This is a genomic window from Pseudoalteromonas sp. P1-7a, from assembly GCF_001401855.1.
In the GTDB taxonomy this organism is placed as follows: domain Bacteria; phylum Pseudomonadota; class Gammaproteobacteria; order Enterobacterales; family Alteromonadaceae; genus Pseudoalteromonas.
On sequence record NZ_LKDU01000001.1, the window covers coordinates 1 to 115,343 of the forward strand.

The 115,343-nt window shown below is 41.2% G+C and carries 117 protein-coding genes and 2 pseudogenes (1 of these 119 running past the window's edge); 66 read left to right on the plus strand and 53 right to left on the minus strand.

Going from position 1 to position 115,343, the window contains the following annotated elements; translation table 11 throughout:
- Positions 1 to 289: 289 nt before the first annotated feature.
- Positions 290 to 991, minus strand: a complete 702-nt coding sequence (gene deoD / locus AN389_RS00010) for a purine-nucleoside phosphorylase (RefSeq protein ID WP_055018945.1) — start codon at positions 989 to 991, stop codon at positions 290 to 292.
- A gap of 16 nt (positions 992 to 1,007) precedes the next feature.
- Positions 1,008 to 2,225 (minus strand): phosphopentomutase, encoded by a 1,218-nt coding sequence (locus AN389_RS00015; protein WP_055013476.1) that lies wholly within the window; start codon positions 2,223 to 2,225, stop codon positions 1,008 to 1,010.
- A 195-nt stretch (positions 2,226 to 2,420) separates the two neighbouring features.
- On the opposite strand from AN389_RS00015, the gene udk reads away from it, so the two are divergent.
- The 3 genes from udk (at position 2,421) to AN389_RS00030 (ending at position 5,451) form a co-directional block, all read left to right on the plus strand.
- The gene (gene udk / locus AN389_RS00020; protein ID WP_004587190.1) at positions 2,421 to 3,050 is read left to right on the plus strand and encodes a uridine kinase; all 630 of its coding nucleotides are present in this window, start codon (positions 2,421 to 2,423) and stop codon (positions 3,048 to 3,050) included.
- A 17-nt stretch (positions 3,051 to 3,067) separates the two neighbouring features.
- Entirely contained in the window at positions 3,068 to 4,291 is a 1,224-nt protein-coding gene (locus tag AN389_RS00025) for a NupC/NupG family nucleoside CNT transporter (RefSeq protein ID WP_055013477.1), read from the plus strand.
- Positions 4,292 to 4,737: 446 nt separating this feature from the next.
- Positions 4,738 to 5,451, plus strand: coding sequence for an ABC transporter substrate-binding protein (locus AN389_RS00030; protein WP_055013478.1), 714 nt, complete (start codon positions 4,738 to 4,740; stop codon positions 5,449 to 5,451).
- 15 nt (positions 5,452 to 5,466) lie between these two features.
- Here AN389_RS00030 and AN389_RS00035 read toward each other — a convergent pair whose 3' ends face one another.
- Together AN389_RS00035 and AN389_RS00040 are read right to left on the minus strand one after the other, a co-directional pair.
- On the minus strand, positions 5,467 to 6,168 hold the full coding sequence (locus AN389_RS00035) for an ABC transporter substrate-binding protein (RefSeq protein WP_055013479.1): 702 nt from the start codon (positions 6,166 to 6,168) through the stop codon (positions 5,467 to 5,469).
- Between the two features lie 176 nt (positions 6,169 to 6,344).
- Positions 6,345 to 6,554, minus strand: a complete 210-nt coding sequence (locus AN389_RS00040; protein WP_004587186.1) for a cold-shock protein — start codon at positions 6,552 to 6,554, stop codon at positions 6,345 to 6,347.
- Positions 6,555 to 7,299: 745 nt separating this feature from the next.
- Between AN389_RS00040 and AN389_RS00045 the strand changes: the two genes are divergently transcribed.
- The 3 genes from AN389_RS00045 (at position 7,300) to AN389_RS00055 (ending at position 12,023) form a co-directional block, all read left to right on the plus strand.
- The gene (locus tag AN389_RS00045; protein ID WP_055017137.1) at positions 7,300 to 9,096 is read left to right on the plus strand and encodes a glycoside hydrolase family 3 protein; all 1,797 of its coding nucleotides are present in this window, start codon (positions 7,300 to 7,302) and stop codon (positions 9,094 to 9,096) included.
- Between the two features lie 19 nt (positions 9,097 to 9,115).
- On the plus strand, positions 9,116 to 9,847 hold the full coding sequence (locus AN389_RS00050; RefSeq protein WP_055013480.1) for a 5-oxoprolinase subunit PxpA: 732 nt from the start codon (positions 9,116 to 9,118) through the stop codon (positions 9,845 to 9,847).
- Positions 9,848 to 9,986: 139 nt separating this feature from the next.
- A complete protein-coding gene (locus AN389_RS00055; RefSeq protein ID WP_055018946.1) occupies positions 9,987 to 12,023 on the plus strand; it encodes a S9 family peptidase in 2,037 nt (678 codons plus the stop codon).
- Positions 12,024 to 12,705: 682 nt separating this feature from the next.
- On the opposite strand, the gene AN389_RS00060 is transcribed toward AN389_RS00055, so the two are convergent.
- Positions 12,706 to 14,307, minus strand: a complete 1,602-nt coding sequence (locus AN389_RS00060; protein ID WP_055013482.1) for an isocitrate lyase — start codon at positions 14,305 to 14,307, stop codon at positions 12,706 to 12,708.
- A gap of 236 nt (positions 14,308 to 14,543) precedes the next feature.
- Between AN389_RS00060 and AN389_RS00065 the strand changes: the two genes are divergently transcribed.
- On the plus strand, positions 14,544 to 16,736 hold the full coding sequence (locus tag AN389_RS00065; protein ID WP_055013483.1) for a malate synthase G: 2,193 nt from the start codon (positions 14,544 to 14,546) through the stop codon (positions 16,734 to 16,736).
- Positions 16,737 to 16,826: 90 nt separating this feature from the next.
- Here the strand turns inward: AN389_RS00065 and AN389_RS00070 are convergent, their stop codons facing one another.
- The 4 genes from AN389_RS00070 to AN389_RS00085 all read right to left on the minus strand — a co-directional run bounded on the left by AN389_RS00070 (position 16,827) and on the right by AN389_RS00085 (position 21,472).
- Positions 16,827 to 17,552: a YebC/PmpR family DNA-binding transcriptional regulator gene (locus AN389_RS00070; protein ID WP_055013484.1), complete on the minus strand. Its 726-nt coding sequence runs from the start codon at positions 17,550 to 17,552 to the stop codon at positions 16,827 to 16,829.
- 121 nt (positions 17,553 to 17,673) lie between these two features.
- Entirely contained in the window at positions 17,674 to 18,291 is a 618-nt protein-coding gene (locus AN389_RS00075) for an HAD family hydrolase (RefSeq protein ID WP_055013485.1), read from the minus strand.
- Between the two features lie 257 nt (positions 18,292 to 18,548).
- The gene (locus AN389_RS00080) at positions 18,549 to 19,040 is read right to left on the minus strand and encodes a DUF6702 family protein (protein ID WP_055013486.1); all 492 of its coding nucleotides are present in this window, start codon (positions 19,038 to 19,040) and stop codon (positions 18,549 to 18,551) included.
- Positions 19,040 to 21,472 carry a M1 family metallopeptidase gene (locus AN389_RS00085; RefSeq protein WP_055018947.1) on the minus strand — a complete coding sequence of 811 codons (2,433 nt, stop codon included), beginning with the start codon at positions 21,470 to 21,472 and terminating at the stop codon, positions 19,040 to 19,042. The genes AN389_RS00080 and AN389_RS00085 overlap by 1 nt, the downstream gene beginning before the upstream one ends.
- Positions 21,473 to 21,853: 381 nt before the next feature.
- Here AN389_RS00085 and AN389_RS00090 point away from each other — a divergent pair, with 381 nt between their 5' ends.
- The 6 genes from AN389_RS00090 (at position 21,854) to AN389_RS00115 (ending at position 28,709) form a co-directional block, all read left to right on the plus strand.
- Positions 21,854 to 22,090, plus strand: coding sequence for a hypothetical protein (locus AN389_RS00090; protein WP_055013488.1), 237 nt, complete (start codon positions 21,854 to 21,856; stop codon positions 22,088 to 22,090).
- A 135-nt stretch (positions 22,091 to 22,225) separates the two neighbouring features.
- Complete coding sequence (locus tag AN389_RS00095; protein WP_004588266.1) at positions 22,226 to 22,462, plus strand: hypothetical protein; 237 nt, start codon at positions 22,226 to 22,228, stop codon at positions 22,460 to 22,462.
- 77 nt (positions 22,463 to 22,539) lie between these two features.
- Positions 22,540 to 23,787, plus strand: coding sequence for an exonuclease SbcCD subunit D C-terminal domain-containing protein (locus AN389_RS00100; RefSeq protein ID WP_055018948.1), 1,248 nt, complete (start codon positions 22,540 to 22,542; stop codon positions 23,785 to 23,787).
- Positions 23,784 to 27,434 carry an SbcC/MukB-like Walker B domain-containing protein gene (locus AN389_RS00105; RefSeq protein ID WP_055018949.1) on the plus strand — a complete coding sequence of 1,217 codons (3,651 nt, stop codon included), beginning with the start codon at positions 23,784 to 23,786 and terminating at the stop codon, positions 27,432 to 27,434. Before AN389_RS00100 ends, AN389_RS00105 begins: the two co-directional genes overlap by 4 nt.
- Before the next feature lie 20 nt (positions 27,435 to 27,454).
- Entirely contained in the window at positions 27,455 to 28,111 is a 657-nt protein-coding gene (locus AN389_RS00110; protein WP_055013491.1) for a class I SAM-dependent methyltransferase, read from the plus strand.
- A gap of 166 nt (positions 28,112 to 28,277) precedes the next feature.
- Entirely contained in the window at positions 28,278 to 28,709 is a 432-nt protein-coding gene (locus AN389_RS00115) for a hypothetical protein (RefSeq protein ID WP_055018950.1), read from the plus strand.
- A 70-nt stretch (positions 28,710 to 28,779) separates the two neighbouring features.
- Here the strand turns inward: AN389_RS00115 and AN389_RS00120 are convergent, their stop codons facing one another.
- Genes AN389_RS00120 through AN389_RS00130 form a run of 3 tightly spaced genes read right to left on the minus strand, consistent with a single transcriptional unit; the run spans position 28,780 to position 30,196 of the window.
- Positions 28,780 to 29,178, minus strand: a complete 399-nt coding sequence (locus AN389_RS00120; RefSeq protein WP_055013493.1) for an ACT domain-containing protein — start codon at positions 29,176 to 29,178, stop codon at positions 28,780 to 28,782.
- Between the two features lie 18 nt (positions 29,179 to 29,196).
- Positions 29,197 to 29,739 carry a DUF6942 family protein gene (locus AN389_RS00125; RefSeq protein ID WP_055018951.1) on the minus strand — a complete coding sequence of 181 codons (543 nt, stop codon included), beginning with the start codon at positions 29,737 to 29,739 and terminating at the stop codon, positions 29,197 to 29,199.
- Between the two features lies 1 nt (position 29,740).
- The gene (locus AN389_RS00130; protein WP_055013495.1) at positions 29,741 to 30,196 is read right to left on the minus strand and encodes a YaiI/YqxD family protein; all 456 of its coding nucleotides are present in this window, start codon (positions 30,194 to 30,196) and stop codon (positions 29,741 to 29,743) included.
- A gap of 120 nt (positions 30,197 to 30,316) precedes the next feature.
- Here AN389_RS00130 and AN389_RS00135 point away from each other — a divergent pair, with 120 nt between their 5' ends.
- On the plus strand, positions 30,317 to 30,838 hold the full coding sequence (locus AN389_RS00135; protein WP_055018952.1) for a lipocalin family protein: 522 nt from the start codon (positions 30,317 to 30,319) through the stop codon (positions 30,836 to 30,838).
- Between the two features lie 237 nt (positions 30,839 to 31,075).
- Here AN389_RS00135 and AN389_RS00140 read toward each other — a convergent pair whose 3' ends face one another.
- The 3 genes from AN389_RS00140 to AN389_RS00150 are packed head-to-tail and all read right to left on the minus strand — an operon-like array spanning position 31,076 to position 33,343.
- Positions 31,076 to 31,417: a DUF3325 domain-containing protein gene (locus AN389_RS00140; protein ID WP_055018953.1), complete on the minus strand. Its 342-nt coding sequence runs from the start codon at positions 31,415 to 31,417 to the stop codon at positions 31,076 to 31,078.
- Complete coding sequence (locus tag AN389_RS00145; RefSeq protein ID WP_146258054.1) at positions 31,410 to 33,008, minus strand: PepSY domain-containing protein; 1,599 nt, start codon at positions 33,006 to 33,008, stop codon at positions 31,410 to 31,412. Before AN389_RS00145 ends, AN389_RS00140 begins: the two co-directional genes overlap by 8 nt.
- The gene (locus AN389_RS00150) at positions 33,005 to 33,343 is read right to left on the minus strand and encodes a hypothetical protein (RefSeq protein WP_055013498.1); all 339 of its coding nucleotides are present in this window, start codon (positions 33,341 to 33,343) and stop codon (positions 33,005 to 33,007) included. Before AN389_RS00150 ends, AN389_RS00145 begins: the two co-directional genes overlap by 4 nt.
- A gap of 224 nt (positions 33,344 to 33,567) precedes the next feature.
- On the opposite strand from AN389_RS00150, the gene AN389_RS00155 reads away from it, so the two are divergent.
- From AN389_RS00155 to AN389_RS00170, 4 genes are all read left to right on the plus strand, one after another.
- Positions 33,568 to 33,954: a VOC family protein gene (locus tag AN389_RS00155; protein ID WP_055018954.1), complete on the plus strand. Its 387-nt coding sequence runs from the start codon at positions 33,568 to 33,570 to the stop codon at positions 33,952 to 33,954.
- A 120-nt stretch (positions 33,955 to 34,074) separates the two neighbouring features.
- Positions 34,075 to 34,662, plus strand: a complete 588-nt coding sequence (locus AN389_RS00160) for a uracil-DNA glycosylase family protein (RefSeq protein WP_055018955.1) — start codon at positions 34,075 to 34,077, stop codon at positions 34,660 to 34,662.
- Positions 34,662 to 35,399 (plus strand): phytanoyl-CoA dioxygenase family protein, encoded by a 738-nt coding sequence (locus tag AN389_RS00165; RefSeq protein WP_055018956.1) that lies wholly within the window; start codon positions 34,662 to 34,664, stop codon positions 35,397 to 35,399. The genes AN389_RS00160 and AN389_RS00165 overlap by 1 nt, the downstream gene beginning before the upstream one ends.
- 163 nt (positions 35,400 to 35,562) lie before the next feature.
- Positions 35,563 to 37,947 carry a TonB-dependent receptor gene (locus AN389_RS00170; protein ID WP_055018957.1) on the plus strand — a complete coding sequence of 795 codons (2,385 nt, stop codon included), beginning with the start codon at positions 35,563 to 35,565 and terminating at the stop codon, positions 37,945 to 37,947.
- On the opposite strand, the gene AN389_RS00175 is transcribed toward AN389_RS00170, so the two are convergent.
- On the minus strand, positions 37,931 to 38,860 hold the full coding sequence (locus AN389_RS00175; RefSeq protein ID WP_055013502.1) for a LysR family transcriptional regulator: 930 nt from the start codon (positions 38,858 to 38,860) through the stop codon (positions 37,931 to 37,933). The two genes, AN389_RS00170 and AN389_RS00175, sit on opposite strands and share 17 nt — an antisense overlap.
- A 90-nt stretch (positions 38,861 to 38,950) precedes the next feature.
- Between AN389_RS00175 and AN389_RS00180 the strand changes: the two genes are divergently transcribed.
- The 4 genes from AN389_RS00180 to AN389_RS00190 all read left to right on the plus strand — a co-directional run bounded on the left by AN389_RS00180 (position 38,951) and on the right by AN389_RS00190 (position 42,730).
- Positions 38,951 to 39,757: a class II aldolase/adducin family protein gene (locus AN389_RS00180; RefSeq protein WP_055013503.1), complete on the plus strand. Its 807-nt coding sequence runs from the start codon at positions 38,951 to 38,953 to the stop codon at positions 39,755 to 39,757.
- Positions 39,758 to 39,868: 111 nt separating this feature from the next.
- Positions 39,869 to 40,183, plus strand: coding sequence for a hypothetical protein (locus tag AN389_RS20610; RefSeq protein WP_235575931.1), 315 nt, complete (start codon positions 39,869 to 39,871; stop codon positions 40,181 to 40,183).
- Complete coding sequence (locus AN389_RS00185; RefSeq protein ID WP_235575932.1) at positions 40,171 to 41,853, plus strand: AMP-binding protein; 1,683 nt, start codon at positions 40,171 to 40,173, stop codon at positions 41,851 to 41,853. The genes AN389_RS20610 and AN389_RS00185 overlap by 13 nt, the downstream gene beginning before the upstream one ends.
- Before the next feature lies 1 nt (position 41,854).
- Positions 41,855 to 42,730 (plus strand): bile acid:sodium symporter family protein, encoded by an 876-nt coding sequence (locus tag AN389_RS00190; RefSeq protein ID WP_055018958.1) that lies wholly within the window; start codon positions 41,855 to 41,857, stop codon positions 42,728 to 42,730.
- Positions 42,731 to 42,793: 63 nt separating this feature from the next.
- On the opposite strand, the gene AN389_RS00195 is transcribed toward AN389_RS00190, so the two are convergent.
- The gene (locus AN389_RS00195; protein WP_055018959.1) at positions 42,794 to 43,702 is read right to left on the minus strand and encodes a LysR family transcriptional regulator; all 909 of its coding nucleotides are present in this window, start codon (positions 43,700 to 43,702) and stop codon (positions 42,794 to 42,796) included.
- A 117-nt stretch (positions 43,703 to 43,819) separates the two neighbouring features.
- Between AN389_RS00195 and AN389_RS00200 the strand changes: the two genes are divergently transcribed.
- Genes AN389_RS00200 through AN389_RS00220 form a run of 5 tightly spaced genes read left to right on the plus strand, consistent with a single transcriptional unit; the run spans position 43,820 to position 48,418 of the window.
- Positions 43,820 to 45,040: an acyl-CoA dehydrogenase family protein gene (locus tag AN389_RS00200; RefSeq protein ID WP_055013507.1), complete on the plus strand. Its 1,221-nt coding sequence runs from the start codon at positions 43,820 to 43,822 to the stop codon at positions 45,038 to 45,040.
- A 9-nt stretch (positions 45,041 to 45,049) separates the two neighbouring features.
- Positions 45,050 to 45,871 (plus strand): SDR family oxidoreductase, encoded by an 822-nt coding sequence (locus AN389_RS00205; RefSeq protein WP_055018960.1) that lies wholly within the window; start codon positions 45,050 to 45,052, stop codon positions 45,869 to 45,871.
- Between the two features lie 12 nt (positions 45,872 to 45,883).
- Positions 45,884 to 46,957: a phosphotransferase family protein gene (locus AN389_RS00210; RefSeq protein ID WP_055013509.1), complete on the plus strand. Its 1,074-nt coding sequence runs from the start codon at positions 45,884 to 45,886 to the stop codon at positions 46,955 to 46,957.
- Entirely contained in the window at positions 46,957 to 47,661 is a 705-nt protein-coding gene (locus tag AN389_RS00215; protein WP_055018961.1) for a histidine phosphatase family protein, read from the plus strand. Before AN389_RS00210 ends, AN389_RS00215 begins: the two co-directional genes overlap by 1 nt.
- 10 nt (positions 47,662 to 47,671) lie before the next feature.
- Positions 47,672 to 48,418 carry an SDR family oxidoreductase gene (locus AN389_RS00220; RefSeq protein WP_200910084.1) on the plus strand — a complete coding sequence of 249 codons (747 nt, stop codon included), beginning with the start codon at positions 47,672 to 47,674 and terminating at the stop codon, positions 48,416 to 48,418.
- An 88-nt stretch (positions 48,419 to 48,506) separates the two neighbouring features.
- On the opposite strand, the gene AN389_RS00225 is transcribed toward AN389_RS00220, so the two are convergent.
- Positions 48,507 to 49,079 (minus strand): hypothetical protein, encoded by a 573-nt coding sequence (locus AN389_RS00225; protein WP_055018962.1) that lies wholly within the window; start codon positions 49,077 to 49,079, stop codon positions 48,507 to 48,509.
- Between the two features lie 193 nt (positions 49,080 to 49,272).
- Here AN389_RS00225 and arfB point away from each other — a divergent pair, with 193 nt between their 5' ends.
- Positions 49,273 to 49,686, plus strand: a complete 414-nt coding sequence (arfB, locus tag AN389_RS00235; protein ID WP_055013514.1) for an alternative ribosome rescue aminoacyl-tRNA hydrolase ArfB — start codon at positions 49,273 to 49,275, stop codon at positions 49,684 to 49,686.
- Between the two features lie 78 nt (positions 49,687 to 49,764).
- Here arfB and AN389_RS00240 read toward each other — a convergent pair whose 3' ends face one another.
- The 5 genes from AN389_RS00240 to AN389_RS00260 form a co-directional block, all read right to left on the minus strand.
- A complete protein-coding gene (locus AN389_RS00240) occupies positions 49,765 to 50,814 on the minus strand; it encodes a DUF2955 domain-containing protein (protein WP_055013515.1) in 1,050 nt (349 codons plus the stop codon).
- 10 nt (positions 50,815 to 50,824) lie between these two features.
- The gene (locus AN389_RS00245) at positions 50,825 to 51,889 is read right to left on the minus strand and encodes an HlyD family secretion protein (protein ID WP_055013516.1); all 1,065 of its coding nucleotides are present in this window, start codon (positions 51,887 to 51,889) and stop codon (positions 50,825 to 50,827) included.
- 8 nt (positions 51,890 to 51,897) lie between these two features.
- Positions 51,898 to 52,371 carry a MarR family transcriptional regulator gene (locus tag AN389_RS00250; RefSeq protein WP_055013517.1) on the minus strand — a complete coding sequence of 158 codons (474 nt, stop codon included), beginning with the start codon at positions 52,369 to 52,371 and terminating at the stop codon, positions 51,898 to 51,900.
- Positions 52,372 to 52,491: 120 nt separating this feature from the next.
- On the minus strand, positions 52,492 to 53,376 hold the full coding sequence (locus AN389_RS00255) for a spermidine synthase (RefSeq protein ID WP_055013518.1): 885 nt from the start codon (positions 53,374 to 53,376) through the stop codon (positions 52,492 to 52,494).
- Complete coding sequence (locus AN389_RS00260; protein ID WP_055018963.1) at positions 53,369 to 53,992, minus strand: fused MFS/spermidine synthase; 624 nt, start codon at positions 53,990 to 53,992, stop codon at positions 53,369 to 53,371. The genes AN389_RS00255 and AN389_RS00260 overlap by 8 nt, the downstream gene beginning before the upstream one ends.
- Positions 53,993 to 54,151: 159 nt before the next feature.
- On the opposite strand from AN389_RS00260, the gene AN389_RS00265 reads away from it, so the two are divergent.
- On the plus strand, positions 54,152 to 56,233 hold the full coding sequence (locus AN389_RS00265; protein ID WP_055018964.1) for a TonB-dependent siderophore receptor: 2,082 nt from the start codon (positions 54,152 to 54,154) through the stop codon (positions 56,231 to 56,233).
- Positions 56,234 to 56,310: 77 nt separating this feature from the next.
- Here the strand turns inward: AN389_RS00265 and AN389_RS00270 are convergent, their stop codons facing one another.
- On the minus strand, positions 56,311 to 57,186 hold the full coding sequence (locus AN389_RS00270; protein WP_055018965.1) for a LysR family transcriptional regulator: 876 nt from the start codon (positions 57,184 to 57,186) through the stop codon (positions 56,311 to 56,313).
- Positions 57,187 to 57,293: 107 nt separating this feature from the next.
- Between AN389_RS00270 and AN389_RS00275 the strand changes: the two genes are divergently transcribed.
- Together AN389_RS00275 and AN389_RS00280 are read left to right on the plus strand one after the other, a co-directional pair.
- Complete coding sequence (locus AN389_RS00275; protein ID WP_055013522.1) at positions 57,294 to 57,974, plus strand: hypothetical protein; 681 nt, start codon at positions 57,294 to 57,296, stop codon at positions 57,972 to 57,974.
- A 134-nt stretch (positions 57,975 to 58,108) separates the two neighbouring features.
- Positions 58,109 to 59,083 carry a transposase gene (locus tag AN389_RS00280; RefSeq protein ID WP_055018966.1) on the plus strand — a complete coding sequence of 325 codons (975 nt, stop codon included), beginning with the start codon at positions 58,109 to 58,111 and terminating at the stop codon, positions 59,081 to 59,083.
- A 410-nt stretch (positions 59,084 to 59,493) separates the two neighbouring features.
- Here the strand turns inward: AN389_RS00280 and AN389_RS00285 are convergent, their stop codons facing one another.
- Entirely contained in the window at positions 59,494 to 61,575 is a 2,082-nt protein-coding gene (locus AN389_RS00285; protein ID WP_055018967.1) for a TonB-dependent hemoglobin/transferrin/lactoferrin family receptor, read from the minus strand.
- Positions 61,576 to 61,715: 140 nt separating this feature from the next.
- Here AN389_RS00285 and AN389_RS00290 point away from each other — a divergent pair, with 140 nt between their 5' ends.
- Genes AN389_RS00290 through AN389_RS00305 form a run of 4 tightly spaced genes read left to right on the plus strand, consistent with a single transcriptional unit; the run spans position 61,716 to position 65,075 of the window.
- Positions 61,716 to 62,525, plus strand: coding sequence for a hemin ABC transporter substrate-binding protein (locus tag AN389_RS00290; RefSeq protein WP_055013525.1), 810 nt, complete (start codon positions 61,716 to 61,718; stop codon positions 62,523 to 62,525).
- A complete protein-coding gene (locus AN389_RS00295; protein WP_055013526.1) occupies positions 62,522 to 63,574 on the plus strand; it encodes an iron ABC transporter permease in 1,053 nt (350 codons plus the stop codon). Before AN389_RS00290 ends, AN389_RS00295 begins: the two co-directional genes overlap by 4 nt.
- A complete protein-coding gene (locus AN389_RS00300) occupies positions 63,571 to 64,359 on the plus strand; it encodes a heme ABC transporter ATP-binding protein (RefSeq protein ID WP_055013527.1) in 789 nt (262 codons plus the stop codon). Before AN389_RS00295 ends, AN389_RS00300 begins: the two co-directional genes overlap by 4 nt.
- On the plus strand, positions 64,356 to 65,075 hold the full coding sequence (locus AN389_RS00305) for a HugZ family protein (protein WP_055018968.1): 720 nt from the start codon (positions 64,356 to 64,358) through the stop codon (positions 65,073 to 65,075). The genes AN389_RS00300 and AN389_RS00305 overlap by 4 nt, the downstream gene beginning before the upstream one ends.
- A gap of 61 nt (positions 65,076 to 65,136) precedes the next feature.
- On the opposite strand, the gene AN389_RS00310 is transcribed toward AN389_RS00305, so the two are convergent.
- On the minus strand, positions 65,137 to 66,069 hold the full coding sequence (locus AN389_RS00310) for a ChaN family lipoprotein (RefSeq protein WP_055018969.1): 933 nt from the start codon (positions 66,067 to 66,069) through the stop codon (positions 65,137 to 65,139).
- Positions 66,070 to 66,245: 176 nt separating this feature from the next.
- Between AN389_RS00310 and AN389_RS00315 the strand changes: the two genes are divergently transcribed.
- From AN389_RS00315 to AN389_RS00335, 5 genes are read left to right on the plus strand one after another with little or no spacing between them, the layout of a single operon-like run.
- Complete coding sequence (locus tag AN389_RS00315) at positions 66,246 to 66,665, plus strand: hypothetical protein (protein ID WP_055018970.1); 420 nt, start codon at positions 66,246 to 66,248, stop codon at positions 66,663 to 66,665.
- A 3-nt stretch (positions 66,666 to 66,668) separates the two neighbouring features.
- Positions 66,669 to 67,076 (plus strand): hypothetical protein, encoded by a 408-nt coding sequence (locus AN389_RS00320; RefSeq protein WP_055013531.1) that lies wholly within the window; start codon positions 66,669 to 66,671, stop codon positions 67,074 to 67,076.
- 13 nt (positions 67,077 to 67,089) lie between these two features.
- Positions 67,090 to 67,269 carry a hypothetical protein gene (locus AN389_RS00325; RefSeq protein WP_055018971.1) on the plus strand — a complete coding sequence of 60 codons (180 nt, stop codon included), beginning with the start codon at positions 67,090 to 67,092 and terminating at the stop codon, positions 67,267 to 67,269.
- Positions 67,270 to 67,283: 14 nt separating this feature from the next.
- A complete protein-coding gene (gene sodN / locus AN389_RS00330) occupies positions 67,284 to 67,784 on the plus strand; it encodes a superoxide dismutase, Ni (RefSeq protein WP_055013533.1) in 501 nt (166 codons plus the stop codon).
- Between the two features lie 10 nt (positions 67,785 to 67,794).
- Entirely contained in the window at positions 67,795 to 68,100 is a 306-nt protein-coding gene (locus tag AN389_RS00335; RefSeq protein WP_268795547.1) for a S24 family peptidase, read from the plus strand.
- A gap of 76 nt (positions 68,101 to 68,176) precedes the next feature.
- Here AN389_RS00335 and AN389_RS00340 read toward each other — a convergent pair whose 3' ends face one another.
- The 3 genes from AN389_RS00340 to gcvA all read right to left on the minus strand — a co-directional run bounded on the left by AN389_RS00340 (position 68,177) and on the right by gcvA (position 71,052).
- Positions 68,177 to 69,388, minus strand: a complete 1,212-nt coding sequence (locus AN389_RS00340; protein WP_055017031.1) for an MFS transporter — start codon at positions 69,386 to 69,388, stop codon at positions 68,177 to 68,179.
- 57 nt (positions 69,389 to 69,445) lie between these two features.
- Positions 69,446 to 69,967, minus strand: coding sequence for a carboxymuconolactone decarboxylase family protein (locus tag AN389_RS00345; protein WP_055013536.1), 522 nt, complete (start codon positions 69,965 to 69,967; stop codon positions 69,446 to 69,448).
- 155 nt (positions 69,968 to 70,122) lie between these two features.
- Entirely contained in the window at positions 70,123 to 71,052 is a 930-nt protein-coding gene (gcvA, locus tag AN389_RS00350; RefSeq protein WP_055018972.1) for a transcriptional regulator GcvA, read from the minus strand.
- 169 nt (positions 71,053 to 71,221) lie between these two features.
- Between gcvA and AN389_RS00355 the strand changes: the two genes are divergently transcribed.
- From AN389_RS00355 to AN389_RS00375, 5 genes are all read left to right on the plus strand, one after another.
- Positions 71,222 to 71,998, plus strand: a complete 777-nt coding sequence (locus AN389_RS00355; protein ID WP_055018973.1) for an SDR family NAD(P)-dependent oxidoreductase — start codon at positions 71,222 to 71,224, stop codon at positions 71,996 to 71,998.
- Between the two features lie 72 nt (positions 71,999 to 72,070).
- On the plus strand, positions 72,071 to 72,355 hold the full coding sequence (locus AN389_RS00360; RefSeq protein WP_055018974.1) for a hypothetical protein: 285 nt from the start codon (positions 72,071 to 72,073) through the stop codon (positions 72,353 to 72,355).
- Between the two features lie 24 nt (positions 72,356 to 72,379).
- Complete coding sequence (locus AN389_RS00365; RefSeq protein ID WP_055013540.1) at positions 72,380 to 72,724, plus strand: carboxymuconolactone decarboxylase family protein; 345 nt, start codon at positions 72,380 to 72,382, stop codon at positions 72,722 to 72,724.
- A 225-nt stretch (positions 72,725 to 72,949) separates the two neighbouring features.
- Complete coding sequence (locus AN389_RS00370; RefSeq protein ID WP_055018975.1) at positions 72,950 to 73,624, plus strand: cupin domain-containing protein; 675 nt, start codon at positions 72,950 to 72,952, stop codon at positions 73,622 to 73,624.
- Positions 73,625 to 73,627: 3 nt separating this feature from the next.
- Positions 73,628 to 74,737: an FAD-dependent oxidoreductase gene (locus tag AN389_RS00375; RefSeq protein ID WP_055018976.1), complete on the plus strand. Its 1,110-nt coding sequence runs from the start codon at positions 73,628 to 73,630 to the stop codon at positions 74,735 to 74,737.
- 383 nt (positions 74,738 to 75,120) lie between these two features.
- Here AN389_RS00375 and AN389_RS00380 read toward each other — a convergent pair whose 3' ends face one another.
- Positions 75,121 to 75,492, minus strand: a complete 372-nt coding sequence (locus AN389_RS00380; RefSeq protein WP_055013543.1) for a helix-turn-helix domain-containing protein — start codon at positions 75,490 to 75,492, stop codon at positions 75,121 to 75,123.
- 119 nt (positions 75,493 to 75,611) lie between these two features.
- Between AN389_RS00380 and AN389_RS00385 the strand changes: the two genes are divergently transcribed.
- Genes AN389_RS00385 through AN389_RS00395 form a run of 3 tightly spaced genes read left to right on the plus strand, consistent with a single transcriptional unit; the run spans position 75,612 to position 77,116 of the window.
- A complete protein-coding gene (locus tag AN389_RS00385) occupies positions 75,612 to 76,193 on the plus strand; it encodes an NAD(P)H-dependent oxidoreductase (RefSeq protein WP_055013544.1) in 582 nt (193 codons plus the stop codon).
- A gap of 9 nt (positions 76,194 to 76,202) precedes the next feature.
- Positions 76,203 to 76,745 (plus strand): peroxiredoxin-like family protein, encoded by a 543-nt coding sequence (locus tag AN389_RS00390; protein ID WP_055013545.1) that lies wholly within the window; start codon positions 76,203 to 76,205, stop codon positions 76,743 to 76,745.
- An 8-nt stretch (positions 76,746 to 76,753) separates the two neighbouring features.
- On the plus strand, positions 76,754 to 77,116 hold the full coding sequence (locus AN389_RS00395) for a hypothetical protein (RefSeq protein WP_055013546.1): 363 nt from the start codon (positions 76,754 to 76,756) through the stop codon (positions 77,114 to 77,116).
- A 493-nt stretch (positions 77,117 to 77,609) separates the two neighbouring features.
- Here AN389_RS00395 and AN389_RS00400 read toward each other — a convergent pair whose 3' ends face one another.
- Complete coding sequence (locus AN389_RS00400; RefSeq protein ID WP_055018977.1) at positions 77,610 to 78,494, minus strand: LysR family transcriptional regulator; 885 nt, start codon at positions 78,492 to 78,494, stop codon at positions 77,610 to 77,612.
- Between the two features lie 166 nt (positions 78,495 to 78,660).
- Here AN389_RS00400 and AN389_RS00405 point away from each other — a divergent pair, with 166 nt between their 5' ends.
- The gene (locus tag AN389_RS00405) at positions 78,661 to 79,143 is read left to right on the plus strand and encodes a DUF2938 domain-containing protein (protein ID WP_055013548.1); all 483 of its coding nucleotides are present in this window, start codon (positions 78,661 to 78,663) and stop codon (positions 79,141 to 79,143) included.
- Between the two features lie 21 nt (positions 79,144 to 79,164).
- Entirely contained in the window at positions 79,165 to 79,575 is a 411-nt protein-coding gene (locus AN389_RS00410) for a disulfide bond formation protein B (protein WP_055013549.1), read from the plus strand.
- A gap of 127 nt (positions 79,576 to 79,702) precedes the next feature.
- On the opposite strand, the gene AN389_RS00415 is transcribed toward AN389_RS00410, so the two are convergent.
- The 6 genes and pseudogenes from AN389_RS00415 to AN389_RS20300 form a co-directional block, all read right to left on the minus strand.
- Complete coding sequence (locus AN389_RS00415; RefSeq protein WP_055013550.1) at positions 79,703 to 80,293, minus strand: TetR/AcrR family transcriptional regulator; 591 nt, start codon at positions 80,291 to 80,293, stop codon at positions 79,703 to 79,705.
- 126 nt (positions 80,294 to 80,419) lie between these two features.
- Positions 80,420 to 81,370: a thioredoxin-disulfide reductase gene (trxB, locus tag AN389_RS00420; RefSeq protein WP_055017036.1), complete on the minus strand. Its 951-nt coding sequence runs from the start codon at positions 81,368 to 81,370 to the stop codon at positions 80,420 to 80,422.
- A 19-nt stretch (positions 81,371 to 81,389) separates the two neighbouring features.
- Positions 81,390 to 81,713 carry a co-chaperone YbbN gene (locus AN389_RS00425; RefSeq protein WP_055018978.1) on the minus strand — a complete coding sequence of 108 codons (324 nt, stop codon included), beginning with the start codon at positions 81,711 to 81,713 and terminating at the stop codon, positions 81,390 to 81,392.
- 469 nt (positions 81,714 to 82,182) lie between these two features.
- Positions 82,183 to 82,380 (minus strand): annotated as a pseudogene (locus AN389_RS00430) (GNAT family N-acetyltransferase); the annotation flags it as partial.
- A 167-nt stretch (positions 82,381 to 82,547) separates the two neighbouring features.
- Positions 82,548 to 82,628 (minus strand): annotated as a pseudogene (locus AN389_RS20615) (GNAT family N-acetyltransferase); the annotation flags it as partial.
- Positions 82,629 to 82,831: 203 nt separating this feature from the next.
- Positions 82,832 to 82,984 carry a hypothetical protein gene (locus AN389_RS20300; protein ID WP_408003037.1) on the minus strand — a complete coding sequence of 51 codons (153 nt, stop codon included), beginning with the start codon at positions 82,982 to 82,984 and terminating at the stop codon, positions 82,832 to 82,834.
- A 178-nt stretch (positions 82,985 to 83,162) separates the two neighbouring features.
- Here AN389_RS20300 and AN389_RS00435 point away from each other — a divergent pair, with 178 nt between their 5' ends.
- From AN389_RS00435 to AN389_RS00465, 7 genes are all read left to right on the plus strand, one after another.
- Positions 83,163 to 83,675, plus strand: coding sequence for a DUF2796 domain-containing protein (locus AN389_RS00435; RefSeq protein ID WP_055018979.1), 513 nt, complete (start codon positions 83,163 to 83,165; stop codon positions 83,673 to 83,675).
- Between the two features lie 61 nt (positions 83,676 to 83,736).
- Positions 83,737 to 85,071 carry a dihydroorotase gene (locus AN389_RS00440; RefSeq protein WP_055018980.1) on the plus strand — a complete coding sequence of 445 codons (1,335 nt, stop codon included), beginning with the start codon at positions 83,737 to 83,739 and terminating at the stop codon, positions 85,069 to 85,071.
- A 17-nt stretch (positions 85,072 to 85,088) separates the two neighbouring features.
- The gene (gene folE2, locus AN389_RS00445; RefSeq protein ID WP_055018981.1) at positions 85,089 to 85,997 is read left to right on the plus strand and encodes a GTP cyclohydrolase FolE2; all 909 of its coding nucleotides are present in this window, start codon (positions 85,089 to 85,091) and stop codon (positions 85,995 to 85,997) included.
- A 28-nt stretch (positions 85,998 to 86,025) separates the two neighbouring features.
- Positions 86,026 to 86,586, plus strand: coding sequence for a carbonate dehydratase (locus AN389_RS00450; protein WP_055013555.1), 561 nt, complete (start codon positions 86,026 to 86,028; stop codon positions 86,584 to 86,586).
- Entirely contained in the window at positions 86,576 to 87,619 is a 1,044-nt protein-coding gene (locus AN389_RS00455) for a GTP-binding protein (RefSeq protein WP_055018982.1), read from the plus strand. The genes AN389_RS00450 and AN389_RS00455 overlap by 11 nt, the downstream gene beginning before the upstream one ends.
- A complete protein-coding gene (locus tag AN389_RS00460; RefSeq protein WP_055018983.1) occupies positions 87,606 to 89,234 on the plus strand; it encodes an HAD family acid phosphatase in 1,629 nt (542 codons plus the stop codon). Before AN389_RS00455 ends, AN389_RS00460 begins: the two co-directional genes overlap by 14 nt.
- 24 nt (positions 89,235 to 89,258) lie before the next feature.
- Positions 89,259 to 89,426 carry an SEC-C metal-binding domain-containing protein gene (locus AN389_RS00465; protein WP_055018984.1) on the plus strand — a complete coding sequence of 56 codons (168 nt, stop codon included), beginning with the start codon at positions 89,259 to 89,261 and terminating at the stop codon, positions 89,424 to 89,426.
- A gap of 89 nt (positions 89,427 to 89,515) precedes the next feature.
- Here AN389_RS00465 and AN389_RS00470 read toward each other — a convergent pair whose 3' ends face one another.
- Together AN389_RS00470 and AN389_RS00475 are read right to left on the minus strand one after the other, a co-directional pair.
- On the minus strand, positions 89,516 to 89,959 hold the full coding sequence (locus AN389_RS00470; protein ID WP_055018985.1) for a hypothetical protein: 444 nt from the start codon (positions 89,957 to 89,959) through the stop codon (positions 89,516 to 89,518).
- Between the two features lies 1 nt (position 89,960).
- Complete coding sequence (locus tag AN389_RS00475; RefSeq protein WP_055018986.1) at positions 89,961 to 90,539, minus strand: DUF3299 domain-containing protein; 579 nt, start codon at positions 90,537 to 90,539, stop codon at positions 89,961 to 89,963.
- Between the two features lie 79 nt (positions 90,540 to 90,618).
- On the opposite strand from AN389_RS00475, the gene AN389_RS00480 reads away from it, so the two are divergent.
- Positions 90,619 to 91,329, plus strand: coding sequence for an ABC transporter ATP-binding protein (locus AN389_RS00480; RefSeq protein WP_408003038.1), 711 nt, complete (start codon positions 90,619 to 90,621; stop codon positions 91,327 to 91,329).
- Positions 91,323 to 92,561, plus strand: coding sequence for an FtsX-like permease family protein (locus AN389_RS00485; RefSeq protein WP_055018987.1), 1,239 nt, complete (start codon positions 91,323 to 91,325; stop codon positions 92,559 to 92,561). Before AN389_RS00480 ends, AN389_RS00485 begins: the two co-directional genes overlap by 7 nt.
- A gap of 96 nt (positions 92,562 to 92,657) precedes the next feature.
- Here the strand turns inward: AN389_RS00485 and AN389_RS00490 are convergent, their stop codons facing one another.
- On the minus strand, positions 92,658 to 93,158 hold the full coding sequence (locus AN389_RS00490; RefSeq protein ID WP_055018988.1) for a lactoylglutathione lyase family protein: 501 nt from the start codon (positions 93,156 to 93,158) through the stop codon (positions 92,658 to 92,660).
- A gap of 115 nt (positions 93,159 to 93,273) precedes the next feature.
- Here AN389_RS00490 and AN389_RS00495 point away from each other — a divergent pair, with 115 nt between their 5' ends.
- Positions 93,274 to 94,140, plus strand: a complete 867-nt coding sequence (locus tag AN389_RS00495; protein WP_055018989.1) for a LysR family transcriptional regulator — start codon at positions 93,274 to 93,276, stop codon at positions 94,138 to 94,140.
- Between the two features lie 37 nt (positions 94,141 to 94,177).
- Here AN389_RS00495 and AN389_RS00500 read toward each other — a convergent pair whose 3' ends face one another.
- From AN389_RS00500 to AN389_RS00530, 7 genes are all read right to left on the minus strand, one after another.
- Positions 94,178 to 95,257, minus strand: coding sequence for a heparan-alpha-glucosaminide N-acetyltransferase domain-containing protein (locus AN389_RS00500; protein WP_055018990.1), 1,080 nt, complete (start codon positions 95,255 to 95,257; stop codon positions 94,178 to 94,180).
- Positions 95,241 to 95,879, minus strand: a complete 639-nt coding sequence (locus tag AN389_RS00505) for a hypothetical protein (RefSeq protein WP_055018991.1) — start codon at positions 95,877 to 95,879, stop codon at positions 95,241 to 95,243. The genes AN389_RS00500 and AN389_RS00505 overlap by 17 nt, the downstream gene beginning before the upstream one ends.
- Positions 95,872 to 98,220 (minus strand): GNAT family N-acetyltransferase, encoded by a 2,349-nt coding sequence (locus tag AN389_RS00510; RefSeq protein WP_055018992.1) that lies wholly within the window; start codon positions 98,218 to 98,220, stop codon positions 95,872 to 95,874. The genes AN389_RS00505 and AN389_RS00510 overlap by 8 nt, the downstream gene beginning before the upstream one ends.
- 25 nt (positions 98,221 to 98,245) lie before the next feature.
- A complete protein-coding gene (locus AN389_RS00515; protein ID WP_055017049.1) occupies positions 98,246 to 99,424 on the minus strand; it encodes an MFS transporter in 1,179 nt (392 codons plus the stop codon).
- Positions 99,421 to 100,740 carry a lysine N(6)-hydroxylase/L-ornithine N(5)-oxygenase family protein gene (locus tag AN389_RS00520; protein WP_055018993.1) on the minus strand — a complete coding sequence of 440 codons (1,320 nt, stop codon included), beginning with the start codon at positions 100,738 to 100,740 and terminating at the stop codon, positions 99,421 to 99,423. Before AN389_RS00520 ends, AN389_RS00515 begins: the two co-directional genes overlap by 4 nt.
- On the minus strand, positions 100,740 to 102,278 hold the full coding sequence (locus tag AN389_RS00525) for an aspartate aminotransferase family protein (protein WP_055018994.1): 1,539 nt from the start codon (positions 102,276 to 102,278) through the stop codon (positions 100,740 to 100,742). Before AN389_RS00525 ends, AN389_RS00520 begins: the two co-directional genes overlap by 1 nt.
- A 365-nt stretch (positions 102,279 to 102,643) precedes the next feature.
- Positions 102,644 to 103,321, minus strand: coding sequence for a haloacid dehalogenase type II (locus tag AN389_RS00530; RefSeq protein WP_055018995.1), 678 nt, complete (start codon positions 103,319 to 103,321; stop codon positions 102,644 to 102,646).
- Positions 103,322 to 103,628: 307 nt separating this feature from the next.
- Between AN389_RS00530 and AN389_RS00535 the strand changes: the two genes are divergently transcribed.
- Positions 103,629 to 104,801: a hypothetical protein gene (locus AN389_RS00535; RefSeq protein ID WP_055018996.1), complete on the plus strand. Its 1,173-nt coding sequence runs from the start codon at positions 103,629 to 103,631 to the stop codon at positions 104,799 to 104,801.
- Positions 104,802 to 104,828: 27 nt separating this feature from the next.
- The gene (locus tag AN389_RS00540; RefSeq protein WP_055017053.1) at positions 104,829 to 105,650 is read left to right on the plus strand and encodes a hypothetical protein; all 822 of its coding nucleotides are present in this window, start codon (positions 104,829 to 104,831) and stop codon (positions 105,648 to 105,650) included.
- Between the two features lie 160 nt (positions 105,651 to 105,810).
- Here the strand turns inward: AN389_RS00540 and AN389_RS00545 are convergent, their stop codons facing one another.
- A complete protein-coding gene (locus tag AN389_RS00545) occupies positions 105,811 to 106,602 on the minus strand; it encodes a class III extradiol ring-cleavage dioxygenase (RefSeq protein WP_055018997.1) in 792 nt (263 codons plus the stop codon).
- Positions 106,603 to 106,706: 104 nt separating this feature from the next.
- Here AN389_RS00545 and AN389_RS00550 point away from each other — a divergent pair, with 104 nt between their 5' ends.
- A complete protein-coding gene (locus AN389_RS00550; RefSeq protein WP_055018998.1) occupies positions 106,707 to 107,612 on the plus strand; it encodes a LysR family transcriptional regulator in 906 nt (301 codons plus the stop codon).
- A 1-nt stretch (position 107,613) separates the two neighbouring features.
- Positions 107,614 to 108,561 (plus strand): LysR family transcriptional regulator, encoded by a 948-nt coding sequence (locus AN389_RS00555; protein ID WP_055018999.1) that lies wholly within the window; start codon positions 107,614 to 107,616, stop codon positions 108,559 to 108,561.
- Positions 108,562 to 108,786: 225 nt separating this feature from the next.
- Here AN389_RS00555 and AN389_RS00560 read toward each other — a convergent pair whose 3' ends face one another.
- Positions 108,787 to 109,794 (minus strand): zinc-binding alcohol dehydrogenase family protein, encoded by a 1,008-nt coding sequence (locus tag AN389_RS00560; protein ID WP_055019000.1) that lies wholly within the window; start codon positions 109,792 to 109,794, stop codon positions 108,787 to 108,789.
- Between the two features lie 205 nt (positions 109,795 to 109,999).
- Complete coding sequence (locus AN389_RS00565; RefSeq protein ID WP_055019001.1) at positions 110,000 to 110,884, minus strand: LysR family transcriptional regulator; 885 nt, start codon at positions 110,882 to 110,884, stop codon at positions 110,000 to 110,002.
- Positions 110,885 to 110,995: 111 nt separating this feature from the next.
- Between AN389_RS00565 and AN389_RS00570 the strand changes: the two genes are divergently transcribed.
- Positions 110,996 to 111,721, plus strand: coding sequence for an aspartate/glutamate racemase family protein (locus AN389_RS00570; RefSeq protein ID WP_055019002.1), 726 nt, complete (start codon positions 110,996 to 110,998; stop codon positions 111,719 to 111,721).
- Between the two features lie 28 nt (positions 111,722 to 111,749).
- Here AN389_RS00570 and AN389_RS00575 read toward each other — a convergent pair whose 3' ends face one another.
- The gene (locus AN389_RS00575) at positions 111,750 to 113,000 is read right to left on the minus strand and encodes an NADH:flavin oxidoreductase/NADH oxidase family protein (protein WP_055019163.1); all 1,251 of its coding nucleotides are present in this window, start codon (positions 112,998 to 113,000) and stop codon (positions 111,750 to 111,752) included.
- A gap of 86 nt (positions 113,001 to 113,086) precedes the next feature.
- On the opposite strand from AN389_RS00575, the gene AN389_RS00580 reads away from it, so the two are divergent.
- Entirely contained in the window at positions 113,087 to 113,491 is a 405-nt protein-coding gene (locus AN389_RS00580; RefSeq protein WP_055019003.1) for a MerR family transcriptional regulator, read from the plus strand.
- A 40-nt stretch (positions 113,492 to 113,531) separates the two neighbouring features.
- Here AN389_RS00580 and AN389_RS00585 read toward each other — a convergent pair whose 3' ends face one another.
- Together AN389_RS00585 and rmuC are read right to left on the minus strand one after the other, a co-directional pair.
- On the minus strand, positions 113,532 to 113,879 hold the full coding sequence (locus AN389_RS00585; protein ID WP_055019004.1) for a hypothetical protein: 348 nt from the start codon (positions 113,877 to 113,879) through the stop codon (positions 113,532 to 113,534).
- A gap of 76 nt (positions 113,880 to 113,955) precedes the next feature.
- Positions 113,956 to 115,343 carry the 3' portion of a DNA recombination protein RmuC gene (gene rmuC, locus AN389_RS00590; RefSeq protein WP_055017057.1) on the minus strand. Its footprint extends 79 nt past the window's final position, so 1,388 of the gene's 1,467 nt are visible here — the last part of the coding sequence; the start codon falls outside the window, past its right edge; its stop codon occupies positions 113,956 to 113,958.

Sequence of the window (115,343 nt, forward strand, 5' to 3'; positions counted from 1 at the left end):
AAAGCAACGCTTTTACCTAAGTGTAAACCCCTTTGCCAAAGCCATGAGAAGCTGCGCTTCTAACGTGAGCAAGCTCAACGTCTACAAGTAAAATTAACGCCGGAGCAAAACCCAGCCCTGTAGACGCGCAGCTTGCTGGCGTTTTAAAAGCAACGCTTTTATAGGCATAAAAAAAGCCGCATAAAATGCGGCTTTGGGGGTTTAGTCTCACTTCACTTTGGGCGTGTCTCCAAAACTTAGTGAATACGTTACCAAGGAACTGTTTGCTAATTTAATAAAATTACGTTTATTAAATAGACTCTAATGCAATTTTAACCATTTCGTTAAACGTGCTTTGGCGCTCATCGGCTGGTGTTGCTTCACCAGTGATCACGTGGTCACTTACCGTGAATAATGCCATTGCATTTGCACCGTACTCTGCTGCTACACCGTATAAACCGGCTGTTTCCATATCAACAGCAAGTACTCCTAGTTTATCTAGGTCTTTGTAAAATGTGTCGTCAGCTTGGTAGAAAGTATCGGTAGTAAATACGTTACCTACCTTTGCTTTTATACCTAGCTCTTTAGCGGCGTTAACACCGTTTAAAAGTAGGTCAAAGTTAGCAATTGCTGAAAAATCGTAACCACGAACACGTGCACGGTTTACGTTTGAGTCGGTGCTTGCACCTTGTGCAAAAATTACGTCGCGAATTTTAATATCTGTACCAATACCACCACAGGTGCCAATACGGATAATATTTTTTACGCCAAAGCTTACAATTAACTCACGCGCATAAATAGACATAGATGGTATGCCCATGCCCGAACCCATTATACTTACCGGTTTACCTTTGTATGTGCCTGTAAAGCCGTACATGTTACGTACACCAGTTACTTGTACTGCATCATCTAAAAAGTTTTCAGCAATGTACTGTGCACGAAGCGGATCGCCCGGCATTAATACTGTTTCAGCAAAGTCACCAACGTTTGCACTAATATGCGGAGTACTCATTAATTGTTTTTCCTTTTTATTTAGGCGCGTTAAGCTTATTTAAAAAGCCGTCGCCGTATTCAAGTGCAGGTAAGTTAAACCACTGTGCAAGGGTTTGACCTATATCTGCAAAGCTATTGCGCTCGCCAAGCGGGGTATTTTGCATGCCCGGTTGATAAGCTATAACTGGTACATATTCGCGGGTGTGCTCAGAACCTGGAAAGGTTGGGTCACAGCCGTGATCTGCAGTGATCATTAATACATCATCTGCATTTAATTGGTTTAGTATAGTTGGTAAGTAATCGTCAAATTCTTTTAATGCTTTTGCATAACCAACTGGGTTACGACGGTGGCCAAACTTTTCGTCAAAATCAACTAAATTGGTAAAAATTAAGCTGTTGTCTGGCGCGTTTGCTAATACTTCGCTGCTTTTTTCAAGCAAATTCATTAGCCCTGGGGCTTTATGTTTTTGCGTAATACCTTGGTGTGCATATATATCAGCAATTTTACCAATGCTTATTACTTCACCACCGTGTTTAGATAACACATCTAACAATGTTGGCGACGGCGGCAATACAGAATAATCACGACGATTACCTGTGCGAGCAAAGTCTGCATTGCTTGTGCCTAAAAATGGCCTAGCTATAACACGACCTATATTTAGCTTGTCGAGTAATTCGCGGGCAATTTCACAAATTTCGTAAAGTCGCTCTAGACCAAATGACTCTTCGTGAGCAGCTATTTGAAATACGCTATCTGCAGAGGTATAACAAATTGGCTTACCTGATTTTACGTGCTCTTCACCAAGTTGCTCTAAAATGGTGGTGCCTGATGCATGGCAGTTGCCTAAAATACCAGGAATACCCGTGCGGGCTATAAACTCATCTACAAATTCTTGTGGGAAACTCGGCTGTGTTTTAGGGAAGTAACCCCAATCAAATAACACGGGTACGCCGGCCATTTCCCAATGCCCTGAAGGCGTATCTTTACCGCTTGAAAGCTCTTTTGCATAACCCCATGCACCTTGTGATGCTTGACGGTCAGAAACTAAACACGTTTCGCCACCTGCTGCCTCACAGGCATCAATTAAACCTAATTTAGATAAATTAGGTAACGATAACGCTTTTCCTGTTTCGTCGTGGTATGCTTTTAACAAGTGGGCAAGTGTATTTGCTCCAACATCACCAAATTTGTCTGCATCGGGTGCTGCGCCTATACCTAGGCTGTCTGCCATTAAGATGATTGCTCTTGCCATGTTGACCTCACTTTGCTTCTAGGTGGTTACTTTATCCGCTGAACGAATTTTCCGTACAGGACATAAGTCCTGTTTCATAAAAGCTAAACATTATAAATTTGCGTTCTTAAGCAAAGCAAAAGAGATTATTCGTGTCTTTTTTGCTATTGTGATCAACCAAACAACTTTTCCTTTTCTGTGTGGGTGAGAACTTTAGTGACACGAACTATTATAGCTATTGCTGGCGCATCGGCGTCGGGCAAATCTCTTTTTAGCCAAACTATTTACAATGAGTTGGTTAATGAGCTTGAACCAGGCGCTATCGCCATTATTGAAGAAGATGCTTATTACAAGGATCAGTCGCATTTGCCTATGGAACACCGTACGCAAACTAACTACGACCATCCTGATGCATTTGAACATGAGTTAATGCTAGAACATTTAACTCAACTTCGTAGTGGTAACTCTGTCGAAGTACCTACTTATGATTATGCACAACACACACGAAGCGATGAAACTCGCCGCGTTGCTGCAGCTAAAATTTTAATAGTAGAAGGTATTTTATTATTAAGTGATAAAGCACTTAATAAAGAATTTGATATTAAGGTGTTTATAGATACCCCCCTTGATATTTGCTTAATGCGTCGTATGCAACGAGACATGGAAAAAAGAGGTAGAACATTACAATCTGTTGTTGAGCAATATCAAGCAACTGTTAGACCGATGTTTTATCAATTTATTGAGCCTTCAAAGCATAACGCTGATTTGGTTGTGACTCGAGGCGGTATGAACCGCGTTGCGATTGATATTATTAAAAGTAAAATTAAGTATTTACTACAAGAATAATAACGGGAAACATCTGTATGACAACATTTATGAGCTTAGTAGGCATGTTTGTACTACTAAGTATTGCTTTTGCGGCGTCGACTAATCGCAAAGCAATAAACTTACGCACCGTAGCGATAGCCTTTGCTATGCAAGTAGTTATTGGTGGGTTTGTACTGTTTTTTGAAGCAGGCAAAAATGTGTTAGCAAGTATGTCTAGTGCCGTTTCTTCGGTTATTAGTTTTGCAAACGATGGGATTGGATTTTTATTTGGCCCACTTGCTTCGCAAGACACGCTAGGTTTTATTTTTGCTATTCAAGTTTTACCGGTCATTGTGTTTTTCTCAGCACTTGTTGCTGTGCTTTATCACATTGGCATTATGGATTGGATAATTAAAATTTTGGGCGGCGGTTTACAAAAATTATTGAAAACCTCGCGCACAGAATCGCTCTCAGCAACGGCTAATATATTTGTAGGCCAAACTGAAGCACCTTTAATCGTTAAGCCGTTTATAGCAACCATGACTAAGTCTGAGTTGTTTGCAGTAATGGTAGGTGGCTTAGCCACGGTAGCAGGCTCTGTAATGGCAGGTTACGTAATAATTGGTGTAGAGCTTAAGTATTTAATTGCCGCTAGCTTTATGGCTGCACCAGGTGGGTTTTTAATGGCCAAAATGATTGTGCCAGAAACCGAAACACCTAAAGATACGCTCGCAGAGTTAGATAGCGATGAAGACAAGCCTGTTAATGTTATTGATGCAGCAGCATCAGGCGCAGCTAACGGCATGCATTTAGCGCTAAATGTGGGCGCAATGCTATTAGCTTTCGTAGCATTAATAGCGTTATTAAACGGCTTATTAGGCGGAATTGGAGGGTGGTTTGACTATCCTACTCTAACGCTACAAGAGATTTTAGGTTATGTATTTGCCCCTGTTGCATGGTTACTTGGCGTACCATGGGATGAGGCAATCATAGCAGGTAGTTTTATTGGTCAAAAGTTAGTAGTAAATGAGTTTGTTGCTTACTTAGACTTTATAAATTATCGCGATACGTTAAGTGCGCACACTCAAGCAATTGTAACATTTGCCTTGTGTGGGTTTGCTAATCTATCGTCGATAGCTATTTTACTAGGTGGATTAGGCGGTATGGCGCCTAGTCGGCGAAAGGATATCGCACGCTTAGGGCTCAGAGCAGTGTTAGCAGGATCTATGGCTAACCTTATGAGCGCAGCAATTGCTGGGTTTTTCCTCTCGCTAGCTTAGAAACTTAATGAGATGAACACCGGTGTTGCAAAACAAGAAGATAGTACTTTAAGGGGTTAAAGCACTATCTGACTTGAACGATACTTCACCAAGGGCCGCAAGGCCCTTTTATCGTTTTAGGGCTATTAAAAACTTACTCCTTTTAGTTAAATAAGCACTAGCCTTTGTCCCTCCCTCAACGAGCTGTTTACTCAAACACCCGTAATAAATAAGCTTTTTTTCATAAATCCTTTTAATTATTGGTAAATTTGCAATCTTAGACCACACTTAGTAGTAATTTTTTGCTGTAACGTTGCCGCATCTTTTGCACATAAGTGGCGTGTGTTTTTGCTTATGAGCTATTAGTCACAAAACTATCAAAAAAATAAAACCTATTTACTTTTTGCTATGTGATGGCCAGCTAAGCGTTGTATTCGTTATTGAACACTATGAGATGAACTTAATTAATGCGTGTAATTGTATCTTTATTGCTGTTTTTTTCTTTTTTTAGCTTTGCTTCATCTAAGCAAATTTTAGTCGTTACGGAGCTTTCACCACCGCATCAAACCCTCGTTAATGGAGAGGTGTCAGGCTCTGGCACTGCGTTCATACGCGACATTTTTAAAGCTGCTGGCTTATCTCCCGACATTCATATGTACCCTTGGGCGCGTGCTTATAAATTAGCAACAACAGTCGATAATACATTTATATATAGCCTCGCCAGAACCCCAGAACGAGAGGCTAAGTTTCACTGGATAGGCGGCCCAGTAGGTCATTTTGAACTAGGATTTATTAGCTTAAGTAGTCGCTCAGACATAAGTATTTCAACAACTGAGGATGCTAAAAAATATAAAATTGCGATGCAGCGCAACGATTTTGCAACAGATACGTTATCGAAAATAGGCTTTGAGGTGGTACTAACCTCTGACATAAAAAAATCATATGCGCTGTTGTTAGCAAACAAAGTCGACTTAATTGTAGATGATAAAAACTTTATGGTTAAAATGGTAGAGTACTTAGGCTATGAAAAAAACCATTTAAGCTTTCTTTATAAAGTGGATGAATTAACCATTAATGCATACTTAGCCGCCAACATAAATACTGATCTAAAATATATAAAGGCCCTTAATGAAGCCTATTTTGAGGTAGTAAAAACAACGCCCCTACCCTATGATATTTAGCCTTAACTAGCTTAATTATTTTTCATAGGGGGCCATAAAATATGCCAGTCCTCGCTGTTGCACAAGCTTGTTATACGCAATTTCAAAGCGCTTAGTAACCTCTAAAGGCACTTGTTTATTAAACGCCAAATAGTTATCTTTTAGAGAAGGCGGAACAGGCAGCTCATACAGTTGTTCAACATTACTTAGCGATAAACCATATGCCTTAAGTTGGTTATTAACGACTTGCTCCGATCCTATAATTAAATCTAACCTCTTTTTTATAAATAGCTCAATGTACTCTTGCTCTTGTGCCACCACCAAGAGGTTTTTGCCGCGTTCAAAACCCGCCTTTTCGACTAGGGTGCTATATATATCTCCTCTAACAATACCTAAAGTATAACTTTTAAGCTCGCTCAAACTAGCGCTCTGTACTTGATTGTTACCAGCCAATTTATAAAAGTAGGTTTTACCTGAAACTAATGGCCCTAACCAATTGAATACACTTACCCGGTTTTCATGTTTAGCTACAGAAAATATTGCTGAGTGGGGGTCTAACGATACAGACTTCATAGCACGCGCAAAGGGCTGCACTCTAAATGTGCATTCTATGTTTGCGTCAATGCATAATGTATTTACGATATCAAAATTTACACCAGTCAAAACACCTTCATCGTTTAAAAAGTTATAGGGTGCAAAATGATCAGTATATATAGTTAGCTTAAAGCTATTTGCCAAAACAGGTTGTATGCAAAATATAAAAAGAAGTGAAAGTAAGGCTTTTAAAATAACAACACCACAATAAATATAATAAATTTTTATAAAAGAATAGGTGTTTAGGTAGGACAGTCAAATTTTAGGCACAAAAAAAGCGCCTTACGCGCTTTTTTTTATTTTTACTTTAACAGTAAAAATTATAACGGAGTGATGTTATCCGCTTGAGGACCTTTTTGACCTTGTGAAAGAGTGAACTCTACACGTTGGCCTTCAGCTAAAGTTTTGAAACCTTCGCTTTTGATTGCTGAGAAGTGTGCAAAAACGTCTGGGCCGTTTTCTTGCTCGATGAAACCAAAACCTTTAGACTCGTTAAACCACTTAACTGTACCTGATACGATGTTAGACATTGTAATATCCTGATATAAAAATAAAAAATATGCTCGTAAGAGCGGGTGTAGCAAAAAATGAGATGGTACTTAAAAACTTCAGGACGGTACTACAAGTATTACTTATACAACAACGAAATAAAGATTTATAAACTATCATGCTTTCTTTCTAGCTGCGGCCCACTATATAGAGTTAACTATTTATGTCAAGCCTTTATGGTAATACAATTAATAAATAGTGCTTGGGCTTTGCTATAAATAGCCTCGCAACTAACCTGAAACCTAACCACAGCAAGGCTTTTGTAGTTAACGTGCTTATTTAAACTGCACACTATTAAATTCTCAGCTTTTTATCATCCCCTTTGCAGAGCCCCTATTTATAAGCATACCCACCATTGGAAATAACATCACCCTCACCTGCCACGTTTAATTGCGCCAAAACCTATGTACGTTAGCGCCTTTGTAACATCCACTGCATGCGTTAAAAGTGTATTGTTACCAAACGGTGTAAATATATACTGTGGCTTAAGCAAAGTGCATTACTACTTACTCCAAAAACACTTTAGCTGTACATGTTGGTACAAACTAAAAATCTGTATTCAGCAATGATACACGCCCAATAAATTACCCTGCTCATACAAGCAGCTGCACTTTGCAGTTGTATAAAAAAGTAGATAAGCTACTGGTACTTATCTATTTAGCGCTGGAGTGTGTTTTGCTAAATAAATGCTTTATTTCGTCTGTTGTTTTTTTATCTGGGTGTTTAATGCCATTACAATCTTCTTTTGCTAAGCCTACTCTGTCTCTTGAGCAACAACTGGGGCAAAAACTAATACTCGATTTACGCTATTTTTGCCAACAAGGGTCAAGCAAACAATGTAGAACACCGGTTACGTCTCTCCCTGATGAACTAGCAGCGGCCATTACAAAGCATAATATTGGTGGGGTAATTTTATTTTCTGAAAACACCCAATCTATTGAGCAAACCATTAACCTTAATAGCCAATTACAAAATGCTGCTAGCAAGTCGAGCTCTAAACTGCCGTTATTTATTTCAATAGATCAAGAAGGCGGGCGCGTTGCTAGACTGCCTCGCGACGTGGCCACCTCATTTACTGGTAACATGTCTATTGGGGCTACATATGAAAAGCACGGTACAAAATACGCGACGCAAATAGCGACGGTTATAGCAAAAGAACTTAAATCTTTAGGTATTAATGTTAACTATGCTCCCACCGTAGATGTAAACATGAACCCAGATAACCCTGTAATTAATGTACGCTCATTTGGTGAAAATCCAGCTTTAGTCAGTAAGCTTGGCGCAGCCCAAGTTGCAGGGTACGAAAATAATGGGGTAATAACGTCGTTAAAGCACTTCCCAGGGCACGGCGATACCAACGTAGATAGCCATACAGGTTTGCCACAAGTTAACCATTCTAAAGAAGAAATTTACCAGCAAGATCTCGCTCCATTTAAGGATATTATTGCTACGCAAAACCCGGGGATGATTATGACGGCGCATATTCAATACCCACAGCTCGATAGCAGTACATTTGTTAGTACTAAAGGCAAAAGTATGATTAAGCCTGCCACTATGTCGCGTACTATCATTACTGATATTTTACGAGGCGAGTTAAATTATCAAGGCGTAGTTGTTACCGACGCACTCGATATGGCTGGCATTAGCGATTTTTTCACTCCTACCCAAGCGGTAATTAATACTTTTGCAGCAGGCGTAGATTTAGCCCTCATGCCCATAGAAATAAGAACACCGGATGATTTAAACGCACTAGACGAACTCATGGATGAACTAATCGCAGCGGTTAACAGCAACCAGCTAAATAAAAACGAAGTGGCTCAATCGGCTGCGCGTATAACAACGTTAAAAAATAAGTTTAAATTAACGACCAAGTTAGACCCATTAAGCTCGTTAGCTAAAGCAAAAAATATTATTGGCTCTAAAGCTCATCGAAAAATAGAAGCTGAGCTTGCCGTAAACGCCATTACCGAGGTTAAAAATAACAATAACGCATTACCCCTTAATTTAACTAAAGGGCAGCATGTACATATTATTATGCCCGACACACGAAAATGCATGGCTATGCAGCAAGCACTTAGCGCCACAAGTTCAATTACGCTTAAATATAGTTGCAGCAGTTTGCAAGGCTTTGACCCAGTAAAAGCACATAACTTAATTAAAAACGCAGATATTGTTATCGCGGGCAACGCCACACCAAACCAAAGTGCAGTAGAGATTGGCGGAATGGATGATTTAAAAGACAATCCTCGCTTTGCGCTCAATACGGCAGAGCAACCTAAAGCGCTGGCATCTTTACTGGATATTGCAGCATCTGTGAATAAAAAAACAATTTTTATAAGCTTACGTGCCCCCTACGACATAGCGCAGTTTGGCAGCAAAGCTGATGCAGTGCTTGCTTCTTATGCGTACAATATAGATACAGATAAAAACAATGCGGTTGCAGGGCCTGCATTTACAGCGCTAGCAAAGGTATTGTTGGGTAATGTACCGGCTCACGGCGTGCTGCCTGTTACCATAAAATAATAAAAACAAGGGATATAAAATGAAACTTAATTGCGATTTAGGCGAGAGCTTTGGCGCATGGAAAATGGGGTTAGATGATGAGGTAATGCCTCATATTGATATGGCGAATATTGCTTGTGGGTTTCATGCTGGTGACTCAGATGTCATCGCTGATACATTATATTTAGCAAAGCAGCATAACGTTCAAATAGGTGCGCATCCAAGTTATCCCGACCAACAAGGTTTTGGTAGGCGCTCTATGGCGCTGAGTGCGCAAGAACTGACTAATTGCTTACATTACCAAATTGCTGCCCTTGATGGCATGGCCAAAGTGCAAGGCTTAACACTTAGCTATGTTAAGCCACATGGTGCTTTGTATAACGATATGATGAAAAACGATCATATTTTACAAACGGTTATTACAGCCGTTGCGCACTACCCGTCGCCATTAAAGCTCATGCTATTAGCCACTAAAGACTCTGCTAAACACTCTTTAGCCGCAAACAGCTTAGGCGTTGAGCTAATTTTAGAAGCCTTTGCCGACAGGCAATACACAGACGAAGGACACTTAGTATCTCGCCACCTTGAGGGCAGTGTTCACGATAAACCAGCGCTTTTAGCGCAAGTAAAACAGCTTTTAAACGACGGCACAGTCACTACCCGCTCAGGTAGTACACTTAATTTAAACGCTAACAGCTTATGTGTACATGGCGACAACGCAGCCGGTATTGCACTTATTAAAGAAATTAAATCCCTGTGTGAATTAACTTAATAACTCATACTTTTGAGCTGTAAAGCCCCTTTACAGCTTCAACTCGTAGTTACAAATTATTGTTTCACCGCATTGCGCTTTTCATCCTTTCCCTGCTGACATATAACTATGTATACAAAAAACACAACAGGGAATACAAATGAAGACGCTTATAGCACTTAGTTTAAGTAGCAGTTTATTACTAGCTAGTAGTCAGTTAGCTTTTGCAAAGGACAACACATTACAGCTACAAGATGTGTTTAATCTTGAATATGCCAATCAAATTGATATAACCGACGATGGTAAAACGGTGTACTTTGTACGTAATCGGATGGATATAAAAACCGACCGTAAAGTCAGTAATATTTGGTCAGTTGATTATAAAACCAAACAACTACAGCCGCTTACCTCTGGCGTTCATATGGATCACTCCCCTGTTCTTTCACCTGATGGCCAGCGCCTTGCATTTATATCTAACCGCGATGGTAGCAGCCAAATTTATATAAAGTGGCTTAAAACAGGTGCTTTAGCAAAAATAAGTAACCTAACCAGCAACCCACGTGCAATTACTTGGAGCCCTAATTCTAATCAACTTATTTTTAGTATGTTTGTGCCAAGTAGCAGTGCCGCCCCTGTAAGCTTGCCTGGTAAGCCTAAAGGCGCGATGTGGGCCGAACCAGCAAAATTTATAGACGATGTTTACTACCGAGCCGACGGTGGAGGCTACACACAAAAAGGCTATAATCAATTATTTGCTATAGATGCCAACGGCGGTAATGCAAAGCAGCTTACACACGATAAGTTTGATAATGCGGGTGAAGTAAGTTTCAGTAAAAACGGTAAAGCCCTTTATTTTTCTGCCAATCGCCATGAACAAAATCAATTAAAACCAATCAACAGTGAAATATACCAACTTAATTTAACCACCCTAGACATCAAGGCCATTACCAACCGCAATGGGCCAGATCAACAACCTAAAGTATCTCCCGATGGGCGTTACTTAGCGTATACAGGGTATGACGATAAACGTACTAATTACGAAAACACGCAACTTTATATTCGCGATTTAAAGTCTGGTAAAACAACAAGCCTAACCCCTAACTTTGATAGAAGCGTGGGACAAATTAAATGGAGTGCTAATTCTAAAGGGGTTTACTTTAGCTACGCAGATGAAGGTCAAACCACCCTTGCTTATCAGCCTCGCAGTGGCAACCGTAAAGTGATCACTGAGCAAATTGGTAGTGTTGCTTTTGGCCGCCCCTACTCAGGTGGTGACTTTGATATAAGCGAAGATGGCGACATTGCTTTTACACTTGCCGATACTCAGCGCCCTGCAGATATAGCCACTATAAAACGCGGTAAAGTTCAGCGCCTCACCACACTCAATGCCGATGCACTAGGCGATAAACAACTGGCAAAAGTAGAAGAAATTTGGCTTAAATCAAGCCACGACCAATTACCGATTCAAGGCTGGGTAGCTTACCCACCAGGCTTTGATAAATCAAAAAAATACCCACTGGTACTAGAAATTCACGGCGGCCCTGTGGCTAACTACGGCCCTCATTTTAGTACCGAGGTGCAATTATTTGCAGCCAAAGGTAACGTGGTTTTATACATGAATCCTCGTGGCAGCGATTCATACGGTAAAGCCTTTGCGCAGACAATTCATCATAATTATCCAAGTAACGATTTTGACGATTTAATGACCGGTGTTGATGCGCTAATAGCAAAAGGCTTTATTGACGAGTCTAAACTATTTGTTACCGGTGGCTCGGGCGGTGGTGTATTAACCGCATGGATTGTAGGTCACACTGATAGGTTTGCCGCTGCCGTAGTTGCAAAACCTGTTATTAATTGGATCAGTTTTGTACTAACTGCCGATTTCTATCCATTCTTCGCTGATTACTGGTTTCCGGGTAAGCCTTGGGATCATATGGAGCATTACATGAAACGCTCTCCTATTAGTTATGTAGGGAACGTAACAACTCCCACTATGCTTTTAACAGGTGAGTCTGATTACCGTACTCCAATTTCAGAAACCGAGCAATTTTACCAAGCTCTTAAGCTCCAAGGTGTTGATACTGCGATGGTACGTATACCTAATGCCTCGCATGGAATTACAGCTCGCCCTTCTAATTTAATGACCAAAGTCGCTTATATCCAATGGTGGTTTGATAAACATACAAACAAAAAGTAAGTACTGTGACTAAATTTAATATTAGCCACCTCTGCGTGGCTAATATTTTGCTAAAACTGTAAACCCCCTTTACAGTTTTAATCTTTAACCATATCGGACTTAGCTGGTTTTCAGTTAGTAAAATTTCGGTTTATTGTGTTTTTAATGGTTTGAGTTAGTAAAAAATCGGTTTGAGTCACTGTTTATAAGCGCTCAGTTAGTAAAAAAATGTTTTATAACAGAGCTTAGTTAGTAAAAATTCGGTTTATTATTTTACTTGTTACCTGTTATAAACTTAAAAACGGCTGTTTTCTTTTGTTTTTTCCTCTATTTCATCGTATTTAAAGTAAAAATAAGCTATTAAATCAGGCCAACTTAAAAGCTAGTTAAATTCTGATCTCAAAATAACTGAGCTAGTTAAAAGCTGATCTAAACCTCAAACAGTGATACCAATCCGCCTATTTAAGTGAACAATTTTGAAGATGGAAAACGTGTTAATAGCTAAGCAAAAATGAGCTATTTAGTTGCTCTTGGAAATTGCCTCTGCCTTGCTTTGCCTCCATGAAGTCGTAAATGAGAGTTTTTTAACACCAATAACGACACGTTTAACTCTCGAAGTGATTAAGCCTTATTACTGAATAGTATTAATAATCAGCCACAAAAAAAGGGCCGTAAGGCCCTTGAGTAACACTATCTAGAAACGTTAAAACTGATTCATGGTGTTATCTTCACCACCGGCTTTAAGTGCGTTCTCACCAGAGAAGTACTCTTTGTGTGTATCGCCAATATTTGAGCCAGCTAAATCTTGGTGCTTAACTGAAGCTTGCTCACGGCGTATTTCTTGACGTTGTACATCGCGTACATAGGCAAGCATCCCCATGTCACCAAAGTAGCCTTCTGATAAAATATCGGTGCTTAGTGCAGCCGTATGATAAGTAGGTAGCGTGATTAAGTGATGGAAAATACCTGCTTCACGTGCGCCATCACGCTGGAAGTTTTGTACTAGTACATCCGCTTCGGCTGCAAGCTCTGTAGCGTCCATTTCTGGTGCCATAAATCCTTTGTTATCGCCAAGAGTTGGGTACGCGCTTACATCTTTACCTTCTTCTACCCACTGTTGATACACTTGCTCACGGAATTTAAGTGTCCAGTTGAATGATGGTGAATTGTTATAAACAAGTTTAGCGTCCGGTACTTGTTCTTTAACGCGGTTTACTAGCTCTGCAATTTGCTTAACATGTGGTTTTTCGGTTTCTATCCACAATAAATCAGCGCCTGATTGTAAGCTTGTAACACAATCGAGTACTACGCGGTCTTTTTCAGTGCCTTCGCGGAACTGGTACAAGCCGTTTTCTAAACGCGTTGGCTTACATAATTGGCCATTAATTTTCATTGCCGTATCACCTTCGTTTAAATCATCTACACCGTTAATAGGCGTGGTTTCTAAAAACGCATTGTATTGGCTAGCTAAGTCGCCTGGTGTTTGCGACACAGGCACTTTTTGCGTAAGGCTTGCACCTAATGAGTCGGTACGCGCAACAATAATCCCGTTATCAATTCCTAGCTCTAAAAATGCGTAACGTACAGCATTAATTTTTGCTAAAAAATCTTCGTGCGGAACAGTTACTTTACCTGCTTGATGGCCGCATTGTTTAGCGTCAGACACTTGGTTTTCTATTTGAATGGCGCAGGCACCCGCTTCAATCATCTTTTTAGCAAGTAGGTAGGTTGCTTCTTCGTTACCAAAACCTGCATCAATATCAGCAATAATGGGCACTACATGTGTCTCAAAGTTATCGATTTTATTAAGTACCGCTTGCACATCGCCGCCATTGGCTTTGGCTTCATCAAGCTCGTTAAATAAGTGGTCTAACTCTCGTGCATCGGCTTGCTTTAAAAACGTATAAATCTCTTCAATGAGTGCCGGCACAGAGGTTTTTTCGTGCATACTTTGATCCGGTAACGGGCCAAATGCAGAGCGAAGCGCAGCAACCATCCAACCACTTAAGTAAACATAACTGCGCTTAGTTGTTTTTTGATGACGCTTTATTGCCATCATCATTTGTTGCGCAGTAAAACCATGCCAGCAACCTAAAGACTGCGTGTATTGGCTGGTGTCTTTATCGTAAGCGGCCATATCTTCACGCATTACATCTGCGGTGTATTGTGCAATTTCAATCCCAGTACGAAAACGGTTTTGTAAACGCATGCGGCTTGCATACTCTGGGTTAATGGCTTTCCATGCGCTACCTTGAGATTGGCAAAGTGTTGCTAGAGTATCGGTTTCACGTGTGTATGTTGTCATAATAAAATCCTTCGAACGGGTCTATAAATTATTTAAATTGTTGTGAGGGTGGCTAGGAGTGTGTGCTCCGTATCGCTTAATTCAACATTAGGCTTATTTTTTAGATTTAGTAAATTTATAGTTGTTATTACCGCTATATTTTTTATGAATGGCTAAAAAGCACGCACTGAGCCTTTTTTGCGTTATGGTTGCTTTAACGCACACAACAACACCGCGACCGTTTAAGGAAGGTAAATATGGCACACACTCTCACACACTCAGGGCTAAGCGTAGATACACAGCTGGCCAACTTTGTAAAAACACAGCTACTCCCAGGCACGCACCTATCAGAACAGCAGTTTTGGCAAAGCTTTGCAAATATAGTACAAACGCTTACCCCACAAAATAACGCCCTACTCGCTAAGCGCGAGCAGCTGCAGCAACAAATAGATGACTACCATAAAGAACATAAAACGTGGGATAGCGCGCACTACCAAGCATTTTTAAAAGAGATTGGTTACCTAGTACCCGAGCCTGCAGACTTTGCCATAGAAACGCAAGATGTAGAGCCCGAAATAGCGCTTAGTGCAGGCCCTCAGCTTGTTGTGCCAGTTAGTAACGCACGCTTTGCGCTTAATGCGGCTAACGCACGCTGGGGCTCGTTATACGACGCCCTTTACGGCACAGATGTACTCAGTGAAGACGACGGGGCCGAAAAAGGCACTACGTATAACCCAGTTCGTGGTTTTAAAGTAATGGCGTATGCGCGCCAATTTTTAGATAAAGCCCTCCCCCTTAAAAATGGCTCACACATAGAAAGTACCAACTATTCCATTGTTGAAGGCGCCTTGTCTATCACCCTAAGAGACAGCTCGCATACCCAACTAAAAAACCCCGAGCAACTTATTGGTTACCAAGGGGAGGCGCAAAACCCAAGCGCAATTTTATTAAAAAACAATGGCCTGCATGTAGAGCTACAAATAGATCACCATCACCCTATCGGTCAAGCCGATAAAGCAGGCCTAAAAGACGTACTGCTTGAAGCTGCTCTGACAACCATTATGGATTGCGAAGACTCGGTTGCCGCAGTAGATGCCGAGGATAAAGTACAAGTTTACAAAAATTGGCTTGGCTTGATGCAAGGTAACTTAGTTGAATCATTTAAAAAAGGTGATAAAACCATAGAGCGTACCTTACAAAGCGATAGGCAATATACCGCCCTTGATGGCAGTAGCCTTACGCTTAAAGGCCGCAGTATGATGTTTGTACGTAATGTGGGCCACTTAATGACAAACCCCGCCATTACCGACATTTACGGCCAAAGCGTATTTGAAGGCATTATGGATGCAATGTTTACGGCGACCGCCGCCCTGCACGATTTAAATAAACACTCAGGCATTAAAAATACCAGTGCGCAAAGTATCAATATTGTAAAACCTAAAATGCATGGCCCCGAAGAAGTTGCTTTTACAAATACACTTTTTACCATGGTAGAAGATGCGCTTAGCTTGCCAAGAAACACCCTTAAAATGGGAATTATGGATGAAGAGCGCCGTACTTCAGTCAATTTAAAAGCCTGTATACATGCAGCTAGAGCGCGCGCAGTGTTTATAAATACTGGCTTTTTAGACCGCACCGGCGATGAAATTCATACCTCTATGCACGCAGGGGTCGCTTTGCCAAAAGCTGCTATTAAAACTCAGCCGTGGATCAAAGCATACGAAGATCGTAATGTTGATACAGGCCTTGCTTGCGGCCTAAGTGGTAAAGCGCAAATAGGCAAAGGTATGTGGCCAATGCCAGATAAAATGGCCCTTATGATGGAGCAAAAGCTGGCTCATGTGCAGTCTGGCGCTAATACCGCGTGGGTGCCCTCGCCTACCGCTGCCACTTTGCACGCTATGCATTATCACGATGTAGATGTATTTACCGAGCAAAAAGAAATTGCCAAACGCGGCTTGGCAAGCCTTACAGATTTACTTACACCGCCTTTAATGGCCCAGCCACAAACGCTCAGTAAAGAAGATATTCAAAGTGAGCTTGAGAACAATGCACAAGGCATTTTAGGCTATGTAGTACGTTGGATAGACCAAGGCATTGGCTGCTCAAAAGTGCCTGATATTAATCACATAGGTTTAATGGAAGACAGAGCAACCTTACGAATTTCAAGCCAACACATGGCAAATTGGCTACAGCATGGTGTGTGTACACAGCAACAAATAGAGTCGATTATGGCTAAAATGGCCAAGGTAGTCGATGGCCAAAACGAGCACGATAGTGCGTATAAGCCAATGGCGCAAACCCAAGAGTCACTTAAAAATAGTATTGCTTATCAAGCCGCTTTGGCGCTTGTATTAGAAGGTGCTAAGCAGCCAAGTGGCTACACCGAGCCCCTATTACACAGCTACCGCTTAAAATATAAAGCACAACACCATAACCTAGCTGAATAGCTAACATTTATTTAATGCTAAAAAAGCGCGTTTTGCCTACACAAAACGCGCTTTTTGTTTATTTAAAGCTAACTGTAGTTTTGCTTTAAATTAATTTTTAACAATTGCATTGTGATATACGTTTTGTACGTCATCACAGTCTTCAAGCATATTGATGAACTTATCAAAGTTAGCAATTACTTCTTCGTCTTCAATTTCAACATGTACTTGCGGCACAAATGTAATTTCGTCTACTTCAAAGTTGATCCCTTCAAAGTTTTCCTCAAGTGCTTTTTTTGCTTTGTAGTATTCAGTATGTGGTGCAAATACCGACACTTTGCCATTTTCAACTTCAACATCGGTTACATCAACGTCAGCCATCATGAGTGCTTCAAGTACGACTTCGTCGTCATCACCGGCAAAACCAAGTACAGCAAGGTGATCAAACATGTGTGCAACACAGCCCGGAGTACCAATTTTTGAATCTGTTTTGGTAAACGGCAAACGAACATCTTTAATTGTGCGGTTTGGGTTATCTGTTAAACAGTCAACAATAACCATGCAGTTGCCTGGACCATAGCCTTCGTAACGTGCAGGAGAATAATCTTCCCCTGCCCCGCCGGCTGCTTTTTCGATTGCTTTTTCTATTACGTGAGCGGGTACCTGGTCTTTTTTTGCTTTTTCTATAAGGCGACGCAGTGATTGATTGACATCGGGATCTGGTTCGCCATTTTTAGCGGCAACATAAATTTCTTTACCGTACTTTGAGTTAACTTTAGTTTTTGCGTTGGCTGTTTTAGCCATCGAGCTCTTACGGACTTCAAATGCTCTGCCCATCTTGTGCCTCTAATCAATACGTTAATTTTACCAATATTTTACCAATTCAAATCCTATTGGGCTAGTTATGATATTTAAATAAAGTGAGGTTTATTACACAAAAAAACCACTGAAAGCCTATTTAACATAACTCAACTTTTTGAGAGTAACTTTCAACTAAAGTTACCAATTCAATAAAGTCGCGTAAAACGTAGTCAGCCTGATCGGCATAAACAGGCACCATATTAGGCGCATACAAACAAGCGCGCATATTGGCATTATGTGCAGCCTGAATGTCGTATAAAAAGTCCCCAACATATAACAAATTGCTGGCACTGATATTCCAAAGTGTTGCAATTGCGTTTAAGGCACTGGGATCGGGTTTGGCAGGAGCATCGCTACGGGTCAATACTGTTTCAATGGGGAGCGGATTATTTTGCAGCTTTATTGCCGCCGCTTTATCAAAATTGCGAGTCACAATTGCCATAGGAATATTTTTCGCCTTTAAAGCATTAACGGCTTCGGTAACCCCTGGCAATATAGTCGCAAATTGAGCATCTTGTAGCTCATGTTGATGCACTATATTCATCGCCTCTTCGCGCATGTAGGGCGATGGCAATTGGGCAATATAATCAAGTAGGTCTTTCTCGCAAGGGCAACCTATTTGTGCTTTTATAAGAGAAAAATCTAACTCCGACGATACTAATGTACCATCTAAATCAAATATAACTCCCTGAATAGCCTCTACTTGTGCTTTCATATCATTCCTTGAATGGGGTAAAAATCAATACAACATGCGTAAACATAATGACTCTACTTCATGAGAATAATTTAGCAAATGTTTATCAAACAAATTATTAGAAAAGTAATCGCTTATCTAATACTTAGCTTTGTAAACAGCAGTTTATTACTAAAATTCTACGAACATCTATTAGTAACAGATCAAAAATGAACACAGCATAAATAAAAGAAGAATACGCGCACATTTACTGCAGTGCGCGTAGGTTGGGGAAGCATTTATTGTTCGAACTTAGCCTCAAGCCAAGTATCATTTTGGGTAAAATGAAGGGTTTTAATCTTGCCTCTACCTTCTACGTTTACCATGTTTACTTGTGAAGGCCATAGATCACGTAGTGCTCCGTTACTCATTTTTATACCTTTGATCCCTTTAGGAATAGGCGCTTCTTGATACACCCAAAAAAACTTTCCATCAATTTGCGCACCTACTTGGCTAAGCGTTAATGGCTCGCCTTTTAAGGTTTGCAGTGCAACATGCGACTCAACGTAGTCTACAAAACGTTGTTGGTCTGCTTTATTACTAATGATATCGGCTTTTCCATCAAATAAATGCGCTACCGCATGCTCAGTATCATGTAGATAAAAGCGATGCATGAGCTCAATATTATGGGTACGCTTATTAAAAAGCACTGTAGTAACCGATGACTTTAGCTGATGCGCCAAACTTGGCGCAGCAACTAAAAGGCAAACAATAATAAGCAAAAAGCGCATTATTGTTGCTCCTCACCTTTTTTGTCGTCTTTTTTAAGCTCAGTTTTAATGTCTTGCATAATATCTCGACTCACTTTCGCTTTACTCTTTTCCTTTTTATACACTTCGATGCGTGAAGGAATAATACGACGAGGGTAGTTGTTGTTTTCAACATCTACATCAGCTGTTTCCCAGCGTGGGTCAACGGTTACCGATACTAACGGCTTATTTTTATCTGTCACAATAAGCTTTTGTACATTTTTGTGGTTACGGCGCCAAATTTCGGCTGGAATGTAACGATCCTCTTTAGTGCCATCTTCATACGTTAGCTCTAATAAAATAGGCATTACTAAACCACCGAGGTTCGAAAACTCCATTACATAGTAATTTTTGTCTTCTTCAAGCGCACGGTCTAGCGTTTTACGCTCCCACGGCTCTAAGCCTTTTAAAAACTTATTGTACGCATTACGCTCTTTATTGGTAACAGTAAAGCGGTCGTTCTCGTCGTAAAAGTCGGTAATATCTGGATTATTTTCAACCCACGTTTTTTTACCTTCTTGACGGTTGCGCTTAACAAATAGTGATGTTGGTTTGTCGGCTTCTATATCGCGTAAGCGTTTAAAATCAATATCTGGGTTTTTGGTATCTAAACGTAATTGATACACTTTATCTAACGAGATATCTACATGGTCGGTGCTGTAAAACCAACCACGCCAAAACCAATCTAAATCAACCCCTGATGCTTCTTCCATGGTACGGAAAAAATCAGCTGGGGTAGGGCGTTTGTACTTCCAGCGCTGTGCGTACTCTTTAAAAGCAAAGTCGAATAAGTCACGACCTAAAATAACTTCACGTAAAATATTAAGTGCTGCAGCCGGTTTAGTATAAGCATTAGGGCCTAAACGTAATACGCTGTCTGACTGTGTCATAATTGGTACTTGGTTTTGCGATTTCATGTAGCTTACAATATCGCGCGGCTCAACACCCCACGGTATAGTTGGGTCCCATTCACGCCCAGCAACGCCATCTAAAAAGCTATTTAAGCCTTCATCCATCCAAGTCCATTGGCGCTCATCAGAGTTTACAATCATAGGGAAATAAATATGACCCACTTCGTGTATAACCACGCCTATTAAAAAGCGTTTTTCAGCTTGAGAATAAGTACGCGTACCATCATCTTGCAGCTCAGTACGAGGGCCATTAAAGGTGATCATTGGGTATTCCATGCCGCCGACTGGGCCATTAACCGATTGCGCTACCGGGTAAGGGTAGTCAAATGAATAGCGAGAATACACCTCCATGGTGTGCACTACAGATTCAGTTGAATACTTTTTCCATAAATCGCCACCTTCTTTAGGGTAAAACGACATAGCCATCACTAAAGGTTGTTCATCACCACCTTGCTGATAGCCCTTTGCATCCCACATAAATTTACGTGACGACGCCCAAGCAAAATCACGTACATTTTCTGCTTTAAAGTGCCACGTTTTTGTTTTATCGGTGCCTTGTTTTTCGTTTTCGAGTGCTTCTTCTTCTGTCACGATAAACACTGGGCGCTTAGCCGTTTCGGCTTTTTCTAAGCGGTTACGCTGTGTACGCGTAAGTACTTTACTTGCGTTATCTAACTTACCCGTTGCTGATACAATATGATCAGCAGGCACAGTAATTTCTACATCGTAGTCACCAAACTCAAGGGTAAACTCTCCACGACCTAAAAACGGCTTGTTAGTCCATGCTTCGTAATCAGTGTAAGCAGCTAAACGCGGAAACCACTGCGCAAGTAAAAATATATCGTTGCCATCTTCTTCAAAATGCTCGTAACCAGAACGTGCACCTACAGCATCTTCTTCAACAATGTTAAAAGCAAAGTTCATACTAAACTCAACTTCTTTGCCTGGTTTTAGCGGCTCGTTTAAATCAATGCGCATTAGCGTATCAACCACAGTAACGCGCAGCTCATCGCCATTGTCGTCTTTTACATTGCTAATTGTGTAGCCAAGTTCGTTGTCGCTCATAAATTGCTGACGGCGCAGCTCACCTAAGCTTAATTTAGCAGGCTTTTGTGCAGGTAAACTATTTAGCGTGCTTTTAAAGGTTTTTGTGGTTTCGGCAATTGAGTCGCTTTTAAAAATATTTTGATCTAACTGTAACCACAAATATTTAAGTGTATGCGGCGAGTTATTTTTATACTCAATGCTTTGACTTGCTGTTAAACGGCGCTTTTTTTCGTCAAGCTTTACGTCTATGTCGTAATTAACACGTTGCTGCCAATATTTTTCGCCAGGCTCACCTGCAGCACTACGATAAACATTGGGGGTAGGAAGCGCTTCGTCTAACTGACGAAACTTATCAACAAATGAGCCTTTAGTTTGCTCAACAGATGATGCAAGCACAGCACTCGACATTGCCAAAGGCAACACAAAAGCGCTAAGCGTAAGAACTGTTTTTTTCATTATGAGTCCTAGTGGGATTTTGTGAGCGTACTTTGACAAAGTTACTATTTTTGTTCAATTAATTAGCGACCAACCGCCTATTAAACACGGTAATATTCACGTTGTTTTAACATGCTTTTTCAATCAGTAAATTAAGCCGCTTTTAAAACTGTAAAGGGGGTTTACACCTTGCACCGAAAGAGCATGTATAAATTAAGGTACAAGCACTGTATTTATGAGGGTTCAGGCCTAATTCATGCCATTAGCTTAGGATTAAATTAAGGTGTAAAAATATGTTGTTTAAGTTGAACTTAAATTTATAGCGTGAGCGCTGTTTACAGGGTTTTAATGCGTTTAGGCTCAATGTAAATAATCAGCACATTTTAACTTAAGGAGCCCGATATGAAATTTTACATTGTAAAAAAAGATCATCAGCTCGAAGCGATCCCTGCTGATAAAGACTTACTAGAACGCTACGAGTCAAACCAATATTCGTATGTGAATGTGGTGTCGGCATGCAACAAACAAGATGCGCTCAAGCGCCTTTATACTGAACAAAAACACAGTAAAACATGGCTAATAATTGGCGCAAATATTGCCGTGTTTTCACTAATATTAACTATTTATACGATAAATTAAAAATAGTGAAATTTAAGGTTGATATTTAGTGCATTTTATATTTAAAATCGCCCACTTTTTTTATTTGAGCATAATAAAATCGTTACGATTATTCTCAAATATGTACTTATTACCGGTAAGCAATGTGGTGGGTGTATGGATTTTTATATCCTAAAAAAACAACAAGAGCTAATAGCCATTCCAGCAAATCAGCAAAGTTGTAAGCAGTATCTAGACTCAGGTTATTTTTATATTGATAAAGTAGCCGCCTGTAACGAAACAAATGCCATAAAAGCATTGCAAGCAAAGCAAACTAAAAGTTTAAAAATGCCGCTAGGCATGGCTTTGTTAGCGCTTCCTGTCATTATTATTGCAATATATAGTTTTACCTAAACTAAAGCCCTCCCGAGGCTTGCATCTTTACTTGCCTTGGGTATATTGGCGCTCTTATGGTTTTTTAAGAGCGCGATATGAAAGTTCTCCACACCTCTGATTGGCACCTAGGCCAACAATTTTATGAACATGACCGCCGTGATGAGCACGCTGCATTTTTTACTTGGCTACTTAGCACCCTCGTAGAGCAACACATAGATATACTTTTAGTTGCGGGCGACATTTACCATACAGCCACACCGAGTGCCAGCGCCGAAAACCAGCTCTACCAATTTATAAAAGATGCTAAAAAGCGTTGCCCACAACTGCATGTTGTTATTATTGCCGGCAATCACGACTCAGCAAATCGTATATTAGCGGCGCAGCCATTGCTTGCTCAGTTTGACACCCATGTGGTTGGGCGCTTTGATATAAACAACCCAGCCAACACAGTAATCGAAATAAATACGCAAAATAAACGCGCTGTAATCGTCGCTATGCCTTTTTTACGTACCAGCGATATAAGTTCACTTAGTCACACTAAAAATGGCCCTAGTTACGCACAAGGCGTTGAAAAAGCCTATAAGCTTGCCCTTGAACACGCCTATAGCATTAATACACAAAATTCGCCGTTAATTGTAATGGGGCATTTACACGCCAAAGGCGGTGATATTTCAAGTGATTCAGAACGTAATTTAGTAATTGGTGGGGAGGAGTCTATTTCGGCTAATGTATTTGGCAGTCAAGCAGACTACGTAGCCCTAGGTCACTTACACAAAGCGCAGCAAGTTGCTAAAAAAGACGTTATACGTTACAGCGGTACGCCTATTCCTATGTCGTTTTCGGAACGTAAGTACACACACCAAGTTAATGTCGTCGAATTTAAAAATGATGAAAAACAATCTATTAGCACATCTGTAAACCCCCTTTACATTCCACGCTCTGCTGAGGTGATTATGCTACCAGAGGGAGAGTGTGTGCCATTAAGCGAGCTATGCGAGCAAATTAAAGCACTCGATACATCACAACATACGATTGCCCCTTATTTACGCGTAAAGCTTAAATCAAGTGATACCGACACCACCTTTAGAGAGCAAATAGAGCAAGCTCTTGAGGGTAAACACATAAAATTTTGTGGCATCGAACGGGTGCGAGAACAAACCACAACAAGCGATAACAGCGCCGTGTTTGAAGATTTAAGCGAAATTGAAATGCTCAACCCATTAAACTTATTAGAACAAGCCTTTGCAAACGACAAAGACATGGCCGGCCAAACTGTACCGGATGAGCTGAAAACGCTTTTAAACGATGTAATAAGTGAGCTGACGGAGCAAGCACAACTATGAAAATAACCGCAGTACGCATACATAACTTAGCCTCAATAGTTGACGCCGAAATCGACTTTACCCAAGCTCCACTAAAAGACGCTGGTTTATTTGCAATAACCGGCGACACCGGTGCAGGTAAAAGTACCTTTTTAGACGCTATTTGTTTAGCGCTTTATACCAAAACTGCACGCTTAAAAGGTGATAAAGGCAACTTAATAGATTTTAATGGCGACAGTATAAAATTAAACGATGCGCGTAACTTACTGCGCAGAGGCAAGTGGGAAGGTTTTGCCGAAGTAGATTTTGTAGGGCAAGACAAAGCGCTTTACCGTGCACGTTATTCAATACAACGTACCCACAAAAAGGCAACAGGCAAACTAAAAGTAGCTGAGCATACGTTAGTGACCTTGCCCGATGAAACCCTGATAGCCGATAAAAGCCAAACTATAAAAACAATAGAGAACAAAATAGGGCTGAGCTTTGATCAGTTCTCCCGTGCGGTTTTATTAGCACAGCACGAATTTGCCGCCTTTTTAAAAGCCACAGGCGATGAACGCGCACAACTTTTAGAGTGTTTAACCGGCACCGATAAATTTAGCTTAATTGGTAAACGTATTTTTGAGCGCAATAAAGCGCTAAAAGATCAATATGAATTACTTAATGCAAGCCTTGCAAGCTACACCTTGCTAAGCGATGACGAATTAACTGCTAAACAAACCCTGCGTGATGAGTTACTTGAAAAAATTGAGCAGACTAAAAAAACGCATGCAGCCACAGAGCAAGACTTAAATTGGTACAAGCAAGCAGCTCGCTTATCGCAGGCACTTGAACACGCAGTAGAGCAGCAACAACACGCACAACAACAGCTTGATGCAATAGCAAAGCAAAGTGAGCAAGCAAAACAAGCCCAAAGCGCCCTCGAAATAAAAGACAATCGCAAACGACATGAATACTTAACGACGCAAAACAAGGCACTGAATACTCAAATAAGCGATTTGAAAGCGATTGACCATGCAGCGCTTATAAGTGAACAAGCCGAAAAATTAAAAACACACCAAACTGCACTGCAAACTGCCACGCAACAAAAACAAACGGCAGAGCCTATTATTGCTAAAGCTCGTGAGCTAGATAGCCAACTTACTATACATACACAAACAATCACAAGCCTGACTCAGCAAAGCGAAAAAGAGCAGCATCAACTTAGCGAATTACAAACGCAGTATACGCAAAGCAAAAATGCACTTGATGAGACAAAAAAACTCCACACAGGGCATCAAACATGGTTAAACGAGCACGCGCAGTTAAAACCATTAGCCACTGATTGGAATTATTACCAACATAGCTTTAATACGTATTTAAGTGCCAATGAGCAACTAAAAGCCGCCGCTTCTCAAAACAAACAGCTGTTAGCAGAACAAGCTAAACAAGCGACGCTGCTAGCAGATCAAACTAAAAAAGTAGAATTGCAAGAGCAGCAACTAGCATGTGAACAGAAAAACTTAAGTCAGCTAACTGAGCAACAACACCAATTTAATATTGAGCAGTGCGATAGCACGCTTAAAAATATTGAATATTTAAAAGATCAGCGCTTGCGCTATCAGCAGCTTAATCAAGAAATAAAAACCAGTACACAGCAACAAGCCGCGGTGGCCGCGAAGCTTTTACACAGTGAGCAAACGCAAACATCATTGCAACAAAGCCTAGCCTCGTGCGAGCAAGCACTTAAACACAGTGAATATGCATTAAACCAAGCTCGCCTGCGTGCCAGCGAAAACGTAGAGCATTTACGCACGCAGCTTACCCCTAACGAGCCCTGTGTTGTGTGCGGTGCAAAAGAGCACCCGTATGCCAACAGCCAAAACCCGCAATTAAATAACCTAATAGCCGACTTTGAAACAAGTTATAACCAAGCTAAAGAGCAACACGATAGCGCCCAAGCTAAGCTGCATCAGCACCAAACTCAACATGCGGTACTTATCACTGAGCATGCCCAGCATAGCCAAGCCATACAAAGCGCACAGGCTAAGCAGCTAGAGATTAAAACGACAATGCAAGGGGCACGTACAGAGCTTAACGAGTTAACAGCACAGCAGCTTGATGACACCCATGCCCAGCTAAGCAGTCAAAAGTCGCACTATTTTGAGTCGCAAAAACAGCAAACAGCCCTGCAAGAAAAAGTAAACCAACTAATAAACAACTTAAAAACTGAGCAACACACACAACAGCAATTGCATAATCAGCATGTTGAATTAACCAATAAGCTTGAGCAAATAAACACAAAGCATGCAGAGTTAAGTGCGCAAATTAACGAGCTTACTAGTACCCTAAACGCGCAGTTTGAGCACAGTGACTTTTGGCAACAATTGCAAAATAACACGCTTAATATGGGCGATTTAAGCCAGCAGGTTGAGCAGTACCAGCAAACACAAATTCAACTTGAACAAAGTCAAAAGCAAATAGACAGCGCTGAACAGCAATTACAGCAACTCACTCCGTTAATGGCTAAAAGTGAGCAGACGCTTAAAGTGTTAAAAGACGACTTAGCCAAAGCACAACAACTGCAAAGCACCACGCACACTGCGCGCCTTGCTTTATTTAACAACGAGCCATTAAGCGCCGATGATTACCAAGCAAACCTTAATGCGCAGCTTGAGCAATGCCAAAAGGAGTTACATACAAGCCAACAAGCTCACGACAACGCCATTAAAAAACGCGATGAGCACGCTATAACACTTAAAAACGTTGAGCAGCGATTGGCAGAGCAAATTCAAGAACAAAGCACACTTGAAGAGCGCTACAATGCTTGGTTTAGCGACTTTAAAGCGCAGTATAGCGAGGTAAACCACGAACAGATCGCTATTTTACTAACGCTTACTAGTGAGCAAATAAAAGCGCAGTTGATGCAGTTTGAGCAGCGTTTAACAGCACTTACAGACGCAAATGCAGCGCTTAAACAACAACAAAAAGCGCAAACAGATCACCAAAATACTAACAAGCCAGACAAAAACGAAAGCCAATTAGCAGAGCAAGAAACGTTTTTAGCTAACCAGCAAACTGAACTACAAAATAGTTTGCTTGGCACTAATACCGCGCTTGAGCAACACAATCAAAACGCCAAAGCACTTAAGAGCAGACATGCTGAACTTACTACTCTTAAAAAACAGGTAGAGCAGTGGCACGTGCTTAATAAAGTATTAGGGGATGCAACCGGTAAAACCATGCGCAATTTAGCGCAAACACAAACCCTTAAAATATTGCTGCATTATGCTAATAGCCATTTAAAAACCCTTAATAAACGCTATGAGCTTACAGCTATTGCGCAATCGCTCGATATAGCCATTATTGACCGCGACATGGCCGACGAACAGCGCTCGGTTAATACGCTCTCTGGGGGGGAATCATTTTTAGTATCTTTGGCACTGGCATTGGGACTTGCATCGCTTTCATCAAACAAAGTGCAAATCAACTCTTTGTTTATTGACGAAGGGTTTGGTACGTTAGATAGCGAAACACTCAGCGTTGCTATGGACGCACTCGACTCATTACAAGCACAAGGCCGTAAAGTAGGGGTTATATCGCATGTGAGCGAAATGAGTGAACGCGTAGCTACGCAAGTACATGTAAGTAAAAAAAGTGGTGGATACTCCACTGTTGAAGTTTTATAAGCTGATTAAAGGAGTTAAAAATGCCAACATTTAAAGGCGAACAAGCAACGCATTACGACAATCGCATTACCCGTTTAGTACCAGGATATGAGTTATTACACCAACTTACCAATGCACAGCTTAAAGCAACTCTTAATGATAACGCACATATTTTAGTGGTAGGGGCTGGCACAGGTAAAGAAATACTCGCCCTCGCAGCGCTTAACCCAACTTGGCAATTTACCGCACAAGATACCTCAGGTGATATGCTTGCTATTGCTAAACAAGCATTTGAACAGCATGGCATAACAGAACGTGTTAAGGTTATTGAAGGCGAGCTCGATAAACTTTCTACTAAGGCCGATGCGGCGCTATGCCTACTCGTCCTGCACTTTTTAGAAGACGACGGCAGCAAAAAGCAGCTACTTAAAAACATTAAAGCTAATTTAAATAAAGGCGCAAACCTATTTATTAGCGATTTAATGAAACCCGAAACCGACTTTGAACGTGAAGCGCAAATTACTGTGTGTGCCAATTTAGGCTTAAGTGATGCAGGGCAAGCCTACACAGCTCAAAACTTAGAGAGTGAATTTTACCCACTTGATAGAATGCGCTTTAGCGAGTTACTTAACGAGTGTAAATACGGCATTCCTAAGCTTTATTTTAAAGCACTTGGTTTTAGCGGGTACGTTGTTTAATAATATAAAATTTACCTAATGTAATCCCAAAACACCGAGTATGCGTACTCGGTGTTTTATTTTATACACATCCTTACATTTCCTGACAGCTACAAACAAACTCCTCACATATATTTTATGCTCACACGCTTACTATCTCCCTATTAAATATTTAAAGGGCTTCAACATGAAAAAGTATCTTATTGCGGTATTACTACTCTCTGGCTGTGCATCACAGGGGGTAGATAGAAACAATCAAAACCAAATAGTTAAGCGCTACTACGCATCGGTAGAATCAATACAACCCGTAACGCTGTCATCTGAAGTAGGCACAGGCATAGCGGCAGGCGCCGGGGTTGGCTTTGTAGACAGCTTAGGTGGTAACACTGAAGAAATGCTCGGCGGAGCCATCATTGGCGGCTTAGTGGGAGGATTATTTACCGCACTGTTTGAAGGGGGCGATGATGCCTATCAATATAACTTATACGCTGCTAACGAAGGGGCGTTTACTGTTATTCAAAAGCATAAACTCGATAAAAATACGCAATGCGTAGCCGTAACTGCAGGCGATAAAGTAAAACTAGAGTCTGTAGCGCAGCACTTTTGCAACCGTATTTAAGCCGCCACCTAAAAGCCGGTACTGCAATACCGGCTTTGACTTTTACCTAAGTGAATCAGATTTTTACCAACTAAACCTTACCAATCTCACTAAGTGCCTTAATGGCCGACTGCGCTTTATCGGTTTGTACAAAAATATGGTCGTGATAAAACGCAGCCACTACGTTAGCGCTAATATTATACTCGGTTAATTTGGCCGATACCGCAGCAGTTAACCCAACAGCCTCAAGGCTTGAATGCACATTTAGGGTAATTAAATTATATTTACCCTCGTAAGTAATACCGGCTTTATCGGCGGTGTTAGCATTTAAAATAAGGGTTAGGCCTTCATCTTCAACGTAGCTGGCAAGCGGGTTTAAATGAACGTAGTCGGCAAGGCTGCCTGCTAAACAGCAAAATATGTATTCACCTTGTTTAAGCTCAGGGTTCATTGTTTTAAGCAAAGTGTTTAGTTCTAAAATTCCCGCCATGGTTGTTCCTTACAATGTTTATTTAGCCATTTTTAGTTGAGCAACTAACTCGCTTAATCGGGCTATTTTAATATTACTTAACTGCCGGTAATCAAAGTACGGGCACACGATAATGTTATTCGTTGTATCAATTGCAAACTCATCATCAAGCCAATTAAATTGCGCATTAAGCTTACCTTGCTGTAGTAAGTTTTTAGCATGGGTTCGCCCAGCAATAATATGCAGCTGGTTTTTATTGGTGCCGTTAATAATGGGGGCACTAAATAACAATGCTGTTTTACTGTTTTTTTGCAGTAAATATTTATCGCGATACGCTTGCCAACTATCGGCTTGTTTAGCAAAGCTGTAATGCTCGCTCGGTAGCGCAAATAATACTTTGGCGTATACGTTAAACACCTTGCGCCAACCATTTCCACAGTGCTGATTTATGGTATTTATTTGCTCGTTTATTACGGGCTCAACACTTTGTAGTGTTTGAAAGTAGGGCATGGGCGGCGCTTTAGCAATATACACGGCTACGCTAAAGGCTTGCTCACCTAAGCCTATTAGTTGCTCACTCACACTAACTCGCCTTTTTTTGCGCTAAAATACGGTCAAGGTTATTGGCAAAGTTTTGGCGGTCGGTTTGGCTAAGCGGTGGTGGTCCGCCACTCATTTCAACGCCGCTTGAGCGCATAGTATCCATAAAGTCGCGTACGTTTAATAACGAGCGAATATTCTCTGGCGTGTAGAGCTCACCACGCGGATTGAGTGCTTGGGCGCCGTTATCAATCACTTCGCTGGCAAGAGGGATGTCGCCTGTAATAACTAAATCACCTTTTTCTACGCGTTTTACTATTTCGTTATCGGCTACATCAAACCCGCTTGAAACTTGTACGCGGCTTATAAACTTTGAAGGCGGAATGCGCATTGCATGGTTAGCTACTAAAATGGTTGGTGTTTGCGTACGTTCAGCGGCTCTAAAAAGTATTTCTTTTATAACCACGGGGCACGCGTCGGCATCTACCCATATTTTCATGCTGTAATCTTTTAATTGCTCTAGTATTTAGCTGATCCTATAGCAATTTATTTTAATCGGCTAGCAAACTTTATTGGCTTAGCGCCGTACAAACACTATCACTTTTAAAAAGGAGCTTTCATGAAGGCCATTAAGACTATTTTACTCATTACAGGGTTATTTTTACTCACCGCCTGCACAAGTGCACCAGAGGGTATTACGCCAGTTAAAAACTTTGACCTAGAGCAATACAAAGGTAAGTGGTACGAAATTGCCCGCCTCAATCACTCATTTGAAAAGGGCATGGAACAAGTAACCGCAACTTACACAGTAAACGATGATGGAACAGTAAAGGTGCTCAACAAAGGGTTTATCACTAAAGAGCAAAAATGGGATGAAGCGCAGGGTTTAGCAAAATTTGTAGAAGGCAGTGATACGGGCCATTTTAAAGTATCATTTTTTGGCCCATTTTATGGCGCTTATGTGATTTTTGAGCTCGACCAAAACGACTACCAATACGCGTTTATTACTAGTTATAACCGCGACTATTTATGGTTTTTATCTCGCACGCCAACGGTGAGTAATGAGCTAAAACAGCATTTTATAGCGAAAGCTAAACAACTTGGTTTTGCTACAGAGCAAATTATTTGGGTTGAGCAGTAAACACCATAGCTTTGTAAAGGGGCTTTACAGTTACTGTGAATGTGATTGTTACAGCTGTAATAAAACCTTCATTTCACTGTAAGGTTAGTTAAATATGTTAGGGCTATATTAGCTGCACTTGCAACGAGACATGCAAGTGTTGGACATACTGAACATCCCCCTATTGTTGGCAAGCTTTATAGCTTGCCATTTTTTTGCCTAAAATTAACAGCCTTTTTTGGATCAGGTTTTTACTAACTAAAGTGCGTTTACTGCCATTAGCAACCCTGATACGCCAACCAATAATATATTTAAGATGCTAAATGGCTTTACTAATGAGTCTATAAAATTATAAAAAAGCATTATAATTAATACACTTAGACTCATGAAGCTGCAAAAAAGTAAAGCGCCGTATCCCTGCTGGGCAACTACACAAAATACTAAACTTAGTAAAATACTGATCCAAGCAACGATGAGCAGCAAATTACTTTGCTGCTCAGAGGGGCGCGTTTTAAATACCGTTTTAAAATGCGCCGGTTTTGCTAAGGCAAAACCATTAAAAGCCAGTAAGCAGAGGCTAAAGCTAAGTAAGTCAATCATGCCTTTTGCCTCCTTTTATGATTGGTTGAGCTAATTGCTGTTTTTTAGATGTATTAGAAGCAGTACGTAATTTTTCGGTTTGTACTAAAAACAGTATGCTAAATAGTAAAAATAACGCATCGAAAATAAATAAGGCCCATTGTTTATTTAGTAAGTAGCTCACTATATTACCCTGCGTAGTAAGCGCATTTATGGCGGGTACACTTAAACACGCTAATGCATTTATACTTGCCATTACACGCCATTGCAGCTTATCTCGCTTTAAAAGTGCCATAACGGCAACTACACACCACGCTAAAAAGAACGCAGCTACTTCTTTATCAGCGCGCCCGGCGAGGGTTGGACTTAGCAATCTATTGGCAATAAAAAAGACGCAAGTGGCCAGTGGTAAGCCCATAATGGTGGCAAGGTTTAACCCTTCTACCAGTTGTAAACCAAACGAGGCTTTGCCTTTGTTACGCTCGCGTATACGTTTAGCCCACATTATACAGCCAGAGGCAATCATCACGCAGCCTGCAATGCCGCCAAGCACGTATAACCAGCGCAATAAAGGCGTAGCAAAGCGCCCTGTATGCATAGAGTTAAGTGACTCGTAAAGTGCTTTACTATTGCTAAGCTCGTCATCCGTTTGCGCTACTAACTCTCCTGTAGCGCCACTAAATAAAAGCCGCGGTGCTTGATCGCGAAGGGCCTTTTTCGGACTCACCAGTACTGTTACTGTTGAAGCCGCCATATTAGGTTTACTAACCTGAACACGCGTAATGTCTGCATCTGGCCACTTAGTATAAACTTGATCCAAAATAGTGTTTATAGAGAGCATATCTGCGCTACCTTGCGCTTTATTAGTCACCTTATTACTAGGGCTTACCTCGTTAAAAAAGCCTCGTATACCATTGTCGTAATTGGTTAAAACAGGGTAAGGAAACAACATAAATATAAGGGTAATAATGCCTGTATAGGTAATCATTAAATGAAACGGCAAAGCCAGTACCGAGCTTAAGTTGTGCGCATCTAACCAGCTACGCACTCCTTTATTACGCCTAAACGTAAACATATCTTTAAATATTCGCTTGTGAATAACCACGCCCGAAATTATTGCCAGCAACATAAAAAAGCTGGCAAAACACACGACCCAGCGCCCGGTTATGGCATCTAAATAGTAAAGCTGATAATGCAATCGGTAAAAAAAGTTACCCCCTTTAGTTTCTACAAAAGGTGCTAGTTCTTGCATGGTGTTTGGGTTTAATTGGGTATTTACAAATTGGCTGCGTCGCTGCCCTGGCTCTTTAGGTTTTGCATAACCATATACTAAATACGGTATACGCTCTTCGGGCAAGGTAATACGCCAACTTGGGGAATTTGCAGCGTGCTGATTTAAGTAATCAAAGCCCTTAATAATTTGCTGCCTTTGCGCGGCCACCCTATCGGTTTGGGCTTGCACATTGTGTATAGCAGGTTGATTCCAGAGATTTATTTCGTCTCTAAAAAAGCTAACCGTGCCTGCAAAAAATATTGTGTAAATAATCCAGCACGTAAGTAAACCAACCCACGTATGTAGCCAGGTCATCGACCTAAAAAAACTGTCTTTCATAGCCAACCCTTAAGTAATGCCAATACAACAACAAAAAAGCCACTACTTAGTAAAATACTGATCCATACAGTTTTTAATGACTTAATCGCAAACGCATAAATAAACACCAAAGCATAAATTAAAATACTGATAGACACGCACAGCAATACGGCATCTTGCTTAGGAATTGGTAGCACTACACTTAATAATGAAATACATGCTGAAGTAAACGCATACCCCCCAAAAATGGCAATAAAAAAACGCAAAAACACTAACACTCTATAGCTTTGCGCAGCTTTAAAAAGCCCAGCTAGTCTATTTTTTGTAAAAGGTGCAATGTGCAAAGGTGCTTGCATAGTTAACAAATCCCTTATTCGAATACGAGGATAAAAAATAAGGCGTTATTATAAAGCTTACAAATACAAAAGATAGCGATTCTCATTTGTATATTTTGGATAATTGAATAACAACCCTTAGCATGTTAGTAAAATAATGATCTCAAGCGGTTTAGCTATATTGCTTAGCTAATAACGAAGGTTTACAGTGGAGCAGTACTGACAAGCCAAAGAGTAAATTTAAAATGAGCAACCACGAAAAACTAAATTATGTAGAGTTTCCCGCGTGCGATTTAACAGCCACAAAAAGCTTTTTTACTAACGTGTTTAACTGGCAATTTACCGACTATGGCCCAGAATATACGGCGTTTAGCGGCCAAGGCTTGGATGGTGGCTTTTTTAAAGCACCGCTTAAATCACTTACACAACATGGGGCCGCCCTGCTGGTGTTTTACAGTAACGACATTCACGCAACCTATAAAAAAGTAACGTTGCATGGCGGTAAAATAATAAAACCTATTTTTGAGTTCCCCGGTGGTTGCCGGTTTCATTTTACCGAGCCAAGCGGTAACGAATTTGCCGTATGGTCAGAAAAACAATTAAAATATCAATTGATTAGTTGTAATTTTTAAATGAGATCACGATTTTACCAACTTATAACTAATCTGAGTAAAATAAACCGATTTTTTACCAACTCATTAAAAACAAGCAGCCATTTAGAACAAAATTTAAGCGCTTGAGGCCAAATTTATATGGATTCACTTAATTTAATAGAGCAAGTTAGTAAATGCGTGATCTGTGAACCTCATTTACCATTAGGTGCTCGCCCCGTCATACAGTTTAATGCCAATGCGCGTATTTTAATTGCCGGCCAAGCACCAGGTGTAAAAGTACACGAAACTGGCAAACCTTTTAATGATGCCAGCGGAAACCGCCTGCGAGAATGGCTAGGGCTCAGTGCTGAAGAGTTTTACGATGCCCAAAAAATAGCTATTTTACCTATGGGCTTTTGTTACCCTGGTAAGGGTAAGTCGGGCGACTTACCTCCACGCAAAGAATGCGCGCCCGCATGGAGAGCGCAATTACTGGATGCTCTGCCAAATTTAGAACTGACAATAGTGCTTGGTAAATATGCGCAGGCGTACCATTTACCCCACACCAAAAACAAACCTTTAACCGAGTTAGTAAAATCATGGCGTGAGTATTGGCCGGCGCATTTGGTGCTACCGCACCCAAGCCCACGCAATAATATTTGGCTTAAAAAGAACCCATGGTTTGCAAAAGATGTACTGCCTGAACTTGCTGAACGCGTTGCTGCAATATTAAATAAAGAGCCATAATGAACAGTTATAAATCAAACGGCTATATGCTTGTAAAGGGGCTTTACAGCACCAATGAGCTAAATAAAATTAAGTCAATTATTGATGCATTTCATACACAATGGAAAGCTAATAACCGTGAGTTTTATAAATCCCGTGCCATTAATAGCTCAGGCATAACAAATAGTGAGTATTTGACGGCGGAGCAAAACGAGTTTTTATTTAGTTTAATTGCTGATAACAAATTAATTAAGCGTGTAAAGCAAGCGATTAGTGAGCCACTGTTTTTAAACACTCAGTTATTTTTTAATCCCGTTAATGTTACACAAAAAAATTATTGGCATCGCGATATGCAATACCATTTAAATGTGCAAGAACAACAAGCCACGTTAAACGGCCCAGACGTAGTGCACTGCCGGTTAGCCCTTGAAGACGAGCCAGGTATAGAGCTTGTGCCCCACTCGCATAAAAATTGGGATACCCCAGAGGAGCTAAATGTACGGCTTGCAAAAAATAATAAACTGCCAAGCGATAACTTAACTACAGGCAAAGTTATTAAACTTAATGCGGGAGACTTACTGTTGTTTTCAGCCAATATGATTCACCGAGGTTTATACGGCAAAAACCGCCTAGCACTGGATATTATTTTTTGCGAAAATGCACCACAGCTTACTGCTTTTATAAATGCAGCAAACACCCCAAACTCGGCAATCGCAAATAAAACCGCTAATCCACAGATATTTTTTAACCCACTTTAAACCCGATACAACCCCCTTTAACACAACACTTTTTCGCTTTACTATAAATATTACTAATAGTGCTGAATAAATAAACATCACTGTTATTTATTTTAAGAGCCGTCAGTATGAAATAGACGCAAACATATCCAATAAAAATAACCTCAATAATGGAGTTGCAGCTATGACAACTGAACACACACAGTCACACACATGTTTAAATCATGCTTTTTTAAAGCAAAAAGCACTTACTTTATTTACCCTAAGCGCACTCAGTGTGGGCATGGCACAAGCTGCCGAGAATAAAGTAAATAAGAGCGAGCTTGAAACCATTACCGTTACCTCTCAAAAGCGGGTGCAATCACTGCAAGATATTCCTACCTCTATTCAAGCGCTTTCGGGTGACTACCTCGAGCAAAACAGTGTTGACGATTTACTTGCCCTAAGCGAAAACCTACCTAATGTGCATATAACCGAAACCTCAAGCAGTAAACGTATTTTTGTACGCGGTATTGGCTCAGGCACTAACTCAGGCTTTGAACAATCGGTTGCTATGTATAAAGATGGCGTTTATTTAGGGCGCGGGCATCAAGCTAAATTTCCATTTTTAGATATGCAGCGCCTTGAGCTTATTAAAGGTCCACAGTCGGTTATGTTTGGTAAAAACGCCACAGCAGGTGCCTTTAGTATGGTTTCAAATTCACCTACAGATGTACTTGAAGGCAGCGTATCGGCAGAGTTTGGTTCAGATAACGAAAAGCACTTTACAGGCGTTATAAATATTCCTATTCATGACGATTTAGCCGTTCGAATTGCTGCGTTTGATCATTCTGTTGATGGCTTTTTATATAACCAAGCTCGTCAAACCGACGAGCAAACTAACGATTCATCAGGCGCGCGTTTATCAATAGATTGGCAAATAAACGATGATATAAACGCATTATTTAAATGGGAACACGGTGAGTTTGAGTCGCACGGTTCGCGCTACCAATACATTATTGATACGCCAAACCGAGATTTACAAATAGCTAATGACCCTACTAACCCAGGCAATGTAGGGTATCGCTCACTTTTATTAAGCGATAACTCGGGCCTAGATTACACAAGTTCAGTATCGGGCGATGGCCACCCCGGAGGGCTTAATGAACAAAGTAAAACCACCCTTGATAACGCATCACTTAAGTTAACGTATAACCATGGCGAATACGAATTTACCTCCGTAACCACGTATAGCGAGTACGATTGGGACTCAACCTTTGACGCCGACTTTTCTGAAATCCCGCTTATAAAACAAGACTACTTAGAAAACTATAACCAGTTTACGCAAGAGTTGAGAGTAAGCTCGCCAACAGGGCGCACGCTTGAATACGTTGCGGGTATTTTTTATATGAGTAGCGAGCTTAAGCACCCAAACGATATTTTATTTGGCGCATCGTTACTTATTCCTGATTTAGTGGGTACATCACTGGGCGTAAATGCGCTATTTGATCAAGACCAACAAAGCTACTCAGCATTTACCGCCCTTACGTGGAATGTAAACGCACAATGGCGCACTAATTTTGGCCTGCGTTATCAAAAAGAAGAAAAAGAAGTGAGCAGCGTACAAAGTGTGTATAGCGTATTTGAGCCAAACACACCGCAAGCAGTACAACAATTTGCCAATGCTGCCGCGCCCACTATTGCGGGGCAACTTTCGGGCGCGGGGGTACATAACCTTAACGCTAAGCGAGATGAATCGCACTTATCACCCAATATTAGTGTGCAGTATTTAGGGCTTAACAACACGATGTTATTTGCAAGCGCAGGCATAGGTTACAAAGCCGGTGGCTTTGATGGCTCGGGCTTAAACGGCTCGCAAGGTAATATAATTGATGAAAACTCAGGCTTTGAGTTTGACGATGAAAAAGCCACAAATTTTGAATTTGGCATAAAAGCCGAGCCAATTAAAAATATATTAGAAGTAAACGCCACACTGTTTTATACCTTGTACGATGACTTACAAGTATCTGAATTTAATGGTAATGCATTTGTAGTTAAAAACGCTGCCGAAACCAAGGTAAAAGGAGTTGAATTAGACTCGCGCTGGGCAATAAATCAAAGCTGGCAGGTATCGGCAAATCTTGCGTTACTTGATTTTGAATACGAGCAATACGCTAGTGCCTCACCAACGGTTATGCAAAGCGAGCTACTTGGGCAAGCATTTCAAGATTTAACAGGAAAAACCGGCGCGTTTGCGCCCGATTACTCAGGCAATATAGCAATTGATTACAATACCGAGGTGTTTTCAAACCTAACGTTAAGCAGCAATTTAGCGCTTAACTTTAGTGACGATTACTTTTTAGAGCAAGATCTTGATCCAATAGCCAAGCAAAGTGCTTTTGAGAAACTTAATTTACGCGTAGAACTGGGTAGCAGTGAAGGGAATTGGTCGGTGTCGTTATTAGCTAAAAACCTCACCGATAAACAAACCTTTTCGCAGGCCAATGATGTGCCAGTAATTAGCTATGCTCACCGCTTTTTATCAGAGCGTGGGCGCAGCTATCACGCACAATTTAATTACCGCTTCTAAGTTTTTCAGCAGGGATAAGCTGCTGGGCTAAACCTAGCAGCTTCTCTCGCATCCAACTATTTACTAAATCGTCATTGGCTTGTTCGTGCCAGTACATATGCACGGGCATTAACGGCACATCAAACGGCAAACTAGTTACATGCACGGGCATTTGCTCTTTCAATACCTGCGCGTACGAGTTTGGCATGGTCATTATCATGTCGCTTTGGCTAATCACTTTAGTAGCCGCAAAATAGTGTTCACATTTAAGCACCACATTGCGCGCAAGTGCATGCTTTGCCAACGCCATATCTATAATATCTACCTGCGCCCCTTTTAACGACACCAACGCGTGCGACGCCTTAGCGTAATTTTGTACGGTTAAATCATTTAATATTGGGTGATCGTGCCTACATATCAGCGAAAAGTGTTCGTTACAAATAAAGGTGTTTTTTATATGGTTGCTGGTAGGGGTAAGCACATCAATCACTATATCGAGTTCTTGATTTTCGAGTGATTTTTCCATACCAACATGGGACACCTGTCGGCTGTTAATCGTGATGTTAGGGGTGTTTGTAAGTAAATCGCTCATTAGTGGCGGAAAAAATATCGATTCTAAAATATCTCTAAAGCCAAATTTAATTTCGCGCTTAAACGCAGCTATATCAAAAAGCCGCTCGTTGTTCATGGTGGCCTCTAATGCCTGTACCGACTCAATCACTTGCGCTATTATTTTTTGGCAAAAAGGCGAGGGCACCATACGCCTACCGTGGCGAATAAATAAGGGGTCGTCAAACTTTTCTCTAAGGCGAGAAAGCGCATGGCTAACAGCCGGTTGCGTTAAGTGAAGTTTATCGGCCGCACAGGTAATACTGCCCTCTTGGTATACCGTTTTAAGTATTACAAACAGGTTTAAATCTATCTTTCCATGCATAGTATTTATGTTTAACCATTAATTAACATCACTTCTATTTATCATAAGCGAGACTAAACTAAAGTCAACAGAGTTTAATTTAGGATTATTATGAGCAATACACTAGAGCAACAAGCCGCAAAAATGACCATAGGCAGCGACAAATTTAAACTTATTATGCCGCCTAAATTTAACACCCTAGAAGAGCAACGCACCTACGAAAAACAACGCCTAGCCGCAGGCTTTAGAGTATTTGCTATGTACGGCTTTGACGAAGGGCTTGCGGGGCACATAACGCTTCGCGACTGCATAGAGCCCGATACTTTTTGGGTAAACCCCGTAGGTATGCACTTTGCGCATATTAAAGCGTCAGATCTCATTAGGGTTTGCCACAAAGGTAATATTATTGAAGGCAGCACACCGATTAATAATGCCGCGTTTGCTATTCATTCACGCATACATATGGCGCGCCCCGACGTAAACGCAGTTGCCCATGCACATACACGTTATGGCCGTGCATTTTCGGCATTAGGTGAGCTTCTTAAACCTATTTCGCAAGATGCCTGCGTATTTTACGAAAACCATAGTGTATTTGATGTATTTAGTGGCGTAGTAGCCGACAGCGAAGAGGGCGACATGATAGCTAAATCGCTAGCTAACAACTGCGCTGTTATTTTACAAAACCATGGTTTGCTAACTGCGGGTTCGTCGGTTGATGCCGCTGTTGCCAATTTTGTATTGCTAGATAGCTGTTGCCAAAGCCAGTTATTAGCGCAAGCCGCAGGCGAGCCTAAGCTTATCTCGCACGAGGTAGCACTACATACTAAACAAGCCAATGGCTCAGAGCTGGTTACATGGGGAAATTTTCAGCCCATGTATCAGGTAGTTGCCGCAAAAGACAATAGCTTTTTAGATTAAAACAGTGGCACTTAGTTTTTGCTAAACTAAATTTTGCGCGGTAGCTGCCCACACAGCATAGCCGCGTTTAAACACCATGCACACACATTATAAAAATACGTTGAGGGTTTTATGACTATAACAACAATTAAAAACCACGCCGATGTTGGCAATTTAAACCTTGCTGAAATATCACCAGAGCAACTGCCTCGCTCTACTTATCATGCCATTTTACAGTCGGCAAAAAACTTTGGTGATGCAACCGCTATTGAATACATTTTAGATGGCGATTGTATTAACCCAGCGCAAATTCCGTTTGCAAAAAAGCTTATTCACCGCATTTTAATGACCTTTAAAGGTAAAAGCTTTGCAAATCCACACCGTAAAATGAGCTACAAAGCGCTTGCCAATAAAGTAACAGGGCTTGTAATGCATTGCATTCGTTAGGCATAACAAAAACCGATGTAACCTCGCTGGTGTTACCTAACTTTCCCGAAACCTATGTATCGCTTTGGGCAGCAGAGGCCGCTGGCATTGCAAACCCAATAAACCCATTGCTTGATGAGTCCATAATGAAAGAAATTATGATCTCTGCCAATACCAAAGTCATTATTGCTCTAGGCCCAGTACCAGGTAGCGATATTTGGCAAAAAGTAATGGCAATTAAAGAGCATATACCCGGCCTAAAAGCCGTTATTAGCTTATTTGGTGACGACATAGCGTGCTCGCAAAACAATAAAGTACCGGTGTATGGGTTTAAAAAGTTACTCGCGGCGCAAAATACCCAAACAGCTAATTTTACTGTGCCTGAGCAAAGCGATGTGTGCGCGTATTTTCATACGGGCGGTACCACCGGCTTACCAAAACTTGCTAAGCACTTACACTTAAACCAGCTTACCAATGCAGGGCAGGTTAATTTACTTTCGCCAGTAAATGCAGGCGATACCATGTTAGTTGGCTTGCCCATATTTCATGTAAATGCAGCGGTAGCAACGGGCATAGCCTCGGTAATGAAAGGCTGTAAAATTTTACTCGCAAGCCCGTCAGGCTTTAGAGGTAAAAACATCATTCAAAACTTGCTTACCCTAATTAATAATTACGATGTAGCGGTTATGACCGCGGTACCTACGGTTTATGCTGCCATGGTTGAGCAAATTACTTCGCAAAAAATGGCTGTACCACCGCTTAAAATGAAGTTTGCCATTTGTGGGGCTGCGCCGCTTTCATCTGATTTGCAAGCCCTGTTTACTAAACTCACCAACACCCCACTGGTAGAGGGTTATGGCTCAACTGAGGGCAGTTCGGTAAGTACGTTAATGCCTGTAAACCCAATTAATAAAGAGGCGTCTGTAGGGCTGCCAATACCCGGTATTACGCTTAAAATTGCCGAAATAAACGAGCAAGGCAAGCTTGTAAAAATGTGCGATACGCACGATGTTGGCGAAATAATAATAACCGGTAATAATGTATTTCCTGGGTACGTAGAAGATGCACATAACCAAGGTGCATGGGTTGTTGATGAAAACGGCCAACAGTATTTTAGAACCGGCGATTTAGGTAAAATAGACGAGAGCGGCTACGTATCATTATGCGGTAGGCAAAAAGAGCTAATAATACGCGGCGGGCACAATATAGACCCTAAAATGATTGAAGATGCCGCAACCAAACACCCAGATGTAACACTTGCAGCCGCCGTGCCACGCCCCGACAGCTACGCAGGCGAAGTGCCGGTACTTTACGTAACGCTAAGCCCAAATAGTACGCTTAACCTTAATGAGCTCACCGAGTATGTTAGCACCCACATACCTGAGCGAGCAGCAGTACCAAAAGAAATTTATATAATTGATGAAATACCGCTAACTGCCGTAGGTAAAATTTATAAACCCGAACTGGTTTGCCTTGAAATAAAACAAACCATAACAGATGCACTTAACGAGCATTTAAAAAACAAAACCGTGCAAATAAATGTGTTTGCTGATAAAAAGTTAGGCATAAAAGCCACAATTTTAGTTAAAGAGGATGAGTTAAACGCGCTGCAACAACACATAAAAACGCTGCTAACCCCATACTCATTTAACTACGAAGTGCTGGCATTAAAAACAACAGAGGCCGCCTAATTTGAACGCATCATTTTTAACAGAAATCATACTCCCCCTCGCGCTTGCCCTTATCATGTTTGGCATGGGGCTTGGGCTTACACTTGACGACTTTACGCGGCTTTTTAAAAAGCCCATAGCAATTGCTATGGGCTTAGTGGGCCAAATTATTGCCATGCCGCTGCTAGCTTTAGGCTTATGTTACTTACTTAATTTACCCACGCCAATTGCAATAGGGTTAATGATTTTAGCCGCGTGCCCGGGCGGTACTATGTCGAACGTTGTAAGCCAACTGGCAAAGGCTAATTTAGCGCTGTCGGTAAGTTTAACCGCGGCCTCAACCGCTGTGAGTATTATTACCACACCGTTTATTATTGGCTTTGCCATGCACCAATTTGCCCCGCAAACTGATGCTAGTTTTTCTATATTAACCACATCACTCGGGCTATTTGTCATTACCTTAGTACCGGTAGCTATCGGCATAAGCCTGCGCCATTTTAAAAGCGAATTTGCGATTAAAAGCGAGCCGTTTTTTAGGCGTTTTTCGTTATTTTTTATGCTCGCCATGATAGCCGCACTCGTAATAAAAGAGCGCACCTTACTCATAAGCTCGCTTGATGTTGTATTTTGGGCCTGCCTTGCATTAAATATTGGCTCAATGATTATTGGTTTGCTCATAGCAAAACTTTCTAATCTTAATTTTACCGACTCACTAACACTGGGTATTGAGGTAGGGATTCAAAACGCATCGTTGGCGATTTTAATTGCTATAAGCTTTTTAAATAAGCCCGAATACGCAGTAACAGGCGGCGTATATGGCCTTGCCATGTTTATAGGCCCGCTGATATTAATTGCTGCGCTAAAAATTAAAAACAAGCGCACACAAATTACGTTATAACCCTTAAATAATGCTTACAAAACGCCAAACCTAGCCCGCTAAGTTCGGCGTTTTTTGTATTAATTAACGCTTAAAAATGTTTTCTACTTGGCTTCGTAGCCACATTAGTGCCTCGTCCTTATCGGTGTTTTGGTGCCAATATAAATGCTGGTAAATAGCAGGCATAGTAGTAGGTACCGACCTTGCTATAAGCGACTCATCAAGCAATTGACTTGCAACCAATGAGGGCAAGGTGAGCAAAAATGGCGAGCTTTTAATAACCTCTTTCGCTGCAAAATACGTTTGGCAGCGCATGGCTACCTCGCGGTTGAAGCTCAGCTGCAATAAGGCTATGTCTTCAATTACGGTGCCGGTGGCTCTGTTTGAAACCGCTACATGTTTAGCGCTTAAGTAATTTTCAATATTTAACTCATTTTTTAGTGGGTGATTTTTTTTCATTAATACACAAAAATGATCGCTAGAAAGTACGGCATGACTAATCGGCGCTTTTATTGGCCGTGCTACATCTATGGCCATGTCAATTTGGTGATTAGCCAATTGTTTGTGCATGTCGTCGCGGTTTAGTTTAACGCTTGCAAGACTCGCGTTGGGCGCGTGTTTTGCAATTATTAACTGTAATTTTGGCAGCACTATGGGCTCAATGGCATCGTGAAGGGCAATTTTAAATGTTTGCGCTGTGGTGGCTAAGTCAAAATCGCCACAGGCTTGCAGTACTTGGCGTAACTTTTCGAGTAAATCTATTAGCTCGGGTGCCATACGTTGGCACGCAGGGGTTGGTACCATTAGTTGCCCTTGGCGCTCAAATAACGGATCGTTTAATACACTGCGCAAACGTTTTATAGCATGGCTTACCGCAGAGGGCGTTATGTATAGCACCTTTGCGGTTTCGCTCATGTTTTTTTCGCGGTAAAGGCACTCAAAAATTTTAAGTAAATTTAAGTCTAACTGCTGAATATTTTTAGTTTCAATCACGGTTTATTACCCATATATTATGAATTTGATTCACAGTACTTTGGTAATATATTTCATTTAATTCATTAGGGCGAATGTTTTATGCTGGGTTAACTAAAAAATAATCAGGCAACCCTAATGAATTTTGAACCAAGTCAAAAAAGCCAAGACTACCTAAAGCGTGTTACCGCCTTTATGGATGAACATGTATTGCCAATTGAGCAAGCGGTAGTTGCGCATAACCATACTAAAAATAATTCAAACGATTGGACTACTTGGCAGCTAAGTGAGCACATAGAACCATTAAAAGCGAAAGCAAAAGCAGCAGGCCTGTGGAATTTATTTTTACCCGATACAGAACTAGCACAAGGTTTAACCTGCCTAGAATACGCCCCTATTGCAGAGCAAATGGGTAAATGTTTATTTGCCTCAGAAATATTTAACTGTAACGCCCCCGACACCGGCAATATGGAAGTACTTTATCACTTTGCAAATGATGAGCAAAAACAACAATGGTTAACGCCTTTATTAAATGGCGAAATACGCTCTGTATTTGCCATGACCGAGCCCGATGTCGCCTCGTCAGACGCTACAAACATGCAAGCAACTATTGATACTGATGGCGACGAGCTGATTTTAAATGGCAAAAAATGGTGGACCACCGGCCTTGGCCACCCTAATGCACAAGTGGCTATTTTTATGGGGCTTTCTAACCCCGAAAACGATAAACACAGCCAGCACTCCATGGTACTTGTGCCATTAAACACGCCAGGTGTAAATATTAAACGTATGCTAAGTGCCTGTGGCGATTTTGATGCGCCATATGGCCACGGCGAAATGGAATTTAATAACGTACGCGTACCAAAACAAAACCTTATTTTAGGGTTAGGCAAAGGTTTTGCCATTGCACAAGGGCGCTTAGGGCCTGGGCGAATTCATCATTGTATGCGCGCAATTGGCGCAGCAGAGCGCTGTTTAGAGCTCATGATTAAACGCGGGCTGTCGCGCAGCGCTTTTGGTAAACCGTTACTTAAATTAGGCGGCAATTTAGAACGCGTTGCGCAAGCGCGTATGGCAATAGATCAAGCCCGTTTATTAACACTGCACGCCGCATGGAAAATAGACACTCAAGGCGTTAAACACGCCATGACCGAAATATCGAGTATAAAAGTTGTAGTGCCCAATATGCTGCAAATGGTGTCTGATATGGCCATACAAGTATTTGGAGGCGCTGGGGTGTCGAGCGACTTTCCTATTGCCTCGTTTAATGCAATGGGGCGTATTTTACGCCTTGCCGATGGCCCAGACGAAGTACATATGAGCATGGTTTCACGCCTCGAACTTAACAAATACCGCTAAGGCAACACCATGAAAACACGACTAATAATAACAGGTGGGGCCACAGGCCTGGGCAAAGCATTAGCGCTTAGTTACGCGAGTAATTTGGGCGCAAACTTACAAATTTGTATTGCCGATATAAACGCTGAACGTGCAGCCATAACCATTAGTGAGCTACAAACACTAAAAGCCGATGCCTTTTTTTACGCCTGCGATGTAACCAAACAAACAGATGTAAAGGGGCTTTACGATATTATACAAACCAAATGGAAAGGCGTTGATATTGTTATTAATAACGCCGGCGTTGCCACTGGCGGCTCGCTTGAGGGCGAATCGCTTGAGCAATGGCAGTGGATTATGGACGTTAATTTGCTCTCTATGGTGCGGGTGTGTAAAACGTTTTACCCGCAATTTAAGCAACAAGGCAGTGGCTACTTTATTAATATAGCCTCACAAGCAGGGCTGACCCCCATTCCGTTTATGAGCAGTTATAACGCAGTAAAGGCGGCGGTTATTGGCTTTAGCGAAACCCTAAAACTTGAACTCGCCCACGATAATATAGATATAAGTGTTGTGTGCCCCAGCTTTTTTAAAACCAATCTTGATGAATCAATGCGCACCAGCGAACCGGCTATGAAAACTATGCTTAACCGCGCCTTTGAGCGCTCACCCATTAATGCCGAGCAAATTGCAGATATTATTTATAAGCAGTCACTTAAACGCCCATTTTTAATATTGACCCATAAATTAGGTAAACAGGCCTTTTTAATGAAAAAACTACTCCCCATTGAGTGGTACATTAAAAACATGCTGAAAAAAACACGCTCTATGCAACGTTTAAAATCAAAATAATAAAGGCTAACAATGAACACACAATTATTAGATCAAGCCAAAAACGTACGCCAAGGCGAAGAGCTCGACACCCAAAAAGTAGATGCATGGCTTAAACAACACATACCGCAGTTAACTGGCGAGCCAAGCGTTACACAATACGCAGGGGGTGCCTCTAACTGGACATACTGCCTAGAGTATCCTAATCAATCCCTTATTTTGCGCCGTGCCCCAAAAGGCACAAAAGCCAAAGGCGCGCATGATATGGGTCGCGAGTTCAAATTACAACAAGCACTAAAACCGGTTTACAGCTATGTGCCAAACATGGAGGCGTTTTGCGCCGATGAAAGCATACTCGGCACCGACTTTTACGTTATGGAAAAGCTTACGGGGATTATTCCGCGTAAAAATTTACCGCGCGGATTAACGCACACTCCCGAGCGCACAAAACAGCTGTGCGAAAACGTACTCGACTGCCTAGTAGAGCTACACAAAGTAGATTTCAAACAGGCCAATTTAAGCCATTTAGGCAAAGGCGAAGGCTACACACAGCGCCAAATTAGCGGCTGGAGTGAACGCTACACTAAAGCTAAAACATGGAACGTACCAAGCGGCAAAAAAGTAATTAAATGGCTTGAAAACAACATGCCAAGCCATGAGCGCATTTGTATAACACATAACGACTTTAGGTTTGATAACGTTGTGCTTGATGCAACCGACTACACGAAAGTTCTGGGTATTTTAGACTGGGAGCTTGCCACCCTTGGCGACCCATTGATGGATTTAGGCAATACATTGGCTTACTGGGTAGAACCCGGGGATGACTTTTTAGCCCAAGCCACGCGCCGCCAACCTACCCATTTAGAGGGCATGCTAACGCGCAAAGAAGTCGTGGCCTACTACTGTAAAAAAATGGATATAACCGTAGATGATTTTACCTTTTACGAAGTGTATGGGCTATTTAGGCTTGCAGGCATAGTGCAGCAAATTTATTACCGCTATCACCATGGGCAAACAAAAAACCCCGCGTTTAAAAACTTTTGGGTGTTTGTACATTACCTTTTATGGCGCTGTAATAAAGCCATTAAAAACCAAGGAAAAGCCTAATGTGTATTTTATATTTAGTGCGCCACGGGCAGGCCAGCTTTTCTGCTGATAATTACGATACTCTCTCAAAAAAAGGGCAACAGCAAGCCACATTACTTGGTGAGTACTTAATACAAAAGCAGCTACAGCCCGATATGGTATTTGCAGGGAGTATGCTGCGCCATAATCAAACCGCAGAGTTAAGTTTAGCAAGTGCTAATAATGCGCCTGTGGTAATAAACGATGCGCGTTTAAACGAGTACGATCATGAACATATTTTAGCGGTTTATAACCCAGCACTTGCCACCCCAAGCCAAGTGCGTACTGCACTTAGCAAACAAGCCGACCCAATGGAGTATTTTAAAACGGTATTTATTAGCGCCATAAAGCAATGGGTACTCAATCCCGACAGCACTCAATATAACGAAAGCTTTAATGCATTTACTGCACGTGTATTGGGTGCCCTTGAGCAAATAGCCAATGAAAACCATGGTAAAAAAGTGCTTATTTATACCTCTGGCGGGCCTATTAGCATTATTACCAGCCATTTAATGGGGCTAAAGCTCGAGCACTTTATTGATATAAATTGGAGCTTAGTAAATGCAGGCGTAACCAAAGTAGTGGCGCGCGGCAAAGGGGCAAACCGTAAATTAGGCATTAGCAGTTTAAACGAGCATCACTTTTTAGAGTGCCACCCACAACAAAAATTAATTACATACACCTAAGGATTTAATTATGCGCAAAAATATACTAATAACAGGTGCAAGTTCAGGCTTAGGCAAAGGCATGGCAAAAGAGTTTGCAAAACAAGGCTATAACCTTGCCTTATGTGCACGGCGCTTTGAGCTACTAGAGCAGCTAAAAAGCGAGCTTGAACAGGTAAACCCCAATATAACCATTAGCATAAAAGTGCTTGATGTAAACGATCACGAGCACGTGTTTAGCGTATTTAACGCCTTTAAAGAAGAGCTAAACGGCCTTGATAGAGTAATTATAAATGCAGGTATGGGCAAAGGTGCGTCTGTTGGTACAGGTTATTTTAATGCCAACAAACAAACCGCACAAACCAACTTTGTAGCCGCCCTTGCCCAAGCTGAGGCAGCAATGGAAATTTTTAGAGCGCAAAACCATGGGCATTTAGTGACTATTTCGTCTATTAGTGCTGTACGTGGTTTTAGGCGCGCCATGACCGTTTACGCTGCTACAAAAGCGGCTATTACTTCATTGAGCGAAGGCATACGCATAGATGTAATGCATACGCCTATAAAAGTAAGCTGTGTACACCCAGGTTTTATAAGAAGCGAAATAAACGAAAAAGTAAAAACAGTGCCATTTATTGTTGATACCGAAACCGGCTGCAAAGCACTGGTAAAAGCCATAAATAAAGAAAAAGCCAACAGCTTTGTGCCAACTTGGCCGTGGGCATTGCTGCATTGGGTTTTACGAATAGCACCGCTTAGTACAATTCGTAAAATGTCGTAATTACTTAAAATTTGGGCATTAAAAAAGGTGGTAAATACCACCTTTTGTGTAAGTGTTTACTTAACCTCAGTTTAGGTTATTTGTAAAATTATAGTAGTGCAAATATCTTTTGCAGCTGTGGCATGTAATCGCCCACAAGCTCAAGGTTGTTTTCGCTTACTAGTGGGTCAGTAGATTCTTCGGCCGCGCTTGAAGCTTTACCAAACGCACCCATTAGTGAGCTAGCATCACTGCTTTTGGCACTTTTAAGGCTTTGTAGGCCACCCATTACTTTATTTGCTGTTTCTTGGTTTTCAGCTGAAAGGCCCGATTTAAGGTTTTCGATGTAAGCCATAGATACTTCTGAACCCACAGAAACTAATTCTTCAGGCGAAAAACCGTAACGGTTAGTAATATCGGCAAAGCTTTTATATAAGCCTTGTTCTTTAATCATGCTTAATGCGCTATTAGCAAGCGAGCTTTGCTCTTCAACACTTTGCTCGGCAGAGCCACCTAGCATGCTTGCTAAATCAAGGTTTTTTAACGAATCTTGGCTACTAGCCCAGCTAGAAACAGCCGGTAGTGCTTTCATGTAGCTTTGTAATTGGCCTTCGCTAATATCTTCTGCAAGGCTTGAAAAACTCATTGCTAATAAGCTAAGAGATACAAGTATTTTTTTCATGGGGCTTTTCCTATTATTTATTTAACGCTATTTAAAACTAAATGTAAGCGCTTGCCAATACATAACTAAAGTAACAGGTGTATTTAGGTTATAAAGTAGTATAAATACTTTAAAGTGCTGTAACTTAAGCTGATTCAGCACAAATATAGCTACTAATGTTATACTGCATTTTTGTCGATAAGAGCTGAACGTAATGTTAACTATTTCAAATACTGTCACTATAGATGAATGGGAACTAGAGCTAACTGCTATTCGTTCGCAAGGTGCCGGTGGCCAAAACGTTAACAAAGTAGCCAGTGCCATTCATTTGCGCTTTGATATTAACCGCTCAAAGTTACCCGATTTTTACAAAGAACGACTATTAAAGCTAAACGACTCTCGAATCACCAAAGAGGGCGTAGTGGTAATTAAAGCTCAAAGCTTTCGCACCCAAGAGCTAAACCGGGAAGATGCACTAAAGCGTTTAAAAGATTTAATTTTAAGTGCAACTAAAGTAAATAAAGCCCGCCGTGCAACCAAACCAAGCCGCAGCTCTCAGCGAAAACGCATGGATAAAAAAACCAAGCACGGGCAAACCAAAGCCCTGCGCGGCAGCATTAAGTTTTAATTCTAAGTTTAAAAATATATAGCTCACAACATTGAAAATTACGCCTACAGCTTTTATTTAGCCATAGGCGTCAGTGGGTTATTCGTAGGTATGATGACGAGTTGCACTAAAACGGTTTAATATATGATGCATTATGTAAACTGCACATAAGCTTGCCACAATAGCCACTGCTACAGAGCTAAAGCGATACAGCGCGCTGTAAACTAAATCTTGCCCTGGGCCAAGAGAGTTGCCAAACAAAATACCAAAGGTAGTTAGTACGCCAAACCCTATGCCCGGAGCGCCGCCACCTATAATATGAAAGCGGCTAAACACAAACGAAAGCGTCCATAGTATAAGTACCGGAAACAATAAAAAATCGGTGTGGTTATATAATAACACTTGCGCTAACAACGCCGCATTACAGCCAATCAAAGTGCCAACAGCACGCTGCCAACCTGCCATACCTGCGGCTTTCCAGCACAAAGAAAACAATATAAGCACCGAAGATGCCTGCGCCGATATTGAATCTTGCAAATCAAGCACCTGAAATACTACAAACGAAAGCGTAGCGACCGTAGCGCACAGTAGTACCTCATGGCGAATACTCTCTTTTGCCTTTGCAGGTACCGCTCTCACGGCACGCGCGGTTACATCAGGAAAAATACCGTGCATAGCAAAAGCGATAGCCGTAGAGAGTAGGGTTGCCAAACCATTACTTAAAATAAGTGGGTAAACACTACTTGTACCGGTTACATAGCTTGAAAAATGCAACTGAATAGATAACCCCACCACACCTAATGCGCCAAATAAAAAAGCCGCACCTGAGCTCATTTGATAAAACAAAAAGCAAAACGCTAAAAATACAATAATGGTCATTAAAACAGGTAAATGCGAAAACAAGCCCTGCATAATTAACACCATAGGAATACTAATGGCGGCACTGGCTAAAAACTGGCGCACAATGTGTTTATTTAACACAGGCACTAAACCGAGTAGCAACATAGGGTAAACAGTAAAAAATATACCGTATGGCCAGTTCATTAACTTACTAATAGTAAACCCTAAGGTGCAACCGCCGGCTATGCGTAGCGCTTGGCGTAACCCATTTGAGTCTAATTGAGGTGCTTGGCTAACTGCTTGAGTCATACTCCCTCCATCAATAAATGTAGTGTAACCAGCTAATAAACCTAATTTGCGCCGATGCTAACCACTGCCCAATTGTTGACTCTGGCAATAGTTGTACAGTAGCACGTGCGCCACTTGGCATATTTGCAATTAATTTGGCGTTATTTGGCATCACTAAATGAATACGCTGACGCTGTGCATCGCGTACCCAACGATTACTGGTTTCGGTGCTACTTAGCGCGCCATTGGCGTTGAGTTGCCCATCGCTAACACCTGCCTCAAATGTGCTTATATACGCGTTGTAAACCTCACCTGGGCGGCTATCAAATACCACTCGTGCTTGGCTGCCAGGCTTCATATTGAGTAATGATTTTTCTCTAAAATCGGCAACTAGGTCGGCTTTGTTTGCCACAATAGCTAATAGCGGGCTACCGGTTACAGCATATGCGCCGTCAAGAAGTTGTAAGTTAGACACCACACCCGCACTTAGCGCACGTACTTGGGTGTAGGATAAGTTAAGCTCAGCCTGTGCTAATTGGTTTGCAGCGTGGCGAAGCGCTAAATTTTGCGCACCGCTTTCGCCACGGGCAAGTACAGCCTCGGCCAATTGCGCTTCTAATGAGGCGACATTTGATTTACTTGCTTCAAAGTTAGCTTTAATGCTTTCAAGCTCTTGCTCAGAAATAGAGCGTTGCTTATATAATGCTTCGCCACGATTATTGAGTAATTGCTGTTCGTGTAGCTTTGCTTTGGCCGCCGAAATTTGCGCCTCAAGTGCTTTTACGTTGGTATCTAGGCGTTTGTTTTGTAATTTGGCGTCGTCGAGGGCGAGCTGTGCTTGCTCTAGTGCTAATTTATACGGTTTTGGGTCTATTTCAAATAGTACATCGCCCGCTTTTACAGTTTGGTTATTAGCTACTAATACGTTAGTTACACGGCCACTTATTTGCGGTGCTATTTGCACAACAGGGTGATAAACCCGTGCCTGTGGTGTTACCGGCATGAACATGTCGGCCATTAAATAATAAATAAATACAATTACAAAAGCCCCTAATGAGAGCCTTACATAACGTGTAAATTTTTGATCCGGGGTCATTACGTGCTTTACCCTTTAACTTGGTTTTGAATACAGTTTAGTGCGTTTTTTTCTATTTCAACTATGCCTCGCGCGAGTGCGTCGAGCTGCTCAGTGCTTAAACCGCTGTAAAGCTGGCTTTTAATATCAACGAGCTTTTTGTTTAGCGACTGTAAAACAGAGCCGCCTTTATTAGTAAAGTAAATCTTTTTACTGCGTTTATCGTGCTCATCTACTTTACGGGTAATTAATTGCTGCTCTTCTAATTGTTTTAATGTGCGGGTAAGAGAGGGCATTTCTATCCCTAAGCTATTAGCAAGCTCAAGTTGTGTTAATCCTTCGCCATGCATATCAATATGCATGAGGGCGGTCCAACGTGATTGCGTAAGTCCTAAGGGCTCTACTGCGATGGTAACTGCTTCGCGGCATAGCCTATGAACCCGGCCCATATTACCAATTAAGGTTAAATCGAGCGTTTCGTGAAAAGGTTTTTGAGTCGTCATCACCACTCCAAATTAGTTAGCATGCTAAGCATTTTAACATTAGTTAGCGTGCTAAGTAAATGCGAGGTATTTTTCAAAATAAAAAAGCCCCAAAACTGGGGCTAAGTAAATTCTGTACGTTTAAAAATTAAGAAGGTTAGCTGGGGAGTATTGGTCGGTCAGTATTTTGGTGTTAGCAGGCCAGTCTTGGTTGTTTTTGGTGCTTTGCATATAGGTGCTTATTGCTTTTATATCTACATCGTATTTTTTTAAACGTGGCGCAAGGGCTTTAATACGCTTGTTAAGTTGCGCCTGGGTTGGCATAGTTTTAACGCCTGCTAAAATAATACGGTTAGAGCGGTTAGGGCGGCTTACGTTTATAAAGTCACCAAATACGCTATGGTACGTTGCCGACTCGTGCACGTATAACTTGCTGCTCGAAAACGTATTAGCTGCAATAACACCGCCTTCGGCCAGCACGCTTTTAACTTCTTCAAAAAACTCTTTAGTAAGCAAATGCTCTGGAATGTAGTCGCCATTGAATGCATCAAGAATAATCCAGTCGTACTTTTGCTTTTTAATAGCGGCGCGTTTAATAAATATACGGCCGTCTTGGACGCTTGATGTAACGTTGTCGGTTTCTATAAAATTAAAATAATCGCGGGCTACTTTTAAAACGGCTGGGTCTATTTCAACATTATGAATTTTAGCCGCAGGGTAAAGCTCATGAATAACATTAGAAAGTGTCCCGCCACCTAGTCCTATAATAAGCACGTTTTTGGGATTTTCGGTTACTAACAAACTGGCAAAAGTAAGCTTGGTGTAGTTAAAAACCAGTTTGTCGGGGTCGTTTTTATACATGCAGCTTTGGCTGGTTTGGCTACTTTTTGTATTAAATTTTAAGCAGCGTAAGTCACGAGTTTCATCAACAATAATATTGCGATATAAAGAGCGCTCCTCGTGTATTACATTGCTTAGCGCCGCGGTTGAGAACACACTGACAACTAAGAGCAAATATTTAAGCATGAGCCAACTCCTTATTACCTGCCAAGCTATTAATAACTATAGCTAGTACGCCAAGTAAACCAAGCGTAGAAGCAAACGCGCTAATTATAGTATTTACATCAAACGCCACTACAAAGTAAAACGAGGTAATAATAGTGCCAAGAGCACTACCTAGCGTGCTTACAAAATATAAAATACCCGCCACTTGTCCGCTTTTTTCGCTATCGGTAACTAACAAACGCACCGAGTAAGGCGAGATCATGCCTAAAATTACCGTTGGAACAAAAAATAAAGCTGTAGAGGCAAGCAATGAACCATAGCGTGTGTCTTCAATGTGGGTAAAAATAAATTCCATTATTGGTTGCGAAAACAGCGCAATAGGCACCACCATAATACTGGCGGTTAAAAATATTAAACCATACTTTGTAAGCGATGCATTTTTAGTACTGAGCTTACCACCCAGTAAATAACCAAAAGAAAGGCTAAGCATAAATACGGTAATTATACTGCCCCAAATATGCACACTACTGCCAAAAAAAGGCGCTAATATGCGCCCACCTAAAAGCTCAATACCCATAATGCAAAAACCACTGCAAAAGGCTAAAAAGTAAATTAATGCGTTTGTTTTTATGCTCATAAAATTATCGTTATGTAACCTAAATAGAACACCATACTAACGTGATGTATACAAAGCTGCTAATGCAATTTTTAAATTCAAAAAAGTCTTTTTGTTATAAAGTAACACATGCTAAACTTATCGTTATAATATCACATTAGCTTATTCCCTATTATCATCATGAAGTACTCTTTAATTTACTTAGCCTGTTTGGGCATTAGTGCGCAAACACTTGCTCAAGCACAAACCGACGGAATTGAAAAAATATCGGTTACTTATAAACAAGCATACCGTGGCGACATTCCTCAAAAGCAAATGCCGCAATCTATTGTAAGTGTTAGCAGTGCTGCGCTTGATCAAAAAGGCATTACTGAATTACAAGACGCGCTTGATTTTTCGGCGAGTATTTCTCGCAAAAATAACAGCGGTGCATTATGGGATAGCTTTTCTATTCGTGGCCTTTCGGGTAACGAAAACATGCCATCGGGCTATTTAATTAATGGCTTTAGCGGTGGGCGTGGTTTTAGCGGCCCGCGTGATGTATCCAACATTGAATATATAGAGGTTTTAAAAGGCCCGGGTTCAGCACTTTATGGACGCTCAGAGCCCGGCGGTACTGTTAATATTGTGACTAAAAAGCCACAGTTTGATTCTCAAGGTGAGCTAAAACTAAGCTTAGGCAACGACAGCTTTAACCGTATTGAAGGCGATTACACAAGCGGCATTAACGATACCACTGCGTTTAGAATTAATGGCGCGTGGCAAGATAGCGACAGCTACCGCGATGAGGTGTACACCAATAAAAAGGTGATTACGCCGTCTGTTTATCATCAAATAAACGCATCGACCAGTGTAACGTATGAGTTTGAATACGTAGATTTAGCCCAGCTATTTGACCGCGGTGTTGTAGTGCTCGATAACGATTTTAACACCGTACCAAACTCGCGCTATTTAGGTAATCCAAACGATAGCGACACGCAGGTGTATTCGCGCGGTCATCAGATTACATTAAATCATGACATTAACGACGAATGGTCACTTGTTATAGGTGCAAACTATCGCAGCTCTACATTAACGGGGTTTTCGTCGGATGCTGAGCTTTCGCCGTCGCGCCAATCGTTATTTGACGATGGCCGCACACTTACTCGCCAACAGCGCTATCGCGACTACGAAGTAGAAGACACAAGCGTTAAATTTGAAGTTAGCGGCAGTGTAGATACAGCAGGCATTACGCACCACTTATTAATAGGTGCCGATGCATATAAATACGATTTACGTACAGCGCTTTCACGCTACCGTGGCGGTAATGGTACCTATACTGTTGATATTTTTGAGCCAAACTACGATGTTGAACGCCCAGCAGTTAGCTTGCTTTACGAAAACGACGAAGAGCAAAACGCATACGGTATTTATGTTCAAGACCAAATGGATATTACCGACAAATTTAAGCTATTAGTTGGCCTAAGGTTTGACAGCGTTGACCAAGACATTTTAGAAACCAACAGCGGCGTGTTTTCAACCAGCTCTGAAAGCCAAGTAAGCCCGCGCGTTGGCGTAGTATACGAGCTAAGTAATGCATTAACGTTATACAGTAGTTACTCAGAAGGCTTTTTACCACTGAGTGGCACTGATGCAAGCGGCGACCCGTTTGGCTTTGAATACAGCGACTCGTTTGAAGTTGGCGCTAAGTTTGAGTACCTAGGCGTAAACGGTACTGTGGCTATTTTTGACGCGTCTAAAAGTAATATGTTAGTGGCAGACCCTGTAAACGTTGGTTTTTCAGCCCCTATTGGTAAAGCCGATAGCAAAGGGTTTGAGCTTGATTTAAACACCTATATTACTGATGCAACCGCGTTTAACTTATCGTACGCCTATATAGATGCCACCACAGCAAACGACATTATTAATGCCGATTGGGGCGTACCAATTGAAAAAGGCAGCCCGCTGGTTAATGTGCCAAAAAATAACCTAAACCTTACGCTTAGCCATCAAACAGCATTAATGGGCAAAGAGCTAGAGTTTGGCGCAAGTTACCAATACACAAGTAGCCGTTTAGGTGATGCCGCCGATTTAAGTTTTAGGCTACCAAGCTACCAATTAGTAGGCGTGTTTGGCAACGTAAACTTAACCGAGCAAACCGAGCTTAGTATGAGTGTTAATAACATTTTTGATGAAGATTACGCCGAAAGCAGCTACAACGCTTTATGGGTTTACCCAGGTGCGCCAACTCAATTTAAAATGTCGTTAGCGTATAATTTTTAATAGCTAGCAAATTAAAGTTTTCATCCTAAAGCGTCTTAATGTAGTGGTTAAGGCGCTTTATATTTTTAAGCGCTTTTTTATAAAGAATGCATAAGTTTATTAAGCCAACCATCGGCCTTTGAGGGTTTGTATATCATTACAATGCTTTCACTGTAGTGACTGTTAACCCCCTTTACAGTTAATTTTGTAAGCCCTAAATCATCAATCACAAAGTTTGGTAAATACGCCAACGCCAAGCCACTTTGCACAACCTCTATTAACGCACTGTAGTCGCTACATCTAAAAACAATATTGCGCGGGGCTATTTCATCTTGCCAGCCGTCGGAGCCTATACCTTGCTCTAAGCCGCATAACGGTGAAAACAAAGGGCATGCAAAAGCCGTCTGCAGTAATTGGTTTTTACTAAGCGTTAATACCCCTTTTTGAACTAGCTGATGCGAAGCGTGCGCAGCCACACTAAACCCAGTATTAAATACATCAACCGCCACTAAATTACTATGTGAGCTATTATTTAGTGCCTCGCGAGTAACTAGCGCAATATGCGCCGAGCCAGACGCAACTTGGCTTATGGCTTCACCTTCAAATACATTATTAATACGCACCGAGCAGGGCAGGTTACTAAGAGGGGTAAGCAGCTTTTTAAGGCCACTTTTAAGTAACATGGCAGGGCCTGCAATAACCGCATTAAATTTATGATTATCACTTTTAAAACGGCTAGTGAGCTGCTGGTAATTATGAACTAAATCGCTACTGTGCTTAACAAACTCTTTGCCTTTATCATTAAGTACTAAGGTTTTACCCACACGGTTAAACAGCTCTGTGGCTAAATTTGCCTCAACCTTTTTTAGCGTTTTAGACAGCGCTCCTGGGGTAATATTAAAATGTTTAGCGGTTGTATGCAGATTTTGCGAACCCGCCATATGTATTACTTTTTCAATGTCATCTAAATGCATAGCGCCAAGCCGTATTAATTAAAAAGAAACAACTAGCTACTTATTATCGATTATTTATACATAAAAACCAGCTTATAGTAGCGCTATATTTATTTTTGAGCATTAACATGAAATACATACTGCTATTTTTTATTTTATTCTCAAGCTCAGCGCTTGCAAATACACCTCAACAAAACACGCATAACACACACAAAGCCCACAGCTACGTGGGATTTCATGGTATGGCGCTTATATTAGCGGGCGATAAAGTACTGGCTAGCCACATGCCGTTATACGCCCCTCCACACGACTACCAAATTGTGTATGAAGTAACTACAGATGACACCCACTTTAATACAATCAAAAGTGTTTTAAAAAAAGCAGCAAACGAGCAAGGTCAGATCACTATTTTACCCACCAAATTTGATTTGAACTTATTAATAAATAAAAAGACACCCACCTTAAATGTAACTGTATTTAACGGGCATTTTGAGCGCGGTGGCAACGCATTGTTTGCAACAAAGTTAACGTTTAAAAAACCGTTATATGTGAAAAAACTCGCTATAACTAAACCCAAAAAAACAGAGTTTGATTTAATAAAGGTTTCAGCAACGCAAGGCTTGGTAATTCATAAAATACAAAGCAAGCCAAGCTATGACTCAATAAGCTTAGTACCTTTGCGAAATGGTAAATATAACGCAGAGTTAAAGTGTCATACTGCGATAAATACTGCACTTAAAAGTAAGCTAGAGGCCTGTTTTAAAAATGCGCCGAGTTATTTAGAAACCCGAGACTTTACAGTTTTATAAAGTGTAACTATTTAGTAAGTTTAAGATGATGAAGAGCTAAAAGTTTACATTTACAATGACACCCACTGTTAATTTTGTACTTTAGCCATTTAGCAACTAAAATTTATTTAGCTTAATAAACAAACAGGCGCTACATGGCTATTGCAAGAAAACGCCAAATAAGTTTGGCTGATACAAAATACTATCACTGTATTTCGCGCTGTGTACGCAATGCTTATTTATGCGGCGAAGACTCATTAACAGGCAAATCTTACGAACACCGAAGAGGCTGGGTAGAGCAAAAACTATTTAGCCTCGCTAAAATATTTTGTATTGATATTTGCGCTTACGCAGTTATGAGCAATCATACGCATATTGTACTTTATGTGGATGATAAAAAAGCAAATAGGTTAAATGACAAAGCCATAGTGCTGCGCTGGCATAAGCTTTGTAAAGGCACACCACTAACGCAAAAATTTTTACAAGGTGAGGAGCTTAGCAGTACTGAGCGCTATTTTTTAAGCCAAACGGTTATTCAATACAGAGAAAGATTATCTAGCATTAGCTGGTTTATGCGCGTTTTAAACGAACATATTGCCCGAAAAGCTAATAAAGAAGATAAATGCACTGGCCGGTTTTGGGAGGGGCGGTTTAAATCACAAGCTCTTCTTGATGAAGCAGCCCTTGCAGCTTGTATGGCTTACGTTGATTTAAATCCAATTAGGGCAAAAGCGGCTAAAACTCCTGAAATCTCCAACTTTACAAGTGTGCAAAAACGTATTGAGGGCGCTAAAAATTCAAAGCAGCCCAAACAACTTTTAAAGTTTGCAGGTAAACCACGTAAATTTATGCCAAAAGGTTTACCGTTTGAGCTTAAATATTACCTTGAATTAGTTGAACTTACTGGGCGCATCATTCGCGATGATAAACCAGGGTTTATTGAAAGCACCCAACTCCCTTTATTAGAAAGAGTAAACATATCGCCAGAGAATTGGTTAAAACTCACTACTGACTTTACCCGCGTATTTCACGGTGCGGTAGGTAAACCGCAATCACATGTAAGTTATTGCGAACACTTAAATAAAAAGCGACGAGTAAATTATAGTAATTGTAAAAAGCTACTAGCCTAAAGCCTCCTTAATAGTTTAAAACTGCATAGCAGCAGGTTTAAGCATGCTCTTAATTTAGCTAACCACATACCTAACAACACATTTTTAAAATAACCGCCGTAAATGCCTCTAAATAAGCAATTAGCTTATGAGTTTTTAAAGTTGCCTGATTAATTAAGCCAATTTATTTAAAATTATGATGGGTGTCCTTCTAATTTAGTTATGGGTTATTCAGGTGGGTGTCTTATTAAGTTTATAAGCTTAGGTCGTTAACCCAATCAATCGATTGAAAAGTTAAGATGGGTGTCTCCTTATAATTATTCCAGTTAATACCGATAAGTTAAAATGGGTGTCATTTAAAAAAAATAACAAGGCGCTGCAGCTTCACGCAGCATACAGCGCTTGTTGGCATGTAATGCGTTAAACGCTAATTAAAACTCATAGCTTATTTTGGCTGAAAAATTACGCCCAGGTTGGGTGTATTGGCTAAAGTCAGCACTTTGTGATTGCCCTGCAATTAGCTCAAAAGGGACATATTCTTTATCAAGCAAGTTAAGTACGCCTACATTTAACTGCCATGCCTGCCACTCGTAATTTGCGTATAAATCAACAACGCCGTAGCCATGTCCTTGGGTAGTTTTATCGCCGTTTGTATCAAGCACCACATCCGATTGCGATTTAGCTAAACGCCACGCAGCGGTCCAGTTAATATCGCCAAGCTCCGTGCTTAACAATACCGAGCCGTTTAGCGGGCTAATGCTGGTAAGTGGCTGATCGGTTTCTTTATTTTCACCATCAACATAGGCCACGTTTGCCTCTAGTAGTATATTTTCAGCAATATACATGGCAATTCCTGCTTCCACACCGCTTATTTGAGTTTCACTAATGTTTTGATACTGAAACAGCGTTTTGTTTACGCCAGGAATATATGTTGGCTCAACACCCACTACGGCGGTTTCAATAAAGTCATCGTATGCTGCATAAAAAGCACTTAAATTTACGCTAATATCGCTGCTGGCGTATCTTAACCCAAGTTCAAATGAGTCGCTGCTTTCAGGGTCTAAATCAGCGTTTGGTAATATTTGATAAAACGGTTCAACACCATGGCTTTGATAGGCTTGGTCGTGTGGCGGTATTTTAAAGCCTCGTACGTATTGCCCGTACCACGATAAGTTATCATCCACTTGGTAAATAACACCTAGTTTAGGCGAAAAAGCAGATTCGGTAATATCATCAAGCTGTGCATCCAAGTATAGCTCATCATTTTTAGCCTCTAGGGTGTAGTAATCATATCGCACACCTGCAATAACCGACCACGCACTGTTTTTAAACGACATACTATCTTGTACGTAGGCTCCTATTAAAGAGGTATCAGCCCCCGGGAATGCTTTTTGTTTTTGGTCTGTAAAATCAACCGTGCCATCAGCTAAAACACGGGTTTTAAAACGTGGGCGGGTGGTGTCGTATAAGTCTATATCAATCCCATATACCACTTCGTGATCGGTGGTTTCTCCTTTAAGTCCTTTATTAAATACCGCTTTTAAACCTAAAATATTTTGCTCAAAACGATAGTCGTTATAATCGGTGTAGGTGCTTGCACCGCTAATTTGGTCGCTTTGTTGCTCGTAACTACTGTAAGACACTTGCCCGTGCCATTTATCAAACGCCGCTGTTGCTACCTCTGAGTAGTAATCTAGCGCTAGTGACCAATTAGTGTCGTCTTCTTCGGTTTCTTGAACGGCGGGAGTAATTACTTGCTCAGTTGTTTGGTTAAAGTAATCAAGGGTGTATTTAACTGTGCGTTTTTCATCAAGCTGTTGCTCAAATTTAACTAATAAAGCGTCCGATTTCGCATCGTAGCCAGGTAAGTTTTCATCATAGTTTTGTACTTCTTCGCTGTCGCGGTGGCTATAAACGGCGCTTACAGCAAAGTCGCCTAAATCTTTTGCAGCGGTAATATCGGCGGCAACTTGGTTGCTTTGACCTTGATACCCAAGTGCCATTTTTACAAAGCTGCTGTTATCTTTTAAATAATCGCTTGGATCTTTGGTGGTTATAACCACAATGCCACCCAGTGCATCAGAGCCATACAAAGACGATGCTGCACCTTTGGCTACTTCTACTTGTTTTACGCCTGCAACATCAAAGTAATTGCGGCCAACTAAATACCCCCCTCCACCTGCGTAGCCATCGTTAGTGCGTCGGCCATCTTTTATAAATACAACACGGTTACCACCAACACCACGCACGGTAAGTGTTTGCGCGCCTGCGCCACTGCCTGTGGTTGCAATGCTAGGATCGTATTTAAACATGGTTTGTAAATCTACTGCTAGCTGGTGCTCTATGTCTTGTTCGGTAATAACCGTTACTGAGCCTGTTACATCTTTAAGCTTTTGTTCAAAGCGCGAGCCACTTACAACAATATGGTCGTCAATTATGTTTTCGGCAAATGCAGCACCCGAGCCAAGTAATAAGGTTGCTATAGCAGTAAATTTAAATGCAGAGGGATTCATTTCAACTCCAAATGATAATAGTTATTATTTATGGCGGAGATGTTACAACTAAGTCAAATTGAGATCAATTAATTATGATAATCATTTTCATTTAGGTTTAATTGATTATAATAGCCGAAAAATAAAAACCGGAGTATGTAATGAAATACCTATTTATAGTGTTTGCTTTAATGGCCCAACCTGCACTTGCGCAAGAACGCGTTATTAGCGCGGGCGGCACCCTAACTGAAATAATTTATGCGCTAGGCCAACAAAATGACCTTGTAGCGGTTGATCAATCTAGCATGTACCCGCAACAAGCTACGCAGTTACCGCAGGTGGGTTATTATCGCGATTTAGCAGCAGAAGGCGTACTTTCTATGCGCCCAACCACCTTATTAGCGCTTGAAGGGGCAGGGCGAAGCCAAGCACTTAAGCAAATTGAGGCAACAGGGGTTAAGCTCATTCATTATAAAAAGCCTACTTCTGTTAACGAGCTACTTGCGCTAATTAAACGCTTGGGTGACGATTTAAACGCCCAGCAAAAAGCACAGTCACTTATTACTCAAATTAAAAAATCGCTGCCCAAAAAGGCAAAACAGCAAACGCACAGTGCGCTATTTTTACTCTCAGCTAATGAGCGCGGGCTTGTTGCCGCCGGGCAAGAAACCGTGCCTAATTTATTATTTAGCTACGCAGGCATTACTAATATAGGCGCTACGCATTCAGGATTTAAAGCAATTAACACTGAGATACTGGCTGTAAATCAGCCCGATTTTTTAGTCGCCCCAGCCCACGTTGTACACAGCCTTGGCGGTAAGCAGGCCTTTTGTGAGCAGCCTACTCTACGTTTATTAAAAGCGGCGCAAAGCTGTAATTTACTTGTAATGAATAGCCTGCTTTCGCTTGGCATGTCGCCGCGCATTGCCACAGCAATTAATGCGCTTAGCGAGTATAAAGCTAACTTATGAACACCCTAACATTGAGCCACTTTAGGCCTGTAACTCTTAGTCCAACCCATAAATGGATGCTATTTTCATCTGTTTGTATTTTTGCTTTGGCGCTACTAAGCATAGGGTACGGGCCTGCCGGATGGGATTGGCGTTTAGCCATTGCGTGGCTGGCACCCGAGTACTTTAACCAGTTTGATGCGCTACAAATTAATGTGGTTATGCAAATACGTTTGCCACGCTTTATGCTTGCTGTACTTGTCGGGTTGGTGCTTGCCCAAACAGGCGCGTCAACGCAAGCACTGTGCCGCAACCCATTGGCCGACCCATCTATTATTGGCATTAGTGCGGGTGCGGCCATGGTTGCAGTAGCATTTATTGCACTTAGCGCGCAGTTTAGTTTTAACGCGCAGTTGTATTTACCTTATGCCTCGTTTTTGGGGGCGCTTGGGGTAACCTCGCTGGTATATTTTATTGCCAAGCAACAAGGGCAAATTAATATCACCACACTTATATTAGTGGGAGTGGCTATTAACGCATTAGCCTTTGCGGTTATTGGGCTATTGAGCTTTTTTGCTGACGACAGCGCACTACGATTAATAAATTACTGGACCATGGGCTCGTTAGGCGGAGCAAGCTGGGGCACTATTATTCAAGCTGCGCCTTTGCTGCTTATTAGTCTTATTGGCCTGTGGCGCTTAAAAGAGCCCATGAACTTACTCCTAATTGGCGAATCCCAAGCTCAGTACCTAGGAGTAGACACCAATAAACTTAAATTATATGTCATTATACTTGTTGCATTAGGTGTTGGTGCAGTCGTGGCGCTTACCGGCTTAATAGGGTTTGTTGGTTTAGTCGTCCCGCATATTGCCCGCCTAATGGTGGGGCCGCATTTACGTAATATGCTGCCGCTTTGTATGTTAATTGGCATAGTAGTATTGCTACTTTCAGACTGGTTAGCACGCTTAGTCGTTATGCCTGCAGAGCTACCTATTGGCATTATTACTGCGCTTTTAGGTGCGCCATTGTTTATTTATTTAATCGTTAAAAATAAGCGAGGTTGGTCATGATCGCGTTTAGTAATCTAAGCGTTGGCTTTGGCAACCATAGCGTTTTAAACACCATTAATGGCAGTGCTGAACAAGGCCAACTTGTCGCATTACTTGGTGAAAATGGCGCGGGTAAGTCTACTTTGCTACATACCTTAGCGGGTATGCATGCCTTTACAGGTAGTGTACTTTTTAATAATAAGCCGCTGGCCACTCACGCTAAAAAAAGCCTAGCTACACAGCGCGCAGTAATGATGCAAGCTAACCATGTAGGGTTTGATTTTACCGTATTTGAGCTTATTGCTATGGGCCGCTACCCGTATGTAGAGTCATTAAAAATGCAAAGCGAAAAAGTACATAAGTACGCCGCTATTATGGATTTAAGTAATTACTTAACTCGCCGCGTAAGTGCGCTTTCGGGCGGCGAGCAACAACGTGTGCATATGGCGCGCACTTTAGCGCAACTAAACGCCTTCACACAATCGGCCGAGCCAAAACTCATGCTGCTCGACGAGCCTACATCCGCACTTGATATGCGCCATCAGCATGCTTTGCTCAGCTGCGTTAAAGCATTTGTAGAGCAAGGTAACAGCGCTATTATAGCAATACACGATCTAAATTTGGCCAGCCTGTATGCAACCGACGCTATTTTACTGCACAACAAAAAAGTGCTGCAAAGCGGGCCTATAAACACTGTACTAACTGAACAAAACTTACAACAAATGTACGCCATGAAACTGCACGTAAATCCTCATCCTTATAACGATGCACCCATGGTTTTTTCTCAACGTCAGGAGTTTTTATGAGAGAGCAAGCATTAAACGATGCACGCACCTTGGTTTACAAAACCAATGCCGGTGTTATGTCGACTATTTCTAATAATTTACGCGGCTACCCGTTTGGCTCAGTAACTCCCTATATGTGCGACGAGCAAGGCCGGGTTTACTTTTTTATTAGCGATATAGCCCAGCACACTAAAAACCTAAAACACGACTCTCGTATGAGCCTAACTATTTTTGATGCCGCCGCCAGTGGCGATCAAAACGAGCACGGGCGAGTAACGCTTGTAGGCGATGGCTCTATTGTGCCAAGTGAGCAAGCACACACTTTGCTTAATAACTATATTGCCCTATACCCCGAAGCCGCTAGCTATCGCAACGCGCACGACTTTCAATTATGGCAATTAGACGTAGTACGAGTGCGTTACATTGGCGGATTTGGCAAAATATTTTGGCTTGAACAAGCCGAGTGGCAGGGCGAGGCAAAAGCCTGGGACGAAAGCCAGCAGCAAAGCATGATTAACCACATGAACGACGATCATCAAGATGCTATGTCGCTCATATTAATGCAGCACCACAGCGTTGCTGATAACACCCCAATAATGAGCGGCCTATTACCCACAGGCTTTTATATACAAAGCCAAAAGCGTAACTACTTTATTAACTTTAAAGCCTTGTGCAACAGCCCGTTAGAGGTTCGTAAAGCATTGGTTGAGTTAACTAACCAAGCCCGCAATAACTAAATATATGACGACATAGTTAACCTGAGCCCTAGCTAAAAGATTCACTAACTATGTCGTTATTTTATAAGCAAACTGTTTGCTCGCCGCGTTTAGCTAACGCTTTAAAAGCCGCTTGTTGATGCTGTTTTTGCACATAACGAGGTGGCAAAGCGTTAACCTGCAACTGATACCCTGTTTGATTAGCTTGCACACTTGTTACCGGTGATATCCAAACAACATTGAGCGATGGTGCTAACCGCTTAATAACACGCGCTATACCTTCACCATTTTTCACATGAAAATCGCCCGCTATATGCATTACCCGCGTACCGTTATGATTATTCAAATAGTTAACAATAGACTCAGCTATGGTTTCATCCCAGGTAACTTGCGCAGCATAATAGTTTTCGTTTTGACTCGCCGTGCCGTGATGCATTGATGCCATAAAGCGTTGTTTATAATCACTGGGGGAGGTATCAATAGTGCTGGCAATATAACTTTGCTGTGTTTCATCAAGTTTATTTAGGTAACTTCCCCCTTGCCTGCCAATACAGGTAACAATATTTTTTGGTGCATTTGCTGCTATTACATCGCTATTGTTCGCTTTAGCCAGCTCTATAAGTGGCCGATAATCGCTTTTGTAATTGGGCCACGCTTGCGTGTTATCAATTAAATATTGCTCGCCAATTTCACCCTTAACGTACTGATTTAAAATAGGCTGATCAGCACGGCTAAATTGCTCAAGCGACAGGGCTGTGCGTTTATTACTTTTGCTTAATTGCTCAAATAACGCAGCCTGAAATAAATGCACGCCCGGGTGCGTATGCCATTCACCTACTAAAATCACATCGGCATTTAAAAGTGTTGGCTCTAATAATACAGAGCTAACAGGTTTTGCTTGTGAATTGTAAAGTGCTGAAAAATATAATGATGAGCTGTTATCAGGCGGCAAAGTGGTTGTACTACAACCGCCCAAACCAGTCACTAACGCCAGAGCTAACATAGACTTTTTCATACGCACTTCACACACCCATTAATACAAATAATTATCAATATCATATATTTATAATGCGCTTTATACCACCCCAATAAAACATAAACCCAAATAAATACAAATAAAAACAATTATCATTTGATCTATTTGTATTTCTACTTTACAGTTTTAGCAAGTAAATAAATGAGGAACATATTATGGTTTTGCCATTTCTGTGCGCTAGGCATAAACAACATGTTTTATGCCAACCTGAGCAAGCACTTATAGATATTAAAACCGCACAATTAAGTGGTGAGGCATTATTTAAACAAACCCAGTTTGCACAGGCATTACCGCATTTAGGTAGTGCGCTAGAAAGCGTTACGTTACTAACGCAAATGCATAATTACGCCGATAAAACGCAGCTTATCCAAATAACCTCACTTACAGAGCGCCTGTATGCCACGCTGTATTTTTTAGGCGAAAAACACGCTGCCCATAACGCCCTAGCACAATCAATTAGCCTGCTATACGACCTTTTTTATTGTGACGACAAACTCAGTGATTTTGTTTTTGCATGTATTGCGCAACTTAAAAAGCTCGCATTACAACACCCACAACACCTTACAGAGCACTAATATATGCACAATTTAAGCGAGTACCAGCAATGGCAAAGCTATACAAAAGTAGGTAACGAATGCTTTAACAATGGCAATATTAAAAGTGCTAAAAGCCACTACCAAGTTGCTTTGTCGTTATCTAATAACTTGTTAAGCGCACACCCAACAGATAAAGCCGCTGTATGTGCCATGTTGGTCGCTCATCATAATTTAGCAACGTTACTCGCGCAGCAAACGCAATGTGGCTCAGCCTACAGTTTATTAAAACAAGCCCAACACCGCCTAGAAAAACAGCTTAGCAATAGCCATAAGCACAACGACTTATCGGCTTTATTGTGGGGGCTAAGTAAAAACCGCAGTGAGCTTATGGTGTTTGTTAAAACGCATTCATTTACACCCGTATCGTTTGCAACACAGAGTCTTAATTAAAGGAGATAAACACATGAAAAACTTACTCGTTATTTTTATAGCCATGGTGAGCTTACCGCTTTTTGCCCACGAAGGTCACGACCACGCGCATTGGTCTGCTGCGTACTTACACTTACTATTTTATGGCGCCATTATAGCCGTAGTAGCCGCTTTTTCGTTTTCGTTTTACAAACGTGCCAAGCGCAATAAATAATAAGGAAACGCAGTATGCTTTACTCATTTATTAACAGCCTAGATAAACTTTTAAAATTTAAAAGTGCAGCAGCACATTGCGATATTCCTTGCAAAATATACGACCCAAGCACTGCACAAATTGCAGCATTAAGCGTAATTAGATTTATAGACATTATTAACGAATTAGAACAACCGCTATCAGTAGCAAATACTGCACAACTTGCGCGGTTAGTGCGCGAAAAAGAAATTCATGCTTCTAAAGTAAAAGAAGAAGTACGCGTAATTTGGGGCGACTACTTTAAACAGCCTCAGTTTGATCAGTTTCCTGATACGCATGCATTAGTGCATTCAATTATGCTCACTGCATCAAAGTGTAAACAACATATAGATCGCGAACACGCTGAGCAATTACTCGCACTAGTAAATCAATTTGCAGACTCGTTTTGGCAAACCAAAGGCATTGCAACCTATCAAGCAAAAAGCCCATACCCGCCAAGCGAGCACGTGGTCTACCCAGACCTAAAAAGCGCCTAGCTCTCACGTTGTGTTAAAGTGCAACATAAGCAAAGTAAGGGGGCAGAGTATGTCTCCTACTTTTTTTGATTTAGATTATGTACTAAGTATGTGCTGGCCAAATATAAACTACCAACTAGGTGATGTAGTACTGGTAGAGCACCCAAAGTATGGCCGCATCATCAAACGTATTTGCCATATAGGACTGCATAATACCTACTTATTAAGCGGCGACCATGCCAGTAGCACAAGTACAAAAGAGCTTGGTTTAATCAAGCAAGGGAATATTTTAGGCCGCGTTATATTTCATATAAAACAGCCTCGCTACAAAAATTAAAAGTAAGGCTACTTTGCCAGCAGCTTAATAAACTTTAGCTTGCTTATATAAGCGGCTTGTAGGGCGGTTAGTGTGTTTAGGCTTGGTATTTTTTGGTAAATATCAAAACAATAACGGCCAGTAATAAAGGCACAAACGATGCCCATAAAACGGTGTGCCAACCGTAGGCACTTAATAACCCACCCGATGAAAAAGAGCCCACCGCCATTAAGCCAAACACAATAAAATCACTAAACGATTGAGCACGGTTTTTTTCTTCTGGCTTGTGCGTTTCGAGCACTAATGCTGATGCCCCTAAAAAGCCAAAGTTCCAACCTATGCCTAACAAAATTAACAGCGCGTAAAAGTGATATACACCTTCACCTAAAAAGCCTATAGCTGCTGAAATTGCAGTTAAACTAATACCAAAAACAGAAATACGAGCAGCCCCAAAACGTGCAATGAGCTTACCGGTAAAAAAGCTAGGTGCATACATAGCAATAACATGCCACTGCATTCCTAAGTTTGCTGACTCTTGGCTATGTCCGTGCATATGCATTGCCAAAGGGGCCGATGTCATCAAAAAGTTCATCACCATATACGATGCTGCACCACAAATAACCGCGCTTATAAATCGTGGTTGCAAAGCTATTGTGCTCAATGACCTTCCTGAATATGCTTGATTTGCTAAAGGCTTAGCCAATTTAACGCCAAACAAAATAACACCAGCGAGAGCCGCGACAATGGCTTGCGCTATAAATGTGGCAGCAAACATTTTGTCTGACCATAGGTGCATGGTATGCGTAACTAACTGAGAGCCAATAACACCTGCAGCTACGCCACCTGCCATTACCATAGAAAGCGCTTGCGGGCGTTTATTTTCGGGCACGCCATCGGTTGCAGCAAACCGAAATGATAAGGCCACTGCCGCATAAGCGCCGCCCAATAGCGCAGATAAACAGTACAGCCAAAAACTGTCTATATACAACGCAATAGCCGCTAATAGTCCGGTTAAAACTCCCGCGCCAGTTCCGGCCATAAAGGCTGCACGGCGGCCATATTTTCGTGCTAATTCACCGGCGGGTAAAACACACAACGCCATGCCCAAAACAAAAATAGAAACAGGTAAAGTGGCTAAAAGTGCAGTAGGAGCAAGCAAACTGCCCACTACCGCACCTGTTGCATATAGCACAACGCTATTAGCCCCAGAAAGTGCCTGGGCTAACATTAAACGCCATAAGTTAGCTGTTTGAACTTGAGGGTCGCTCGGCTCAAGCCTATCTGAGTCTATAGCGTTTAATTTTTGCATGATTTCACTTTCCTAAAAGTATGTAAGGGGCTAAAAAGAGAGTTGTAGTTGAGGTATTTAAATGTCTAACGCCACTAAAAAGCGCGATACCATGTTATAAGCAGCCACAGTTGCTACCGCTTCTACAGTTTGCGTTTCGCCAAATAGTGCTTTTAATCGTTCAATAACGTCGCTATCAACATTTACTTTAGTGGTTGACTGCTCAGTAAGTTCAAGCAAAGCCAGCTCCTGCTCAGAGAATAACTCAGCATTTACTACCACACTTTTAAGTGCAGTGGCTTTTTCATCGCTACCGCCAGCTTGTATGTATGCTGGGTAGTGCACATTCCATTCAAAATCGGCTTTGTTTAATACCGCCACACGCAGCATAATAAGTTCGCGGTACTCAAGCGATAAACCAAAGTTTGCTCTAACGCGCCCTAGCAACTCATTCCAGCCTTTAGCTAAAGGAAAGCTTTTTAGTAGTACTCTATCTATACCTATTAATTCACCGTTTGGACGACGACCTTGCATTTCGGCGAGTAGTTCGGCTGGGGCTTGCTCGCCATCTTGCCATGGCGATACTCTTACTTGTGACATAATATTTACTCCTAATTAAACGCCACTTTAGTCATTTAAGTGGCTAACTTGGAGCGAAAGCTTACGGGGAATGAACGTGGTTAACCACAGAGATTATCTTTTAATATGGTAAACATTTTCTTTACTGTTATGAGTTATAAAAGTACTCCTGAGCTTTAATTTCTTTTAGCCCGCGGGTTTTCTATCTCTTTAAATAGCCATTCTTTAAATGCCTGTATTCTTGGCAGCTCAGCACATTCGGGGCGATAAATAACGTAATACGCCAAAGGCGATTCAAAATAAATATGAGGGAATAACCTGACCAATCGCCCAGCGGCTAGGTCATCTTTAGCCATTACACTGCGTGCTAACGCCACGCCGTGACCGTCAATAGCTGACTGCAATACAGCCGCTGAGTTATTTATTTGAATACTTTTAGTGGTTAAAGGGCCTGTTACTCCGGCTTTTTTTAACCACGCCGACCAAGACGGAAAACCCGTATGGTCATCCATTGACTGATCGTGTATTAGGGTTTCGTTCAATAGTTTATCTATGGTATTTAAGCGGTTTGAGTCTTCTAAAAACTTAGGAGAGCATACCGGGTATACCTCTTCATCCATTAGTTTTTCTGCGCTTAAGCCCTGCCAATTGCCTACGCCAAAGCGTATGCCTATATCTATGCGCTGCTCAGTAAAATTAACAGGTTTTAAATTAGTATTTAAATTTACACTGGTTTGCGAACATATTTCTTGAAAGAAATGCAACCTAGGTAATAACCATTTAGCGGCAAATGCAGGGCTTACTGCAACCGTTAGCGCACCACTTACGGCGTTATCTTTTAAAATGTCTAGCCCTTGAGCAAGTTTATCAAACCCTTCGCGTATTAATGGCAGGGCACTTTGCGCGGTTTCGGTGGTTATTAGCCGTGTTTTGCCTGAACTCATTCTATGAAACAGCGGCGTGTCGAGCCACTCTTCTAATGTTTTTACCAACTGCCCAACGGCTGCTGGGGTTACGTTTAGCTCATCAGCTGCCGCTGAAAAACTTTGGTGCCTTGCGCTTGCTTCAAACGCTTTTAATGCATTGAGATGTATAGGTGATTTCATGCGATAAACTTTTTCTTTATTGATGACTCAGATTATCTCGTTTGTTAAAGCAAGTAAATAAGTAAAAAGTACCTCCCAAGCCAAACAGCAAGTTACTTGCTATTAGGCAACCAAATACTTTTTATTTATATAACAAATACGGCACATAGTGGCGCTTGGAGAAATAATCATGACTAAGCAATTTTTAGGTAAAAAATTACTCGTTATTGGTGGTACTAGCGGAATGGGTTTTGACACGGCTCGATTAATTTTAGAGCAAGGCGGCCACGCTGTTATTGTTGGCCACCGTAAAGAAAAAGCCCATGCAGCAAAAGAGCAGTTATCTGCTTTAGGCACTGTTGAGGTGTTAACCGCTGATTTAACCAGCAACGAAGGCGTGCAAAACTTAATTAACACACTTTCACAAGAGCACGCAGACGTGGATTTACTGGTAAATGCTGCCGGTGTGTTTTTCCCTAAACCATTTTTAGAGCACGAAGCGGCTGATTACGATCAATACATGCAAATTAACCGTGCCTTGTTTTTTATTACACAAAAAGTAGCCGCTAATTTAGTGGCAGCAAAACGCGCAGGCGCCATTGTTAATGTGGGTTCTATGTGGGGTAAGCAAGCTATTGCCGCTACCCCCTCGTCGGCGTATTCAATGGCTAAGGCAAGTTTACATGCGCTAACGCAACATCTAGCAATGGAATTAGCAGCGCACAACATTCGCGTTAATGCAGTATCGCCAGCGGTTGTACAAACGCCAATTTACGAAGGTTTTATTCCTAAAGCACAAGTAAACGATGCCCTGCAAGGCTTTAACAGTTTCCACCCAATTGGCCGTGTAGGTACAAGCGAAGATGTCGCCAACACCATTGCGTTTTTACTCAGCGACAAAGCCGCTTGGGTCACAGGTGCAGTATGGGATGTTGACGGCGGCGTAATGGCAGGTCGTAACTCATAGCTATTAATAAATACTGTAAGCGCTAATGGGCTAAAGCAGCCCATAGCTAAATTTAATCACTGGAGAACAAATATGGTTTATTTACAAATTACACTAAATGTTGACCACGGTAATAGAAAAGCAGCAGCAGAGGTTTTTAATACCTACAAAGCCCCATTTTTAGACACTGTAAGAGGCGCAGTTTCAAAAGAGTTATTAGCGCGTGATGAAGATGTACAGGTACTTCACGGCTTTGAAACTATTGAGCACGCTCATGAGTATTTAGAAAGCGATTTATTTAATGCAGATGTAGTTACCGCGCTCGCGCCACTACTTACTAATGAACCAGAAGTACGCATTTACTGCGTAGCTGAGTAAAAATTTAAGATAGGAAAGTAAAAAATGTCACAAGATTGGAACGCGTACCGCACCGAAGTAATGAACACTGTAGGTGCGTTTGCTAAGCAAAGCCCAGATACCCTACGCGGATTAATGACAATGGATGGCGCTGGCGCAAAAACAGGCCATTTAACGCCTAAATTACATGAGCTAATAGCACTCGCTGTTGCCGTAACAACACGTTGTGATGGGTGTATTGCGATGCACACTAAAAAAGCGGTTGAGCACGGCGCAACAATTGGTGAAATATCTGAAGCGTTAGGCGTTGCTGTAGCCTTAAATGCAGGTGCAGCGCTAACTTACAGTGCACGAGTACTTGACGCTCACGCACAATTACAAAACGCTTAATAAGCGTAAATTTATACCAATTCGCTTAATTAAGTGATCTATTTTGAGGTTGGAAAAACGTGTTGATAGTTAGGCAAGAAATTCGCTATTTAGTTGTTATAAATGAGAATTTTTTAACGCAGGTAGCGACACGTTTAGCCCCGCAAAATGATTAAGTATTAGTGCGGATTGGTATCACAGAGTAATAACTTATGTTATTGCTCTTATTTTATTTAGGTTGGACAAATGCGAGTCAATTCAGATTTTTCACAACACGCTTTAATGCTGCCAAGTCAATATAGTTGGCAAACATCGCCTCAGGCGGGTGTTGAGCGCGTAATGCTCGACAGAATAGGCGCTGAAAAAGCCAGAGCAACAAGCGTAGTACGCTACGCGCCTGAGTCTACTTTTCCAAGCCATGCTCACCCAGGTGGAGAAGAAATAATGGTACTTTCGGGCACTTTTTCAGATGAGTCGGGCGACTACCCACAAGGCTTTTATTTACGAAATCCGCCAGGGTCTTCACATGCACCTAAAAGTAAAAGTGGCGCAACCATTTTTGTAAAACTGTGGCAAATGTGCGTAACAGAAACCACCTCTGTGCGCATAAATACACACGATCCGGCTACGTGGATAACACAAAATAACCGCACAATATGCCCGCTTTATCAAGATGATAACGAAGTAACTAAACTGGTTAAGTTAACCCCGCAACAGCCCCTATTTGATAACCTAAAAGCACATAATGCCTTAGAGCTATTTGTACTGGGCGGCAGCGTAATACACAACGAGGTAGAATATTCAAAAGGAAGCTGGCTAAGGCTGCCAAGCACGAGTAAAGCGTTAATATCAGCGGGAAATAACAGCGCTACAATTTACCTAAAAGTAGGGAATTTTAAAAACATAGGCTGTGGAGGCTAAATAATGCGTACAAAAATTGCGATTATAGGCGGTGGGCTAAGCGGCGTGTATGCAGCTTATCAGTTAGAGCAACAAGGCATTACCGATTACATATTGCTTGAAGCCAGAGACCAATTAGGTGGCCGTATTATGGACTTTACAAGCCTGTCGCAAGCGACAACAAACAGATTTGATCTTGGCCCAACGTGGTTTTGGCCAGAGTTTCAGCCGCAATTAAATGCCATTATTAAAACGCTAAACCTAGAAACATTTGCCCAGTACGATCAAGGCAATACGTTAGTAGAGCACTCACATACGCAGCCGCCAACAGCAATGCCCGGTTATACGCATGCGCCTAAGTCTATGCGGCTAAAGGGTGGCATGGGCATACTTATTAATACCTTACATGAAAAGCTTAGCAACAAACACATAGTGACCGGCGCTTTGGTAAACACAATTACCCACCAACACGGTCATATTGAAGTTAACTTTAGCACCTCTAACACAGCCGATAATAAAGTAAACGTTGAGCACGTAATGCTTGCGCTACCACCACGCTTAGCCACAAGCCAAATAACATTTACCCCCGCATTGCCAAGCGATTTAGTATCGCAGTGGCAAAATACCGCAACCTGGATGGCACCCCACGCTAAGTATATTGCTGTGTACGATACGCCATTTTGGCGTAAGCAAACGCTCTCGGGCAGCGCCCGCAGCAGCGTTGGGCCAATGGCAGAAATACACGACGCATCAAACCCACAAGGCCAAGCCGCATTATTTGGCTTTATTGGCATACCCGCCGATGATCGAAAACGCATTAGTAATGAAGATTTAATCACACATTGCAAAGCGCAATTAGTCAGGCTTTTTGGCGCACAAGCCGCCACACCAAAAGCCGATATTATTAAAGACTGGGCACAAGACCCGCTCACCGCAACATCGCTTGATATACACGCAGCTAATACGCATGCGCCAGCACCTTACATAACCGCGCAAAATGGCCCATGGCATCAAAATTTAGTCGGTATTGGCAGCGAATGGTCGGTGCAATTTCCGGGCTATGTAGCTGGTGCGGTTGATGCAGCAAACATAGGCGTTGAGCTGTATTTAAAAAAGTTAACGCGTGATGTGTAGAGGCTGAGGTTTGAGCTTAGCGTTTTAATGGATAGCTCATAACGGCAGCTGATGGGCGGTTATGAGCGAACTCCGGAGATTAGACATAATTTTTGCGAAAATCCGCTTCAGACAAAGAGCGGACGCTCAGGTTTAAAAACTCATAGTGCTGCTTTGTGCCAATAGAGAATCACCAGCCTAAACTCGTTTTTGCCCCAAAACGAGTTAACGTAAATGCTCTAAGGGTGGCTTTAAGCGGAGAGCAGAGAGTCGAACAAAATCATTTTTGGACAAAAGTGATTTAACGTAATTACTCTATAGGTCGTAAAGTTACACTAAATTCGAGGCTTGCTCATCTGATACGGAAAGACCACTGTTAAATATTGACTTGGAACAGGTAAAAACTACTTTGAATTTAACTCTATCCCATTTGCCTCTGACCATTTTCTTAAATCATCTAAAATAGAAAGTGCTGATTTGCCAAAATCAGTAAGTTCATATGTAACAGCTATGGGTCTGTCGCTTATAACCCTTCTAATTACCATACCTTCTTCTTCAAGTTCCTTGAGACGTTGATCAACCATTTTTTTTGTTGCGCCGCCTAGCATTCGAGTTAAGTCATTAAATCGGACTGGCTCATCTTTTAAATGATAAATGATTGATCCTTTCCATTTTCCACCGATCAAACGCATACCTTTTTCAATCGCGCAAGGCTCCATGCACGCGTTATAAACTTTTTTCCTTCCCTTACCATCTGTTTTTATTGAACTTTCCACAGTTTCTCTCTTATTTTCTTAAGGTTACTAAAAGTATACTAATTGATTGTAGTTAAAAGGTATATAAAATATACCACGGTTAGGCATTCAGAATAAATTTTATTTTTGGAGAAACACAAATGAGCAATATTTTAATTATTAATGGTCACCAATATTACCCTTTTTCGGAAGGCAAGCTAAACACTACGCTAGTAGAAAAAGCAGTTTCTATATTAGAGGCAAAAGGCCATAAAACTCGCGTAGTTACAATCTCAGAAGAGATTAATGTTGAGAAAGAACTTGAAAATCATCAATGGGCTGACATCGTTATTCTTCAAACCCCGGTAAACTGGATGAGTGTTACCTGGTCATTCAAAAAATACATGGATGAAGTCTATACAGCGGGTATGGGGGGTGCACTATGTGTTGGTGATGGTCGTGACGAATCTGCACCTAAAAAGAACTATGGCATGGGTGGCACACTAACTAATACAAAATACATGATGTCGCTAACGTTAAATGCGCCAGAAGAAGCGTTTAATGATGAAAACGAATTCTTTAATGGAAAATCAATTGATGACCTATTATTCCCTATGCATATGAACTTCAAGTTTTTTGGTATGAAGCCTATGGAAACATTTGCATGCTTCGATGTGATGAAAAATGCAGAGATTGAAAGCGACTTCAAACGTTTTGAAGCTCACATTAACAAACATTTTTAAGGGGTAGTTATGAGCGTTGAATATACTACTAAATTACACGCGGGAGCTGACTTCCCTGTAATTGAAGCAAAGCTATTAAATGGTGATATTAAAAAGCTTTCTATTCCTGAAAATGGTTTGGATTGGAAGATGGTTGTTGTTTACAGAGGTCAACATTGCCCTCTTTGTACACGATACCTGAACCAATTAGGAAACGCGAAAGACTTACTTGCTCAAACAGGCGTAGATTTGATCGCCGTTTCTGGTGACAGTAAAGAGCAACTCGAAAGTCATATGGAAAGACTTAATGTGGCTTTCCCTATTGCATACGGCCTTACCCTTGAACAAATGGAAGAGCTTGGGTTGTACATATCAGATCCAAGGTCCCTAGAAGAAACCGATCATCCATTTGCTGAACCGGGGCTATTTGTAGTCAATAGTGAAGGAAAAGTTCACGTAGCAGACATTTCTAACAATCCGTTTGTAAGACCTGAACTTCAGTCTCTAATTAGTGGCTTAGCTTGGATACGAAACCCTGACAACAACTACCCCATTCGTGGTATGCATAAATAGGAGCTACTATGAAAAAGGTTGTATTGACTGCTGTTATTTCAGCCCTATTACTTGGAAACGCATTTGCAGATGACACAATAGTCGAACCTGCTCACATCGCATCTCCAAAACAATATGAACTTCTTCTTGAGAACGAACAGGTTACGGTGCTTAAGATGACACTTAAACCAGGAGAACAAGATAATTGGCATAAGCACAATGCTGAGACTGTTTACTTCGAAAAAGGTGGCAAGGCAACGATAATAACGAGTGAAAAAGACATGACTTTGGAGATCCCGGATGGCTACGTGATGTGGCATGACCAATGGGAACACCAAGTTAAAAATGTTGGTAACAAAACAATCACTGCAATTATCGTAGAGAAGAAATAATGATGTCAAAGACCCAAACTAACGATTGAAATCGTTTCTGGTGTGGTATGTCCTAGGTGTGTAATTGGCTATAGTCGCTTAAAAGCAGCATTAGCCAATTGCCTTGCCCTGAATCTTTAGTCACTCTGTAGCATCGAATTAGAACGATTGGGACAGTTTGGTTTCAATTCTAATGGGCATAAACAATTTAATCATGAATGACTGCTCATGACACAGCACCGTCCTTCGCTCATAGTTGACCTCTGTCCCTAAAAGTGCAATTTCCGCAATACGTAATCTTCTGCCGCTTAATTACAAATAATCGAACACCAGCTTTTGGCACTCTCTAGCCACACGACAACATAAAATGGTGATAATAATTGGCAAGGTATTTTACTATTTAGGATGGCGCTTCGCTTATCCGACCTAAACAGGCATATACCTAACAGCTAAAGTTAATACTCCCCAAAATTATTAATTCGCATTAACGCCCTACATTTAACAGCAAATCCATTTACACATTAGAGCGCGTTGATTCTATAAACCCTTTTACATAATCAAGCTGTAAGTCGTCATCGCGCACACCTACATTAACGCTTTTTTGCAGCCCTTTATTACCTATGCTGATGCCTTTTATGCCTAAACGACTTTCGTGCGATGACACTAGCCACTCTGGTAATACTGCTACCCCCCGATTGGCCGACACTAATTGCAGCATCATTTCAGTGCTTTCTATGGGTACTCTGCGTTTGGGTTGCACGTTAGCGGGGTCTAAAAATCGGGTGTAAACATCTAAGCGGTTGTAGCCTACGGGCACGGTGTAAAGTATTTGGTTTTCGAGATCTTGTGCTGTAACAAACGCTTTGTTGTATAGCGGGTTTTGCTCGCTTACTACAATACATAAATTGTAGTTAAACACAGACCTAAAATTTAAGCCCTCTGTATTTACGGGGTCGGGGGTTATTAGCACATCTATTTCGTTGGCTTTTAGCGCTGCTATGCCATCAAATCTAAAGGCACTTTTTATTTCTACGTCTACCTCTGGCCATGCTTTTAAAAATTGCTGAATTTTGCCCATTAACCATTGCTCACACGGGTGACACTCCATTCCTATGCGCATTATTCCTCGGCGGCCTTGGGCAAACTCTTGTAATACTCGCTCGGCGTGCTCAAACTCGGTGACCATTTTGTCTGCAAGTGAAAGTAAATAAAGCCCCGCCTGAGAATATACAAGCGTATTGCCTTTACGATGCCACAGTTTTAAGCCAAATCGGCGCTCTAATTTAGCAATAGTATGGCTCACAGCCGACTGACTTAAGTTTAAACTTTCGGCCGCGGCGGTCACGCTTTTAAGGCGATTAACCTCTTTAATAATGTGTAGATGATTACGTTCAAGCATTATGATTTATATTCATTCCAAAACCAGTTTTTACCATTAGTGTTCATAATGGCGTTTTGGTAATATTATCACATTACATACCCAAGTCTATGCACTTTGCTGTTGTGCTATGTATACACACCAGCAAAACACCTAGCATTTAACGTATTACCAGGAGATACAGCCTATGTTTAGCGACTCTTTCTATACTTTTATATTAATAGGTATAGGGGGCACACTAGTGTTAGATATTTACGCGGGGTTACTCGCTAAGTTTTTTGATTTACCCGCCACAAATTGGCGATTAGTTGGGCGCTGGGTAGGTCATATGAAGTCGGGGCAATTTTATCAGCCTGCACTACCTAAGGCCGAAAAAATACCGGGTGAGCTTGGTATTGGTTGGGTTGTACATTACCTAATTGGCATAGCGTACGGGTTAATATTAATGGTGTGTGTAAACACGCAGTGGCTTGATTTGCCAACCATACTACCTGCATTACTTGTTTCGTGGTTTGGCATAGTTGCCCCCTTTTTTATAATGATGCCAGGCATGGGCGCGGGTATGGCCGGTGCAAAAACACCTAACCCCACAGTTACGCGCATAAAAAGCTTTGTAGGGCACACCATATTTGGCTTAGGCATGTTTTTAACCGCACTGGTTTTAGCATAATTTTAAGTAGGAAAGCAGTACATGAACATTTTAAATTTAAGCACCTATTCTACGCATATAAAAATAGTGGGCTTAATCGCTATTGTTATTTCAATAGCTGCGTGGAGCACAGACTTATTAGGCATAGTGTATGCTTGCCCCTATTGTAGAGTGCAGCGCTCAGTAATAGGCCTGTTAGGTTTATTATTAATAACGCCTGCGGTTACACACTGGATAGGCAAATATTTTGCTTTAGTGATTGGTTTTTTTGGCGCAACAGTGGCCGCTAATCAGCACTTTATGGGCTGGAAAAAAATATCAGCTGGCACCTTTGAATTTAAAGATAACCTGTTAGTTGACCCCTTTATTTTATCGGCCTGTGCACTAACAGGTATTATTGGGCTCACTTATTTAGCAGTAACAGCCGCAAAGTTACCTGCTAAAACGGCTTAACATTTAGTACCCTAGCTAAAACAAACAAGGCGCACTTTTTATTAAAAGTGCGCCTTGTTTTTTTATATATAAATTTAATTTAGTTACGTTAAGTCTGTTTTTCTATGCGCTTAAAGCAATCTACTTATTACCATCTATCTAAAAATAACTCACAGGCTTCTAAAAGCTTTTCCCGTGCAATGCCGTCTCTTGATTGAATAGAAAGGCCATTAATAAAGGTATCTAAAATTAGCATAAATTGCTCTACGGGCATTTCTTGTTGCCACTCTTGCCGGGCTGTTCCGCGCTCTATGCATTTTACAAGCGCTTTACGAATGTCGTTACGTACCGACAGCGCCATTTGCTCAACTTCTTTATTTTCGTCGCCGCAATTTAAGCCAGATAAAACAATCATGCAGCCCGATGGTTGCTTAGTTGAGGTTTGCATATGAATGGTTTTAAACACCATGTTTTTAATCGCTGCTTTTGCAGGAACCGACTCGTTTTCTAGCTCCGAAAAGGTCTCTCCACAGGTGCTGGTATAAAGTGCTAAACATTCACTGTATAGAGCTTGCTTTGAGCCAAATGCTGCGTAAAAACTCGCAGATGAAATATTGCCTAACACTTTGCGTAGCTCAGCTAAAGAAGTGGATTCGTAGCCTTTTTGCCAAAATAAATCCATTGCACTTTTTATTGCATCTTCACGGTTAAACTGGCGTGGGCGTCCGGTTCGGGCCATATAAATTACCTCAAGTAAGTAAATTTTAAATAAGTGTATTGTTAGTTAAAACACTCAAGCCCGAAATACTAAGTATTGTCGGGCATTGTGTTGATCATACCATAAGTTTTAAATACAGTTGCTGTGCTAAGCACCTAAGCGAGTAAAGTATTGCTCTACATCTAGTGCTGCTTTACACCCAGAACCTGCAGATGTAATTGCCTGCCTATAATGGTTATCGCTTACATCACCTGCGGCAAATACGCCGGGAATATTCGTTAATGTTTCACCATTTTCAAACCCAGAATACACATTAATGTAGCCATCGCGCATATCAAGCTGATCTTTAAAAATATGTGTATTAGGCTGATGCCCAATGGCAATAAACACCCCATTAACGCTCAGTGTTTCTCTGTCTTGCTCCGGTAACGTTGATTTAATAGTAATTCCTGTAACGCCGTTAGCGTCACCCACTATTTCATCTACTTGGTTATTCCACTTAATAGTTACTTTACCTTGCGCTACTTTATCAAATAGGCGCTGTTGTAAAACCTTTTCGGCACTGAGTGAATCACGACGGTGAATAAGCGTAACGTGCGACGCAATATTAGCTAAATACAAAGCCTCTTCAACTGCGGTATTACCACCGCCAACCACAGCTACGCTTTGGTTTTTATAAAAAAAGCCATCGCAAGTTGCACACGCCGATACACCCTTACCTTTAAACTCAGTTTCGCTTTGTAGGCCAAGGTACTTTGCCGATGCGCCCGTAGAAATAATTAACGCATCAGCAGTGTAAGTTTGCTGACCTTTAAGCACAAACGGTCTTTGCTGCAGGTCAACATATGTGATGTAGTCATGCACTATTTCGGTATCAAAATTTTCAGCATGCTCTTTAAACTGTCTCATCAGTTGTGGCCCCTGAATACCCGTTGGGTATCCTGGCCAATTTTCAACATCAGTTGTTGTTGTGAGTTGCCCACCCACTTCAAGGCCAGTAATTAGTAATGGTTCAAGGTTTGCTCTAGCTGCATAAATAGCGGCAGTGTAACCAGCAGGCCCCGAACCCAAAATTATCAACTTTCGATGTGTGCTCATTTATCACCTCTTTGGCGTACTAATCTTTTAAAATTAGCGCTTGTAGCTCTGGCGCAGGCATCATACCTACAGAGCGATTTATTTCTTTACCGTTTTTAAATACAACAACAGTAGGAATACTTCTTACCGCTAATTTGGCTGCAACTGATGGAAAATCATCAATATTAAGCTCCCCCATAATAATATTTTCATCAGCGAGGTTATCGGCTACTTGCTCGTAAATAGGCGACATCGTTTGGCATGGAGCACACCACTCAGCCCATAGTCTTACAACTAATTTGGCGTCTTTTTTGTTTAGCGATTCAAAGTTTTGATCATTTAATTTAATTACTTGGTTAGTCATTTTTGGCTCCTAGTTAAAAGTAAAAATCGACCCACAGTGACACACCTATATTTCGCCTAACAGGGTATTTATATATGCAAACTACGCATAATAAATATCAGAGCTATAAACGTGTTTTAAAAAGATGCTATTTAAAATAAGAGGAACAAACTCTTAAAATATCAACTTAAAACACATTACCCATAACACTTGTGGATCGATTGATCCGAAATTTACACGCAAGAACAGAGAGTGTCAATAACTTATAGAACACTCAATCCACAAATAAGTAAAATTAACACTCAAAAAGCCGCACTAAAAAATTAATTTTAAGCGACTTTGTTTTTATTTTTTAAATTAAAGCAATAGGTTATAAAGTAAAAAAAACAACGCAGCTAGGAGCTGAAATTTAAAATAATTAATTTATGATTTTTGAGAAAAGAGTAGGGAAGGAGAGCAATATATAATCGGCAGCGGCAAAATAAATGAGTTAACGGCTAATTTTAATAACGGCTAACATGTCGCCCTCATCGAGGCCAACTTCCTCAAATCCAAAACTTGAATAAAAATCTTTAGCTATTGGGTTTTGCGGGTTATAACAAATCTCGATTTGTTCAAGCTCAGGGTTTGTTTTAATCTCTTCAACTGCCATGAATAGTGCTTTGCGCCCAATGCCTTTATTTTGATAATACCAACTCCATTTAAGTATATGTTCTAAATTTTACGCCGAAAAAACAATTCAGTTCTAGGCGTAAATTGATGTAAGTGGTTGTTCCCTTTACGAAATTTAAAACAAAGAAATGGGTTGTTTTAGCAAGTAAAATAGAGCAACTATTTATTGGAGTTGGTATAAGTTTGATCAACCATAAAGCGCCAAATAGAAACCTTTGTTGGGGTTTCTTGTACCCACATAAAAAAGCCTACTGGCAGAGCATTTAGGAAAATAACCTGAACTCTGGTTAAGAGATTTACTAACATATTGAGTCAAAAGTGATATTTATGCTTATTCTCTCTAGCCAGAGATTTCCAGTGAAAACAAGGCGAAATTACGCGTCAATAGCTAGCTTATTGCAAGTAAATTCAACGCAGTTAGCGCTGAAAATAACTGCTTGAGATAGATTTATTATCCAGAGTTCAGGTTAATTCGCTTTACAGGTATACCCGCTATTGTAGTGCGCCTCTACTAACGACCACATATTACACGCTACGTATTCTTCTTGAGTTTTAGTAACCTCTAAATCGCATACGGCTTCGTAATTATTGGCGGTGATGTCTTCCAATGACAGTTTCATGTTTTTCCTTAAAAATAAATTATTTATATAGCTAAAACTTACCAGCATCTGTACCTATAAACAATAAATGGCTTTACTAGCCCAATAGAGCCTTAATTATTATCTTTTTAGGACACAATCGGTATGTTATATTATAACAATTGCTGTATTTAGCTCTATTTTGTATAAGGGTTAGCTTATGAAAACGTTTACAAAAGGGTTCACTATTGCCCTGCTATTAGGGTTGGGTTTTAGTGCTAATGCGCAAAAGCATGTACATGGGGAAGGTGAGTTACTTATTGCTCAACAGGGCAATGTGCTGCAAATGCAGTTTATTATTCCGGCTGCTGATGCGCTTGGTTTTGAGCACCAAGTTGCAAGCTCAACAGATAAAAATGCTATTGATGTACTTGCCCAGCAGTTAAAAAATAGCAGCCACGCCATTGATATAAAAGGGCTGTGTATTTTACAAAGCACCGAAAACTCACTTGCTCACAGCCATGATGAACACGCAGACCTTCATAGCCACGATCATCATAATGTTGAAGCCACCTACAATTTTAACTGCAAAACACCGGTTAGGGGCTTTACGGTCACGTTGTTTAAGTTAATGCCTTCACTGAATGCGCTTAACGTGCAATGGATTAGTAACACAGGGCAAGGCTCAACAGAAGCGACGCGTAATAACCCTGTTATTAGTTGGCAAAGCTAATATTTGGCCGCCAACTCACACCCATTAAACATACATTGCTGACTAAATAAGAGCCTTAAGCATGAAAAGCCAACTAATAAAAAATGCCCAAATGGTTAACGAAGGTAAAACGCAACGTGCTGATGTACGCATTACCAACCAATTTATTGAATGCATTGCTGCTAATATCACCCCGAGCATAAACGATGATGTATTTGACGCAAAAGGCGCGTACTTGCTCCCAGGTATGATAGATGACCAAGTGCATTTTAGAGAGCCAGGCCTTACCCATAAAGGCTCTATATTAACTGAATCACGCGCGGCAGTGGCAGGCGGTATTACAAGTTATATGGAAATGCCTAATGTTACCCCTTCAACCACAAACAAAGCGGCGCTTGAAGAAAAATACGCCATAGCTGAGCAGCACTCTTATGCTAATTACTCTTTTTACCTTGGCGCAACCGAGCACAGTTTAGATGATATTAAAGCGCTCGACCCTAAAAGAGTATGTGGCGTAAAAGTGTTTATGGGCGCCTCTACCGGTAATTTATTAATAGAGAACCCACAAGCGCTTGAGGGGATATTTCGCGAATGCCCTGTGCTTATAGTTACCCACTGCGAAGATGGAAAAATCATTAGCAAAAATAATCAGCGCTACGAGCAACAAGGCATTGTGCCTAGTATTACCGATCATCCAAAAATACGTGATGCGCAGGCGTGTTATGCCTCATCGTCGTATGCGGTGTCGCTTGCTAAAAAATACAATGCGCAATTGCATGTATTACACATAACTACCGAAAAAGAGCTGAGTTTATTTACTAAAGGCGATATAGCCAATAAAAGCATTACCGCAGAAGCCTGTGTACACCACTTATACTTTTGCGAGCAAGATTACGAAGCCTTAGGCAACTTAATAAAATGTAACCCAGCCATAAAAGCTAAAACCGATCGCGATGCGCTTATAAACGCGGTTAAAAATAATCAAATAGATATTATTGCCACCGATCACGCTCCGCATACATGGCAAGAAAAACAAACCGATTATGTTAACGCGCCAGCAGGTTTGCCCTTAGTAGAGCACGTACTTTTAAGCTTACTAGAACACGTTAAACACAACCGCTTAAGCATTGAACAAGTAGTAGAAAAAACCGCACATAAACCCGCGCTGCGTTTTAAGGTAGATAAACGCGGCTTTATAAAAGAAGGTTACTACGCCGATTTAGTGCTGATAAGTACACAGCAAACTACAAAGGTGAGCCACGACGCTTGCCGCTACCTTTGCGGCTGGACGCCTTTTAATGGCGTTGGGTTTTCATCAAAAATAGTAAGCACGTGGGTTAATGGCGAGCGCCTTTACGATGGCAAAACAGTCACTAAACCAAGTAAACCTGCTATGCCTCTTATTTTTAATCGTTAACCGGAATAGTTAAATTTATGAATGCTAAAAGCCATTTGCCCGATATTACTTCGCAGCCTAACTCTCTTAATGCACGCCCATTACAATGGGTGGGTATGGAAGAGGTTTCGCTGCCGTTACATATTTTAAACAACAAAAGTGAGCAACTACACACTCACGCTAAAGCAGGCATATTTGTTAGCCTTGATAAAGCAAATGCAAAAGGCATACATATGTCGCGCTTGTATTTATTGCTTAATGAACAACTGGCTAATAAGCCACTCAATGGCCAAGTTTTAACAACGCTAGTTGAAAACATGCTGAGCTCTCAGCAAGGCTTAAGCTTAAGTGCCAAAGTAGATTTAGCTTTTGAGCTTGTAATAAACAAGCCGGCGCTTTTATCTAATCAATCTGGGTTTCAGGCGTATCCGGTGGCTCTTAGCAAAACCATTAAAAATGGCGTTATTAATACCGAACTTAGCCTAACAATTCCTTATTCTAGCACGTGCCCGTGTTCGGCCGCGCTTTCTAGACAAGCGTTAAGTGATGCCGTAACAGAGCAGTTTACAGAGCAGCAGCTTGATAAAAACACTTTATTAGAGTGGCTTACATCGCAGCAAGGCAGTGTAGCTACCCCGCACAGCCAACGCTCGTATGCGTATATAAATATGAGCTTACAAGGCGAGCAACTTCCTGATTTACCCACTCTCATTACGCAAATGGAACAAGCCATAGGCACGCCAGTACAAACCGCGGTAAAACGAGAAGACGAGCAAGCCTTTGCTAAATTAAACGCCGAAAACCTACTGTTTTGTGAAGATGCCGCCCGCAGGTTAAAGCACGCCCTTGAGCAAAATACAGATATTTGCGACTACCACTTTAAAGTTGAGCACCAAGAAAGCCTACATGCGCACAATGCCGTAGTGTACGACCAAAAATTTGCATAGCAAAAGCATTAATTAGTAAGGAATAAACATGTTAAGAAAAAACCCAAACGGCCACATGCCAAGCGTAGCGCAAAGTGCATTTATAGACCCAACCGCCATTATTTGCGGCAAAGTAATTATTGAAGACAACGTATTTATTGGCCCTTATGCGGTTATTCGCGCAGATGAAGTAGACGACACCGGCGATATGCAACCAATTATTATTAAAAAAAATTCAAACATACAAGATGGCGTGGTTATTCATTCAAAATCGGGGGCGGCGGTATCCATTGGCGAGCGTACATCTATAGCGCATCGTTCAATTATACATGGCCCGTGCAGCGTAGGGGATGATGTATTTATTGGCTTTAACTCGGTAGTATTTAGATCAGAAATTGGCAATTGTTGTGTAGTAAGGCATAACTGTGTAATTGATGGGTTAGATTTACCTAAAGACTTTCATGTACCGCCAATGACCAATATAGAACCCGGCTTTGATTTAAACAGCATAAGCAAAGTGCCGCCAGAATATTCAACATTTTCTGAATCGGTGGTGTCGGCAAATCACGATTTGGTAAAAGGTTACAAGAAATTGGCTAATGAACTCTAATAAGCAAACGCTAAAGGCAATACCCACTAATATTATTAGTGGGTTTTTAGGTGCCGTAAAAACCAGCACTATTGTATCGCTACTTAAAACCAAACCACTCACTGAGCGCTGGGCAGTATTAGTAAACGAATTTGGCGAAGTAGGTATTGATGGCGCGCTACTTAATGGGCAACAAAGCCCAAACAGTGGTGTATTTATTCGCGAAGTACCCGGTGGCTGCATGTGTTGTACCGCAGGCGTGCCAATGCAAGTTACACTTAATCAGCTGCTAAAACAAGCAAAACCAGACAGGCTTTTAATTGAACCCACAGGGCTTGGCCACCCAAAAGAAGTATTACAAACACTTTCATCATCGCATTATAAAAATGTACTGAGCTTACAAAAAACAATTACTTTAGTTGATGCCAGAAAGCTCAATGACTCACGTTATACAAGCCATGCTACGTTTAATCAGCAAATTGATATTGCAGATATTATTGTAGGTAACAAGCACGATTTATACGCTCAAAATGACACTGAAACATTAACTGATTATGTAATAAGCCGCGCAAACCAAACACAGCAAATTGTATTTACTACACAAGGTGAAATAGCGCCTGAGTTGTTACAAGGTGAGTGCGACTATAACCAATCGGCGCCTTGCACTGCGCATACTCATACAAACTCAGCCATTAATATCCGTGAAGTGCCGTTACCCACAAATGGCATACTGTGCATTAAAAATAGCGCTCAAGGCTATCAAAGTATTGGTTGGCGTATTAGTGCAGCACACATACTTAGTAAAACCGCGCTGCACGCTTTGTTTAGCAACTTAAAAGTAGAGCGAATTAAAGCTGTTATAAAAACAGACGAAGGGTTTGTAGGCTTTAACCTAGCGGAGCAAACCTTAACCGTTACCCCCTTAAACGATTGCCAAGAAAGTCGTATAGAAATAATAGCGATACAAATTAACTCTATGTGGGAACAACAACTCATGAACTGCTTAATTAATAATAAAACCAACTCAGAGAAAACCAACCATGAACACATTTAATACATTAACCATTGCTTTAGTCAGTGCGCTTAGTGTTGGCTGTACATCTAACCTAGCCAAAAATACTAATGAAAGTTTTTCAGCGCAGCCGGCCTCGCAGCTACAAGCACAAACTCTACCTGCTTTAAAAATAGCGACTTGGAATGTTGAGCACCTTGCATACCCAATAGATACAGGCTGTAGAGCCAGAACGCCTAGCGATATTGAGGCTATGAAAGCCTACGCAAATAACTTAAATGCTGATGTAATCGCCCTGCAAGAAGTGGCTTCTAAAGAGGCGCTAGAGCAAATATTCTCTGAAGACGACTGGCAACTAATGGTATCGAGTAGAGCGCCTAGCCCTGCATATACGTGTAGAAAAACAGGGGCTAAATCTACCCAACAGAAAGTCGCTTTTGCGGTTAAAAAAACAGTGCAGGTATTAAATATTGAACCCTTTGAACCACTTGGTCTATCAAAAACAGGGCTGCGCTACGGATTACAAATAACAGTTAATACACAGCAAGGACCAACCGATATACTTAACGTACATATGAAAAGCGGCTGTTTTGTAGACGACTACTTAAAAAGCGACTCACCCGCGTGTAAAACTTATGCACAACAAGCACCTGTGCTTAATAGCTGGGTTGAAAAACACGAAACAGCAGGCACGCCTTACGTAATATTAGGTGATTTTAACCACCGTATATCAGCGCCTTACAATAGGTTAACCCGCACTTTATTAAGTGATGAGCGCTCAACTCGTATTACAACCAGCCAATTATTAGGGTGCCAAGCACGCTATCCGGCGCCTATCGATCACATTATTGTTGGCGGTATGAATGCACAAAATATAAAAGCGTCGGCTCAGGTACATAAATTCAAAAATATGGATAACAAAGCCATGTTGAGTGACCACTGCGCTGTATCGGTTTCACTTGCTGCTAATGCGCACCCACTGTCGTCGGCAGTGTTATGGCAAACAACCAGTAAAGAGTACAAAGCACTAGCAACTACAACCTATGAACAAGCAAAAGCAGCAGTAATGCAATTGCCAAACACAGGAAGTAACTGGGTAGCCGTGATGGATGTTGATGAAACCGTGCTTGATAATTCAGCTTATCAAAAACAAACCGAGCTTAACGGCAAAGGATATACACCACAATCATGGCAGGCATGGGTTGCAAGCAAAAAAGCCACACTGGTACCTGGTGCTAAATCGTTTATAGAAACAGTGTATAAACACGGCGGAAAAATAGCGCTTGTTACTAACCGTAATAAGCAAAACGATTTACACACGTGGAATAACCTTAAAGCCGTTGGCTTGCCTATAACGGTTGAAAACACCTGTTTAATTGGCCGTTCAGAGGCTGACAAAAACGCCGTTAATAACAACGAATTTATTAACGATAAAGACTTACGCCGCCAACAAATAAAACAAGGCACAGCCGATTGTTTTTCACCAAGTGGGCAAAATAATAACTGGCAGCAACCACAAGTTATTAAATTTCAGGTGGGAGATAACATAGAAGATTTTAGCGGCGTAACACAAGAAAGCGCCAATATAAAAACGCTACAACCCAAGCTTGGTAAATCATTATTTTTACTACCAAACCCTATGTATGGTTCGTGGTAAATACTATTAAAAAGGAAGAGTAATATGACCGATAAATCACCAGCCCCAACAGGCTCAGGCTGCACTAACACAAGCTGCTGCCCGCCACCGCAAAGCCCTGTAACACGTGACGCGCCAAAGGTAGGGCGAAACGATCCGTGTGTATGTGGTAACGGCCGTAAATATAAAAAGTGTTGTGGTAAAAACGCATAAATTGCAGCAAAGCTGCTTTTAATTTAGGCATAAAAAAAGGGCTAACGTTACGTTAGCCCTTTTTGTATTTAACCTAAATGTAAGTTATATCAACTGGCCGCCACACTTATTTTTTGTTCAAGCGTGAAGGGCTTTGCATTTAAAATACCGTTAATTTGAATGACGATTTCACTATTGCCTGCTTTATTTGCCACATATTTTAAACGATGAATACCGCGTGTACTGGCAAGTTGCACAGAAGCAGCCCCAGTTAATTTTATATTTTTAGGTACAACAAATTTTACACTTACCGCGCTGTAACGTTTTGGTACTAAGTAACTAAAGCTTGCCGTGCTGGGGTTACCCACTTTTACCTGTGCTTGTTTAGCGTGTTCAAACGAGAAATTTTGTAAAATAGGAGGCTGAAAGTGTTGCCGAGCAAAAGGATGAAACTGATTTAACCCCACGCCCGCATGAAACTCACACGCACCAGCGCCTAAAGAACTCAAAAAAGCTAAACCGCACAATCCTCGTTTTATATTTATGTATTTCACTTTAATCCTCGTACGGTAATACATTGTCTAACTTAAGCTGATAAGCCGATGTGCCTAATTCGTTTTCAACGGTGTTTATAGTCAGTGTGCCTTCAAACCAAAATGCGTCATACAGGCTTTTAAGATCAACACCTTGATCAAACTTCACGTAAATTATTTGGTTAGGTGGCGGCGGTGGCATATGTAGGCACGCACCAAAATAAGGCACAATAAAAAATTCGCTAATACGTTTACCTTCTTCTGATTCAAGCGGCACTATAAAGCCAGGTATACGCAGCTTTTTATTGTTGTAACTTTCAATCACTCGTACTGAACTTAAAGCTTGCTGATAGCGTTTATCTTGCTCGTTATCAAACGCTTTAGCGTCCAGGCTATTTAATGTGTCTTGCTCTGAGCCATCTACGATCTCTTCTAAGTATTCAGGCGGATTTAGCAGCGCGTCTAAATCATCTTTAGGCATCAACTGAATCCACTCTATTTCTTCGTAGCTTGTACTTTGAGCCGCTGACTCACAAGTAAATACTAAACTGGCCACGGCAATAACACACCAAGCAACCATGTTAGTTACATATTTTGACATATTTTTATCTCAATTAGCTTATTGCTTAACTAAAAACGTTATAACATATCAACACTTATCAAACCATAGGAGTCTCATCGTGCCTAATACAATTTCTGCGGCCTCAACTCCCTTTGCCATACACATTAACCAACTTAGCTATAAGTACCACAAAGCCGATAAAACCTCGTTTTGTATTCCTACTTGGCAAATAAAACAGGGGGAACAGGTATTTTTACATGGCGAATCTGGCTCAGGTAAAACCACATTACTTAATTTATTAGCAGGGGTGCTCACACCGCAAAGTGGCGATATAGCCTTACTTGAGCAAGCATTTTCAACGCTTTCGTCAAAAAAGCGCGATAAATTTAGAGCGCAAAACATTGGCGTGGTGTTTCAGCAATTTAATTTAATACCGTATTTAAGTGTTTTAAAAAACATTCAACTTGCTAGCTACTTTGCTAAAACGGGCAATACGCAAATAGAGCAAGAGGCGAGCGCACTGCTTTTAGCGCTTAAATTACCGACGACTATTTTGCACAAAGCAGCAAATACATTAAGTGTTGGCCAGCAGCAACGTGTAGCTATTGCCCGCGCTTTAATAAATAAACCTAAACTGTTATTAGTTGACGAACCCACCTCGGCATTAGACGCCGCATCGCGCGATGCATTTATGACCCTGCTAATTGATTTATGTAAGCAGCACGGCATAACGCTTGTATTTGTAAGCCACGATATGCACTTACAACAATTTTTTGAGCGCAGTGTAAATGTAAATTCGCTTTTAAAAGAGGAGGGCAGCAAATGCTAGTATCGTTAGCGTGGAGCAGCTTAGCCAGTAGGCGCAAATCGGTCATACTTACTTTTTTATCATTACTAATAAGTATAAGCGTGTTGTTAAGTGTTGAGCATATTCGCCAGCAAGCCAAAGAGAGCTTTAACAGAACCATCTCTGATGTAGATATGATTGTGGGCGCACCTAGCGGGCAGTTAAACCTTTTACTTTATTCGGTATTTAGAATGGGCAGCCCCACCAGTAATATTAATTATAAAAGCTATGAAACCCTAAAAGGCAGTTCATTAGTCAAATGGGCAATCCCTATTTCGCTTGGCGACTCGCATCGTGGTTTTAGAGTGATGGGCACCAATAATAGCTACTTTGAACACTTTAAATACGGCACTAAGCAACCACTTACTTTTAGTAGCGGCCAGCCATTTAACGCATTATTTGAAGCGGTAATAGGGGCCGATGTAGCCAAAAAGCTCAATTATAAAGTTGGCCAAAACGTAGTGATTGCTCATGGTATTGGTAACACAAGCTTTACCCATCACGACAACACCCCCTTTATAATTAAGGGTATACTTAGCCCAACAGGCACACCGGTCGATAAAACAATACATGTAAGCTTAAACGCCATTGAGGCCATACATTTATCACCGGCAAAACAAGCTAAATTACTTAACAATGTAGACTCAGTAAACACCACACCCGAGAGCATTACCGCAGTAATGCTGGGTTTAAAGTCTAAGTTTTCAACCTTTAAATTACAGCGCGATATAAACAATTATAAAGCCGACAGGTTAATGGCAGTGTTACCTGGTGTTGCCATGACCGAGCTTTGGCAAATGATGGCAACGGTTGAAAACCTATTACGCATTATTGGTATTTTGGTGTTGGTATCGTCGTTATTTGGCTTATCAACCATGTTACTTGCCTCTATGGCACAACGTAAAAACGAAATTGCCGTGCTACGTGTATTGGGCGCAGGGCCAAGCGTTATTTTTAGCTTAGTACTGGTAGAGGCGTTAATTTTAGTAATACTGGCAAGCGCAGCTGCAACGGCTTTACTTAGCTTAACCTTATGGCTTTTAGGTGATTGGCTAGGCGCTACTTATGGCTTATTTTTAAATGCAAACATGCTTAATGTAGAAACGCTAAAAGTAATAACGGTTATTACTGTTGCGGCTATTATTACCTCAGCTATACCCGCGTATGAGGCCTATAAAAATGCCCTACATAGCTCGCTTGGTGCTAAAAGTTAACACCTTTAAAAATTTAATCATGTAATAAACAAAAAGGCCGCAGTAATAAATACTTCGGCCTTTGTTTTAAACTATGTACTTTAAGCTAAGTGCGACTTAGTAAGCGCCTGCGCTGTAAATAAGCTCGTAGCTGTGGCTGTAAATCTCAAGGATGTTACCAAACGGGTCTTCCATGTAGATCATGCGGTATGGCTTTTCGCCAGGGTAGTAGTAACGTGGCTCTGGCATACGCTTTTTACCCCCTGCAGCAACAATACGATCTGCTAAGCCTTCTACATCTGGGTCTTGTACACAGAAATGAAAGATACCGGTTTTCCAGTATTCAAAGTTATCTTTAGGGTTTTCTTGGTCTTTAAATTCAAAAATTTCTACACCAATACGGTCACCTGTTGAAAGGTGCGCTATTTTAAATTTTTCCCAATCTGGACCAAATACATCGGTACACATTTCGCCAATGGGGCTGTTATCTTCAGTGATCACGGTAGGCTCCATTATGGTGTACCAGCCCATCACCTTAGTGTAAAACTCTACTGCTTTTTCAACATCCGGTACTGAAATACCAATGTGCGAAAAACTACGTGGATATGTATGACTCATAATATGTCCTCTTTTAACGTGTAGCTTGTTTTGTAACGAGTTGATGGAGTTAGTTTACGAATCAGCCTTTATTAAGTAAAATTATCATTAATCATCATTTTGAGTACGTTTTGTAATGATAAACCCGACATGGTTAAATACATTTTGCACCTTGGTTGAGGTAAATCATTTTACCCAAACAGCCGAACGCTTATTTATGACCCAATCTGGCGTAAGTCAGCACATTAAAAAGCTAGAGCAGCAAGTAAACTGCGCGCTATTAGAGCGCCACGGTAAACAATTTACCCTTACCGTACATGGGCAAAATTTGTATCAACAAGGCAGTTTATTATTAAAAGAATGGCAATTTTTAGAACAACAATTAAAAGATGATTCGCCTTACAGCGGCTTGGTAAAAATACAATCGCCAGGTAGTTGTGGGCTACAATTTTATAGCCAGTTGTTAGCGCTGCAGGCAAAGCATACCGAGCTTAATATTGATTATCGCTTTGCACCCAATACAAGCGTAGAGCAAGCCGTAGCAAACCACAGTGCCGACATAGGGTTTTTAACTCAAGCTCCCACACTTAGCGAAGTTACTAGCCACAAAATTGGTAAAGAAGCCTTATTATTAGTAACGCCCGCACATATTAAAAACCCAACGTGGGAGGTTTTATGTGAGCTTGGCTTTATTGGCCATCCCGATGCAAAACACCACGCGCAGCTGCTACTAAGCGAAAACTACAGTGAGTTTGAACATGTTGATCAAATTAAGCGCACGGGGTTTTCTAACCAAATAAGTTTAATACTGGAGCCGGTAAGTTTAGGGCTGGGTTTTACGGTTTTACCTGCGCATGCAGTAAGTGCATTTAATAAACCCGCGCTTATAAAAGCGCATTGTTTAGCAAACCCCATTAGCGAAAATATTTATGTATGCCATAACCGAAATAGGCCAATGGCAAAGCGCATGAATACCGTAATTGAAGCAATAAAAGCAGGCTAGGGCGCCTGTAACTGCGCCCGTAAAGCCCCTTTACAGTTTATGCTGCACGTTTAGGTTTTTGCTTAAAACCAAGTAGAGTTAACTTAGTTTGCAAATACATTTTGTGTACTGCAAAAGTGAGTAAACTCATAAGCGCCATTAGGCACAACGTTGGCACAAGCGACTGCGTATGATAACCAAACACACCCATAAACCAGCAAATAAGCACCCACTGAATAACATACAAAGCGGTAACATGTTTGCTCGCATATAAAAGGGCCCGAGTAATAGGGCCATTAAATTTATTTGCAATGGCATACTCTATAAAAGCTAAAGCACATAAATTTAAGCCAATTAAATAAATAATACCGCCGCCATTTAAGTGAAAAAAGTTACCAAACTGGCCTTTAAAATCAATAAATAACCATGCTGAACCAATGATTAGTAACGCAGCCCCTAACTTTGCGCACACGCTAAATAAGTACGCTGCATTATGCTGGCTATTTATGTATAAACGCCCAAGCACGTAGCCGGTTAATATAGCGCTTATCCACGGAAATACCGGAAAATAAACTTGGTAGTTATTAGCAAAAAACAAATCGCTAATATAAGGCGAAAGCGCAAACTGCTGCCCCCTTACAAACTGGCTTACAAGTGCAATAGCAACGGCTAAAAAAGCAATCCATGAGGTTTTCCAGCGGGCAATATTAAGCGTACCAAACAGCAATAAGCTAACCCCGGCAAGTTGTAAAATATCACCTGTCAGCACCATAAATTGTAACTGCCCAGCACTCAATGGGCTTTGCCAGCCATACGCATTTATAAACGCCTCGGGCATGGTATTAAATACCTCAATAGGTAACCAAAACTTTGCCGCATTCATTAAATAGGCAAGTAGTAAAAGCTGTATGCCGCGCTTAATTAACAGCAGGGGTGTTTGCCTACGCGAAAGCGCCATAGATAGCCCCATTGCCACTAAAAACGAGGCGGTACCTTTACCAAGTATATGGATTACAGCACCAAATAGGCTTTCACTTTGAAGCGCTGTGCTTGAGTACATCCATAACGTGTGGACTAAAATCATAATAAAAACGCTCGCACCTCGGGCAAGGTCAATCGTTTTAAGACGTGTGTTCATTGCTTTTAATATCCTTTTTAGGGCAGGTTTGGCATTTGTTATAACCTGCTAAATAATAACGACAGCACGTTAAGCGCTCGGCCGTTAATTTAAATGGGGTGTGTAAATTAAAGTGATTACTGATTAAGTTATGTAGCTGTTGATGGCAATGCGTAATGTGCTCAGCACTTGCTAAATTTAAGCTATGAGCGCGCTCAAATGCGCTGTTAAGGGTGTCGAGTAATAAGCGCCCTTGCTCTGTATTACTCAGCGCATAATCGGTATTTATCCACTTACCTACACAGTTAATAAACTCAATAAGAACATTGTTTTGATCAGTTTTACTTAATATAGGCCCACCTGTGAGGTTAAAACCCCGGCTGTAAGCACCGCTAATATTTAACTGTAAGTGCATGGGGTTATGCGCGTTGTGTTTACACGTATACCAATAACAATAGGCATACATAGTTTGCCAACAAAGCTGCAAATATAAATGCCGGCTAATAAATTGCGTAGGCGCATGTGGGTAATGCGCCTTGCAAAAAACCGCTAATTTGCGCACTAAATCTAAGCTTGGGTAAGCCGCTGCAACCGGCTCATTTGGGCTAAATAAAAAGTGCGCAAGGGTTATGGGCTTAGCCATACAGCGTTGCCGATACCGGGTTATTTAAACTTCCGGCAAACTGTAAGCTGCCTGCGGGGTCGGTTAAATCAACCATTTGTTTATTATTGCCAAGCTGTAAGCGGTTTAAGCAAGAGTGCGCAAATTCATCACTAAAAAAGTCATACTCTTTAAAGCGCGCATTTAAGGCCGGGTTGGCTTGTTGATACACTTTTACACTTTGCGCAACGCCGTGCCAAAAATCGTGCTCGGTTATGCGTTTTTCTCTTACTAAAATAGCGACTAGGTATCTGAAAAAGCAGTCAAATACATCGGTAAATATACTTAGTAATTCAAGCTCTTTAGGCATAGCAATATGAATGCGCGATACTTCCTCAGGCAAAGACTCAGTGCTGTTAAGTAGCGCCACTTCTTCACCTATGTCTTTCATGTAGGCGCCTACAGGTACTGAATTTTTAAGCTTTAAAATGAGGTTTTCGCCGTGGGGCATAAACACCAGTTTATGAGCATAAAAACAATGCACTAACGGGATAAGGTAGGCATTAAAGTAGCTTTGTAGCCAAGCGTTTGCATTTAAGCCGCTTTGATCTATTAATGCACCTGCCATACTTTTACCGTGGTTATCTAGATGCAGCAATGCGGCCATGGTAGTGAGCTGCTCATTATTTTGTAAATTATGGTTTGGGTTTTCGCGCCATAAACACGCAAACATTTTACGGTACGGCGTATCGCCCAATGCGCTTTGCTCAAAGGTGTGATGCACATACCCTAACGTGGCGTACTCTCTAAGCGCTGTAAAGTTACACGCGCTAAGTGTTGGGTCGTGGTTTACTTTATTAAACACCCAATCGTTTATGGCCGGAGTAACCGCCATATAAGCGCGCGAAAGCCCGCGCATAAAGCCCATATTTAAAATAGACAGCGCCACTTTTAAATACGGTTTATGTGGGTGTGAGCAGTTATATAACGTACGAATAGATTGCTGCGCTTGATATAGATCGTCACCTTCACCTAAATACACTAAGCGGTTATTGGCAAACTCGTTAGCAAACACCACACTTAATTTGTGTTGGTACTGCCACGGATGGGCAGGTATAAATAGGTAGTCATCGGGGTTTAGATTTTGCGCTTGTAGCGCTTTGTTAAACGCATCACGGGTCGTTAAATCAAGCTCGTCACTAATGTGGCTTGGGTAGTCACTAAAATATTCACTGTGGGCAAAATCACATACTGTTTTGTGCGCCGCTAACCACAGTACTTTAAACGGTTTGCCTATTTCTGGCGCATAGCGTAAAAAGTCGCTTTTGCTAAAGCCAATTCGGCCATTATTAGCCACAAACGCAGGGTGGCCTTCGCTCATTGCCGCCTCTATTTGTTGCAGCCCTAATTTCGCAAGTTCGGCTGCGCTAAGGGTGTTATTTTCGCGTTTATAACAGGCACTGGCAAGTGTGGCATTAAGCTCTTCAAGGTAGGTGGCTAAACGCTCGCCAGTTAACCCCAGCGCAGGGCCTTGCACACTAAAAAAGTGCAGCACATCAAGCGCTACTTGCTCATTGTTAAGGTTATAAAAGCATAAACTTGGCTCGTCTATATCTATGTGGTTAAGCGCCATAGCGCGGCCGTTAAATAAAAAGTAACCCCCTTCAATATTTACTTTAAAACCGTGCGGGGTTTGCTCTGCAACCAATAAGCGCTCGTGTACAAGTTCGCTAATGGCTTTACTTTGTAAGTGCCTATTTGCCCACTGCCAATGATCAAACTTTACATAGTCGGTGTTTATGGGGGCTTGGATTTTGTGGTGTAAATTAACGTGCGCTTCAAACGCGGCTTTATTACAAAACCCAAGGTATGCGTTTTTCTCACCAAGGGTTATTTGCTTAGTATGCACAAAGCCTAAACGCTTATTTAAGGTATGAATTTTACTATTGGCAATATCGGGCTCTACCACTACGCGCGCATTATCGTTATGGGTAAAAATACTGTGTAATACACACTGCATTATTTCAAAGCTAAAATGGCGTTTTGGCCGTGTATTTGGGGCAAGTAAAATGTGCATGCCGGTATCGTTTGGCATTACCTCATAGGCAGCCGCAAGTAGCTTGTCGTGCACGGGGTTGTAAAGCTCAACAAGGGCTAGTAGCTCATTATTTTGCTCAATAACATACGCATGATGATGCGGGTTGTTTATTATATCTTGGTAGGCGCTGCACATTTGCTCGGGTGTGTGTTTATTCATACCCCAAAAATGCGCATAAGGCAGGGTAAGCCACTGGCAAATGATAGGCATATCGCTTTGCTTTAGTAACCGCATAGTCACATTACCTGTGTGTTGTAACGTGGTTACAAAAGATGAAAAATACATAAAAACTCCTAAATCTTTTTAATTATTAAGTGGCTGTGTGTGCGGCTTGGCTAACAAATTTAACGCGCCAGAGCAAAATAGCGCCAAGGCTTGCAAAGCCAATGGCAGCAAAGTAAAAAGGCACGGTGGTATTAAAATATTCCACACTCATACCCACCAATAACGACGCTAAAATAACGCCAATATTTTGCGCAACATGCACTTTGGCAAAATCACTGCCGTAGTGAGCAGGCTCACTTTTAGCAAATAACATAACCTCTAATAAAACCATTACTTGAAACAGCGCTATACCGTATAGAATGCGCGAGCTGACGACTAACCACACCGACTCTTGCGCCTGTAAATAAAGCCCAATAGCGCCAAAAATAAGCGCGCACGAAAATGTACTGGTGCGGCTAAGCGTAGGAAGAGGTAAATGCTGCCTAAAGTGGTTAAACAAAAGCATTAGTAGCGCTGCAAAAGCAGGAATGGCGTACACAAGCGCACTTTGAAATGCACTGCTTTGCGCACTCATTCCTTGCCAATGGGTCGTAAAAAATGGCCTAATTAAAAAGGCGCTAAAGTAAACAACCACGCTTATAAAACAAAATTGCCATATAAAATAAGGTGTGCGAGTACGTGGTTTTTCGCTTTCAGTCGCTTGCTGATAAATACCTAGCTTTAAGCTCAGCATTAAATAGGCGCACAGCAGCACTTGTATTACATCGCCCGCCGCACTTAATAACAATGCATAACGCGGTTCGTTTAAACTAAAAAAGTAACCGCCCACTAACGCGCCGCCAATAGCACCAAAGTGCATAAGTACCGAAAACAACCCAATAATAGAAAGGTGCTTACTTTGCTGCTCTAAACGCAGTGCAAACGGGTAGATAAGCAAGTAGCTGGCTTTAAGCACCAACATAAACTGGTAATAAAACCAAAATTCCCACACGTTAGTTGCAAAATAACAAAGCAAACCAAAGCATGCGGCAATCACTTGGGTTACAAGCCAAAGAGCCAGCTCGTGGTATTTTTTGACAACCTTTGCCCACAGCGGTAATGCCAACATAACCGTAATACAACAGTTAGCTACAAACACCCCAATAAGTGTGGGGTTACTTACAGAAAATTCGCTGGCAAAAAATTGCGGATAAAACGGCAGTAATAAGGTGTCGCACACCACCGAAATAACCGTAAGCAAAATAAGCGCTAAACGTAAACTCATGCGGCGTTACTCTTTTGCTGTGAATGGGTTTCTACATCGCTTAAATCAAAACACTGAAATGCAATTTTTTGCTCAACCTGATACGGCGCATAACCGAGTATTTCGCGCAAAATTATACTATTTCGATAACACGCCATGCCTAAATCGGGGGTTACAAAACCATGGGTGTGCTGCTCTGCATTTTGCACAAATATACGCTTTTGGTCGGTATCTATTGCGTATTCACGGCTTACTATATAACGGCCTTGATCGTCTTCTGGTAGCTGCTGCGCAATGGGGTTTAAAAAAGCGGGGCGCTTGTATTTAAAGCCCGTGGCACAAATTAAATAATCGGTTTTTATTTTAAAGGCTTCATTTAGCTCTTGATGGTAAAACTCAGTCACTAAGCGCCCAGCACTTTTACGTGTATTAGTAAGCTTGCTGTTAGTTTTAAACGTAGTAGAAATTGGCCCATCTAAGCTTTGCGCGTAAAGGGTGTCAAAAATGTCATTAATTAAATCGCCATTAATGCCTTTAAATAAGTTTTTTTGATTTTGATTAAGCCAATCTCGTTGCTCGGTCTTTAAATTATAAAAGTAATCTACATACTCAGGTGAAGTCATCTCAAGAGTGAGTTTGGTGTACTCCAGCGGGAAATAACGCGGCGATCGCGCAATCCAATCTAGTTGTAAACCGTTTGGCACGGCTTGCTGTAATAAGGTGTGATAAATTTCGGCAGCACTTTGCCCAGCACCCACAACCGTAACGCGTTTAGCAGCTTTTAGCTCATCTAGGCGGTGGCAAAAGTCGCTACTGTGCAGTACGTTATTTGAATTACTTTGCACTGCGCAATCAGGAATGTACGGGGCAGGGCCGGTGCCAAGCACTAAGTGGCGCGTAACATAGTGCTGCTCCCCATTTGGGGTGTTACAGGTAACGGTATAGCACTCACTTTGCTGGCAAAATTCAACCTTGGTTACACTTTGCTCAAAGCTTACGTTACTCAGCTGCGAGCACACCCACTGGCAATAGAGGTTGTATTCTTTACGCAGTAAAAAAAAGCTCTCACGAATATAAAATGGGTATAAGCGGTTATTAAGCTTGGCATAATTTAAAAAACTGTACTTGCTGGTAGGGTCTGCAAGAGTCACCAAGTCAGACATAAATGGCGTTTGCAAAGTAACACCTTCTAGCATCATGCCGGGGTGCCAATCAAATTGGCTACGCTGCTCTAAAAATAAGCTTTTAACGCCCTCTAGTGGCTCACTTAAACACGCTAACGATAAATTAAACGGGCCAAGACCAATGGCTATAAAGTCATAAGGTTGGTTGCTCATTATTTTTGCTCCTTATACGTTTGCCACGCAATAGTGCTAATTTGCTCAAGCACAGCGCGCACATCGCTCAATTGGCACTGGGCATTAAGTAACGTAAATTTAAGATAATGACGGCCGTTAATTTTGGTGCGTGCAATCATTGCGTCGCCGGTGTTTAAAAATGTTTGGCGCACGTGCAGGTTTAGGGAGTCGAGTAAATCGGGATTTTGTTTTAGCGCCTCTGGTGCAAACCGAAATACCAGTGCGCTAAGCTCTGGGTAATTTATAACTTCAAAATCAGGGTGGTCGTTAAGTACAATGTGGGTTTGACGAGCAAGGCCAATTACTTTATCAAACGCTCGCCCAAGTGGCGCCTCGCCCATGGTGCGCAGTGTTAACCAAAGCTTTAGGGCATCAAAACGGCGTGTGGTTTGTAAGCTTTTATCAACTAAATTTGGCGTGCCATTGCCGGCCTCAGCTAATGGGTTTAGGTAGTCGGCGTAAAGGGTAATATGGCTAAAGTGGCGTTTGTCACTTAATAAAAACGCACTACAGCTAACCGGTTGCATGAACGATTTATGGTAATCAATGGTAATTGAATCTACTTGTTCTATGCCATTTAAAGCACTACGGTGATGCTCACTTACCAATAATCCGCCGCCGTATGCGCCATCAACATGGCACCAAAGCTGCTCTTTTTTGGCAAGCTTTGCTATGTCTTCAATTGGGTCAATTGAGCCAAAATCGGTGGTACCGGCGGTAACAACTACGGCAATAGGTAAATCGCCCTTGGCTTTAGAATCGGCAATTGCGTGGTTAAGCGCGTCCATATCCATTTGCATTTTATTGTTTGTGGCCACAGGTACTACCGCGTTATAACCTAAGCCCAATAACGCCGCAGCCTTTTGAATACTAAAATGCGCTACCTCTGAGCAGTAAATACGAAAACGCGAGGCGACATCAGGCAAACCTTGTAGTTTTACTTCATGATTTGGTGCATAACGACTCACAGCTACTTCGCGTGCAACTAACATGGCCATTAAGTTCGATTGCGTACCACCACTGGTAAAAACGCCATCGGCAGTGCTTGGCAGCTTTGCTTTTTCACAGCTCCAATCAATTAATTTTTGTTCAATAAGAGTCGCGCCAGCGCTTTGATCCCAAGTATCTACTGAGGTATTGATTGCGCCAATGATGTGCTCAGCCACAACCGCTGGGTAGGTAACGGGGCAATTTAAATGCGCCATATAACGCGGGTGATGAAAATACACAGCGTGATCTAAATACACACTTTTAAGCTCGTTTAATACCGCCGGGAAATCAGCGAGAGGTTTAGCTAAATCTACATCGTTAACAGTGGCGGCAAGCGTATTAACCGCCACGCCAGAAAACGGCTTTTGCGCTTTAGCCATAGCTTGTTGTACAGCCGAAAGCCCCTGCAAAGACGCTATTTGGTAGTTAATAAACTGATCGAGATTAAATTGAGGAGGTAACCCGTTTTGCTCAAATATTGCTTGATTTTCGACAGGGCTGAGCTGCGCCGATTGTAATTGTGACATATTCGCTCCTTGGTTGTACTTATATTGGGGCTGAGGATCTTAATAGTAACAATTTGCATTTACAATAATGATTAAGGGTTAGATATCGGTTTATTTTCGCATTTATAAGTGATTGATTGGTTATAAGGAATTACTTTAAAAACTAACAAAGTATATAAAATGAGCTATGAGAGGGTGCCAAAATGTGTGCTAAATAATGACAGTTTGTAAAATAGTTCGATAGTTGAAATATAAGAGTTGAGAAATGGGGGGTAGCTAAAAGCGGACGTATTATAAGTGGGCAGTACCACTATAAGAAGTAAACCCCCTTTACAACTCGGTTAAACCTTAAGTGCTAAAGAGGGATATAAAAGTAAAAAAGCAGCTTAATTGATCTCTTCGAGCTTGTTTTTCAAATCCACTAAATCAGTGGCAACCGTATTAGGCTGAATTTCCCACGGATCAAAAATAGAATCTTCAGAGCGCTTTATCCACGCACCGCGCATACCATGTGAAATAGCGCCGGTAATATCAAACGGGTTACTCGAAATAAGCCACGTGTTTGCGCCCGTTGAGTTAGTTTCGCGTAAAAAATGGCTGTAAACACCTGGGTTTGGCTTAAATGTTTTCATATCGTCGGCACTTACAACACCTTCAAAAAACTCACTAATACCAGCGGTTTCGAGCAATTTATTTACCGCATCAGCAGCGCCATTAGAAAACGCAAACAATCGGTAGTTTTGTGCTTTAAGTTGCTCAAGGCCTTTTTTCACATCGCCAAAGGCAGGTAAAATTTTATACTGCTCAAGCAGTTGCTGCTTTTGATCATTACTAAGCTGGGTTTTATGCGTTAAACAGGCGTAATCGAGGGCATGTTTAGTACATAACGAAAACGGTATATAGTTTTGCATTAACCCACGCCTAAACGAATACTCTAATTGTTTTTCGCGCCATGTATTTGAAAAGTTTTGCGCGTCATCGCCAATCATATCTTCAAGTAATGACAATACGCCGTGAGTATTTATAAGCGTGCCGTATACGTCAAATGCAAGTGTGGTTGCCATATTTGCTCCCAATAAGTTTAAGTTACTTGTAGGTTAGTCGCTCTGAGCTTAACTTACTTTGAACGATTGCTCAAATTAATAAAGCTTATTTGCTTTAGGCGCTAAAGTGTTAATTATCATATTGGTAAAAAGGGGCTATCTTTGTTGTTGATTACTTTGATAGCTGATTAAAAAAGAGTGGAGCTTAGCTAGTTAAAAACCACAGGATACTATTTTTCAGTATTATAATTTGATTTAAAAATACACTAGACGAAATGTTTACGAATAGATATTATTTGTTCCTATAAAATGTAAAAGGATGAACATTATGACTTGGAAGCACTCAGGGAAAGCATCGGCTTTTGAATATGTAGCCTTAGATGAAAGTGTAGCTCAATCTTATAACTTGATTTATAACCCAGTAGAACTAAAAAGTACTCGGATTTTAATAACGAAACAAGCTTTAGCTATGCTTGGCAGTTTAAATCGATTTGATCAACAAAAAGTTATCGAAGAAATTACTTTTGTTTGCAATAACCCCAATAGTTGTAGTTCAGTTAAACACAGCACTCTCCCATTTAAACGCTTATTTCACTCTAAAAATCAGTTCAAGTCTTATCACTATTTAATTGACTTTAAAATCACTGCAGATAGTCAAGTTGTGATTCACGATATATACTTCGATACTAATGCCACTGGACCAAAGCCAAGAGAAAGTCTAGAGCGTAACATGCTGTATAACGTCAAACGTCAAGGTGGACGCTTTAATGGGGCTTGGGATAGTGATGAGTTACAGCAAAGTAAAGATTCATGGGGATTATCTGGTTCTGGCGCCACTCAAGTATCTAATCAGCATGCCGCAGTTAATGGAATGCAGAATAGTCTAAATAAAGCTACTTGGTTAATGGGTGCTCATTTAGATGTAGCTTACCCTAAGGATAGTTTTGATACATACACTTTATTTCACAACCCAACGGATCGCATGCTCTATGACGTTGTTGAGTGCATATTTGATAAACGTAAAGGGACTAAATCACAAAATGCACAACATTTAGCGGCTATTTTTTTTCAATCTCAGCAACAGGGGAAAAAAATAAAATGGGTCGTGCACAGTCAAGGTGCTATTATCTTTACTGCGGCACTTGAAGAATATGCTAAAACCCACACTTTTAAACTAACTTCCCAACAAGTAGCCGTTCACTCTCCTGGAGCGTACCTTCCACGATTAAAATCCGCAGCTGCGAGGTTAGGTATGTTAGTGCATCAAGCTAATAGTAACCCGTTTGACTTAGTACCTAACCTGGCAGGACAAAATAATTTATCCCCAAGCAGTTTGGTACGTAGCTTAAAGTTTATGGGGTTAACTTTTTTAGGTACAGAATTAACTAGTCCCCATACGTTACCATATCTGGGGCTCGAGTCTTACCACACTCAACTACGCTTAGCTGGCAATCATCGTAGAGCACAAGATGTACTAAACTATATAGAAAAAAATACATAAAGCGGTTGTATTGAGAAGGATATTTAGATGCTATTGAAAAAAATACTCAGGAACTACCGCGGAGGCCCTGATTTTAAAAATATTCAGGAAGATTATTATTACCTTGACGGTGAGTTTAAATTAACAGTTGCACTTCCAGTTTGTAACCCATTAAAACCACCTAGAACAAAAATTATAAATTATCCTTATACAGAACCAAACTGGTTTGAGAATCATCATAGTCAAATTCGTCACTCGAAATATATTCCAATTCACGAGTCTTATTGGTTTTACTGGCCTCTATTTCGTACTCCAATGACAGGTGAGTTAGGAAACTTGCGTCTAAATATTACCCTTGGAAAGCTATTATCTCCCGTTGCTAGTAGTGAAGAACTTGGTCTTGCCATTCTGAAAGAATATAACGACTATTATAATTCACCCTCAATAGGAAAATATTTTAAAGGACATAACACTGAACTAGTTAATGAAATAGAAGCTCATTCTGCTCGTCGCGCCACACCATTTTCAGATGAAGAAAAGCAGGAGCAAATAGAGTCTCATATGTTTAATGCCGGCTTCCCTGAAATATCTCAATTTAATGAATATAAATTTAATAATATTGAGTGGATAAAATATACTGAGCTTCGTTCTAATGAAACAAAGAAAAAATACGTTTTTGCAACGTTATTAGATAAAAAACACTACCTTATGGCTAATTTTACATTCGATCTAAATATGTCCCATAATGATAAACCTTGGTATAAAGATGCCAATGCAGCTATAGCTCCTATAATGGAAGGAATTACGCTTAAACAATTAGAAAACATAAGTGAGGAAAAAAAGTTACTAAATGACTCTTTTGATAACTAAACAAATTGTAATTTAAAAATATAAAATCAAAGTCCTAGTTTCTTAAGAGCCCCCCTAGCTTTATACCTTCGTTTAGTTACTCTAAATTAACCACTCTTGTAAACCCCCATTACACTTTGATTAAATAAACGACTAGGTGCTTGCACTGTACTAATTAAAATTAATAAAACTTATACGCATCGAGCGCTAAAATATCCATTTCGGTATCACTAAAGAGTTTTTCAACCTGCGTGCCGCCTGCACCCATTGCCGCAAATAATGGTAAAAAGTGTTCTTGAGTAGGGTGGTTAAATAACACATGCGGTGCTTGGGTTAAATAATCTAACAGGGCGGCTGTGTCTTGCGCTAAAAGCGTTTGTTCAACCCATTGAGTAAACTCATTAACCATTTGCACACGATTGGGGGTAGGTGGCTTTTTAAATATTTCGGGTAGATTATGGCTAATCCCGCCGGAGCCAATAATTAATATATTTTGCTCGCGAAGTGGAGCAAGTAACTGACCGAATTCGTACATGGCCTTTGCGCCTAAACGCGTATTTATAGACACCTGCACGATAGGAATATTAGCCTGTGGGTACATTAAGCGCAGAGGTATCCATACGCCATGATCCCAACCTTGGGTTGCATTAAGCTCGGCCTCAATACCTTTGTCTTTAAAGCGCGCTGCAATATCGTTAGCAAGTGAAGGCTCGCCCGGTGCGGGATATTTAATGTTATACATATGGGCAGAGAAATTATAAAAGTCGTGAATGGTTTTGGGCGCTTTGCCTGCAGTAATCACTATGTTGTTGCTTGCGTCATTGTTAGCAACATCAAAATGGGCCGAAAAAATAATAATAGCGCTCGGTGTTTTAAGCATTTTACTAAGCGATGTTAGAAAATCAGAAGTGGGAGATTGCTTAATTGCCATTATTGGCGAGCCATGTGAAATAAATAAAGTGGGCTGAACCATGCTATTACCTAATTAGTCTATTTTAATATGGCCACTTTATTGCTTTTTAATTTGGTGATAAATATGCTATTTATTTATAAATTACAAACAACGTATTGTTAATTATGGACAAGCTAATCACCATGAAAACTTTTGTGAGCGTAGTGCAAGAGGGTTCATTTTCTAAAGCCGCCGATAAACTCGATATATCCCCGCAATTGGTGAGTAAATATGTATCAGCACTGGAAGAGGGGCTGTCTACCCGTTTATTGCACCGCACCACACGAAAAGTAAGCACCACAGAAGCGGGGGATCACTATTTTACTCGCTGCCTACAAGTACTTGGCGATATAGACGATATGGAAAACTCGCTTAATAACTTAAGCGAAAACGTATCGGGTGTACTGAGTATTAGTGCGCCTATGTCGTTTGGGGTTAAGCATTTAGCACCACTGCTGGTTGAGTTTCAAAAGCAATATCCAAATTTAAAGTTAGATTTAAAACTCACTGACCAATTTATAGATATAGTTGAGCAAGGCATTGATATAGCGCTGCGTATTGGGGTGTTAAAAAACTCATCCCTTATTGCTAAAAAAATAGCGCCTATACGCTTAGCGGTATTTGCATCGCCTGCGTATTTAAAGCAGCACGGTACACCCACTACACTGCAAGAGCTTCAACAACATAATTATTTACGCTACGCCAACGCAGAGCCTGCTAAAAGGCTTACAGGGGTTAATGAACTTAAAAGCGAGTTTAAACTTGAAAGTAACTTAGTGGCTAACAATGGCGATTTAATACTAAATACAGCCATTGCAGGCGGCGGCATTGCTATGCAACCTACCTTTATAGCTGGTGAGGCACTCGCGCAGGGTAAAGTTGTGCGTATTTTACAAAAGTTTGAGCCTGAGCCTATGGGGCTTTATATGGTGTACGCAAACAGGCAGTTTTTACCTAGTAAAGTGCGCGCATTTGTTGACTTTACTAGTGACTATTATGGCGATGTGCCTTATTGGGATTTAGGAGAATGACATGTCGATAACCAATCAATTAGTGTTATTTGTAGATGTAGTGCAACAAGGCTCATTTGCTAAAGCTGCCGCCTTAAACGATATGGATAATTCGTCACTTTCTAAACAAATTAAAAAGCTTGAAAGTAGCTTAGGTGTGCAATTACTTAACCGGTCTACGCGCTCGTTTTCGCTTACCTCAGCAGGGGATGAAATACTCCAACAAGCGCACATTCTTATAGATACCCTTAGTGATATTCACAATATTGCCGACTCCTACCAAGCCAAACCTAAAGGCATTTTACGCATAACCTCGGGCATGTTTTTTGGGCAGCAATATATTCAGCCTGTTATTAATATATTTATGCAAAAGTACCCAGAGGTAAAAATTACCCTGATGCTTGATGATAAGCGCAACGATATTATTAGCGACCATTACGATTTAGCGTTTAGAATTGGCAAACTTGACAACTCAAACCTAATGGCAAAAAAAATATCTGATATGCATTTTGCCTTGGTTGCCTCGCACGATTTTATAGCGCGCCATGGTATGCCAAATACACCTGAGGAGCTTTTAGCTTTACCTGCAATAGTTTATGGCAATGGCGATGTAAGCCTAGATCAAGTTAAATTAAGCACACAACCTCATGGTGATGAATTCAAAACCCATAAAATGAAGGGCAATTATAAAGTAAGTGACGTACGCGCTATGCTTGATGCCACTAAAGCGGGCTTAGGGTATGTGATGCTTGATTTATTTAACCTAGAAAAACCCATAGACGAAATGGGGTTAGTGCCACTTTTAACGAATTATAAGCTTAGCGCATCGGGCACTGGTATTTATGCGCTTTACCCGCACCGTAAGCAAACGCCACTGGTAAGCGAATTTATAAAAACGGTACAAGAGTATATTGGCAGCCCAGCATTTTGGGTTAATCATATTCCTAATTACAACAAGTTATATAATTAATACCAATCCGCATTAATACTTAATCATTTTCAGGGGCTAAACGTGTCGCTATCTGCGTTAAAAAATTCTCATTTAGAACAACTAAACAGCGATTTTTTTGCCTTGCTATCAACACGTTTAGCCATCCTCAAAATAGATCACTTAATTATGCGGATTGGTATAACAGCCACAAAAAAGCCCCGTTTGGGGCCTGTATACTCAAAAAAACTTTATTAGCTAAAGGCCTTAAAAGCCTTCTAACACCACTTTACCTTTAGCGGTTTGCGATTCAAGGTACTGATGCGCTTTGCGTAAATTGGCTGCGTTAATTTTACCTAAGTGTTCACCTACGGTGGTTTTAATTTGCCCTTGGTCAATCATAGTGGCTACGTTATTTAAAATAATGTGTTGCTCTTGCATATCGTCGGTTTTAAATAACGAGCGAGTAAACATAAGCTCCCAATGTACCGACACGCTTTTGTTTTTAAAAGGCACAATATCAAGTGTTTCAGGGTCATCAATAAGTGCAAATTGACCTTGTGGTTTTACTATTTTTTCAATTTCAGGCAAGTGTTGCTCTGTATTGTTTAAGCTTACTACGTAATCCACTTCGCTTAAGTTTTTGGCTGCAAATTCTTCACTTAATGGATTGCGGTGATTAACAATCATATTGGCACCTAAATCTTCTAACCACGATATTGTTTCGGGGCGAGAGGCGCTGGCAATAATATTTAATTTAGTACGCTGCTTTAACAGCTGCACCATAATTGACCCCACACCACCGGCGGCTCCAATAACTAAAATGCTTTTAGAGTCATCGTTTTTAGCTACGTTTAAACGGTCAAACAATAATTCCCATGCAGTAATGCTGGTAAGTGGTAATGCAGCCGCTTCGCCATACGAAAGCGAACTTGGCATATGGCCAACAATGCGCTCGTCAACTAATTGAAACTGCGCGTTACTGCCTGAGCGCGTTATATCGCCTGCGTACCATACTTTGTCGCCTGGCTTAAATAACGAAACGTTTTCGCCAACCGATTTAACAATCCCAGTTGCATCCCAACCAATTACTTTATATTCGCCATTTGCTGCCGGCATTGCTTGGCGAATTTTAAAATCAACTGGGTTAACCGATACCGCTTTAACTTCAACTAAAATATCGTAGCCGTGTGCTGTTGGCGTTTCAAGTTCAATGTCTTGTAGTGATAGTTCGTTTTCGATAGGTAAACTTTTTTGATATCCAATTGCTTTCATGGGAGTTGCCTCGTTAGCTAGTTAATACTCTGTGTTGATTTCGCTATTTTGGCTTCACCAACGCTATTAAAAAAGAGACAAAACGCCCAATTATTATGGAAATAAAACTCCATAATTAAATAGGCAAATAAGTAAAATACAGATTCATATTGCTTTAAGCACGTTAAATTAATAACGCCTATTTAACTGTAACGGGGGTTTACAGTTAAGTTATATTAAGCTCGGTTAATTTATTCCACACACTTTCGCCACCGGGGTGCAAAGCCGCATGATACCTATACGCGTAGTAAGTTATAGGCACGCAGTGGTGCTCACTCCCTACAACTACAAGCGTATTATTTTTAAGTTCATTAGATATAACGTAGTCGGGCAGCCAAGCAATACCATTACCCGCAACAGCGTGTATTTTTAATAGCTCCGTCATGGATGAAACAAATACTTTTTTTAGCTTAGCACTGGATATAATTGGCTCTAATTGCCGGCCCATGTAGGAGTCGAGGCTGTAGGCTAAATGCGGTATAGGCGCAGCGCTTTCTAGGTTATACAGGGCTTTGCCCTGAATGTCACAAGCACTAACAGGTAATAACTTAGCATTCCCTATTTTTTGATGACTAAATGGCGGCAGTTTAAGGCGTTCGTTATCAAAGGCGATAAGTAAGTCGCATTCACCTTGCTCTAACGCTTCAGTGGCTTTATCTACGTCTATTGCCTCAAGGTTGAGTACTATATCTCGCTCATCTTGCGCTTGAAAATTAGCAAGTTTTAAGGTTAAAAAACTCGCTAAAGAATGGGCAGCCGCAACCTTTACAGAATAATTTTGCTGCACCGATAACTCCTCAAGCATGCTAACCGAGGTATTCATTTGGTTTATTAAATTACGCGCTGTTATATGAAATATTTTACCGCTTGGGGTAAGGGTAATAGGCAGATTTTCTCGATCGATTAACGCTGCGCCAAGCGTATCTTCAAGGGCTTTTATACGCCGACTAAATGCAGGCTGTGTAACATGCCTGAGCTTTGCCGCTTGCGAAAAGCTTTTTGTGTGCGAGAGCGTTAAAAAATCTTCTAACCATTTACTTTCAATATTCATAGCTGCTACTTAGTTATGCAAGTTATGCATGGGTGGTAAAATAATAGCATTATTCAAAGTAAATAAAACATTATAAATTAAGCCTATAGACTCAATAACTGGAATGTAATCATGCTCAGAACTCTTGGTGTACTAGGCGGAATGGGGCCCTTGGCTACCGCCTCATTTATGAATCAGGTAATTGCGCTATCTCCTGCTAAAAATGATCAAGAGCACATACCTATGTTTATAAGGAATATCCCACAAATTCCTGATCGAACAAAATTTTTAATGGGTATTGAAGATGAAAATCCATTTTTTGAGCTAAAAAAGGGCTTTAAAGAACTATCAAACTTAGGTGTAAGTTGTATTGTTATTCCGTGTAATACCGCGCATTATTGGTACGATGCACTCACTAAAAATGCCGATGTACACACTATTAGTATTGTAAAAAGTGTTATTAAAAAGGTTAAAGCTACTAATAAGCAAAAGGTGGGTATTCTAGCTACTACAGCCACACTAAATATGGGCATTTACCAAAATGCGTTTAAGCAGCACAAAATTGATTTTGTTGAACCAAACCCTCAACAACAAGCTGACATAATGGATGGCATAACCGCCGTAAAAGCGGGGGATTTAAATACAGGGCGTAACTTATTAAGCAAAGCTTACGATTTAATGCTTGCCCAAGGTGCAGATTGCGTATTGTTTGGCTGCACCGAAATACCGCTAGTACTAGATGAACAAGTTAATCAATCGCCAGATACCTGTTTAGATACCATCGCTATTTTAGCGCAAGAGTGCGTTAACTGGGCGTATACAAACGCCCACCAACCAACGCTCTCAAGTGTGGCATAGTAATGATAGGGTAAATACTAGGTGCAAGCTAATTAAGCTCTTTAGCAAAGCGTTTTCGGTAGCGCTTTGTAAGCTTTGCAGCACGTATTTGGTCGCTTATTATAGTAAAAATAGCCGAGGCATTTGCCTTAACGTGTTTACCTTCGCCAAGGCGACGAAGCTGCCTTTTTACCAGTGCCATAGTGGCAAGCCCAGCGAGTGTTTTGTCTTTAAAAGTAACCCGCGGCATAAGTGGGTTATGCATTGGCTGTGTTTGCCAACTATTAACTAAGTTTGGTTGAAATGCCAGTGCTGTTGCAATACCAACGAGCGCAACGCCTGAGCTAATAACTTTATTTGCCACCTCTAATCGGCTAATACCACCTGTGGTCATAATAGGTATGTTCGACTGCTCGCTAATTGCTTTAGCAAACTCTAAAAAGTATGCCTCACGCGCAAGTGATCGCTCATCGCCTGTTTGGCCTTGCATAGCTGGTGCTTCGTAGCTGCCGCCCGAAAGCTCTACAAAATCAACCTTTAGTGCACTTAGCATATCTACAACCGCTTGCGCGTCACTTGGCTCAAAACCGCCGCGCTGAAAATCAGCAGAGTTTAGCTTAACTGATACCGAAAACCGCTCGCTACAGTGTGCTTTAACGCTTTTGGTAATTTCGCGTAATAAGCGGGCACGGTTTTCAAGGCTACCGCCCCATTCGTCATTACGTTTATTAGTCAGAGGAGATAAAAACTGTGCCAGTAAATAGCCATGTGCAGCATGTATTTGTACACCATTAAACCCAGCTTTCTCAGCTTGTTGCGCCGTATGAGTAAATCGGGCGATAACATCATAAATTTCGCTTTTATCCATCGCTTTTGGCTGTGCAAAATAGTGCGAGTGTTTGCCCATATTAAGCGCGATATCAGAAGCACTAAGCGCTTTACCGCCCATTTTTTTAAACACTTGGCGGCCAGGGTGATTTATTTGCATGACAATTTTACAGTCATTTTGCTGTGCTAAACGTGAAAGTTCTGCAAAAGCTGTAATATCGGTTTTCTGTTCAAGTGCAAGGCCTCCAGGTCCTGTCATTGCAAGGTGGTCAACCATAACATTGCCGGTGATAATTAATCCGCAACCACCTTTAGCCCATTCGCTGTATAGATTTTTAAGCACTTGCGAAGGTGTTAAATCGGCTTCTGCGAGGTTTTCTTCCATAGCGGCTTTTACTACTCGGTTTTTAAGGGTTAAACCACTTGGTAAGGTAAAAGGGGTAAATACAGGGTGTTGTTTATTTTCAGGCATAATGTAAACCATAAATTGACATTACAGTCACTATAACCTTAAAGTCAGCTTTAAGGTCAACTGTCATTTTAGGCTAATAAACAACAATGAAAATAGGTGAACTTGCAAAACAAAGTGGTACAGCAGCCAGCACAATAAGGTATTACGAAAGCATAGGTTTGCTTCCAGCTGGTGTGCGTAGCAGCAATGGCTATCGCCAATACACGGCAAATAGTGTCGAGCAGCTCAAAATAATTAAGTTTGCACAAAGTTTAGGGTTTTCGCTTGAAGAGATCCCCTCCCTGCGTAAGCCTAATGAGGAGCTTGAACACAACGCCATTATTGAGCGCCTCAAGCAAAAACAACATGAGGCCAACGCACTAATAAAGCAGCTACAGCGTAAATCAGAGCGTATAGGTAGTTTAATTACCCTACTAGATACAAGCTGGTCTAATGGCGGGTGTATTGGCGATGAAAAAATCAATGAGTTATTAAATGAGTTGGAATATTAAAGCCGTAAGCGAGTACATGTGAGCTTTACTTGTGTTAGTTTTACGGCGCTTTACCATGAAAATTGATATAAAGCGTTTGTAAACTTTCCGGAACCAAGGGCCACCCAAGCGCAATAGTATGGGGGCTTGCGCCCCAAAATAATGTTTCTACGTAATATACGTCTATGTGTTCAATTACTTTTGCCTTAGCGTTTATTAGTTTTTCAGCCATGTAATTTAAATAACACAGGGCTTGCTCCGCATTACCAAGAGCAAAAGCCTGCGTTGTGGCTTTAGAAAATGCCTCCATTTTAAACGAGGTTTCATCTTCATCATATATACTCATTAACGCTTTAATTTCAGGGAATTGAATACTGATATCATCTAACAAATTAAAAATCGTTTTCATATTTTTTTACCGAGAGCTCAATTAATTGCAACCTAAGCAAAGAGAACCATAAACCTTTTGCATATAAAAAGTAGAGCTAATCCAGCTCTAATTGAGCTTTTTCTACGCTTTCGTTTGGTAGCTCTTTTTGAACCGATACACCTAGCTCTTTAAATTCAGATGCTTGTTTAATTAAGTTACCTTTACCACGGTAAAGCTGTGAAAAAGCTTTATCGTAACTTTCTTTTGCGCGGTCGAGTTGTTTTCCAACACCTTCCATACTTGTTAAAAAGCCATTGAGCTTGTTGTAAAAGCGTTCGGCACGATTTGCCAGCTCTTTAGAGTATTTAGTTTGCTCTTCAAAGCGCCACAGCTGTTTAACAATATTAAGGCTTGTAAGTAGGGTAGTTGGTGTAGCAACTAAAATATTTTTTTCGATGGCTTGCTGGTAAATATCGCTTTGATATTTAAGCGCCTCTACAAAGGCAGACTCAATAGGGACAAACATAATAACCACTTCAGGTGAGTTTATACCAGGGAGACGATCGTACGATTTACTGGCAAGCTCGTTAATACGTGCTGTAACAGCATGTACATGCTCTTTAATTGCTTGGCTAGCCTCTAATTCGTTTTCGGCGTTAACGTAGCGGGTATAAGCATTTAGCGAAGTTTTAGCATCAATCACTAAGTGGCGGCCCTGTGGTAAATACACTACTACGTCGGGGCGCAGTCGGCCGTCTTCGGTATTAAACGATACTTCGCGTTTGTAGTCCGTTCCCGCGCGCAGGCCTGCGCTGTCGAGTACGTTTTCGAGCATCAGTTCGCCCCAATTACCTTGGGTCTTTTTTTGCCCTTGTAAGGCATTACTGAGTTTATCGGCTTGCTCGGTAATAGCTTGGCTTTTGGCTTGTAAGTGCAGTAGTTCTGTTTTAAGAGCAGCCCGTTGCTTTAAATCTTCAACGTGAATCGATTCCATTTTATCTCTAAAACCTTTTAGCTCCCCTTGAACAGGTTTTAATAGTTGTTCAATGCTTTCTTGATTTAGCGTTTTAAAGCTTTGCGACTTTTCTTCTAAAATTTTATTAGCTAGGTTTTCAAACTCTTTTTTAAGCACACTTTTGCTTTGCTCTATTTGAGCAAGCTGCTCGGTAAAGTTTTGCTGCTTTTGTTCAAGCGTAGTGCGCATATTATTAAGCTCAATATCGCGCTGGTTAAATTGCTCTCGCAAAGCGGTTAGTTCGCCTTCGGCTTTACGCCAGAAGTGGTTGTATTGAACACTTTGTTTTTCTTGCTCACTAAAGCGAGTTTTAAAGTGCTGTGCTTCATCGCGCTGCTCTTGGTGTGATTGCTCAAGTAGCTCATGCTCGTCAAATAAAGCAGTGTATTGCTGCTGCTTGTTGTCGTACTGGTTTTGTAATAACGATAGCTGCTGCTGTTGTTCGCTAATTTGCTTTTTTAACTTGTTCCGAGAAGGTAGCGAAACAA

Coding starts and splice junctions, on each gene's coding strand:
- deoD (WP_055018945.1), bottom strand. CDS start 991: ATGAGTACTCCGCATATTAGTGCAAACGTTGGTGACTTTGCTGAAACA.
- AN389_RS00015 (WP_055013476.1), bottom strand. CDS start 2,225: ATGGCAAGAGCAATCATCTTAATGGCAGACAGCCTAGGTATAGGCGCA.
- AN389_RS00025 (WP_055013477.1), top strand. CDS start 3,068: ATGACAACATTTATGAGCTTAGTAGGCATGTTTGTACTACTAAGTATT.
- AN389_RS00030 (WP_055013478.1), top strand. CDS start 4,738: ATGCGTGTAATTGTATCTTTATTGCTGTTTTTTTCTTTTTTTAGCTTT.
- AN389_RS00040 (WP_004587186.1), bottom strand. CDS start 6,554: ATGTCTAACATCGTATCAGGTACAGTTAAGTGGTTTAACGAGTCTAAA.
- AN389_RS00045 (WP_055017137.1), top strand. CDS start 7,300: ATGCCATTACAATCTTCTTTTGCTAAGCCTACTCTGTCTCTTGAGCAA.
- AN389_RS00050 (WP_055013480.1), top strand. CDS start 9,116: ATGAAACTTAATTGCGATTTAGGCGAGAGCTTTGGCGCATGGAAAATG.
- AN389_RS00055 (WP_055018946.1), top strand. CDS start 9,987: ATGAAGACGCTTATAGCACTTAGTTTAAGTAGCAGTTTATTACTAGCT.
- AN389_RS00060 (WP_055013482.1), bottom strand. CDS start 14,307: ATGACAACATACACACGTGAAACCGATACTCTAGCAACACTTTGCCAA.
- AN389_RS00065 (WP_055013483.1), top strand. CDS start 14,544: ATGGCACACACTCTCACACACTCAGGGCTAAGCGTAGATACACAGCTG.
- AN389_RS00070 (WP_055013484.1), bottom strand. CDS start 17,552: ATGGGCAGAGCATTTGAAGTCCGTAAGAGCTCGATGGCTAAAACAGCC.
- AN389_RS00075 (WP_055013485.1), bottom strand. CDS start 18,291: ATGAAAGCACAAGTAGAGGCTATTCAGGGAGTTATATTTGATTTAGAT.
- AN389_RS00080 (WP_055013486.1), bottom strand. CDS start 19,040: ATGCGCTTTTTGCTTATTATTGTTTGCCTTTTAGTTGCTGCGCCAAGT.
- AN389_RS00085 (WP_055018947.1), bottom strand. CDS start 21,472: ATGAAAAAAACAGTTCTTACGCTTAGCGCTTTTGTGTTGCCTTTGGCA.
- AN389_RS00090 (WP_055013488.1), top strand. CDS start 21,854: ATGAAATTTTACATTGTAAAAAAAGATCATCAGCTCGAAGCGATCCCT.
- AN389_RS00095 (WP_004588266.1), top strand. CDS start 22,226: ATGGATTTTTATATCCTAAAAAAACAACAAGAGCTAATAGCCATTCCA.
- AN389_RS00100 (WP_055018948.1), top strand. CDS start 22,540: ATGAAAGTTCTCCACACCTCTGATTGGCACCTAGGCCAACAATTTTAT.
- AN389_RS00105 (WP_055018949.1), top strand. CDS start 23,784: ATGAAAATAACCGCAGTACGCATACATAACTTAGCCTCAATAGTTGAC.
- AN389_RS00110 (WP_055013491.1), top strand. CDS start 27,455: ATGCCAACATTTAAAGGCGAACAAGCAACGCATTACGACAATCGCATT.
- AN389_RS00115 (WP_055018950.1), top strand. CDS start 28,278: ATGAAAAAGTATCTTATTGCGGTATTACTACTCTCTGGCTGTGCATCA.
- AN389_RS00120 (WP_055013493.1), bottom strand. CDS start 29,178: ATGGCGGGAATTTTAGAACTAAACACTTTGCTTAAAACAATGAACCCT.
- AN389_RS00130 (WP_055013495.1), bottom strand. CDS start 30,196: ATGAAAATATGGGTAGATGCCGACGCGTGCCCCGTGGTTATAAAAGAA.
- AN389_RS00135 (WP_055018952.1), top strand. CDS start 30,317: ATGAAGGCCATTAAGACTATTTTACTCATTACAGGGTTATTTTTACTC.
- AN389_RS00140 (WP_055018953.1), bottom strand. CDS start 31,417: ATGATTGACTTACTTAGCTTTAGCCTCTGCTTACTGGCTTTTAATGGT.
- AN389_RS00145 (WP_146258054.1), bottom strand. CDS start 33,008: ATGAAAGACAGTTTTTTTAGGTCGATGACCTGGCTACATACGTGGGTT.
- AN389_RS00150 (WP_055013498.1), bottom strand. CDS start 33,343: ATGCAAGCACCTTTGCACATTGCACCTTTTACAAAAAATAGACTAGCT.
- AN389_RS00155 (WP_055018954.1), top strand. CDS start 33,568: ATGAGCAACCACGAAAAACTAAATTATGTAGAGTTTCCCGCGTGCGAT.
- AN389_RS00160 (WP_055018955.1), top strand. CDS start 34,075: ATGGATTCACTTAATTTAATAGAGCAAGTTAGTAAATGCGTGATCTGT.
- AN389_RS00165 (WP_055018956.1), top strand. CDS start 34,662: ATGAACAGTTATAAATCAAACGGCTATATGCTTGTAAAGGGGCTTTAC.
- AN389_RS00170 (WP_055018957.1), top strand. CDS start 35,563: ATGACAACTGAACACACACAGTCACACACATGTTTAAATCATGCTTTT.
- AN389_RS00175 (WP_055013502.1), bottom strand. CDS start 38,860: ATGCATGGAAAGATAGATTTAAACCTGTTTGTAATACTTAAAACGGTA.
- AN389_RS00180 (WP_055013503.1), top strand. CDS start 38,951: ATGAGCAATACACTAGAGCAACAAGCCGCAAAAATGACCATAGGCAGC.
- AN389_RS20610 (WP_235575931.1), top strand. CDS start 39,869: ATGACTATAACAACAATTAAAAACCACGCCGATGTTGGCAATTTAAAC.
- AN389_RS00200 (WP_055013507.1), top strand. CDS start 43,820: ATGAATTTTGAACCAAGTCAAAAAAGCCAAGACTACCTAAAGCGTGTT.
- AN389_RS00205 (WP_055018960.1), top strand. CDS start 45,050: ATGAAAACACGACTAATAATAACAGGTGGGGCCACAGGCCTGGGCAAA.
- AN389_RS00210 (WP_055013509.1), top strand. CDS start 45,884: ATGAACACACAATTATTAGATCAAGCCAAAAACGTACGCCAAGGCGAA.
- AN389_RS00215 (WP_055018961.1), top strand. CDS start 46,957: ATGTGTATTTTATATTTAGTGCGCCACGGGCAGGCCAGCTTTTCTGCT.
- AN389_RS00220 (WP_200910084.1), top strand. CDS start 47,672: ATGCGCAAAAATATACTAATAACAGGTGCAAGTTCAGGCTTAGGCAAA.
- AN389_RS00225 (WP_055018962.1), bottom strand. CDS start 49,079: ATGAAAAAAATACTTGTATCTCTTAGCTTATTAGCAATGAGTTTTTCA.
- arfB (WP_055013514.1), top strand. CDS start 49,273: ATGTTAACTATTTCAAATACTGTCACTATAGATGAATGGGAACTAGAG.
- AN389_RS00240 (WP_055013515.1), bottom strand. CDS start 50,814: ATGACTCAAGCAGTTAGCCAAGCACCTCAATTAGACTCAAATGGGTTA.
- AN389_RS00245 (WP_055013516.1), bottom strand. CDS start 51,889: ATGACCCCGGATCAAAAATTTACACGTTATGTAAGGCTCTCATTAGGG.
- AN389_RS00250 (WP_055013517.1), bottom strand. CDS start 52,371: ATGACGACTCAAAAACCTTTTCACGAAACGCTCGATTTAACCTTAATT.
- AN389_RS00255 (WP_055013518.1), bottom strand. CDS start 53,376: ATGCTTAAATATTTGCTCTTAGTTGTCAGTGTGTTCTCAACCGCGGCG.
- AN389_RS00260 (WP_055018963.1), bottom strand. CDS start 53,992: ATGAGCATAAAAACAAACGCATTAATTTACTTTTTAGCCTTTTGCAGT.
- AN389_RS00265 (WP_055018964.1), top strand. CDS start 54,152: ATGAAGTACTCTTTAATTTACTTAGCCTGTTTGGGCATTAGTGCGCAA.
- AN389_RS00270 (WP_055018965.1), bottom strand. CDS start 57,186: ATGCATTTAGATGACATTGAAAAAGTAATACATATGGCGGGTTCGCAA.
- AN389_RS00275 (WP_055013522.1), top strand. CDS start 57,294: ATGAAATACATACTGCTATTTTTTATTTTATTCTCAAGCTCAGCGCTT.
- AN389_RS00280 (WP_055018966.1), top strand. CDS start 58,109: ATGGCTATTGCAAGAAAACGCCAAATAAGTTTGGCTGATACAAAATAC.
- AN389_RS00285 (WP_055018967.1), bottom strand. CDS start 61,575: ATGAATCCCTCTGCATTTAAATTTACTGCTATAGCAACCTTATTACTT.
- AN389_RS00290 (WP_055013525.1), top strand. CDS start 61,716: ATGAAATACCTATTTATAGTGTTTGCTTTAATGGCCCAACCTGCACTT.
- AN389_RS00295 (WP_055013526.1), top strand. CDS start 62,522: ATGAACACCCTAACATTGAGCCACTTTAGGCCTGTAACTCTTAGTCCA.
- AN389_RS00300 (WP_055013527.1), top strand. CDS start 63,571: ATGATCGCGTTTAGTAATCTAAGCGTTGGCTTTGGCAACCATAGCGTT.
- AN389_RS00305 (WP_055018968.1), top strand. CDS start 64,356: ATGAGAGAGCAAGCATTAAACGATGCACGCACCTTGGTTTACAAAACC.
- AN389_RS00310 (WP_055018969.1), bottom strand. CDS start 66,069: ATGAAAAAGTCTATGTTAGCTCTGGCGTTAGTGACTGGTTTGGGCGGT.
- AN389_RS00315 (WP_055018970.1), top strand. CDS start 66,246: ATGGTTTTGCCATTTCTGTGCGCTAGGCATAAACAACATGTTTTATGC.
- AN389_RS00320 (WP_055013531.1), top strand. CDS start 66,669: ATGCACAATTTAAGCGAGTACCAGCAATGGCAAAGCTATACAAAAGTA.
- AN389_RS00325 (WP_055018971.1), top strand. CDS start 67,090: ATGAAAAACTTACTCGTTATTTTTATAGCCATGGTGAGCTTACCGCTT.
- sodN (WP_055013533.1), top strand. CDS start 67,284: ATGCTTTACTCATTTATTAACAGCCTAGATAAACTTTTAAAATTTAAA.
- AN389_RS00340 (WP_055017031.1), bottom strand. CDS start 69,388: ATGCAAAAATTAAACGCTATAGACTCAGATAGGCTTGAGCCGAGCGAC.
- AN389_RS00345 (WP_055013536.1), bottom strand. CDS start 69,967: ATGTCACAAGTAAGAGTATCGCCATGGCAAGATGGCGAGCAAGCCCCA.
- gcvA (WP_055018972.1), bottom strand. CDS start 71,052: ATGAAATCACCTATACATCTCAATGCATTAAAAGCGTTTGAAGCAAGC.
- AN389_RS00355 (WP_055018973.1), top strand. CDS start 71,222: ATGACTAAGCAATTTTTAGGTAAAAAATTACTCGTTATTGGTGGTACT.
- AN389_RS00360 (WP_055018974.1), top strand. CDS start 72,071: ATGGTTTATTTACAAATTACACTAAATGTTGACCACGGTAATAGAAAA.
- AN389_RS00365 (WP_055013540.1), top strand. CDS start 72,380: ATGTCACAAGATTGGAACGCGTACCGCACCGAAGTAATGAACACTGTA.
- AN389_RS00370 (WP_055018975.1), top strand. CDS start 72,950: ATGCGAGTCAATTCAGATTTTTCACAACACGCTTTAATGCTGCCAAGT.
- AN389_RS00375 (WP_055018976.1), top strand. CDS start 73,628: ATGCGTACAAAAATTGCGATTATAGGCGGTGGGCTAAGCGGCGTGTAT.
- AN389_RS00385 (WP_055013544.1), top strand. CDS start 75,612: ATGAGCAATATTTTAATTATTAATGGTCACCAATATTACCCTTTTTCG.
- AN389_RS00390 (WP_055013545.1), top strand. CDS start 76,203: ATGAGCGTTGAATATACTACTAAATTACACGCGGGAGCTGACTTCCCT.
- AN389_RS00395 (WP_055013546.1), top strand. CDS start 76,754: ATGAAAAAGGTTGTATTGACTGCTGTTATTTCAGCCCTATTACTTGGA.
- AN389_RS00400 (WP_055018977.1), bottom strand. CDS start 78,494: ATGCTTGAACGTAATCATCTACACATTATTAAAGAGGTTAATCGCCTT.
- AN389_RS00405 (WP_055013548.1), top strand. CDS start 78,661: ATGTTTAGCGACTCTTTCTATACTTTTATATTAATAGGTATAGGGGGC.
- AN389_RS00410 (WP_055013549.1), top strand. CDS start 79,165: ATGAACATTTTAAATTTAAGCACCTATTCTACGCATATAAAAATAGTG.
- AN389_RS00415 (WP_055013550.1), bottom strand. CDS start 80,293: ATGGCCCGAACCGGACGCCCACGCCAGTTTAACCGTGAAGATGCAATA.
- trxB (WP_055017036.1), bottom strand. CDS start 81,370: ATGAGCACACATCGAAAGTTGATAATTTTGGGTTCGGGGCCTGCTGGT.
- AN389_RS00425 (WP_055018978.1), bottom strand. CDS start 81,713: ATGACTAACCAAGTAATTAAATTAAATGATCAAAACTTTGAATCGCTA.
- AN389_RS20300 (WP_408003037.1), bottom strand. CDS start 82,984: ATGAAACTGTCATTGGAAGACATCACCGCCAATAATTACGAAGCCGTA.
- AN389_RS00435 (WP_055018979.1), top strand. CDS start 83,163: ATGAAAACGTTTACAAAAGGGTTCACTATTGCCCTGCTATTAGGGTTG.
- AN389_RS00440 (WP_055018980.1), top strand. CDS start 83,737: ATGAAAAGCCAACTAATAAAAAATGCCCAAATGGTTAACGAAGGTAAA.
- folE2 (WP_055018981.1), top strand. CDS start 85,089: ATGAATGCTAAAAGCCATTTGCCCGATATTACTTCGCAGCCTAACTCT.
- AN389_RS00450 (WP_055013555.1), top strand. CDS start 86,026: ATGTTAAGAAAAAACCCAAACGGCCACATGCCAAGCGTAGCGCAAAGT.
- AN389_RS00455 (WP_055018982.1), top strand. CDS start 86,576: ATGAACTCTAATAAGCAAACGCTAAAGGCAATACCCACTAATATTATT.
- AN389_RS00460 (WP_055018983.1), top strand. CDS start 87,606: ATGAACACATTTAATACATTAACCATTGCTTTAGTCAGTGCGCTTAGT.
- AN389_RS00465 (WP_055018984.1), top strand. CDS start 89,259: ATGACCGATAAATCACCAGCCCCAACAGGCTCAGGCTGCACTAACACA.
- AN389_RS00475 (WP_055018986.1), bottom strand. CDS start 90,539: ATGTCAAAATATGTAACTAACATGGTTGCTTGGTGTGTTATTGCCGTG.
- AN389_RS00485 (WP_055018987.1), top strand. CDS start 91,323: ATGCTAGTATCGTTAGCGTGGAGCAGCTTAGCCAGTAGGCGCAAATCG.
- AN389_RS00490 (WP_055018988.1), bottom strand. CDS start 93,158: ATGAGTCATACATATCCACGTAGTTTTTCGCACATTGGTATTTCAGTA.
- AN389_RS00495 (WP_055018989.1), top strand. CDS start 93,274: ATGATAAACCCGACATGGTTAAATACATTTTGCACCTTGGTTGAGGTA.
- AN389_RS00500 (WP_055018990.1), bottom strand. CDS start 95,257: ATGAACACACGTCTTAAAACGATTGACCTTGCCCGAGGTGCGAGCGTT.
- AN389_RS00505 (WP_055018991.1), bottom strand. CDS start 95,879: ATGGCTAAGCCCATAACCCTTGCGCACTTTTTATTTAGCCCAAATGAG.
- AN389_RS00510 (WP_055018992.1), bottom strand. CDS start 98,220: ATGTATTTTTCATCTTTTGTAACCACGTTACAACACACAGGTAATGTG.
- AN389_RS00515 (WP_055017049.1), bottom strand. CDS start 99,424: ATGAGTTTACGTTTAGCGCTTATTTTGCTTACGGTTATTTCGGTGGTG.
- AN389_RS00520 (WP_055018993.1), bottom strand. CDS start 100,740: ATGAGCAACCAACCTTATGACTTTATAGCCATTGGTCTTGGCCCGTTT.
- AN389_RS00525 (WP_055018994.1), bottom strand. CDS start 102,278: ATGTCACAATTACAATCGGCGCAGCTCAGCCCTGTCGAAAATCAAGCA.
- AN389_RS00530 (WP_055018995.1), bottom strand. CDS start 103,321: ATGGCAACCACACTTGCATTTGACGTATACGGCACGCTTATAAATACT.
- AN389_RS00535 (WP_055018996.1), top strand. CDS start 103,629: ATGACTTGGAAGCACTCAGGGAAAGCATCGGCTTTTGAATATGTAGCC.
- AN389_RS00540 (WP_055017053.1), top strand. CDS start 104,829: ATGCTATTGAAAAAAATACTCAGGAACTACCGCGGAGGCCCTGATTTT.
- AN389_RS00545 (WP_055018997.1), bottom strand. CDS start 106,602: ATGGTTCAGCCCACTTTATTTATTTCACATGGCTCGCCAATAATGGCA.
- AN389_RS00550 (WP_055018998.1), top strand. CDS start 106,707: ATGGACAAGCTAATCACCATGAAAACTTTTGTGAGCGTAGTGCAAGAG.
- AN389_RS00555 (WP_055018999.1), top strand. CDS start 107,614: ATGTCGATAACCAATCAATTAGTGTTATTTGTAGATGTAGTGCAACAA.
- AN389_RS00560 (WP_055019000.1), bottom strand. CDS start 109,794: ATGAAAGCAATTGGATATCAAAAAAGTTTACCTATCGAAAACGAACTA.
- AN389_RS00565 (WP_055019001.1), bottom strand. CDS start 110,884: ATGAATATTGAAAGTAAATGGTTAGAAGATTTTTTAACGCTCTCGCAC.
- AN389_RS00570 (WP_055019002.1), top strand. CDS start 110,996: ATGCTCAGAACTCTTGGTGTACTAGGCGGAATGGGGCCCTTGGCTACC.
- AN389_RS00575 (WP_055019163.1), bottom strand. CDS start 113,000: ATGCCTGAAAATAAACAACACCCTGTATTTACCCCTTTTACCTTACCA.
- AN389_RS00580 (WP_055019003.1), top strand. CDS start 113,087: ATGAAAATAGGTGAACTTGCAAAACAAAGTGGTACAGCAGCCAGCACA.
- AN389_RS00585 (WP_055019004.1), bottom strand. CDS start 113,879: ATGAAAACGATTTTTAATTTGTTAGATGATATCAGTATTCAATTCCCT.